Raw genomic sequence first — 115,343 nt, forward strand, 5'->3', positions numbered from 1 at the left:
CCTGGTTAAACGTTAACCCCGACATCTTTTCCAAAACAGGTACGCAATCTTCCTCGGTACAGCCTGGATAAACGGTAGATTCGTAAATTACCAAATCGCCTTTTTTCAAAACACTACCCAGCATTTTAGATGCGCCCAATAATGGTGATAAATCAGGTGCTTTAAACTCGTTGATGGGAGTTGGCACCGTTACGATAAAAACATTGTAAGTAGTTAAATCAGCTTTGTCAAAGGAAAAAGAAAGACCGGTTGCAGCTGTTTTTTTATTGCTTATCACATCGTTAAGGGCAGATAAGTCAGCTTCTTTAGTGCGATCTTTCCCTGTTTGCAGTTCTTTTACCCTTTCTTCATCAATATCAAAGCCTAAAACATCATATTTTTTTGCAAATTCAATGGCTAAAGGTAATCCAACATAGCCTAGGCCTATGATGGCAATTTTTGGGGTTTTGCTCGTTAGCATATATGATTTAATAGTTCGTTTTTATGAGGCGCTCATTAATTGCTAGTTTGTAATTCATTTACTACCATCATTTTTTGCTAAGCCCATTGCAACAGCTTGGGTTGTAGCACAAATTTGTGTTCAGGAAATTGTTTGAATTTATAGCAATAGTTTGTTAAATGTTTTGCTTGGTGCAAAGTTAAAATAAAATTCACTTATTAATTTAAGCTGATGTTGTAAATTAAAGCAGCAAATTTTGATGTAATGACTTTACAACGTGCTAATTTATACAATTGAAAATAGCTTTTTCAACACCTTGTTTTATATGTTTTATAATGTAAATAAAATGAGACGCAAGATAAGTGGTGCTTTTCATTTACAAATAATGTCATTGCATATCTTTAAATCTTGATGTGCCTGCGCAAAGCGATACTTTTGATGTATGCTCGATACGTTGAAATTTCATTTGCCGCTGCCAATTTTAGAAATTATAAATAAAATGGTAGGCAAGGTTATTTTACTTTTATTTTTACAACTTATAGTTTTTGTATTTTTGCAAACGGAACTATTTGTACCTTCCCCAACAGCCTATAGAAATATTGTTAAAGTTGTGTTTTTGCCTTATGCCGCGGTTACGCAGTTTTTTATGCAAGCAACGTGCCGTAGCTGCACGTTTGAAGTGTTTTTCTTGTGATGTTGATTTTTTACATGTATTTATTCTATTCCCATTTTTTTTATGAACTATATTAATAAACCCAAAGCTTTAGGGATCATTTTATGCTTTGCTGGTTTTTTGATGATGACATCCTGTATTTCAAATAAGCGTATTATTTATCTGCAGAAAAACAAAAATGATGTCGCTCTAAATGACGATACCCTAATCCAGTATAATATCCCGGTTTACCGATTACAATATAATGATATCGTTGATGTTCAAATTCGGACTTCTATTCCGGAGATGAATGCTGTTTTTGGATTGAAAAACCCCGATGAGCCTAATGTTATTGGTAACCAAAGCGGCATGTTGCAGTCGGGCGGAGATGCCTATTACATGACGGGTTACACTTTAAACCAACAGGGTGAAATCAAATTGCCGTTTATAGGTAAACTTGCCGTTGGCGGACTTACTTTAGAAGAAACTGAAAGGAAAATCACCGAACGTTTAGGGGGGTATTTTAAGAAAGCGTCCGATGAAAACCTTTACGTAAAGGTGAAATTGGGAGGTATTAGGTTCAGTACCTTTGGCGAGTTTAACAAACCAGGAAGGTACGTGATCTTACAAGAACGCCTCACCATTTTCGAAGCTATTGCCAACTCTGGCGATATGACAACCGTTGCAAAGAGAAACAAAGTGCTATTGTTAAGGCAATATCCAGAAGGAACCAAAATCCACGTGCTTGACCTTAATAACAGAGATATCATCAAATCTCCATATTATTTCATCCAGCCTAACGATCAATTGTACGCAGAGCCAATGAAAGTTAGAGAGCTTGGTGCTGGAACCACTACCGGACAAACTATCCAAATCTTAGTAACCATATTAAGTGCCGCCGCCGTAATCGTAGGTTTAACAAAGTAAAATGAAGCAAGAAAATATACATACGATTGCCAAACCTAAAGGTGGGGTTGATGAAAACAGTGATATTAAAAAGCTATTTGCCGATGTAATTAAGATTTGGCCTTACATTTTGGTTTTTGTTTTTGTGAACCTATGTGTTGCCTACGTATTCTTAAAAACAACCAACCCAACTTATCAGGTTAAGGCTACTTTAGAAATCAAGCAGGATAAAAATGCCGAGTCGGTTGATTTATTTCAAACGATTGGTATAAAAATGCCAAATAGTATAGATAATGAGATTGCCATTTTAAATTCATTTACGTTGGCGTTAACAGCAGTTAAACAGCTTGACTTTAATGTAGAGTATTTTCAGGAAAATTTTTGGCGACATTATGAGGTGTACCACTCACTACCGTATGCGGTTGAAGTAGACTGGAATCACCGTCAGTTGTTAGGGGGCGAGATACAATTGGCGTTTGCAGATGCGAATCGTTTCTCTATCAATATCAGTAATAACTCGATGGCACTTTATATTCCACTAACGCCCGATAAAAAAGGAGTGTTGGACTTGAAAAAGCTGGAAATAACAGGCGAGTACCGTTTAAACGAGTGGATTACTGGAACAAACTACCGGTTTAGGATTGTGAAGGTAAACAATGAACGCAAAAACAGTAGAGATTTCTCGTTTAGGCTACGTTCTGATTTTGACCTTGCCGAGGCCTACAGCAAAAGGATGAAGGTAGAATTACTGAAGAAAGAATCATCTATCTTATCACTCGGTTTAGAAAGCCAAATGGTTGATAAGGATAAAACCTACATCAATAAGTTAATCCAAGTTTATCAGGAAAGAGAACTGAAAGTAAAGAACCAAACTTCAATTAATACAGCTGCTTTTATCAAAGAACAACTTAAAAGTATTACCGATTCAATGGTTTTCTTTGAAGATAAGCTACAATCATACCGTACCAGAAATGAAAGTTTTGATTTGAAGGAGCAGGGAAGCGCAGTTTATACACGTTTAGGATCACTGCAAGATAACAGCGCTGCCATTAGCCTAAAAATCAAATACTATCAAAGCACATTGGCTTACTTGGAGCAGGATAGGGTAAGTCAGCTTGTGGTACCATCCTCCATTGGAATTGAAGAAACGGTTCTGGAAAGCCTGATCCCTGAATTGCTAGAGAACCAAAGCAAACGCGAAAGGCTAAGACAAGTGTTATCGCCAGAAAACCAAGTGTTGAAAGACTTGGAATTTAAGTACAACAGTTTGCTTTCGGCTGTACGCGAAAACTTAAAACGATCATTAAACGCAGCAAATTTATCACTAAAGGATAACAATAATCGCATTGCGCAGTTAGGTGGCGAGCTAGATCAATTGCCACAGGTTGAACGTAATTTGTTGAGTATTCAAAGGCAGTTCAACATCAGCGAAAATATCTACACTTACTTATTGCAGAAACGTTCAGAAGCTGAAATAACCAGTGCAAGTAATGTACCTTCTAGTCAGGTGTTGGATTTATCCCGACAAGTAGGCGGTATTTTATCTCCTATATCAAGTAGGAATTATATCATCGCATTTTGTTTAGGTATTTTGATACCAGTGCTGGTCATTTTCGTTAGAAACTCTTTCGATAATAAAATATACGATGTTAAATTATTAGAAAAACGTGTGCTTGCACCACTTGTTGGTGTAATTTTTAGAAATTTTGGCAGAGAGGGCAGCGCTGTTGTGCTCAATTCGCCCCGTTCTTTTATCAGCGAAAATTTCCGAAGCGTAAGGGCCAGTACACAGTTTTTACACGAACAGCAAGACAGCTTGGTGATTTCTTTCACCAGTGGAAAAGCCGGGGAGGGTAAAACCTTCTGCTCTATTAACACCGCTTCAATTTATGCTTTAAGTGGAAAGAAAACCATTTTGGTTGGTATGGACTTACGTATGCCAAAAATTGCGGAAAGTTTCAATTTAACAAACGACTTTGGCGTAAGTAATTATTTGATTGGAAATGGTGCAATAGACGATTTGGTTAAATCCTCTGGACACGCAAATCTGGATATTTTATTATCTGGTCCGCTACCTCCTAACCCGGCCGAGTTAATTGTTCGCCCAACGTTTGTAGAAATGATAAAGGAACTCCGTGAACGCTACGATGTGGTAATTTTAGACTGCCCGCCTGCTGGCTTCGTATCGGAAACCATCGATATTTTTAAGATAGCAGATATCAACTTCTACATTTTCAGACACTTAAATTCTGAATGGAGTTCAATAGATTATTTGAACAGCCTTATTGAAAAAGGATTGATGAAGAAAGCCTATGTAATTTATAATGACATGGAAGTAGTTTTCAATAAACAGTATGGCTATGGTTACCATGCCGCAGTGGAAAAACAACCGATGTCTAAAAAAATGTCAAACTGGTTCTCAAAAGACTAGCAGCATGATTAGTAACCTTAACAAACGCATTTATTACTTTACCTTTTTTAGGAAATACCTAAAAGAGAGGGTGTTTGTTGTGGTATTACTTAACATTTTGGTGGGCATGTTGGATGGTTTGGGTTTAACGATGTTTTTGCCTTTGCTGTACATAGCTGCTGGCGAAAGCTTTAAGGGAGACGCTGACCTAGCCCAAATAAATAATTGGATCGAATACTTCGGCATACAGCTTAACCTTAACACGGTATTGTTGCTATTGGTTGCATTTTTTTCGCTTAAAGGCGTTGTTTATTATTTTAAAGGTGCTTATCAAGTAGCTACACAGCAGTATTTCATCAAAACAGTAAGGTTAGCTAGCATTAGTTCCTTAAACGAAACCAAGTACGAATACTTCGCCGGATGCGATCAAGGACAAATTCATAACATTATTACTACCGAAATTGAACGCGTTGCAAAAGCCTGCCAATCGTACTTTTTGGCATTTCAGCAATTGATTTTGGTACTCGTTTACGTAGGTTTTGCATTTACGTTGAATTGGAAATTTGCGCTAATGGTTTGTGCTGGCGGCTTAATTGTTGATTTTGTTTACGGCAAAGTGTATCGCAAAACCAAAGCCATATCTCGTCAGCTTACTGATGGAAGTGGCAAATTTCAAGGCCTAATTGCCGACTATTTTTCATCGTACAGTTATTTGAGAGCTACTGGCACGGCGGCAAAGTATCGAGCAAAATTAGATGCTCAAGTTACTGAGATCGAAAATAAAAATAAGCGGATAGGCACAATGTCCGTTTTTCTAAGTGCTTCTAGGGAACCCATGAGTATTATTGTGCTGAGTGCGGTTATTGCCATACAGGCACTTGTTTTAAAAGAACAGTTGGCCACGGTATTAGTGAGCTTATTGTTTTTTTACAGGGCCTTATCCTGTTTAATGCAATACCAAACAGCCTGGAACTCATTTTTAGGTGTAGCGGGATCATTGGAAAGTACCGAGCAGCTAATAAATACCTTGGAAGCCAATAAACAATATACGGATGGAATCAGGTTCAGTAACCTGCGTCATGGTTTAGCGCTTGAAAATGTATCGTATAGTTATGGAACGCAGCAAGTGCTACGCAACATTTCGTTCAGGATTGATAAATATGAAACGGTAGCCATAGTGGGGCCAAGTGGAAGTGGTAAATCAACCTTGATTAGTTTAATTACTGGCTTGCTTACACCTGCTGATGGTAGAATTATGGCTGATGCCATGGATTTGAAAGAATGGAATTTGGTGACCTTCCAAAGTCGCTTTGGTTACATTACGCAAAATCCGGTAATATTTAATGATACCATTTTTAATAATGTCACCTTATGGGCCGAAGCTAATGAAACCAATAGGAGCGTTTTCGAAAAAGCCTGCAAAGATGCCGCTATTTGGGACTTTGTAAAAGATAGAAAGTTGCAAGAAAATGAGGTGTTAGGCGCCCATGGTATCAACCTTAGCGGTGGTCAAAGGCAGCGCATAGCATTGGCAAGGGAGTTATTTAAAAGTACAGACTTTCTTATTATGGACGAAGCTACTTCGGCCATGGATTCATTTACCGAAAAAGAAATACAGCAAACAATCGAAAAGTTGAAAGGCACTACCACAATTATTTGGATTGCCCATCAACTTTCGACAGTAAAAAATGCAGATAAAATCATTTACATAAATAATGGCAGCGTAGCACAAATTGGAAGTTTTGAAGAGTTGTGCAACAAAAATCCGGAGTTTAAAAGAATGGTTGATTTGCAGACAATAAGCTAAACAAACACTATTAATGGTTAAGATAATTGAATTCCCAAAGGTAATGGACCCAAGGGGAAATTTGACCTTTTTGCAACACCCAAATTCAATTCCTTTTGAAATTCAAAGGGTGTTTTGGACTTATGATGTTCCCGGAGGCGAAACTAGGGGAGGGCATGCCTACAAACAACAAGAAGAGGTAATTATTGCATTGAGCGGAAGCTTTGATGTGGTTATTAGCCATCCAGACGGTACCACTACTAAATACCATATGAACAGATCTTATTACGGTTTGTATCTGCCTCCCTTTACTTGGAGACATATGGAAAATTTCTCCACCAATTCTTTAAGTCTGCATCTATCAAGTATGAAGTTTAATGCAGATGATTATATCCGAAACCAAGATCTTATCAAAGCTACAACATGATTGCTAAAACAGTTTTCGATTGCACGCTCATTTATCTCAACCAAATTGGAGATAGAAATGGCCATATCACGGCAATCAATAATGACGAAGCTATTCCTTTTGCGGTAAATCGTGTGTTTTATCTGTACGATATCCCGGGAGGCGAATCAAGAGGTGCTCATGCGCATAAAGAATGCCATCAGTTTTTAGTGGCTGCAAGTGGTGCCTACGAAATTTTACTTAACGACGGTAAAACTCAAAGACAGGTGATGCTAAATAGACCTAATGTGGGGCTGCACATTCCGCCGGGCATTTGGGCATCTGAAATTAACTTTTCAAGCGGGTCAATTTGTCTGGTAATGGCTTCTCATACCTATTCAGAGAATGATTATATCAGAGAATATAGTGACTATTTAAAGTTTAGGGAATTATGATGATACACGCTTTAGCTGATGTGAAGAGCAAGCAAATTGGTAAAGATACTCGTGTTTGGCAGTTTGCAGTAATTATGGATGATGTGGTAATTGGCGAAAATTGTAACATTAATTGCCATACATTTATTGAAAGTGGTGTACGCATAGGTGATAACGTTACGGTAAAATCAGGTGTTTATCTATGGACTGGCATCACCCTACAAAGTAACGTATTCATTGGTCCAAATGTGACCTTTACTAACGATAAATATCCACGCTCTAAGCAATATCCCCAAGAATTTCAGCACACCTTAGTTGAGCAAGGGGCATCTATAGGTGCTGGTGCTATTGTGCTAGGTGGAAGCACTATTGGCAAATACGCCTTAGTAGCTGCAGGTGCTGTGGTTACTAAAAGTGTACCTGCTCATGCCATGGTAATGGGCAACCCCGCAAAAATTGTGGCTTGGGTTGATACCGAGGGCAACAAACTGACCCAGCTTAACGAAAATACTTTTATAGACAATTTAAATAACAAATGGCTGTTGGAAAACAACACAATTACCCAAATATGAGCGTACCTTTTTTAAACTTCAAGCCACAGCATGATCTACTTCGTGAGGAAATGTTTAAAGCCTATCAAATGGTTTATGATAGCAACTGGTATATCATGGGCAAGTGCCTTACCAATTTTGAAGCGGAGTACGCAACGTTTAATGATGTTAAACATGCTATAGGCGTAAGTAACGGACTGGATGCGCTTTACTTAGGCTTAAAGGCATTAAATATTGGTGAAGGTGACGAGGTAATTGTACCTTCTAACACCTACATTGCCACAGCTTTAGCAGTTTCATACACGGGAGCAAAGCCTGTATTTGTTGAGCCTAATCCGCATACCTACAATATTGATCCTCAAAATATTTTAAAAGCAATAGGTCCTAAAACTAAGGCTATAATGCCGGTTCATTTGTATGGTCAGGCTTGTGAAATGACAGAGATTATGGACATTGCCAAGCAACACGGACTGTATGTTGTGGAGGATAACGCACAAAGTCATGGCGCTACCTATAACGGTAAAATCACAGGTAGTTTTGGCGATGTAAATGGCGTAAGCTTTTATCCAGGTAAAAACTTAGGTGCTTTAGGTGACGCAGGTGCAGTAACCACTAACGACCCTGAAATTGCCGAGCGAATTAAAGGGCTGCGCAACTACGGCTCAAAAGTGAAGTACGTAAACGAAGAAATTGGGCATAATATGAGGTTAGACGAGCTTCAGGCTGCATTCCTATCGGTAAAGTTGAAGCATTTAATGTCGTTTACACAACAGCGTGTTGAAGTAGCTGCGAGTTATAATGAAGCGCTAAAAAACGTAGGCGATTTAATTTTGCCTGAAGTGCATGCCAACGCTAGCCATGTGTATCACTTGTATGTAGTGCGTACAAAACATCGCGATGAATTGCAAAAACACTTAAACAATGATGGCATTGGCACACTGATCCATTATCCTATACCACCACATTTGCAGCAAGCTTATGCACATTTGCAGCTTCAAAAAGGCGATTTTCCGATTGCTGAAGAACTGGCGGATACGAGCTTAAGTATACCTATGTGGCCAGGCATGACCACTGAAGATATCAACGCGGTAATTGCTTCAATTAAGAGTTTCTTTTAATGAAAAGTGAAGGATATAAAAGCATTTTTAAAACCACAGCTTTATTTGGTGGCGTACAGGTAATTAATATTCTGATTACCGTGGTGCGCTCTAAATTTATTGCGGTTTTTCTGGGACCAGTGGGGATTGGAATTAATGCTTTGCTCAATTCTTCAACTGGTGTTATTGCCAGTTTAACTAATTTTGGTTTATCCACTAGCGCAGTAAAAAATATTGCCGAAGCCAATGCTACTGGCGATGAAGAACGCATTGGAAAGGTAGTAGCCGTATTTAGGAGCTGGGTATGGATTACCGGTTTTTTGGGCTTTGCAGTAGCCTTGCTTACGGCACCGTTGCTTAGCGAACTCAGTTTTGGCAACAATAATTACACGGCTGCTTTTGCGCTTATATCCATTACGTTATTGCTCTCTCAAGTAAGTGCGGGTCAAGGCGTGATATTACGTGGTATGCGCAAAGTAAAGTACATGGCGCAATCAAGTTTATTGGGCTCACTGATAGGATTATTCACTTCGGTGCCATTATATTATTTTTTCAAAAACGATGGTATTGTGCCTGCTATTCTGGTAAGCGCAGTAACTGCACTTCTTTTAACTACTTTTTATGCCCGTAAGGTGAAGGTTAAAAAAGTAGCTGTACCTCGTGCCGAATTATTTGAAGAAGGAAAGGATATGCTGCGCATGGGATTCATGTTAAGTTTAAGCAGCTTAATAACCATGGGCACTACCTATGTACTTCGTATTTTTATTAGCAGGTGGGGCTCAGTGGCCGATGTTGGATTGTATAACGCAGGTTTCACAATGATCAATACCTATGTTGGTTTGATATTTACTGCGCTTTCTGCAGATTACTATCCTAGGTTAGCTGGAGTGGCCCACGATACGGAAAAGGCTACAAAGGAAATCAATCAGCAGGCAGAAATTGGCTTGCTCATCATGGCTCCTATTTTATGTATATTCTTGGTCTTTGTTAATGTACTCATTATTGTGCTGTACTCAAACAAGTTTTTGGCTGTAAATGATATGGTACACTGGTTGGCTTTGGGCATGTTTTTAAAAGCAAGTTCATGGGCGGTGGCGTTCCTTATTTTGGCCAAAGGCGATTCAAAAGTATTTTTTTGGAATGAGTTGGTAACTAATATCTACATCCTTATTTTCAACTTTATTGGCTACTATTTTTGGGGATTAACTGGCTTAGGCATATCATTTTTTGTTTCCTACTTGGCCTATCTCATACAAGTAGTGCTGTTGGCTAAAGTAAAGTATGGATTTTCTTTTAATAAGGAATTTCTTACCATCTTCTTTATTCAAATGACACTGGGTATTTGCTGCTTTGCATCGTCATACTTGTTATCTGGTATTTGGTACTATGTTGTAGGCAGTTTGTTCTTAGCGGTGTCAGTTGGCTATTCATTTATCGAAATAGATAAGCGTATCGATACCAAACAGATTTTAGCAAAAATTCGATTTTCTAAAAAGCGAACGGTAAAGCAGGAGGGTGAAAATGAATAATTCAAATTTAGTTTCCATTGTTTTAATCACCTACAACTCTGCTTCCTATGTTATTGAAACCTTGGAAAGCATTGCGGGGCAAACGTACAAGGATATTGAATTAATTATCAGTGATGATTGCTCCAGTGATCATACAGTAACGTTATGTAAATCGTGGTTGGAAGAACATAAGGAACGTTTTTTTAACGCTGAAATAGTAACAACCGAAGTTAACTCGGGTATTCCAGGTAACTGTAATAGGGGAATCAAAAGAGCTCAAGGAGCGTGGATTAAACTTATTGCTGGCGATGACATTCTTTTGCCAACTGCTATTGAAGATAATTTTGAATTTACGAAAGGTAAGGACATCAAAATTTTATTTTCAAAAATTCAGCTCTTTAAAATGGTGGGAGATGAGCAAGTTAATTTGTCGGTTAAGCCTTCAAATCATCACTTGTTACTTTCCAAAGGGCTTACTGCTAAAAAGCTTTATCATACATTATTGCATGCCGATTTAATTTCATTCACACCATCGGTATTTTTTAACGCTAGTATCTTCACAGAAATTGGTTTTTTTGATGAGCGGTACAGGCTGATGGAAGATTATCCTTTTTGGTTAAAAGCAACTAAAAATGGCATAATGCTGCATTTCATGGATAAGCTCACGGTACTTTACAGAATTCATGACCAATCTGTATTTGGGGGAGCTAAAAATGAAAAAATAGTCAGCAAAGCTTATCTGCGTAATGAAAATTTCAGAAGGGATAATGTTTATCCTAACTATTCTACCTTTGGCTTGCTTAATGCAAAATATATCTACGGCGTTAACAATTTGCTCAAAAATTTAAACGCCAACAGCTTTAACCGCAAAGTTCATTTATTTCTGGTAAGATATACGAATCCTTTTTATTGGATTAACGCCGTTGGCGAGAAAATTTTCGGTATTAAAAACATGAAATTAAAAAGGGGGGTGTAGTGATTTTGATAAGTGTAATTGTACCCTTTTATAATGCTGTTAACGTTTTGGAAAAAGCGGTTAAAAGCATATTATCTCAAACCTACACTTGTTTTGAAATCGTTTTAATTGACGATGGTTCTAACGATGGATCAAAAATGCTTGCCGAAAATTTGGCGCTTGCCGATAATCGCATCAAACTATTTAGTCAAACTAATCAGGGCGTTTCTGCTGCTAGAAATTTGGGCTTGCAAAACTCTTCTGGTGAATATATCATGTTCGTTGATGCCGATGATTGGATAGACGAGCACATGATGGAAGATATTTTCAGGCATTTGAACGACTTCAAAAATGTTGATTTGGTAAGGTTACGCAACCAAAAGGTATTTACACGCGATAGTAAGTTGCTAAACGACAAGCAATACAACGTAAAGCTGTACGAACCATTGGCTTTTATCAAAGAAAATTTGATGGGAGGTTACATCTGTAGCTTATTTATTAAAACCGACATTATCAAACATAATAATTTACGCTTCTCTTCCGATATGAAGTTCATGGAGGACCAGGAATTTTCTTTGAAATGCTTTTTACATGCAAAGAGAATCCTTTACTATGATAAACCACATTATTTTTATTATCAGAGTGAATCTTCCGCAAGTTTAAGCAATATTAAAAATGTGGTGGCAAATAGCGCCGATATCCTTAAATGTGGCGGCAGGGTGTACCAATATGCCATACATCACGCTAGTGCCGAAATTAAACCTATGGTTAAAAAATACGCATTGCAAAAAATACATCAATACTTTAAAATAAACATCAGATATAAGGCTAAATCGACTTCAATGATCGCTTCAGAAATAAGGCAATGTCTTACTGATATCGGTATTGGAGCCTATCAAATGGGCTATCAAAATTTACTTTATTATTTAATTATCAAATCCGGGTTAAGGTCTCTATTCACTAAATCATGAAAATTACACTTATAGCTGGCGCCAGGCCAAATTTTATGAAAATTGCACCCATTATACATGCCATTAAAAAGGCAGAAGATAATGGCGCAAATATTACCTATCGTTTGGTACATACTGGGCAGCATTACGACGAGAAAATGAGCGATACATTTTTTCATGAGTTGGCAATTCCGGCGCCAGATGCCCACTTAGGCGGAGGTGGTGGTACCCAAGCTGAACAAACAGCGGCCATTATGGTAGCTTTTGAAAAGGAGCTGATGAATAATCCTGCAGATTTGGTTTTGGTAGTTGGCGATGTTACTTCTACCATGGCCTGTGCTATAGTAGCTAAAAAGTTAAATACCAAAGTTGCTCACGTTGAGGCTGGTATTCGCTCTTTTGATCTTACCATGCCCGAGGAAATCAATAGGATGGTAACAGATAGCATCACCGATTACTTTTTTACTACCTCAGTTTGGGCAGGTAATAATTTGAAACACACTGGTATTGCTGATGATCAAATTTTCTTTGTGGGTAACGTGATGATTGACACCTTGCGAAAAAACGAAGCTCGATTTGTAAAACCATCACTTTGGGAAACCTTAAACCTAAGCCAAGGAAACTATTTTGTGATGACGCTCCACCGCCCGGGTAATGTAGATGAGCAGGCGAAATTTAAGGCCTTGCTAGAAGCGATTATTGCTGGGTCAAATGGTAAACCACTAATTTTTCCAGTACATCCACGTACTAAAAACATTATAGAGGAGAGTGGTATTAATCTCGATGATATTCCAAATTTACATTTAACCAGCCCAATGGGATACTTGGAATTTAATTATTTGGTAAAACATGCAATGGCGGTAATTACCGATTCGGGAGGTATTACAGAAGAAACCACAGTAATGGGCGTGCCTTGTATGACCTTGAGAGACAATACGGAGCGACCAGAAACCTGCGACGTGGGTACTAACGAGTTGGTAGGTACAGATCCTGCAAAAGTGGGACCTGCCTTAGCCAAGCTGTTTGCAGGAAATTGGAAACCGGGCGCTATTCCAGAAAAATGGGATGGTAAAGCTGCGGAGAGAATAGTTGATGAATTATTAAAATTATAATGAGTTCGAAAAAAATACTGATTGTTAGCCGTACATTTTATCCTGAAAATAAACCGAGGGCTTTTAGAACTACCGAATTAGCAAAGGAATTTGCTAAAAATGGACATCAGGTTACCGTAATTACGCCACGTGATAACAAAGTGCATGATGAGTTTGAGCAACAATACGGCATTACCATTAAGGATTTGGGTAAACCCACTTGGCAGCAAATTAAAGTTAGCGGAGGTGGCATAAAACGTCTTTTTAAACGAGTTCAGGCCAGGTTGTTCAACTTGTTATTCATGTATCCGGATATACAAACCATGTTTTTGGTGAAAAATGCATTGAAAAAAGAGCGTTCAAAATATGATCTGTTAATTTCTATTGCAGCGCCACATCCGGTGCATTGGGGCACAGCATGGGCAAATAGTAAGCGTAATCCTATTGCCACAAAGTGGATTGCTGATTGTGGCGATCCGTTCATGGGCGGCGAGAATGACACTTTCAAACGACTTTTCTATTTTCAGTATTTTGAGAAGTGGTTTTGTAGGAAAGCTGATTTCATAACGGTACCACTAGCCGATTCAATTACTGCTTATTATCCTCCTTACCGAGATAAAATAAGGGTGGTGCCACAAGGTTTTAGGTTTGAGGATGTCGTATTAAAAGAAAATCTACCACCCAATAACGTACCTACTTTTGCTTATGCGGGTACGCTAATTCCAAAAATTAGAGATCCTAAAGAGTTTTTCGAATTTATATCGAGCCTTGATAGAGATTTTAAATTTGTAGTGTATACGAATAACCCTGATCACGTAAAGAAATATCAGGAGATATCAAATGGTAAAATAGAAATCAGGTCATTTTTGCCTCGATTATCTCTTTTGGCAGAGCTACAACAAATGGATTTTGTGGTGAATTTCGAAAACATCGGACCTAAACAATCGCCAAGCAAATTGATAGATTATGCCATTATCAAAAAGCCTATCCTTTCAGTAAAAACTTTTGGTTTCAAGCCAGAGGCGTTTATCGAATTTTTGGAAGGTAATTATGCGCAACAACTACAAATACCTAACGCAGACCAGTATCGTATACAAAACGTTTGTGCCAAATTTATTGAGTTAGCCAGTTAACATGTATAATAATATCAGAGAACGTCTTTTCATTTGGGCTATATTCATTTTATCTCCATTAGCCTCGTTAGTTATCTCTTTGAAAAACTATCGAGAGTCGTGGGTGAAAAATGTGGTATGGGCATTCATCGTGTTTTACGGTCTCAATTTCTTTATTTACGATGAGTTTATGGATGCCAACAGGTATGCCGAGAAGTTAAAAGTGCTAAATCATACAGAGATTAACACCGAAAACTTCTTCGGACTTTTCTTTTCGGACGAAGAGAGTAGTTACCTTGATTTTGCAGCGCCGGTAATCACCTTTGTAACCGCCAGATTTACGGAGAACTACGCTGTTTTATTTGGAGTTTACGCGTTCATATTCGGATTCTTTTATTCAAGAAACCTTTGGTATTTATTGGAAAACTTGGAGGATGGAATCAAGCCAGCGTCGCTTATCGTATTTGCAATGATAGCGTTACTGGTACCTTTTTGGGCAATCAATGGGTTTAGGTTTTGGACCGCAACGCAGGTTTTTCTCTATGGCATGTTGCCTTATGTATTTTCGGAGAAACGACCCAAATACCTCATCATTGCGTCGTTGTCGCTCCTGTTTCACTTTTCGTACATTATACCGCTATGTTTGGTGTATTTTTCCAAAACCTATACCAAAAACTTAACCGTACTTTTCTACGCTTTCCTGTGTTCTTTCTTGTTCAGCTTTGTCAAATTACAAGGTCTTCAAGAATTTTTGTTGAGTCATGCTCCGGAGTTTTTGCATAAAAAACTAACTACTTATGTAAACCAGGATTACGCAGATAACTTAAAGGAAGCCGAATCTGGTGCTAAGTGGTTTGTGATTTTGAAGGGGCAGGTGGTAGCTTGGTTTAGTTTATTTATTGTGGGCTACTCCTTTATTTTGCACCGTAATTTTATCAGTTCAAAGCCAATATTGTTCAATAGTTTTTGCATGATAATGTACATGCTCATTGTTTTCAATATTCTTTCGGCTATCCCCTCAGTTGGCCGCTTCTTGTTGCCTAGTTACTATTTGACGTTTTGCTTTGCTTTCTTGCTTGTGCAAAATTACCCAAGTACGTTTTTATGGCTACGGAGGTCAATTTATATTGCCGCACCCTTACTAGCGGTTTATATTGTGTTTACGCTTAGGATAGGGTTCCAAACTATTAATGTTTTAGTAATCAACAGCAATCCCATACTGAGCATTGGGCAAACGGGCCATGCTTTGTTAGATTGGTTTAAAAAGTAATAGATAGATGTTACAAAAGTTAAAAAAGCAGCTATCATTAACTGCACAGGCATTTTTAGGGCAACGAATACAACCAAAAGTTGTAGTTTTTGAATCCGATGATTGGGGCGGTATCCGTATGCCATCCGCTGAAATCTATCGTAGCCTTTCTCAAAAAATGCCGATGATCAAAGCGGATCGTTTCAGCAAATTTGATCATTTAGCCTCAGCTGATGACCTCTCTGCATTATTTGAAGTGCTGCAAAAGCATAAAGATAGCCGCGGTAAGCCAGCCATATTTACTTTTAATGTTACTACTGCCAACCCGGATTTTAACGAAATCCTACACCATAATTTTGAGCGGTATTTCGTAGAGCCTTTTCATCAAACTATTCTACGTGAGCAGCCAGGGGCGCTGTCATTATGGAATGATGGGTTTTTTGCTGGTTTATACCGGCCGCAGTTTCATGGTAGAGATCACATCCATCAACAACGTTGGCTCTTTCATTTAGCTAATGGAAATAGCGCTGTACGTGAAGCTTTCAATCACAGAACGTATGGTTTCGACAATACTTTTGACGGTACCGAATATTTGCTCGCCGCTTACGATTATCCCGCTGCAGAAGACACCAGCATTTGGAAAGCAAGTATTGACCACGGCTTGCAAATTTTTGAAGATTTCTTTGAGTTCGTACCCAAGTCATTTATACCGCCATGTTACATAGCGCCCAAGCAATTGGTTAGCTACTTACAAACCAAAGGTGTAGATACCTTGCAGGGCAAATTATACTCTTTTGAACCTGCGGGCATAACATCAGGTAAAAGAAATTATCATAAAAAAATCAGGAAAGCGGGCTTTGATGCTAAAACTGGTCAAACCAACATTGTAAGAAATTGCTTTTTTGAGCCGTCTCGCGGAAAAGCTGATTGGTGGGTTGCAGACTGTTTGGCTCGTATAGAAGTAGCATTTAAATGGGGTAAGCCTGCCGTGATTGACACCCATCGGGTAAATTACATTGGTTCTTTGGTAGAAGGCAATCGTAAAGAAAACCTCATGCTGTTGGATCAATTGCTTGCCAAGATTAAAAGCAAATGGCCTGATGTTCAGTTCATGAGTTCTGATGAATTAGCACAACTTTATAAAGGGAATTAATGGAAAAGAACAACAAAATTGTTTTTGTGCTTAACAACATAGCTGGCGGAGGCATTGCAAGGGTAGTTACTACGTTTGCAAATGAAATTGCCCAACTTGGTACGCATCAGGTTTATTTGGTGGTAATGCACAAAAAGCCATCACTATATGCATTGCATCCTTCCATTAATGTCATTGAAAATCAGGCAACGCGTAAATCGGGTGGCAAAATTAGTTACATCATCCAGTCGGTGCTGTTTATTAGAAAAGCGATTAAAAGCATTGGGAAATGCACCGTTATTGTAAATGGCGAGTGGCTTAATGCTTTCGTATACCTTTGTTTGAAAGGCCTGGTTAACAAAATTTATCTGGCCGATCATTCTAATCCGCAACGCTCAGGACAATCGCCTTTTCCTTGGATGGATAAGTACGTTTACCCTCGTGCCAGCGGCGTTTTGGTATTATCTGAAGCGGCAAAACAAAAAGTAGCGCAACAGTATCGTCAAAAAAATATCCTCTTGTTAGATAATCCGGTTACGTTTCCAAAACAACTAGCCGTACCAAAGCAAAAAGTAATCATTTGCATGGGTAGGTTGTCAGCAGAAAAGGGGCAACATATTTTAGTGCAAGCCTTTGCAAAAGCAAAAAACGATTGGCAACTATGGTTTTTAGGCGATGGCCCAAGTAAGGCCGAATTGCAACGATTAGCGCAAGAATTAGGCGTTGAAAAACGAATTGTTTTTTTAGGGATGCAGCAGGATACCGCACATTACCTCAATCAGGCAAGCATCTATGTAATGCCATCTTTAACAGAAAACTTTCCAATGGCTTTGATAGAAGCGATGGCTTTAGGCCTACCATGTGTAGCTACCGATTGTATGCCTTGGCGAAAAAACGAAGATTTTATTATTGATGGTATTAATGGCCTGAAAGTTCCAGTGTCCAATGCCGAAGCTTTGGCTAATGCCATTGACCGCTTAGTTTTTGATGAACAATTACGTGAAAATCTTGCAAAAAATGCTGAAAAAATAAAGCAACAATTTGACCTGGAGCGCACAGTAAATAAATTTATGGAGTACATTTCATGAGCCAAAATCAACCTCTTGTAAGTATAATGATGCCGGTATACAACGGCATTGACACACTTGGATTAGCAACAAATTCGCTGATACAGCAAAGCTATACCAACTGGAAATGTGTGATCGTTAACGATGGTTCCTCTGATGGTACTAAGGAGTTTTTAGATCAGCTTACCGACCCTCGCTTCGTGATCATTCATTTTGAAGCCAATAAAGGGCGCCCTGTGGCTAGGCAAGCTGCGCTTGATGCTGCCGAGGGCGAATATTTAGCTTTTTTAGATGCTGATGATTTTTATCATCCTGAAAAACTAAAGGAGCAGATTGCATTGCTTGAGCAATTTCCGGAAGTAGCGTTGGTGAGTTGCGGAAATGCCTGCTACGACGAAAATTTTAACTTAGAAACTGTAAGGGGATGTGGCAATGGCGTACCTAAAACATATCGTTTTGGTGCTAAACTCACTTGCGCCTTGCGTACATCGGTTGTGAGGCTAGCGGCGGCTACAAAAATACCTTTTAATGCCAAGTTGAAACATGCACAAGATACAGATTTTATGCAGAGATATTTGGTTGGTAAGCAGTACATCAGCATGCCGCAGGTGTTGTATTATTATTCTGAGTTTGTATCGGTAACAGGAAAAAAAATCCTTAAAACCTACTATTACTCTTTAATTCATCATAGAAGCTTGTTAAAACATGCGTTTGTACCTAACCTAAAAGCAATGCTGGTAACTGTTGCAAAAGGTGCTTTCACCGCAGTGCTATTACCTTTCACAGGGGTGGGCTTTTTCCTTAAAAAAAGAGGACGTATACCTACACTTAGCGAACAAGAAGACTATAAAAAAGTGAGTAATCAATTACAAATCAATGGAAAAGCCTAAGCGTATACTCATTGTAGCCACTTCTGATATTCATTTGCAGGTATTTCACTTGCCGTATTTTGCGATGTTAAAAGCAATGGGATATGAGTTGCACGCCGCTGTGGAAGTTCGTGGAAATGGCCAAGTTGAGGGTATAGATCAATTATTTAATTTGCCATTTAAGCGAACTTTATTTACTACCAAGCTATTTACCGCTTATGGTAAGCTGAAGCAAATTATAGATGCAGGTAACTATCAATTGATCCATTGCCATACGCCAATTCCAGCAGCGCTTACAAGATTAGCAGCAAAAAAAGCACGTAAATTGGGTACAAAAGTGATGTACACCGCACATGGGTTCCATTTTTACAAAGGAGCGCCGTTCGGTTATTGGGCCACTTATTACCCGGCTGAGCGCTACCTTTCCAGATTTACTGACGCCATTGTAACCATTAATAAGGAAGATTTCGATATCGCTAGCGGCAAATTTAAAGCTGGCCAAACTTTTTATATTCCAGGTATTGGTGTAGATACCAAACGGTTTAACGTAGACAATACTATTGATAAACAAAAGATAAAAGCACAATTAGGCTTGCCTAGCGATTCATTCGTATTGTTTTACGCGGCTAACTTCATCTATCGCAAAAACCATCAGTTTATCATAGAAAGTTTAAGCGACATTAAAAGACAAATTCCAAACCTTAAGGTGCTGTTTGCAGGATCTGGTGTTTTACTTCCGGCCATGCAAAAGTTGGTTGCGGAGTTGAATTTAAGTGATACAGTGCATTTTTTAGGTTTTAGAAAAGATATCAATGAGCTGCTCTCGATAACAAATATCAGTATCTCCGCCAGTAGGCAAGAGGGTTTAGGATTGGCTTTGGCAGAAGCTATGATTAACAACGTTCCAGTGGTAGCTACGGTAGACAGGGGACATAAAGAGCTGATAACAAGCGGCGTTAACGGATTTTTGTTTGCGCAAGGTAATCAACAGGAATTTAAGCAAAGTGTGCTCAAGCTCTATCATGATCCCGCTTTGGCAAAAACATTTGCAAACCGAAGTGCCGAACATATCAAGAAGTTTTTTATCGAAAATTCGCTAGCCGAAATGGATAAAATATATCGTAAATTTTTAAGTGTAAGTAAAGATGATCAGCCAAATTAAAAGATCTCTAATTTCTACTTTGAGAAACATTCCGGGTAAAGGAGTGGGCAAAAAAGTGGTAGTGATTGAATGTGATGATTGGGGTGGGATAGGTGTGCCATCGCAAGAAGCTTATCAAAGTCTTAAAAAAGCTGGCCTCCCTATGGATAGTAGTAGGTACTCCCGTTTTGATACTTTGGAAGCTGCAGATGATTTGGAGGCGCTATTTGAAGTGCTTTCCCGACACAAAGATAGCAAGGGAAATCCGGCTGTGATGAGTCCGTACTACAATACCGCTAACCCCGATTATCAAAAAATTAGTGCAAATGGTTTCTCAACTTACGAAAGAGAGCCGCTTTTAACTACAATTAAACAGAGGGCTAAAGGCAATGTGCTTCAAGCTTGGTCGCAGGGTATTGCTGCCGGCATCTGGATGCCCGAATATCATGGTCGTGAGCATATTGCAACAGCAATGTGGTTAAGGGCCTTGCAAAGTGGCGACGAGAAAATGAAGGCTTCGTTTGAAAAAGGCTTTGCTTCTTACTCACCTGCCGGTACACCCAAAGTGGCGCAAAACTTCCGCCCAAATTTTTATATCGAAAGTGATGCCGATTTGGAAAGCGTAAAGCAAGATATGGAGGACGGAATCTCCTTGTTTTTCGAAGCATTTGGCTTTTATCCAACCGTGTTTAATGCACCAAATGGGGTGTTTATCGACGGTTTTGATAAGCATTTAATGGACCACCATATTCGTTACAACGCAGTTCCTCGTCAACGTTTTGATAGAAGTGCCAACGGCGTTTACCAACTTAGAACTTTTCGCACTGGTGATAAAACTGCAAACGGCATGACTGTTTATGTGCGCAATTGCAACTTTGAGCCTACTGAAAAATCTTATGCAGGTTTAGGTCATATAATGAGTCAAATTCAAGGCGCATTTATCTGTGGAAAGGCCGCTATAATTGGTACCCATCGGGTCAATTTTGTTGGTGGAATGGACGAGAAAAACCGTGAAAAAGGTTTGGGTGAGCTAAATCGATTGTTGGCTGCAATTACCAAAAAGTGGCCAGATGTCATTTTTATGAGTGCTAAAGACTTCACTAAACTACTGTAATTATGAAATACCTTACTAAAGCTATATTTTCTATTTACGATAAAGTGGGTGGCGGAAAAATTGATGAAAACTATCGTGTTATTAAAGCCTGTCACCAGCAAGAAAAGGAAATTGATGCTCAAGCTATTGAAACGTATCTTCGTTCGCACAACATTGAAGGAAGTTTGGCAGTACAACCTTTAATGACCAAAAAAGATATCTCAAAAAAGATCGCTACAATTGATGTAAACGCCATCCACACGTACGCTTACACGGGAGGGTCTTACGGTGAGCCATTTAAAATCCCTTACTCAAAAAGCCGAGCGCTCATCAGAACAGCTTCATTTAAATACTTTAACGAAGCAGCTGGGTATCAACTCGGTGATGCATTTATGCTTATTGCCGCCAAGCAGAAACCAAAATGGTGGCAGTTTTTGAGAAATGAGCACCGATTTGTGCCAACCAACCTAACTCAAGATAAAGTAGCAGATGCGGTTAGGCATTTAGTAGCTCAAAAACTAACTGTAGTAATTGGCTTCCCTTCGGTTATTTTTGAGCTGGCTTCGTATATCAAAACTAAGCAAATTAAACACCCTATTAAATCGGTAATTTTTACTTCTGAACCCATCGAAGCAATTAAAAAACAATTTATTAAAGATGCGTTGAATTGTGAAGTAATTGATAGGTACAGCAATGAGGAAGTAGGATTAATTGCCCAACAGAAAACATTTGGCAGCGCCTATTACACCAATAGATATAACGTAGTGGTTGAGTTGCTAGATAATGATTTGAAACCTGTGAAAGTAGGAGAGGTGGGCAAAGTGGTAGTAACAGATTTAGCTGCGGATTTGGTGCCAATAGTGAGATACGACACTGGCGATTTGGCGGTAGCACAGGAATATAGGAATGGGCAGTTGTTTGCAATTGGTAGCATTTCCGGGAGGATAACCGAACAACTGTTTACTACAAATGCTGCTCCTGTGGCAAGTTTGGCTTTGGGGCCGCTAATTCACATGCCTTTAAGTACTGCAGGTTATTTTCCGCAATATCAATTTGCGCAAATTGCAAAAACCTCGTATCAATTGCGCATCAGGAAAACCAACGAGCAAGTTCCTGCCCAGGTGCTTGAACAAATTACAAATAACCTGAAAAATGTATTGGGGCAAGATGCTAGCATTGAGCATTTATTTGTAGATGACATTAAACCGCAACCATCGGGCAAACGCCCTATTTATAAAAATGAAATGCAATAAATATGTACAGGTCTACATTTAAGCGTTTATTGGATATTTTAGTTTCGCTAACGGCACTAATTGTACTATCACCCGTGATATTGATTACATTTTTGTTGTTGAAATATTATCATGGTAATGAGGTATTTTTCTTTCAGGAGCGACCAGGCTACAAAGAAAAACCCTTTAAAATCATCAAGTTTAAAACCATGAATGATGATAAAGACGCGGAGGGGAAATTATTGCCAGATGTACAACGAACTACCACAATAGGCAAAAAAATTAGATCGCTTTCTATTGATGAATTGCCGCAGTTAATTAACGTTTTAAAAGGTGATATGAGCTTAGTTGGGCCAAGGCCACTACTTTTTAAATACATCCCTTTGTACTCTGCAGAACAACGTACACGTCATCATGTACGCCCGGGCATTACAGGTTTGGCGCAGGTAAGCGGTCGTAATTCAATTTCGTGGACTAAAAAATTTGAACTGGATGCCTATTACGCTAAACACCTAAGCATTTGGCTTGATATTAAGATTTTGTGGCTAACCGTACTTAAAGTGGTTAAAAAGGAAGGTATTAACCAATCTAGCGAACGACCTATGCAACCTTTTGACGGAACTAACTAGCTACCATAATTTATTGAACTACAAAAAGATGAAGAAAATTGTAATTATTGGTGCTGGCAGCGTTGGCGGGCACATCGCTAGTAACTTGTCACTTTACGGAATAGAAGGACGGTTAATTGGTTTCTTGGACGATGATACAGCTAAACAGGGAAGCGAATTTTGTGGTTTTCCAATTTTGGGAGGGGTATCTTGGTTACTCGATAAAACAGATTTGGCAGTAGTGATTGGTATTGCATTTCCAAGAATTAAAGCATTGATATTAAATAAGCTAGCAGCTAATCCAACACTTGAATTTCCAACGCTGGTAGCGGGTAATGCTTGGCTTTCCAATGGCACAACCTTGGGTAAAGGTGTGGTAATTTATCCGGGCACTTGTATTAATTACGGCGCCCAAATTGGCGATTTTGTAGTGATGAACATGAATTGTTCAGTTGGCCATCATTGTTTGATAGATTCCTTCAGTTCTTTAGCGCCAAATGTGAGTTTGGGCGGGCATACCAAGGTAGGTTTTTCGGTAGAGTTAGGTATTGGATGTTCAACACTACAAGGAGTAACTATTGGAAACAAAACCATTATAGGAGCACAGTGTTTGGTGCATCAAAACCTACCAGAAAATGTAGTAGCGGTGGGCGTTCCTGCAACCATAAAACGATATTTAACTAGCTAAGGCATAAGCAACGTAAGTTCAAGAATTTTGTTGTGCATAAATACACTTTATTTACATAAAGTATCACAACAATACCATAAATATTCCTATATGGAATACTTGAGCTAAGTTTATTATCAATTCATCAAACTATAACAAAAAACACACAATTTTTAATCGTTAACGCAGTAAAAATTAAAATGAAATTCAGAATTCTTTCTCCGGTTTTAGTATCCGTAGTACTTTTCTCTCTAGGATGCAAAAAAGAGCAACAGGATAATCAAGAACCAACTGCAGAAGTTGACTTTAGATCAATGAAAGTGGCAGATGGGTTTGATTACTCAAACACATTAACCCAAAATCTTAAAGTAGACGTTCAATTATTAGGTAACATTCCTTATGATGGTGCAGAATTTGATGTTTGTTTGGATAATCCTGTAGATTATCTGGATCAACCAGCTGAATTAAATAAGTTACGTGTTGTACGATCAATCAAACTTGATAGCAAAGGTCATTTCGAAACAGAATTAAAAGTGCCTAGCCATATCAGCAAAATTTATTTGCTGTCTAAATCGGTGGGTATTCCTGAGTACTTTGAAGTAGAACGTGGTTCTCAAGGCTATCAGTTAGATTATAACCCATCTCAGCCAACTAAGAAAACCTCTTCGGCGTATAATTTTATCTATACCAACGCTCTACAGGCTGCTGGCCCGGCAGATGTTCAGGCAGTTAGATCATGGAGTAACGTAGGTTTTCCTGATTATTTAACTACTCCGCAATACGTTAACCCAAGCTTTTTGCAACGTTTTAAGGCAGCTTTGCCTAAAGGCGTACCAGTGCCAGTGGGTTCAAACTACCTAGATTCTTCTATTCCAAGAACCATTGTGTTAGATTTGAAACCTAATCAAACTGCGAATGTGAGCATCACTTTCATGTTTGCTAATTCATCAAATAAAAACACTTTAGGTTATTACTGGCATCCTACAAACGCGAAGCCAGCATCACCTGCTGCAATACCTAGTACCAATAAAGGTTACATTTTCCCAAGTACATCTAGAACAGCTACAACCAATTATAGCGGTTTAGTTGCAGGTAACACGGTAGAACTTATTGGCCCTAACGCTGATGGTTCATTCCCTCCTAATACTACAATCGGCTTTTTCTTAATCAGTAATAGCTTTACTCCAACTGCCGTAGGTACTCCAGGTACAATTAATACTAGCAGAACTACTTATTATTCTGATTATAACTTGAATACTGCTGGTTCTACAGGCTACATGGCTGGAAAGAAAGAGCGTATGGTAACACTTTACGATGAGGCTACTAACAAAATTGTATGGTCAATTGAAGATGGTACCGATGGTGATTATTCGGATATTGCGTTTTTTGCAAGCTGGAATCCAAATGAGGCTATTGATGTAAGAAACTTCCCTAAGTTACCTACTGTGCCAAGAACAGACAGCGACTATGTTTTTTATCCGGCCAAAAACGTAAAAGGTACTTTATTATTTGAAGATTGCTGGCCGCGTTTAGCTGATTTTGATATGAACGACATGGTTGTTCACCACAACTATACTGGTTTAATTGACCAGGTTGAGCAAAATAAAATTAGTGAGGTTAACTTCACTTTTGATTTAGCATCAATATCGGCACAACAAAACAATGGTTTTGCAGTAATGGTGCCTAATGCTACACCTGGTCAGGTAGCTATTGTAACCAACGTTAACTTTGACGGTGCAAACATCAACTCCAATAAATCTATCAATTATAGTGTAGAAAGTGGACACACCAGTGATGTAGTAATTAAGGTTTTTGACGGGGCTACCACAATTTTAGGCGGTAACAATGTGAATAATACGGGAGCAGGAAGTACCACCAGAGCTGCTGAAACATTCTCTTTCACGGTTAAATTTAATCCTGCAATTCCACTGGCTGATTTTAATAAGATATCTCCATTTCTTATCCCTCGTGGAAATAGAAACTACGAAATACATCTAGCCAACAGAAAGCCATCAGTAAAAGTAAACAGGGCATTGTTTGGTACCGATGATGATAACTCATCTGTAGCAGCAAACAGATATTACCTAAGCAACACTAAAAACAGTGCTGGAAATATCACCTGGGCTATTGATGTTCCTGAAAAAATCCCTTATCCTAAAAGCGGACAGTCGATGACAGCAGCCTATCCACGATTTGTGCAGTGGGCTACTTCAGGAGCAACTACCAACTTAAACTGGTATACCAACAGTGCTGGCAACAGAATACTAGATAAACTTACTGATTCACCTAACTAAAATTTAATAGACGACCTACGTGTTGGAAAAGCGGCATTTGACAGTATGCTGTGCTTGTTTAAACCATGATATTGAGAATAAAGAATTTTGCATACAGTTTAAAATACCGCATTTCCCTATTATTTATAAAACGCTTTCGGATAAAGCTTGACACAGATCTTAACCACAACAACAAGGTAATTGTTTCCTTAACTACCAAGCCGGATAGAGTACATAAAGCTTGGATGGTTGTTGAATCAATCCTTAGGCAAACTGAAAAGCCTGATGCCATTATTCTTTATTTGGCTTCCGATGAATTCGAAAACGAGAATAAGCTGCCTAAAAGGCTGTTGAAATTAAAAAAAAGAGGGTTACAGATTGTGTTTGTATCGGATAACCTAAGACCTCACAATAAATATTTTTATGCGATGTCTTCTTTTCCAAATGCAAGCATTATCACCATTGATGATGATAAGATTTATCCTACCCACTTGGTAAGTACTTTGAATAAATGTGCTGTTCGTTATCCTAACATGATTTGTGCGGTGCTAACTAGGAAAATAAAAACCATCAACGGTAAGTTCGATTGCTATTTGAATTGGGATGTGATAAAAGAAAATCGAGAACCGTCGCACAGTTTGTTGAACCTGGGCGTTGGCGGCGTAATTTATCCACCTGGTGCTTTGCACAAGGATTTATTTGATAAAGAACAACTAAAAACCAGATCGTTATTAACAGACGACATATGGATAAAAGTTATGGCGGTGAGGAATAATACCAAAGTGGTATCGTTGGCGGGGTTGTTTGTGCATCCATTTATTTCGTTAACAGGTTTAGGTACCGAACAGTTAATGTTCAACAATATATACGGAGGAAAGAACGATATGGTTTTCAATGATTTGTTGTCACACTATAAAGTTGACTTTGATAAATTTCATGATTAAGCTCTTACAATGAAATCTGTTGAATTTTTAGGTTCATCCGGCGTTGGAAAAACCTATATGTATCACAAGTTATTTAATGCGTATACGCAAAGCAAATACCTTAATGTACGTCAAGCATGTATTAGAGCGGCTATTAACCTGGAAATCACCTTTGGTTTTAACAGGCAGACGTTATATAACATTCTTTTCGGCAGTAAAGTTTTTGAAAAGAAAAAATACGGTTTGTCTAAGATGATTTTGATGAACCATCATAACAATTGGAAAGAAGTAGTGAACTGCAAAATATCGTGGGAGTTATTTAACAATTACCTAGCGTCTGAAAAGCGCAACGAGGTGGTGGCTAAAAGAACCGCCAATTTCGATAGGTGTGTTTGCCTACACGGAGCGCTTAAAAGTACACTTAACGAAAGCCACGTAGTAGTTTATGATGAAGGGGCACTTCATCATCATCATGGCTTAAAAAGTAACATCACTGCTAATTACAGTTTAAATGAAATAAAACAAGACGATATCCTCAATCCAGATGCAGTAGTGTTTTTCGACCTACCTTTTGAGGATCACATGTCGAGGGTTTTAGAACGAAAAGCAAAAGGAATCAATACGTTTAGCCACGGACCGCTTTCCAACAAAGCACTTGAGGCTTACGTAGCAAATGATGTAATAGCTTACAAAGAAAAAATAAATGCACTTAAAATGCTCAACGTACCTGTATTACATGTAAACGCAGGAGAAAATGAGCAAGATAACTTGGAAAAGATCAACGTCTTTTTGGACAACTTGACTTACTATGCTTAATATCAAAATTTATAAAATCGCTAAAGTTTTAACCTTAACAATGTTGTTGGGGGCTAATGTTTTAGCACAAGATGCCAGAGTATCGCAATACAATTCAATTCCCCTAGCGGTAAACCCTGCACAAACTGGTGATTTTGAAGGAAAATTACGCATACTCGGTTTAGCTGCTAGAGTTGATAACGACATACAGCATAATTACATTTTCAACGGCTCTGCGGATTTCAATTTTGGAAAGGCCGAAAATTGGAGCCTTGGGTTAAACTACATGAGGTCAGGTTCTCCAAACTTTCCGGTAAATGGCCAGTATTTTGGTTTTTCTGCCGCAAAGCGATTTTACCTAGACAAAGCCGGGTTGCAAACATTAAGGTTTGGTGGTCAAGCTACCTACATCACAGGTGGAGCAGATATGTCTAAATCAAATTATGATAGACTATTGGACGTAGGCGCTTTTAGGTATCTAGAAAAGCCTTTGTCAGCATCTATTACCGGTACAGAAACAACAACCTCTTATTTAAATTACAGCGTTGGGGTAAAATATAAAATCGAAGTGGGCCGATTGAAAATCGAAACTGGATTTTCTGCCTATAACGTAACCAACCCTAACCATAACCTAAAGTATGAAGGTGTAAATACTTTATTGAAACGTTATCGTGTAACGGCATTGAGTAACATACAATATCAATTCAGTCCTAAAGATGCCGTAAGAGTAGAGCATTATTCTTGGAAAGAAGGTATTTTTCTTCGCGATTATAAACCTAAACGTGACACGGTTGGTATACACGAAACCACTTATAGCCTTACTTGGTTGCATAAAATTAAAAACAACACCGTTTCTTTTGGTGCCTACAGCAGGTCGTGGCAAGCTGTTTACGGGGTAGCTGCTATCAATATCTCTGATAGGGTTGGCATTAGTGCAAGTTATGAGTTTCCAATTTTGAAGGATTATTACAATGTTTCTCACATGGAAATTGGTTTGAGCTTTTTTCCTTTTGGAAAGAAAACTACGATCAAAAAACAAACTGACGTATTCCGTAAACAAGTTACTGGTTTAGTTCCTGTTGGCGTTACCTTATGTCCGCCTTGTGATTCAATTAAGGTTAAGGAAGCTACGCCTGAAGTAGTTAAGCCTAAAGAGGAAGTGCCGGCAAAAATTGATATACCACGCGTTCCTATCAGTACAAATGTAGGTGATGCTATCATTTTTGCAGATACCGTTTACTACGATTTAGACAAGTATAACATCAGACCTGATGCGCAGGTGAAATTAAACCAAGTAGGTCGCTTAATGAAAAGGCTGAACCTTACATTGGATGTAAAATCTCACACCGATTTAAGAGCTAGCGTTGCCTACAACAAAAAGCTTAGTGAGCGTAGGGCAGCTTCGGTAAAATCTTATCTAACAGCATTGGGCGTTAACCCATCTAGTATAGAAACTTCTTGGTTTGGCAAAAGCGAGCCTGTAATAGGTTGCTCTACTTGTATTGATAGTTTGCAAGAGAAAAATCGTAGAAGTGTATTGATGTTGAAGGGCTTCAATAATGCTAACCTTGAAAAGATATTGGAAGAAGGGTTATTTGGTGCAGATGTTAAAAATAGAGCACAGTTAGAAGCTAAAATTAAAGAACTACTCACCTTGGAAGAAACTTCTAACGCTAGTTTCTCTAGTGGTGTACCGGCAACTTTAGCTAACGACAAATATTACACCATACAGGTAGCTGCCGTAAGTGCCGAAAACGAAACTTCTGCGCTTGACTTAAGATGGCTGAATATGTTCAGCGAAAGAAATCAAGATGGTGTCCGCAAATATTTCTATGGACTGTTCCTCAACTTGGATCAGGCACAAAAAGCTATGGAAAATTTGCAAAAACTAGGGTTTAAAAATACTACTGTGAAAGAAGTAGGATTAACATTGAATTAGAAAATTGCCTAAATCATAAATGATATGCAACATTCGCTAAAAAGCAAGGTTTGGTTAAGTTCACCTCACATGTCAGGGAATGAGCTTTCTTATATTGAAGAAGCTTTTCGCTGTAACTGGATCGCTCCACTTGGTCCGCACATTGATGTTTTTGAAAACGATTTATGCAGATACAATGGGGTAAAACACGCAGCCGCATTGAGTTCGGGTACTGCTGCCATACACTTGGGATTAAGGATGCTAGACGTACAGCCAGATGACTACGTACTAACACAGAGCTTAACTTTTGTGGCTTCAGCCAATCCAATCAAGTATTTGGGTGGTATGCCAGTATTTATCGACTCTGAGAAGGAAACCTGGAACATGTGCCCTCAGCAGCTTGAAAAAGCAATTATTGCTTGTATGAGAGGCGAAATCAGAACTCCGATGGGAAGGGGTGAAGCCAGACTTCCGAAAGCAATTATTCCAGTGCACTTGTACGGCATGCCAGCAAACATGCAAGAAATCATGCGTATCGCTAACGAGTACGGCATTCCAGTGCTAGAAGATGCTGCCGAAGCCTTGGGAAGTACATTTGACAAACGTGCTTGCGGCGGTATAGGAAAGCTTGGTGTACTTAGTTTCAATGGTAATAAAATCATTACAGCAAGTGCTGGTGGTGCGCTTTTAAGCAACGATGATGAAATGATTACCCGTGCCAAGTTTTTAGCTACACAGGCAAAAGATGTTGCTAAACATTACGAGCACACGCAAATGGGCTACAATTACAGAATGAGCAATATTTTAGCTGGTATTGGTATTGCACAGCTAGAGCTTATTGACGATAGGGTAGCAGCTAGACGAGCAAACTTCAATTTTTATAACAATTACTTCAGTAACATTGAAGGTGTTGAGCTGTTGCAGGAACCTAATGAAAAATATTTCTCTAACAGATGGCTAACTACCATATCCGTTAATCCAAAGTTAACAATGGGCATTACCAGAGATGATGTAATGGATGCGCTAGCTGCAGAAAATATTGAATCTAGACCAATTTGGAAACCAATGCACTTGCAGCCACTTTATACGGCCTATCCATATTTTGGTACCGGAGTTTCTGATGAGATTTTCAATAACGGATTATGCTTGCCTAGCGGAAGTAACTTGACCAAAGATGACTTAGCTAGAATTACAGAAGTGTTTGATGCTTTATTTCATAAATGTAAGCAAACAGAACGTAAAGTAGCAGTTAATTTCTAAGTTGTTTAATCCCCTGTAAAAAAAGATATTTGCAGGCCAACCTTAAGAAGATATTTGTGTTTATAAATAACACAGTAACATGAGTTAAAGTAATGGATAAGATCAAGGTTTTATTAGTTGAAGATGATATGGCAATTGGTTTACATATTCGTAACTTTCTTACAAAAAACTCGTGTGAGGTATACCTAGCTCAAGATGGGGAAGAAGCTATTGAGAAGTACCTAAAGCAGCAAGATAAATTTGATGCGATTGTAACAGATATTTTGATGCCTAAGTTAAACGGACTTGAATTATTGATGTACGTGAGGAACGAAGGCTTAAAGGATATGAGAATCATTGGAATGACTTCAGGTTTTTCAAGCTACCTTAGCTCCCTATCCTCCGAAAAATTTGATTTCCTGCTCAATAAACCCATAGATCTCGATTATTTATTGCAGTTAGTTAGAAAGGAAGAATAACAGGATATCTCCCCAGTCTGCTGTGTTTAACGGAAGCTAATATTGTTGCTCCCGCTTAATTTTAAAAGCGATGTGTTTGTTATTTTGGGAAGCTAATTTTAAACGTACTTCCTTTATTAACTGAACTTTTGATGGTTATTTTGGCGTCAAGCATGGTAGCACACTCCTTAACTACCGATAATCCAATTCCAAAACCTGTGATCTCGGTATTTCTGTTCGAACGATAAAATTGGTCAAAAATTTTGTCTTTTTCCAAAGGATGAATGCCAATCCCGTTATCTTTAACTGAAACATCAACCTGCGATTTAGCAGGCTCTATAGTAATTTGTATTTTCGATTTTTCAGGCTTTGAATACTTTAAGCTGTTTTCAATAAGATTTTTAAAAATATGATGCAGCAATATCTTGTTCGAGTCAATTAATATTTTCGTCTCAGTACATTTTATACTTATTTTTTTCTGATCAGCTTCAGAAACACTTTCCTTTATCACTCCGTCAATAACGCTTACCAAATCCAGGCGTTCCAACACAACCATCTGCTGGTAGTTATTGTTTTTTTCGGTCAGAAGCAACTCATCAACCACACTATTCAAACGCTCAAGTTGTGTCTGCATTTTTTCTATATGGCGTTCTAAGCTAATTAGCTTGGCATGTTTATCTTCTTGCAGATAAATCGAAATCAATTCTAAACTGCTGGATATGGTAGCTAAAGGGCTCTTCATCTCGTGAGAGGCGATTGAGATCAGCTTCGACTTATGCTCATTCAATGATTTTTCCTTTTTCAGTGCTCTTTCCAGCTCCTTTCTAAGGCTTTCCCTTACATCCACATCTCTTAAAATGGCCAAGTAGCATTCGATGTCGCCATTTGAGTAAACGGGCTTAATCAATGATTCTAGCATTCGCTTTTCATCTTTATGCTTGTACTGGTAGCCTAAAACTTGAGGTTCGCCAATGCGTAAAGGTTCGCTAATGGCGAAAATAAATTCCACTTTTTTACCAACCACTTCAAAAAGTTCGTAGCCCAATAATCGTTTCACCGAAGGGGAAATGTAAATAATGGAAAATTGCTTATCAAACAGAATGATAAGGTCTTTTAAATGACTAGTAATTAGCTCAAATAACTTGGCTGATTCAATAATGTTAGAGTTGATAGGGCGTAGTATTTAGTTGCTGAATAATTCTTTAAGCGACTTGTAGTAACCTCTTCTAACAGGTACAATATTGTCGTTTATTTTAACTCCTTTACTATTGAAAGAAGAAATGTGATCTACGTTTACTAAGTATGATTTATGTACTCTCAAAAATTTATTTGAAGGCAATTGTTCCTCAACGTTTTTCAATATTGCCCTAATCAGATAACTTTTTTTAGCAGTGATAATTTTGGTGTAAAGGCCATCGGCTTCTGCAATCAAAATGTTCCTGAATTCGATGGGGATAAGATAACCTTTGTCCCTAACGTGTAACGTATCTTTGCCGCTGCTTGTAGGTGCTATAAATTTATCGTTTAGCGCCAAAAATATAGTGGTTTTTAATATCTGCCTATTGAAAGGTTTAATAATATAGCCACTATGTTTAATGGTTTTTACTTGCTGTAATATCTGGTCATCAGAATAGGCCGAGCAAAATACAATAGGCACATCAAAATTTGAGGTAATAGCTTTACCCAGTTCAATGCCTGTATCTTCCCCTTTAAGTAAAATATCGATGATAACAAGGTCTACCGAATTGTCATTTAGGAATGTTAGACAAGTCTTGCTTTCATTAAAAATAGCAGACACTTGGTATCCTAAAATCGTAACTAACTCTGCTATGTTATTGGCTAATTCGGTATCATCTTCAACAATGACAATCTTTCGCATGATCTAACGTCTTTCGCATAAAAAAAATAGTGTATCGGCATAGATAAGAGTATGGCAAAATTACGGCATTTATTGAAGTTTAATCGGGAATTATTGTAAAAAATCCATTAAAATGAATAAAATTGATAATAAAGTGCTGTTTTTCTTTTACTTGTAATTGAAAATATTTTTTAAAAGACAAAATCTGTTTCGTTGTACTCGGTTTAATCTTTATCTGTTTAGCTTTTATTGAAAATATTATTATACGAAGTGTACGCTCTCTGAGTATCTAAACGAATAAATTGTAGATGGATTTGAATTTAAATAGCATCCTCTTACCGTCCTCCAAGAATAGTTGGCGGATTGGTAAGGCGCCAGGATGTATGGCGCTTAAGCTAACGCAAGGGCGTATCCTTATTTATCAATTACTTTTGCCGGCGGATTATACAAATGCTGCTGTTTCTTTTTACACTCGGCATAAAATTGATTGTAAGCTTCTTCCATTTTTTCAACTTTTTGCTCACCATGATACTCAGCAAGATATACTCTAGCTATAGGTTTAAAGCTTTCTAAATAATCAAGTAACGTTATTCCAAAAAATACTTGATAAGGCGTGGTTTTTGTTTTTTTAAAGATATAATCTAATCCGCTTTCGAAATGTACACGGTTTAAGTGCATAGAATATAATCCGCCCTGCGGATAAATGCCCAACATCACCTTTGGGTTATGTAGTAATTTGGCCGCATAATCTAACGACTCAATCATATTTCTCGACTTTTTACTTATCGAAAAACATCCAACATATTTTAATATAGGAAATGCTTTGAGTTGTTCCTCTATCACCACCGCTTTTAACTCTTTCTTCAAAATCTTTCGGCAAATGCGATGTAAAATTGCCGAGTCATTGTAACTGTAATGGTTCATCAACATTACACAAGAATGGTCGGTTTTAACTTTGAGTTCACCAATAAATTTTAGAGAGGCAAAATGACGCAAAATCCATCCTTCGGCAAAATTTGCGAACCACTTTACAAATATATTGGGTTTATCTTTAATCATAACTAATGGTCAATTGTAGTGCAATATCTTAGTTTTTTCACTAATTAGTGCCCAAAATAATGATGATTAAAACATTTTTTTTAAAAATCTTTTAAAATTACCTGTAAAAAGCAAGTTTTACTAAATGTACGGATTGAAAGGTTAGGATAATATCCAATCTATTTAATTATTAATCAGAAAATTTATCTTTACAGCATAAGCTAAACACAACCATTTATCCCATTACGAATGCCTGTCCTGCAATCAAACTATCGTCCTCCAGCATACCTTTTTAATGGGCATCTGCAAACTATAGCTCCTGTTTTTGGTGTAAAACGAAATAACTCACTTTACACAACAGAGAAGTTAGAATTGCCAGATGGAGATTTTTTGGAACTTGATTGGGTACGCGGTGGTAATGATCAACTAATGATCCTTATTCACGGGTTAGAAGGTAATTCAAGAAGTCATTATGTGCAACAAATGGCTGAACATTTTAGCGCAATAGGCTGGGATATTTTGGTAATGCATGCTCGAAGTTGTGGGCGAGAAATGAACCGTTTGCCGGTGCTTTATCATGGTGGATCAACCAATGACATAGCCGTTTTAATTAAAGAATACGCTCAAAAATATAACTCAATTGTACTTACGGGATTTTCTTTAGGCGGCAACATGGCTTTAAATTTTGTTGCCAGACACGCTACTCCCCAAAACCTTAAAGCTGTAGCAGCTTTTTCTGCACCATGCGATTTAAAAACCTCAGAGCAGAAAATAGATAGATTTACCAACCGAATTTATGCCAATAAATTTTTACTTAAATTAAAGGCTAAAGTGCGCAAACTGGAAAATCTACATCCAGGGATATTTGACATCAAGACATTGGATGAGATCAAATCTGTACAAGCATTTTCTGCAAATTTTACTGCTCCTTTTTCTGGATTTAAATCTTTAGATGATTTCTACTTGTCGGGAAGTAGTTTAAACTCCCTATCAGAAGTCCGCATGCCAACCTTAATTGTAAATGCGCAAAATGATCCCTTTTTATCCAAGCCATGTTTTCCAATAGAATTGGCCAAAAAATCTGATCATTTATTTCTTGACATGCCTAAACAAGGCGGTCATACCGCATTTCCCATTACAAAAACTAAATCTTGGATGCCAGAGAGATTAGAGCAATTTTTGGAGAATATCTTGTGATAAGCCTTTTGGTTGCATTATACTTTCTGAACTGAACTAAATGGATTTGATTAGGAACAAAAAAAGCAGCTCTTTTCAGAACTGCTTTAAAACTTGGGGTCATTGGCGGTGCGTAATTCAAACCATTTAGTGGACGAATTGATTGAAATTGGGGGTCGAAGATTTAAAGAAGCCAAAATTTGATAAAAGTGAATAGCTTTAATTAATTTTCAACACTACTTTCCCTTTCGCTCTTCCGCTCTCCACGTATTTCATTGCATCATTGGTTCGACTGAAAGGAAAAACTTTATCAATTACCGGTTTTATAATTCCTGCTTCAATTAATTTGGTAATCTCCCAAAGCTGCTGCCCGCTGGCTTTCATAAAAAGAAAATCGTAACTGATATTTTGTGCTTTAGCCTTTTTTCTAACTTTACTGCTCAGCAATCCAACAATAATTTTCACGAACCAAGGCAATTGAAGTTCATCCGCAAACTCGGGTGTGGGCGGTCCGGAAATAGAGGTGATTTTACCGCCCGATTTTACTATTTCAAAAGATTTATTTAAAGTTTTGGCATCCTGACTGTTCAGCACAAAATCATAATCATGAAGCATATCTTCAAACTGCTGTTTTTTGTAGTCGATGAGTACATCTGAACCCAAACTTTTCAGAAAATCAAAACTTTTTTCGCTGGCTGTAGTTGCAACCGTCAGTCCAAGATGTTTCGCAAGCTGGATGGCAAAAGTTCCTACACCGCCAGATCCTGCCTGAATAAAAACCTTATCACCTTTTTTAAGGTTTACATTTTCTACTAACGCCTGCCACGCTGTCAATCCCACTAACGGAATAGACGCTGCCTCTTCCATAGTAAGGTTTTTTGGTTTTAATGCCACATCTTCCTCATTCATGGCAATCTGTTCTGCAAAAGTTCCGAATCTGTAATCTGCAGGTCTTGCGTAAATGGCATCGCCTTTTTTAAATTTTGTAACTTTTGACCCTACTTTGGTAACAATTCCCGCCACGTCGTGACCTAAAATAAGAGGTGTTTTATATTTTAGAAACATTTTGAACTCACCATCTTTGATCTTGGAATCCAGAAGATTGACGCTGGCCGCATGAATTTCCACCAAAACCTGATTGTCTTTAATAACTGGATCCGGCATTTCGCTCAGTTGCAATTCGCCTCCTTTCTTGTAATTTTTGATGATAAATGCTTTCATATTTAATGAGTTGTTTTGATGTTTTGATGAGATGTTTTTGGATTCACCAGACTGAATGCTAATTTCGGGAAAAACCGGTGCAGGAAATACATAATTTTGCTGTCACCTACCCGAATGGTGTACTGGTTTTTTTCTAAACCTGAAATTAATCCTTTCACCAATTGTTCAGGAGTTAATTTCTTTCCTGTTCTGGACGCTGTCATTTCTGTATCCACAACGGGTGGAAGTAATTCAAAAATTTTGAGGTCACTGCCAATAATTCTGAGATGTTCCCGCAAAGCTTTGGTGTAAAATGCAAGAGCTGTTTTGGTAGCAGAATAGGTAGCTTCTACCAGAGATGGAACATAGCTGAGAATTGAAGTAGTTTTGATGATGGCCGCTTCTTTCCGGGATTTTAGCATTTCCATAAAAAGATTGTTGAGGCGGATAATCCCGATATAGTTGACCTCCATTTCGTACGTTGCACCTTCAATATGTTTGTCGTTGGCTATTCCCAAATTGATCGGAGGGATGCCCACGCCGGCGTTATTGTAAAGAATATCGATTCCGCCAAGGGCTGATACTTTCTCAAAAAGTTTTTGAGCATCATCTGCATCGGAGACGTCACTCTGAATAGTAATCAGATCCGGAAACTGTTTTTTTGCGACAGTTAATTTGTCCTGATTTCTCCCCGTAATGATCACTTTTGCACCTTTTTCCAGAAACTGTCTGGCAGCTTCTAATCCTATTCCTGATGCGCCACCGGTAATCAGAATGGTTTTTCCCTGAATTTTCATTGCAATAATTTTTTGATAAGAAGCCACTTTGAAAATTAAATAAGGAGTGGCTTTTCAATCGGTTAAGAATTGGCTTCCTGGGCAGCTAATTTTGCCATTGCCTTACCTACGGCAGCAGCATATTTTTTCACCTCACCTACAGGAATATCAAACTGATTCTTTACCAACCCCATGAATAATTCCTCTGCCACTTCTGATGCAGGAATTCCATTAGAACCGCCTATTTCGGCAGAAAATTCGGTGTTAACTGTTGGTGGGTACAGTTCGTAAATCTGAACATTTTTCTGATCTTCATACGTGTATCTCAACGCTACAGTGTAGCTGTGTAATGCTGCTTTGGTGGCGCAGTAGGTTGGTAGAAACTTGTGACTTCCGTAAACGGCTAGAGAAGAAACATTCACTACAGCGGCAGCCTCTTTTTGCAAAAGGTGCGGCATCATCAATTCTGTGAAATGAATAATAGCGATGTAGTTGACATTCATCTCCGTCATTGCTTTTTCGTGTGCATTGGCTGTTTCGCTCAATAAATAGGCAAAGGCTGCTCCGGCGTTGTTGATAATCACATTCACCTCAGGATGATTGTTTTTCAATTCCTCTGCCACACGAATTCTATCTGCTTCTACAGCAAAATCTCCCTGAATTCCTACAGCGCCCGGAAGTTCTTTCAAGGCATTGTCCAGACGTTCCTGATTTCTTCCGTTGATGATGATGTGGTTGCCTTCAGCGATTAATTTTTTAGCGATGGCTAAGCCAATTCCGGCGCTTCCTCCGGTGATGAATATAGTATTTCCTGTTGTTTTCATTTTTTCTGTTGTTTAAAATTCCTCGTATATAAAATTTAATTGCTTAAATTTGCTTGCGTTTTGCAAGTACAAATATAAAAACAACTTTCAATTTGCAAGTAGTTTTAAAAATTATTTTTATGAAGGATATAAAAAAGCGATCAGACTGCCCCATTAGCAACTCGCTAGATGTTTGGGGAGACAAATGGTCATTACTTATTGTTAGAGATCTTATGTTTGCCAAAGAGTGTACTTATGGAGATTTTTTGAAGTCTGATGAAAAAATAGCAACAAATATTCTGGCTTCAAGGTTACAGATGTTGGAAACAAATGGGATAATTACTAAACAAGATCATCCTGATAGCAAAGCCAAAGTTTTATATAAACTAACCCAAAAAGGAGTAGACCTGCTTCCTTTGATGATTGAAATAAATTTATGGGCTGATAAATACTTTACATTGCCAATGGAAAGAAAAGCAATCCTTGAAGAGGTAAAAAAAGACAAGGAAGGTTTTATTAGGGAAAAAACAATAGAGCTACTAAAAGATACCGACTAATTGAAAAGCATAAACGATTTTTTACTTCGGTTTAATTTAAAAACATCGAACTATAAAAAACGAAGAATACAAATCTATAACTCGCTCGTTAAAGTACTATTAAAAAAGTGAATTTATAACTTCCTAACTTTTGTCTGGTTAGGATGCCCATACAAGGTTCGAACGGAAACTGAGCCTCTATTGGCTTTATTCGACGAATTGAAAATTGTCTAAAAAAGAAAAAGCCTTTCATTATTTTGAAAGGCTTTTGGGTGGAATATGGGGTTTAATCCGTCCTTAATGTTTTTTCTGTTGTTATTCAATTGTTTAACAGGTTAACTTCGTAAATTTAGGTCGAGCCCATCGATTACGCCTTTTAACTCCTCTATCTGATTAGACAATTCTGAAAAATCACTGTATGCTCTACCATTATCATCGTAAGCTAAAAAAGAGTTTAACTTACTAGAGTGATCATCCATGGCAGTGGAATGTCTATCTAAAGAATTGCCCAAATCTTGAATGCTTGCTGATAATTGCAACAGTGCGTTTTCGAGTGCTTCAATTTTTTGTTCCATGTTGCTATTTTAAAAATCCGGTAATTTATTTGAAAATTTCATTTTAAGCAGATTTGATAATGTCAATCAGCTTTTCCCTCATATCTGCTATTTATTAATGCCAATTAAATTCAATACTTCACGCTCCTTAGCCGGATCGTTCAACTTAATTGTCACACTGATTTCGTAGCCGTTAGATTTTGAGTACTTAGGCAAAGGCTCATTAAATTCCTTTTCAGATTTATTAGTGTTATCAATAATTAAGTCGAAAATACTTACCTCTAAAAGATTAGCGATATCATGCAATCTATTTAGTGTTATATCCGACTTTCCACTTTCAATGTTGCTGTAAGCGGCTTGTTTAATCCCTAACTCATTTGCAATATATTCTTGGCTAAACCCCTTGCTCGCCCGAATCGACCTTATTAATGATGCCGTAGTAACCATTATGTAAAATTATAGCATTGATAATAAGTTAGTTATCATTAATAATATTATTTCATCATTTAAAATGTTGTTTTTATCATTTAAAATGATTGATATTTGTTTTAATAATATTGATTAAAATAATAAATCATTATTTATAGTTATCGGTAATTCAAATGTAATACCCAAAAAACTCAAGTGATACCCAAAAAATTGTATATAAAAAATGTTACAAGAAGATCAAAACAAATTTAGACCTGCTAAAAGGAGAAAGCAACCCAAGGTTGCATTAGAGGCTAAAAAACAAACAAAGAAAAATGCTCAAGCTGATGCACCGACTAACAGCATCAAAAGTATTTTGTTTGAGAGAGGATTTAAATCGGTAGTTCCTACTGACAGCGTGTTGCAAACGCTAGACATCACATTGCACAGGTTCAATAAAATACTGGACAATAAAACCGAATTAACCTTAACAGAAGCCAACAGTTTCGCTGAATGGTTAGGAGTTACCATCGAGGAACTAAGCCCGGCACAAAGTCAAAATTTGCCGTCAAAGTTCGGCCTTAAAAATTGACCTCCAACAACCTAAACAACAAATCACATGGCCTCCAAACTAAACATCATAGTTACCAACGCTAAAGAAGCGGAGGAAGCTGCTACTATCGTTATGGCTAAAATTGACAAGCTATTTCCGTTGCAAATCTCTTATGCCGTAAAAGCTGCAAACGCACACCGTGAATGCCAGTACAGATTTTATAAGTGCAAATTTCAGCAGATCGATAACCAAATCGTAGAGTTAAACCGAGCTCTTACTGAAATTGCCACATTTCTACCAATGCCGCAAAACTTCCCGTTATGACAGCGCACACCGATTACGAGCAAACCAAACAAAGGTATTTGGAGCTTGTGAACAAAAAAAAGGCATTGGAACAAGCCATAACAGCAAATGTAAATGACCAAGAAGCGCTAACCGCCCTACGAGCCGATTATAGAAAGGTGGTTGACGAACTGGAAACCATATACACCGAAAACATTAATTATTTCAATTAAATCATGGAAACCTTTCTAAAAAACAATCTCGGCAAAATCCTACTAGGTGGGTTCATTTTAGTGGCCGCAACAATTATCTACATCTGTTTACGCAATAATTAACGAAATGGAAAAGTATTATAAGCGCCTATTGACGTACTATAAAGTAAGTCCTAACGGAGATTATATTTCTGTAACTCCACTGATTTCACAAGTGACGGTAAGTGCCGGTAGTGACTTCCGAAAAACTGATACTGAAACGGAAATAACAGAAAGCGAGTTTAAAGCGGAAACAGAGCAAGCCTTATCCAAGTTTGGTGATGCTACTAGTTCTTTAATTTTTTATAAGCTCCTACTATAGATTAAATTAATTATGGCAGCTGAAAATAAAGTTTGGACTTGTATAATGACTACTACTCCGAACGGTAAAACCACAGAAAGTAGCGTTAAGGATATTTCAATTATTAATCAATATCCTAATGCGAAAATAACTTTAGAAACCTTAAACGGCAAAGCTTACCTCTTAATAAAAGTGTCTAAACCATGAAAAAACCATTTAAAACCTATAACGGTGGTAAGGCTGGTAACGGAACGTATCAGCAGATCATCAACCAAATACCGAAGCACAGAATCTATGTTGAGCCAATGGTAGGTAATGGCGGCGTACTGCACAACTTAAAGCTCCCATCGATCACAGTTATAAACGATCTTGACGGATCTGTTATTGAGAAATATGATGAAACATTATTTGCTACTGACTTAGTAAAGAGTAATTATTCTTACGAAGTTATTACAAATGTGTTTGACAGACAAAAAGACGTTTTCTTCTATTTCGATCCTCCATACCTATTTAGTACTCGTAAAAGCAAAAAGCCACTTTATAATTATGAGTGGACAGAAGCTGATCATGTAGAATTTTTAACCTTGGCCAATAGCATCAAAAGTAACTGTATGATATCACACTATCCCTGTGAATTGTACGATACCATGTTGGCCGGTTGGCGAACACACGACTTCCAAAGTATGACACGCAACGGCCTGCGTACCGAGCGTATCTACATGAACTATCCCGAACCCGAGATTTTACAGGATTATCGCTATACCGGTACAGATTACCGGGAGCGCCAAAGGATAAAACGAAAGGTAACCAGGCACATTAGTAAACTGGAAGCATTACCAAATGATGAACGAAACGCAATACTATCAGCTGTTATGGACAAATACGGCGCTACTGCAGTAACCCTAAATCCCGGCAACAACATCAAAAATGGCTGTGAGATCACAGCGCCAAAACTAACTATGATTGATCATGACAAATAAAGAGAAATTTTTAGCTGGCCAATGGTTTTCGGTTGACGATCCGTCAACGTATGCTTTTGAGTTATTTTCTTATTGTACAGCATCAAAGTGCATCCAAAACTATAAAAATGAATACGAGTGCGCATTTAAAATGACCGCTACCCGGATCAATTGCTTTAAAACCATTATGGGCAATAGACTTATAAGGTTCGCGGTCAAGTTTAGCGAAATGCACTTTGTAGAAACTGAAGAAGTCGACCATACTTTCGGATCATAGCCATGAAAACCATAAAATTCAACCTAAACTGGAACTGCAAACTTTACTGCAATGTATTTTCCACTTTACGCCCACGTGATGACGAAAAATACCAGCTTGACGAAGTTTACCAAATACTACTCAAAGGCAATGATATGGGCGAAGCAACGGCCGTAATGATCAAGCATTTCAAGCTATCGATGATGACCGAAGCAATCGCACTGATAGATACCGGTTATACCAAGCAAAGGGCTATAGAAATAATCGCAACGCTTTATCCAGATATCGAAAACATTGCCGATCATGAGTTTTCCTATATCCTTTTGGAACGCACAATTAAGGACAGTAACCACAACAACCAATACAATGAATTACAGCATAATCAAGCTGCTACTATTCCGCTACCCGGATGATTTCGCCAGCTCCGCCTTTTTGTGGATGGTAATTATAGCACTCGCAGCAAAAATATTGAGATAATAAAAAAGCGGCCGCACCATGGCCGGTGCAAGAATGGCCGCTTTAATTTTTCCAAACAAACTAACCAACGCTATGCAAATAGAAAGCCAAAAAACCCAATTGAAGTACCCCATTAAATTGAAGCTCTTACAAATGGATGGTACCTACAACGAAAACTTTTTAAAGATGTGCCTGCATGTTAAGATTTCGCCCACAACTGGCCGCCGATGGGAGGGCATTAGAAGTGGCGAACGTTTCAGCATTCCGGTAGATCAGTTTTATTTATTGGCCGAGTTTTTTAAATGCACACCTAACGAGTTATTGAACAATGGCTAAAAAAACAGACAAACGAGTACAACAGGCATATCTTAAAAACAGTACATTGCCTGCCGATCCTAACCAAGAACCGGAAATTAAAACCGATCCGCAAACGCCATATTTTAACAGTCGAATGGCAGATTTGGGAATTGATGATCCAAAACAGCAGAGCTTCGAGGTCTACCGTAAAAATTCGACAGGTAGCTTTTGGCAAAATATATTTGAGCCTAGCAGTAAGGACGATATCGTTATCAACTACCCGGCATTGCACGGACAGCAGGAAACATATTTGGAAGATGACGAGCGAAAACCGTTCTACCGCCTGCGCTTTAATCCCGATAGGCAAAAGGATGCCAAGTACATACAGCCGGCAAATTCGGGCGTACACCTTTTCTTTCCGCTCAATATCCTGGATAAGTTCGCAAAGGGCGAAAAAATAGAAACGCTTTATTTGGTTGAGGGAGAATTTAAGGCACAGGCCGCAAGCATGCACGGCATGGATATCATAGGTTTGGGCGGTAAGGATTTGTTTACCGATGGCGAAAACCAGCTGCACGGCGATATTTTGCAGATCGTAAACAAATGCGAGGTTGATAATTTGGTATTGCTTTATGATGCGGATATATTTTGCTTGAATTGGGACCAGGACGGTGAACCCGACAAAAATTTGGCCAAGCGGCCAACATCGTTTTATAAAGCGATAATGCGCTTTAGGGAACTGGCCAAAGGCCGTGTAAAGGATGCCTATTTTATGCACATTTCCGAGCGCCTATTGAACGATGCCAAAGGCCTGGATGATCTTCTACTTTTCAAGCGTGGAAAGGAAAAGGAGGTTATATCGGCGGCCAATAAATTGAGCGGTACAAAGAACTATTTTTTCGACTGTATCAACCTGAGTGCAGAAACACCGCACAAGATCAAGACATTTTTTAAGCTAACGCTTACAAAGGGCATCCCATCCGCATTTTATGCGCACCACGCTGGCGAAATTGACAAAATGGAGTTCAATTTCAATGGCTTCAAGTACCGCTATATTGACGATGAAGGCCTACAGATGGTAAAACATGCCGATAGTGCAAAGTTTATCCGTGTAGGATGCGATTATTTTAAGTTGATCCTTGTTCCAAACACCAATAAAGAGGGTGTTTTGGACACTAAGCGTGTACCGTGGAAAGTTGGGGAGATCACCAGGGACTTTGTACAGAAAGGCCACAAAAATTTCTTTGATCAGATTGAGCGTTTCGATGCCTTTTGCAACGTTCCTGATAACACAGGAGGTTATCAGCCGGTAATTTCCGGATGCTTCAACCTGTACAGTAAAATTGACCATTTGCCGGAGGCCGGTAGCTGGCCAACAATCGAAAAATATTTAAAGCACGTTTTCGGTACAAAGCAGCTCAATAGCGGCCACACCAATTTTGATTTGGCACTAGATTATTTAACGCTGATGTACCTAAAACCACGTCAAAAGCTGCCAATACTCGCATTGGTAAACCGCCGTAAGAACACCGGTAAAAGTACCTTCCTTTGGCTTTTAAAAGAGATATTCCAGGCAAACTGTACTTTCATAGGAAATGAGGAGCTAAAGGATCATTTAAACGATGACTGGGCGGATAAATTGGTTATAGGTATTGACGAGGGATTTATCGATAAGAAAAGCGTTCTGGAGCGCCTAAAATCAATGGCTACCAGTAGCACCATTAAACTGCGTGGTATGTATGCCGGCCGCCAGGAGATTGCATTTTTCGGAAAGTTCGTGCTTACTTCCAATGACGAGGACAACTTTGCGCCGATCGATAATGACGAGGTAAGGTTTTGGGTAAATAAAGTGCCGGTACTAACGGAGGATGATCCGGAACTATTGGATAAAATGATAGCGGAAATACCGGCATTTTTGGAACACCTGCAAACACGTACTATCCTGCATCCTAAAAAGACACGCTCATGGTTCGCCTTTGATCTGTTGGAAACCGAGGCGCTCAAAAATGTTAAGATGGCTTCCGGCTCATGGCTCGAGCTGGAATTAAGGGCTACTTTAAAGGAACTTTTCTTTGAATACCATTACCATACATTGGCCTACACAATCACGGAGCTAATGGATATCCTTAACAACTCCAAAGCTTCCATTAAGTTCAGAAAGGCAGATGTAGTTAAGCAGCTGGCCGACAAATTTGGAATTACCTCCAAAATGGGGCGCTATGAGTTTCCGAAGCATCCAAGGGAGCTAAATCCTAAAGATGTTTACGAGCCTAAACATATTGACAAGCATGGCCGTTGCCTGGTATTCAAGGTCGAGGACTTTTTGACATTGGACGAGCTTAAAACGGAGTTTTCGGAGTTCTTTAAACCGGAAGAAATCAATACTTATCGTGAAACTGCACTTGCAGCAGTAGAAAATGAAATAATGTAGGTATGAAAAGAGTCTTTAACTTTTCTGGCGGCAAAACAAGTGCCTTAATGACAATATTGGCTAAGCCGACTGATGATGATATTGTATTGTTTACCGATACAAAGTGGGAATCTAAGGAAACTTACAAGTTTATTGAAGATTTTGAGAAATTTGAGGGCATAAAAGTTCACAGAACTAGTTTTACACATAAAAGATCGCCAGGTTTAGAGGGTTTTCCAGCTCTTTTAAACTATAAAGTGTATTTGCCAAATAGAGAAAGAAGAATATGCACTGATGAATTGAAAGTAAAAACGGCAAAACGTTACCTTAGAGCGTTGGGTATTAGACGTTTTGAAAACTATATAGGCTTTCGTTATGATGAAGCCCATCGTGTCAAAAGAAATTCGAGCAGATTTGTCAACGTAATCAATAAATATCCTCTGTATGACCTTGGAGTTACAAAGGAAATGGTAGATCAATACTGGCTTACAAAGCCATATACGTTGGATGTTCCTAGAATTTTAGGTAACTGTGATCTTTGTTTTTTAAAAGGCAAAAATGCTATCATAAGTATATTGCAACATCACCCAGAATTAGCTGAAAAATGGATTGAAGCTGAAAACAATAATTTTAAAAATGGGGTTAATGGTACTTTTATCAAGGGGGTAACCTATAAGGATTTACTTAATGCTGCTAAAAACCAAAGAACACTTTTTGATATCGATATACAACAACCAGCTTATTCGTGTAGTTGCGGAAACTTTTAAGATTGCTTGATAGGTTAATGTTTACGCATGGTTACCTAAAGCCCCTTAATCGGGGCTTTTTTCGTTATAGTCGATAGGACTATCAGTCCACATCGTTTTAAAGGCATTAGGGTTGATAATTGCGCCTCTCCGTTCAACATATCCAGCGACCGGGAACTTTTCGCTGATATCAATGCCAGCAATCTGTAACAGCTCGTCACTATCGCCCTGGTTAAATTTATCTCCGTTGAGCTTGACCATCCATCCGCCATCGTACTTGATGATACCTCCGGAGTAAAAGCCGTTGATGTACACATCGAAATAGTTGCCGCCCTTTTGCCTCCACAGATAGCAGTCAGCAGTTTCGTTTCCGAATGCTGCAACGAAATGAATTTCCTCGCTTTCCATCATAATGGTTTACAACATTGCTACGCTCGTTTTGGTTTGCGCAGCTTACCAAAACAGCGCTAAAATCGTGAGCGTAGCGAACACCACATTTTTAACCGATCAACAATTTTTTTTTCAAATCCGCACCCCTCTATTTCAGCAGAGGAGAGAGGTTTGGTCGAAATTTTTTTAACCTACCAAATATAATTTTGTGCAAAAACATCAAAAATATTTTCGCTGAATTATTTTGTTACATTTTGTTACAAAATATAAAATATATCCTAAAGCTAAAAAGGAGCAAGTTTTTGATGTAACAGTTTGTAACAAAATGGAAAAATCAAAAATTGTTTTGTTACAAACTGCTACAACCTATTTTGTTACAAAATTGATGTTTTGTTACAAACTGTTACACCAAAAATTGGGCTTATAATATCGTAAACGCAGTTTGTAACATTGTAACAGTTGTAACAGAAATTTTTGTACTTCTGAAATAAAGCACTTTTTCAAAAAATAGGTGTTTTCCTACTGGCGTGTTCTAAATTTAGCACCAAATAAAATTCCGTACGTGGTTACCATATAGATTTTAACCCCGTAAACACTTATCCATCTTTGTAATGCCGATCCCAAACTCGGTACACCAAACAAACTATTTTTTCATGGATAACCCTGTTAACGGCATTGCCAACAATGGCGATGTGGTACCAACGCATAAACCCAACCAGTCAGAGCAGGCCGCAACGGAGCTGGGCATTGATCTGCCCACTCCCGAACCGGCCAAACAACCCCGTAACCAGCATTTAAAGGTTGCCGATCCGAAGGACAGGCAATTCGCTGCACGTGCCACAGCTGGGCAGCATGCAGAAATCACTGCCGCAATGCAGGCCAATGGCTGCAAGGATATCGTTGAATTAATGCTGTTTTCAATGAAACTGCACCGAAAAGACATTTTAACACCTTTTAAATTCAAGTAATGGCAAAGCAAAGAAACAATCCCGAAAACGATAATCAGGCACAGTTTGAAATGACTGTTAATGATCAACAGACGCCTTTGCCGGTAGAAGTTGACGAAGCAGCTGTAACAGACGAAGCCGATGTTGAAGTACTGCCAAATGCTGAAAACGTTAAATACAATGTTGAATTAATGCCGGGAGTAGTTACCGTAGATGAAAAGCAGCTAAATGAGTTGATGGATCAAAACATAACTATGAAAACGGAAATCGGGCTACTGGTAGGACTGTTCAAAAACTTTGAGGGACTGATCAGCGGAAAGGCCAATATCATGAGTTTAACTATGATGCTGCCAAAACTGATAGGTAATCCGAAAATATCAGCACAAATAGAGGCTATCCAGCCAATCATAGAAAAGTACGCTAAACAATCGTAAACACCATGAGAGATTTATCGGACATTCTTTCCACTGAAGTTGAGGTAAGCGCATCAGCTGCTATCATAGATGAAACGGTTACCGAAGCACCGATCATCGATGAGGAAGAAATCATCGAAACAACCGTGCAATCGGAGCATTTAGACGAAATTCCCAACACGGAAAGGCCAAAGGCTATGCCGCATAACCATTTCGCAGAAACCATTGTCGGTGTAATTGACGGCCTGCAATCTTCATTAATTCCAATGTGGCGCAAGCAATCCCTGTTTACACAGAAAGAACGTGATATTTTGGACGGTTTGGACACTACCGGTGGCACGGTATATCCTGCCAACAGTCCCGAATACAAGATTTTGAACAAGTGGAACAAACATTTGCAAATGGCCAGTATGTTGCCGTTTACGCCTGCCGAAAAGGAAAGGCTTGTTGCAGCTACCGAACGCTATGCCAATACGATGCAGATACAGGTTTCGCCGTTTACCGGGTTATTACTGGCATTTGGTGAAGTTGCCGGCACACGTGTGGCTTATTTTCTAAACGATTAACATACTATGAACAGAAGATTTTTAACAGCTGGTTTGGGGTTGGCTGCACTCTTAATTGGTGGCCAAACAAATGCGCAAGCTGTACAGCGAATTAATACCGCAAACGAGGTAAAAGCAACGGTGGCAACAAAACGCAAAAGCCAGGAGATTGCAATCAATGCCATGGGCGGATTGGATTTTAGATCACCGATGTATTACTTTACACCTAAAACCAATTGGGTGCCAAAGTTTGGCCATCCCAAAAGAAAAACCAACAAATTACGCTGTAAACACAACGCCAAACTAAAACGCCGTAAATAGCTATGCTTCAGCTCTCCCTCTTCCTATATATACTGGCTGGCTTCATCGTTTTGGTGTGGCTTTGGGACGAACTGTACTATATACACCTTGTTTACGGGGTTAGAAACTGGTTTTTAAGTGAGGTACACCGTTTAATTTCATTCCTACATAAACTATTTGGACTATGATAGATCGCAAATCAATTTTAATGGGCTTGGGTATTGGTATCGGCATTGCCGCCATCGCATTTGCCATTCGACTAGATCAGCTGTTGAAAGAAAAGATCATTGGCGATATCATTGCCAACAACTCTGCCGCAGAAAGGCATAAACAGGTAATACAGGAACTTAAAAAACGCAATAATGGCAAAGCAAAACCAACCAAAACCGATCCCGCAAACGCTTAAGGCATTTGGCAAAGAGTATTGTTTCCAGGGCGTGTTTGACGAAGTAGAGTTGAAAGCTACCAAACAACGCTGGGAAAATATAGGCCATAAGGCCATGATTAAAAAAGGCAATCAATTATACGTAACCAGGTTTCCACAGTAATGCGTGATCTCCATTATTCGGCAATAGTAGTAGGGCGTAAGGGAGTAGGCAAAAGCACTTACCTAAATGGTGTGGCCGTAAAATATCCACGCCAAAAAAAAGTGCTGATCATCGATGTTAACGGATCACCGGCATACAATGCGCACCGACAGATCGAGGTAAAACAGATCAAAGGTTTTCGCCAGGGCATTGCAAAGATTATGGGAACGCCAACACTGGAAACGTTAAAGGTTATCGCCGATAATTTCCGTGATGGATTGGTGATCTTTGAGGACTGTACAAAATACATCGAGGGTAACGTGCATCCAAGCATTAAGGCATTTTTGGTAGATCACCGGATGTTCAACTGTGATTTGATCTTTACTTTCCATTCGTTGAAGCGTGTGCCTCCGTTCTTTTGGGAAATGATCGGCTACTGTGTATTGTTTAAGACTTTGGAAACTTTCGAGGGTTCGCGAAATAAAACCGTGATCCCGAACTATGAAAACATGGTTGCCGCCTTTAAACGAGTGAACAAACATAGGGATGTGCGCTACAACGAAACAATAGAAACAATGATCTAACTATGCAAACAGCTGATTTTACCATTAAAGCCTACACCAAAAAACAGTTGGCCGCTTTTTACGGTGTAAGTCGCAGCACCTTTCGCCGTTGGATCAACCAAATTAGTGACCTGGGCGAATACATAGGAAAAACCTACACGCCGGCACAGGTTAAAAAGATTGTAGAACATTTAGGTACACCATGAAAGATAAAAATAAAACTAAGGGTAATGATCCGATTAACCCTATTGATTCTGATATACTTATATCGGAAAGGAATGGGAACTTTGATAGCGTTGGCAGTATGAATCCATTTGGATTGACCAAGCGTGAATACTTTGCAGCTATCGCTTTGCAAGGCCTAGCAGCTAACCGCTACATTGTTCCTATTAAATTAGTCAAAAACGCAATAGAAATTGCTGATCTTTTGATAAGCAAATTAAATCAAGATGATTAAAAGATATAAATTTAAATCAATAGGAAACGCCCGGACACTTAGAATTTATGTTTAGCCCTGCCAATTTGGTAGGGCTTTTTTGTTGCACTTATGTTTAATTGAAAACACTTGTGTTCAGTTACTTAAAGTTGCGTTGCGTTACGGTTCAGCACGGTTTTTAGTTGATGTAGTTTAGGGTTCAATTCAAAAAAAACTCACAAACAAACTAATCAAAATCAATGGGAAATCTCATCGACAAAAAAACATTTGTTACCGGGGTGCTGATCCTGGTAGCCGCTTTCTTTTTGAAGCGCTGGTTTACGAAGTCACGCAAAAACGCTGACGGTACAACCTCCACATTCGTAGGCTTTGATGGATTCGGCTACATGTAGCATTTATCTGTCACCAACTAAACAAGTTCAACCCTAAAATTTAACATAAGTGAAAAATAGAAACTTTATTGGCGGCAAATCATTTGTACGTCACGCTGATCCTAAGCACACAGCAAACTATCATTCTGCGGAAGATTTGGAAAACGAAGCAAACCAATTGAGCAATTTTAACGGCGGCATGCTAGGCTACACCGGTGCCGGTGATGATTTCTTGGACTACGCAGGTGGTGCGGTTTCTTTGGCATCGGCTCACAAAAATGCAAAACCGTTCATTATGACCATTACCAATGCAAATACTTCGCCTAGAACGGCATTGTTATGCCCTGGTTTGGATGATGCAACGGTAGGTTTGGTTACCGATGGTGCTTTCAACGATAAGGCCGGAGCTGCTGGTCTATCTGCTTTGAGCGGTTCACCTGGTTCGATTAAATCTTTCCAAAAGTTCATTCGCTTGTTCCCGTCTGTGATCAGTGGTTTCAAGATTGCGACCTCAAACATCGCACAGATGGATCAATCGGTAACGTTGGTAAAAGAAAGTCCGTTTGCACAGCATTCAAGCAAGGTAATTACGCCAGGTACTTGGGCTAGCGAGGGTAACTTTAACACGGCTATCTTGACCATTCCGGAGAGTTTCTTCATGGATGCACAGACACGCATCGAATACCCTATTTTGGGTTCAACTTCGGTAGTGATCACCTTGATGGTAGGCGTATCGCTTAACATTGCCAAAGCATTGCGCAGCAAGGCTGAAAAGGCAAAAGTAAACATTGAGGCCGCAGGTGGTCCAGCAGTGGTAAGTAAATTTATCGGCTAACCAATCCACCAAAAATGGATTTGAAAAGGATAGTTGCGCAGGAGCCTGGGGCGGTGGCGCAACTATTGCTCCTTTATGGCTACAAGGCCGCACCAACAGCCGAAAATCTCGGCAATTTGGTAAAGGTTTACGGAAGTAGGCCGCTGCCGTATTCGAACGCAACCGGAGATACCAAACCAAAAACTACCTTTTCCGATATCATCAATATGGTACAAAGGGGAGTGACCACGATTACAAACGTGGTCAATGCGGTAAGCGGTAAGGCTCCAATAGCACAGAATGGGCAATTCAATGTAGGTGTCGAAAATGGCGCTACTGCAGGAGCAACCGATAGGGTGCTGGGCATGGACAGAAAACTTTTCATTGCGTTGAGCATCATTTTATTAATCACAGTAGCATACCTGTTTTTCCGTAAAAAATAATGGCCTGGGCAAAGGGGATCACTAGAATAACATACGTGCCTGATTTGATCAGTACACCTGCAAGGGTAAACCGTAGGACTGGCGAAATGCAGTTGAGTTTAAAGCACATGAGGGCAATGCCCAAAGAACACAGGCTATTTGTAATGCTCCACGAAAAGGCTCATGTAGAATTACAGACCACGGACGAAGTAAAAGCGGATGCGCAGGCTTTTAAGGAATATGCCGATTTGGGCTATTCGCTGAATGCAAGCGTTAAGGCACTTACCAAAGTACTTAGCGATAAAAACCCAGAACATTTTTGGCGCATGTATGCACAGCTACAACGGGCAAAGGCCTACGATTATAGCCATTACGGAAACACTAAAATTTATCAAAAATGAGATTAGCAGATTTATCTGTCGATGATAGCACGAGGCAGGCCATACCGGTAGCCGAGGCAATTGCAAAAGGAGCTGGTAACGCACCTATGATATTGCCTAGCGCCGCAACCAATGCCGGCACTTCCGTTGGATCGCCGAACTCGGTGACCAATGGCGTTTTGATGGACGATGACGATGACGAGTTTTTACAGGCCGAAACATCGCCGTTTGATATCAACGATGCTTTTGACGACCACACGAGCAATTTCAGGGGCAAAAAACCGAAACCGAGAAAGCCTGGAACATCGATAGCCAAATTACCTGCCTCTAAGGCAAAGCCGGCTGTAAGCAGCCCGGTTGAAGTCTTTTTGGACAGCAACGGTGACGAGTACGAATATCTAGGCCAATTTGACGGCAATACGGAATTTTTGGACGAAAAGTACAAGGGCGTAGTTGCCAAGCCAGGTGACCACTTATACCGCAAGCAGATCGGTGCGCAGTTTGACGGACAGGCACAATTTGAATATTTTATAGGTGACGATCCCGAAACCAGCGCCGTTTTTGGAAAGATTTTCAAGGGCATAGGTAAGGCAATTAAAAAAGTTGGAAAGGGAGCGGGTAAGCTTCTGAAATTTAACCTGAAATTAGGTACGAAAATTTTACCTTTTATGGTTCCTGGCTCAGAAGTCGCGTTGAATGGAGCTAGAACTTTATTGTCAAGTAGAAAATTAGCACCTCAAGCCAACCCAAACCTTACAATTAAAAGTCTATCAAGTTATGATGGTGATCAATTTGAATATGTTGGGCAGACCAATGGCGATCTTTCCTTTTTAACCGAGATCGAGCCAGGTGTTACCGTCCGTCCGGGAGACCACATCTACCGTGTACAACGTACAGAGGCTTTTGACGGTGACCAAGCAGAATTTGACTATTATGTGGGCGGACACCCTGATTATAGTAACGGTATCGGCTCTCTTTTCAAGAAGATAGGAAAAGGTATTGGGAAAGCTGCTAAAGCGGTTGGGAAAGCTGCCAAGGCGACTGTAAAAGGCGTAGGTAAAGCAGTTAAGGCGACTGGTAAAGGTATTGGTAATGCCGCAAAATGGACGGTTAAGCAAGCAGCTACTATTTTAGATGCTAACCAAGCCTCGCCTGACGAAAGTAATGGAGTAATCCCTCCTTACAATCCTACCGCTGGATTTGAACAGGGTGGTGGTGGTGATGACATCGATTGGGGAGATGGTATGTACCAGGAACAGTTAGGATCTACTAGCGACAATTATAGCGTTGCTTCAGACAGTCTAAACCTATCAAATAAGCAGACAGACAATCAATCGACGAATACTGCGCTCAAATACGTACTTATCGGCGCTGCAATCCTGGGCGTTATCGTATACCTAAAGAACAATAAATAGATGAAACTACCAGCATTAAAACTTACCGATCTGAACAAGTTCGTACTGCCGGCAATAGTTATAGGAATTATTGTCTATATCATTTGGCGCAACGGAAAAAAGGCGGGGCAAACGATTATTCCCGATGTACCCTATATCAGGGATCAGCCGGTAATTACGGCCAATTTCAACCCTAATATTTTAGCGGAGGAACTTTACAAGGCCATGGACGGACTGTTTACGCTTTCCGGTACAAAAGATGCCGCCTGGCGCAAGCTTTACGAGCTTGGAACGGATAACATGGTTATCGCAGTTTACAACGCTTTCAATAGCAAATATGGTTCAAAGGGCAAAGGAAGCCTAACGCAATGGATCAAGGACGAAACCTACTACGATTTTTTAAGTGGTATGCGTGCAAAGGTACTTGGCAGGCTTCAAAATCTAAGGTTACAGTAATGGCAAAAAAAGTAAGCACCAAGTTTGGCGAGCTGCTTTCAAAAATGAAGCGTAAGCCGAAAGATAACAAGGGACGGTTCAAGGATCGTGACTTCGCAAAGCAGGTAAGCCGTGAACTGGCCGAAATCCGCAGGAGCGGAAAACAAAAGAAACTGAATTTCAAACGTAAATCTAAATAGTCTATAAAATGACCAACAACACCAAATACCTTTTGATAGCGGCAGCCGTAGCGGTTGTGGGCTATTTCCTTTGGAAAAAGTACAAGTTAGTTAAAAAAGTAGAGGGCTAACCGCTTTATGAACCAAACAAACAACCAAACTATTGTGCGTGGCCTCCTAATAATGGGAGCTGCCGCAATAGTTTATTTCTTTTTCATCCGCAAAAAGGCAAAGGCGGCCACTGAAGCAGCGCTGGCACCGGCTGTGACTGATCAAAAAAAGAAAACTATCACGGTTGCTGATAAAATTGCCACTAAAAGCACCTTAGCAGCTGGTACTTTATCAGAAGCTGAGATCAAAAAGTATGCAACCTGGATAGACCGCATCTTGCAAATATTGGCGCAAAGCCGTTTAGATCGTAAGAACAAATACGGTGTGCCAACCGAGGAAGCATTAAGCAATGCGGATGCACTTAGCAGGTTATCCGATGCCAATTTGCGTTCTGTGGTAAATTATTGGAAAGGCATAAGGGGCGCATTAAAAGTGCTGGATATGTTTGTTGACACAAGCGGCCGTTTGATTGCGCTAACCTACAGATTAGACGAACTCGGACTAAGAAAATAGCAAATTATGTTAGAGAACCTTTTTAAAAATGGCCAATTGCCTACCGTAACGGTAGATGTTCGCCTCAATCGTGAAAACATGACGGATTTGGCCGTGACGGCCATCATCGCCGCTTTAGTGGTGATCCTATTATATAAAACCATCTTAAGCAAGCTGTAAAAATGAATATTAAGCAGACCTATATCAATTTGGTCAACAAAAACAGTGGCAATGCCGCCGAATTTTTTACCGCTTTGGATGCGATGGCAAAACGCCTGGGCATCCCGGTAGAATGGATTTGCGATGTAATGTATATCGAGAGCGGCTTCAAGCCTACGGCCAAAAATCCTAATAGCAGCGCAAGCGGCCTTATACAGTTTATGGAGGCGACCGCAAAGGGATTGGGTACGACAACGGCGGCCATCCTAAAGATGACCAACGTACAGCAGATTCCCTACGTTGAGAGATACTTTAAAGGTCAGATTGCAAGTGCGGGTAAGCCCAGGGATTGGTTTGATACCTATTGCCTTGTATTTTATCCGGTTTGGGTGAAAGCAGCTGATACCGCCACTTTGAGCCAAGCGGCATATAAGGCAAATTCCTACATCGATCTAAACAAAGATGGTAAGGTTACAAAGGCCGAGTTTAGGCAATGGGCATCAAGTAAGCTTCCAAAGGGCGGCTATGCAGATGCCTCAACGATCGTAGACAGTTTAAAGGTATGTCCCCAATGCTCAAGGCCGCTCTAGTAGTAGCATTGGGGATCAGCATTTATTTTTTGTACAAAAGGTTTAGAAAAAAATGAGGCCATCCGAAAAAGCATTGCAGGTTATAAAGAACCGTGAAAAACTTCGCCTTACCAGCTACAAGCTGCCTGGCGAAAAACATTATACCATTGGCTGGGGGCATTATTGCGATACCAGCGATCCACGCAACAGAAAATGGGACAGACCGGGCGCAAAGATTACCCGTGCCGAGGCCGATGCGCTATTGCTGGAAGATGTAGAGAAAAAGACAAGGGTACTAAATTCGATGATCCCGGCCGGACAGATTCCGCAGGATCTTTACGATGCGCTTGTTTCCACTACCTACCAATACAACCCACGCAACAAATACCTGGGCAGGATATTCGCAACGATCAACATGGGCGCTACGGTTGCCCAGGTCGCAAAGATGCTAACGCAGCTGCCCAGCAATCCATACAACAAAAAAGCCCGTAAGGTAGATGCTATTTTGGCCACCACCGGAGAGGTTAAGCATATAGACGAAGTTAAAGTTTAATACATTGGGAGGGTTCGGACAGCAAGCGCAGTAAACTATTTGGCCGGCATCCGTTACCCTCCCTTAATCACATTATTATGTTTGGAGAAATTGAATATATAGGCGAAGATACGATCAACATCCAACCGCCGCTAATTCCGGACACCGCAAACCCTGCCCCGAAAAGTTATAAACCGTTTCCAAAGGCCAACCAGGAACTTGCGATCACAAATGCAAGTTTTCCGCTTTATACTACCGGTACAGTTCCGGCAGATACAAATTTGGTGATGCAGCTGCACCAGGGCAATAACTACAACAGCGCACTGATCACATTGGAGGCCGCTCCGGGAGCTGACAGGGACGAAGTTCTAGCCCGCTTTTGGCAGGATGGAACACACCCGACCAATTCAAGGGGACTTCCGCTGAAGCACATGGGAGTTATTGAGGTTCGTGGATTTGAGAACGTGAAAAACTTCAGGATCATCACGGCCGATGACAATGCGCACATTTTACAGGTACAATATTTCCAATAGCAATGAACACCGTTAAAACAAAGATATACCAGCCCAGCGAAAACGGCACGGGAAGCGGCACCGGTAGCGGTGGCGATCTGTCGTTCAACGGCGAACGCCCGATCAGCCGTGAAGTCATCGGGCTAAAGGGCGTAACGCCTACGGGATCAAATCTGAAAACGGTTATGGAAAACGTTCTTTATCCTGCAGTAGCGCCGGATGCGGCTTTGACCGTAAACGATCCGGTTCGTGAGATAGGTGCTTCGACCGCCTACACGCTTAACTGGACGGTTACCAAAAATACAAATCCTATCACCGGCATTATGGTAGACGGCATTGCGGTAACGCCAACGGGCGTAAGCCAGAGCGGCACAAGGTCGGGCAATTTTCCGGCCGCTGCCGGAAGCTTCGCCAAGGCGATCACCGTTACCGATGGTTCGCAGAGCAATACCAAGAGCGTGACCGTAAAATTTTTGGCTCGGATGTGGGCATCCAACATTAACAAAAAAACAGGTATCACCGATGCCGATATCCTGGCATTGGCCGGTAGCGAACTTCGTGAGGATCGTTTCAGGAGCTTCACCAATTTTGGCGGTGGCGGACTTTACCCGATCTTCGTTGTACCGGTTGCCTTTGGCATGCCGGCATTCAACGTTAACGGGCTTACAAATACGGATTTCACCGTAGTACGTTCAAATTCTCCATTTGTAAACGCCAACGGTGCAACGGTGATGGTAAACGTTATCGTTTTCAATAATATCTATAATTCACCACTTAACTCACTGGCAATCGTATAATGAAAAACCAAGGCACACTTGTCGGCGCTCCGGTGCGCATAAATGATGACCGGGATCAATATCCGGTAGCATTACAGTCGGAGGTTAGGGGCGGACACCACAAGCGCACATTTTTTACCGAACTGGCATCTTTCCCAGCCCACTTAAAAGAGGCCGGGATGACCTGTTATATAGCCGAGAACGGAAAAACCTACCAACTGGCAAATGATCTTGTGACCTGGAACGTTTACGTTACCCCAGCTGCCAGCGGCGGAAGTGGCGGTAACGGATCTACAAGTCCCGGCACGGGCGGCAACAACAATAGTTCTGCTACCATCATCAGCGGAAACTTTGGGCAATGGACGGCGATCCAGTCGCAGAGTGCAAGCATTTTTGATAAACAGATCGATCTGCAATATAAGCTAGACCTTTCGGCATTCCCGGATAGGGCAGTTGTCTTTATCTGTGGCCAGTTCGGCCTTAATTCCGCTTTTGTAGGAACTACGATCACTTTGGGTACGCTACCGGTAGGGGCTAGGCCAAAGGCGGGCATTAAGAAGTGGATGTGCTGCAAGGGAGTGGAGCTTTACTTTGTGGTGGAAACCGGCGGAGCGGTAAAGCTTGTCAGTAAGGACGGTTTTAATCTCCCGGTGGCAAGCGCAGGCACTGAAAACGATCCGTATTTTATCGATGTTTTTTACAATCCGGATATTGCGGTAGTAGTACCAACAACGTACACCTATACCCGCACAGAAAATTTCACCAAAAACAACTGTGATGCCGGAAGCGATGGCAGTATAGTGCCGTTCTCCAAAGCCTATACCTCCAACGTCAGTTTGGCCGATGCCACTGCCATCGCAATGGCCGATCCGAACTATAATGTACTTGGGCAGGCCAACGCCAATGCTGGCGGCACATGTTCGCTTAGCAGTGCAATCGTTACGCTGGAGCTTACATCTCCGGACTTCCAGACGGGAGCATATAATTATTTTGGCGTTAAGGTTTCGGCAAACGTTGCCCTTAACGAAGCTGTTACCATCAACTACGCCTACCAGGGCGGAGGTTCGGGCAGCATCACGCTTCCTGCGGGTTCTACAAGCTACGATCCTGGAACATTCCCCATACAGTTGGGCGCTGCCGACACGCCGCTTTTGTCGATAGCATCTTCGGCACCTGCCTATGGAGCTACCGTTACACAGCAGGGAACGGGAACAAGTCTTACGCTAAACACAACCTATAATGGATAGATTTTCAAAAACCAGCGAGGTAGGCAATCCGGAAGATTTGCAGACCACGGACAAAACTAACGTAGTGGCCGCCGTTAACGAACTGGATAACGAGGTAACGGCCATTCAGACCGACAACATAACCGTGTCGATCTACAAAATTTCAAATTACGCAACACCATAACAGACTAAAATAATGGCAAAGAACGAAAAGGTATATTTTACCAAGGATTTAAGGTTTAAGCCGGTTTCTTTTACCGCTTCCGATACTACCATAGCAAAACAGATTTTCAACCCGAGCGCAGAGGGCAGCCGTGTAGATGGTCTGGCGATTTCCTCGACATCTGCGACACAGCGCACTTTGTTGTTGCAGGTTAACAATGGCGCTGGCGAGATTTCTCCGCTTGGCCACATCACCGTACCGGCCGGAGCTGGAACAAATGGTAGTGTGGCGGTAGTTTCGGGGCTGAACCGTGGAAACCTGCCCTGGCTGAAGATAGACAGCAACGGAAACCCTTACATCAACCTCAACAGCGGCATGAACCTGGAGGCAAAGATGTTGACCACTTTGGGAGCCGGGGAAACGATTTCGATAACCACCTTTGGTGCTAACTACGATGCCTAATGAACAGTAATAGCGATGGACTATCCCCAAACCTTAAGCCTTTTTTGGGCATTGGATGGAATAGGGCGCTGCCGTCCGCATTCGGCTTCGGAAATGGAATAAGGCCATATCCCGGCAGGTTGAACGTGCCGAACATGGTAGGTAAGCCGGTGCTGAATGAGTTCAGCGTAGAGTTTTGGTATAAGGCGCTGTCAATAACAGGCTTCTCTGTCGGAGGGATATTTATAGCCACTGACAATACGGGATCCTATCACCAGATAACACAATCAAGGAACGGGGCGTTTGGCATACGTTTTATGAAGGGACCAGGGGGTACCAACTCCAATACCGTTGTTGGCAACAGTACTACCGAAAAATTTCATTTTGTCCTGACATTCAAGAATGGTGTTTCTAACCTATATATAAATGCAGGGGACAGTGTTTTTTCGGGTACGTCAAGCAGTGGCTCTGTGGGAAACCTAAGCGGTGTCTATTCCGATTATAGGATTTTTTACGGTGATTCCGATAACAATGGTAGTTTCAGTAATTTTCAGTCAACAACGTTCGAATGTGATGAATTTAGGGTATACTCAAAAGCGTTGACACCATCCGAAATAGCGCTGAACTTTAACGCTAGGATCGGTGAAAACCCTTGTGTAACCGAGTTTCTAAAACTTTGGTACAAGTTCGAACAGTTTGAGAGCCTTGATTTTTCCGCTTTGCAGGACAATTCCGATATAAGGACTGGCATCCGTGACCTGAGTGGCAACAACAACCACGCACAGCCTATCGGCATGGACACCAATCCGGCAAGCCCGAACTACGTACTAAAACCTTTCTAAAACAACCAAACAAAATAATGAGCAGAATAGCAACATTGGCAACACAGATTGCCGCAGGCACTACCGGATTTGCGGCAGTGGTGCAGCCCGTACAGGACGGGATCGCAGACCTGGCACAGCAGGTGCCGCAGGGACTTGAAAACCCGAGCAACTATGTAAAGGGGCTGGTAGTTTCCGGCATCATACAGGTAATACTCCGTTTAATAGATAAATGGAGCGAAAAACGAAAAGCAAAAAAGGCCGCAAAGGAAGCGGAATTAAAGTAATCTAGAAAGCCCTATACTTGATTGTTTAGGGCTTTTTTTTATTAAAAATTCTCCAAAACAAACTTTTTTTCTCCAAAAAAAGTGTTCTGTTGGCTATCTTGTTAATTTTGGCCTTTCTTAGCTCATCCCAATTCTCCAAAAAAACAAAATTTTAGTAATAAATCGTTTTTCTGCTGCAGTAGCGTTGGATATGATGTTGACGGCCAAGGCTACAACGTTGGAGCCAGGTCGAACGCCGCCTCATCTGCAAGCAGCCCCAATGATTTCAGATAGATGCTCGTTTCCTGCAAGCTTGCGTGTCCGAGCTGCTGTTGCAGGCTCTTTATATCAATGCCGGCCTTATAGTGGTCTACCACACCGGTATGTTTCCAGGAATAGAGCGTGTAGTCGCTCCCAAAATCCAACCTTTCGACCAATTTTTGGTGCCTTGATGTTGCAAAGTTCTTTTGCAGCGGCTTGTCACAGGTTTGCAGGTTATAGCCAAAAACATAATGGTCACGGCGGCAGTTTTCCAGCTTTAGTTCCATGATCGCACCCAATAGCCCGGGCGATATCCTAACGTGCCTTGCCTTTCGGTTCTTTGTGATCGGTGGCGGCAGGTTGATCGTTCGTGACCTGACATCGATCATCGACACCTTTAGCCGTGACAGCTCGGCAGGCCTGATAAATCCATAATAGATGAACCGTACAAATATCCATAGCCTTGGATGTAGATCCGTCATCGCCTCCTTTAGCTTTGACACCTGGTCGGAGCTGTACGCAATGTTCCGCCCGGTTTCCTCCGGTTCACGCTTGATGCCACTGGCCGGATTTGTTTCCAGCATGCCACGCTCTACCATCAGTCCCATCATCGCCTTGATATATCCGCCGTACTTGTTGCGTGTGGTATTGTTGCAGCCCTTTACCTGTGCATAGTCCAAAAATGAAATGATATCCTTTTTTGTAAGGCTCTTTATCGGCCATTTTTCCCATCCGTGCGCCCGGCAGAAATCAACGAAGATACCGGCAACGCTGGAATAGCTGTTGTATGTTGCAGGCCTTTTGGTGCTTTTGGTGAGCATGAGCGCTGTTTTGAACGCATCGGCAACGCTGTACTCCCTACGAAAGTTGATCGTTTTGGCCTTGTCGTCCGAATGCTTCTGCCTATCGATGTGGTAGCCGTCAAGGAGCATCTTGTTGATATCGGCAATTCGCTTCCTGGCAAAGTTGCGCCTTAGGCTGATCCCGTTCAGCTTGGAAACATCGTAGTCCTTTTTTCGCACGAGCTTTGCCTTTTGTGCGTCCCAAACATAAAAAACGATGTACCAGGGATGATCCTTGCTCTCTACGAGCCGTGCCAGTCTGTATGGTGTCTGTGGCATTCCGGGAGGGTTTAGCGTTAGTTTATACTTGTCAATTACTGACTTTGCAACTGACTTTAAAATCAAAAAACCGTCTTCACTGTATCGTAAAGACGGTTTTGGGTGGAATATGGGGCTCGAACCCACGACCTCCTGAACCACAATCAGGCGCTCTAACCGACTGAGCTAAAACCACCGTGTTTTTGAGAGCTACAAAAGTAGGGTTTTTAAATCTTATTGCAAATATTTTTTTAATTTCTGTACGATTATTGAGCAAACATTTATCAATCAATAGCTTACAGTAGTGAAATACAGATTTTAAAAATTAGAAAATTTATTATGTAGATTTAGTCTAAATAAGTAAGTTTGCATCAATCAATTTAATGATTTAGCTATCACATAATGAAACGAGTAATTTTCTTTACCGCACTGTTGTTCGCTTTTACCTTAACAAAAGCACAAAATAAAAATACGTTACTTCAAGCCGATTTTTGGAAACAAAAGCCTAATCTAGAAACTGTTAAGGCAGAGGTGGCCAATGGCAATAACCCAGCCGAGATGGATGCCAGATCTTTTGACCCCACAACCTTGGCCATTAATAATGCTGCACCTACAGATGTAATTACTTATTTGGTTGAACAAAAAGGAAATAATGTTGCTAAAGTGACACACGATAGTCGCATTTATTTGCACTGGGCAGCCATGAGGGGCAATGTAGAGGTAGTGCAATACCTCCTGTCAAAAGGAGCTGATGCAAATACCGAAGACAGCGGCGGTAATGTGCCAATTGTTTTTGCGGTAAACGGCGGTCAAAAGAATTTGGCTGTTTACGAAGCCTTTTTTAAAGCAGGAGTGGATGTGAAGAAAAAATATAAAGGGGGTGCAAACTTATTGCTTTTAGCAGTAGCTAACGATGCTGACCTAAGCCTTACCAACTACTTTGTTTCTAAGGGCTTATCGTTAAACGATGCAGATGCAGACGGAAGTACAGCCTTTGATTATGCTGCCAAAAGTGGCAATATAGATTTATTGAAGAAACTGCTTGACAAGGGCGTAAAGCCAACTGCTAATGCGTTAATTTTTGCTTCACAAGGTGGCCGTGGCACTGCTGCTACCATTGAGGTTTACAAATACCTGGTCGAAGAATTGAAACTGAAACCTGCTTACATTAACAAAAGCGGCAATAATGTTTTACATGCCATTGTACGTAAGCCAAATCAAGACGAAATCATCAAGTATTTTCTGGAAAAGGGAGCCGACGTTAATAAAATCAATGCAGATGGTGCAAGTCCGTTAATGAATGCAGCGGCTGGACGAAACCTTCAAGTGGTTGAATTGCTGCTTCCGAAAGTGAAAAATATAAATGCTGTAAATGAAAAAGGGGAGTCGGCTTTGAGTGCAGCTGTTGGTAGCGGCAGCGCAGAAATGGTTGCTTTGCTATTAGAAAAAGGTGCGGATGCGAATTTGTTGGATAAGGATGGGCATAACTTGGCTTATTTAGCGGTAGAAAATTATCGTCCCAACAATTTACCGAATGGCAAAGATGAATTGAGTGAAAAATTGAACCTGTTGAAAAGCAAAGGCTTAAATATATCAGCGCCTCAAAAAGATGGTAGTACACTTTACCATGCCGCTATCGCAAAGTTAGACCTGAATTTGATCAAGAAGTTGAGCGATTTAAAAATTGATATCAATGCTAAAAATAAAGAGGGATTAACCGTTTTACACAGGGCAGCATTACTTGCCAAAAATGAAGAAATGTTAAAATATTTGCTGAGCTTGGGCGCCGATAAAAACGTTAAAACTGAATTTGGCGAAACTGCTTATGATTTGGCCGCTGAAAACGAATTCCTATCGAAAAAGAACATATCTTTGAACTTTCTTAAAAATTAATATGAAATCACTACTCAAAATTTTTGTTTTAGGTATCCTGTTAAGTGCGGCTAATCAAACGTTGGCGCAAACTTCAAAGTATAAATGTATGCTGCAAATGAACGGTTACACTGGTGAGCCTGCTTATATTTCGGTATCACTTATTAATCCAAAAGGCGATTACGAGAAAACGCTTTATGTGATGGGAAAAGACAAAAAATGGTACAATAGCTTGAAAGAGTGGTTCAAGTTTTTTAATAAAACCAAGAATGTAAATGCCAAAACCGGAGCTTCGGTAGCTGGTGGTGATAGAGCTATGGTGAACATAGAACTCAATGACGCTATTTTAGATAAAGGCTATAAGATTCGTTTTGAAACAGCTGTAGAAGATCAAAAATATTACGCTACGGATGTGGAAGTTCCTGCAACTACAGAAGCTTTAGCTGGAAAAGCTGATGGCAGTGGTTACATTAAATATATTCGTTTTAGCAAAGTACAACCTTAATTTGTAATGACCTTATCCATTTGGCGTTATGCCCATTTGGCCCTGGCATTAATTTCGTCACTTTTTATAGTCATGGCATCAGTTACTGGTGTCATACTTGCTATTGATGCTGCCCAGGAGAACACCTTACCTTTCAAAACTGCTGGTTTTGATGAGGTTACTTTGTCGCAGTCTATTCCGGTTTTAAAACAAAAATTTCCCGAAATCACTGAAATCAGTGTAGATCACAATGGCTTCGTTAACTTAAAAGGTTTTGATGATGAAGGCAATGAAATAGATGCTTACGTTAATCCTAAAACAGCACAAATTTTAGGCAAGCCTATTGAAAAAAGTAGCTTTATCCAATGGGTAACGGCATTTCACCGCTCTTTGTTTTTAAAGGAAACAGGTCGGTTGATTATTGGCGTTGTTTCGTTTCTACTGATTTTCATTGCCTTATCTGGAATGGCTTTAGTGATACAGCGGCAGCGTAGTGTGGCAAAGTTTTTCAAAAAAGTGGTGAAAGAATATTTTGCGCAGTACTATCATATCATCACCGGTAGGATCATGCTAATTCCAGTACTCCTTATCGCTATCAGTGGTACTTACCTTTCTATGGTGCATTTGCATTTGTTGCCGGAGTTTAAAGTAAATCATCAAGTAAAAATTAATTCGAACACCAATGCTGAAGGTTCTGCGGTTAACGCTGAATTGTTCAAATCGGTAAAGTTGGGTGACGTTAAAAAAATAGAGTTCCCATTTGCGGAAGATCCTGAAGAACACTATACCATTAAATTGGAAGAGCGAGAATTAGTGGTAGATCAGTTTAGTGGCCAAGTGCTGAATGAGGTACGTTATCCGGGTACAGTAATTTTGGAGGATTTAAGCCTTGATTTACACACCGGTAGGGGAAACGTTGTTTGGGCAATTGTTTTGGCCATCGCTTCGCTGAATATTTTGTTCTTCGTTTATTCGGGTTTTGCCATTACACTCAAGCGAAGGTCTACTAAAATCAAGAACAAGCATGGCCTTAACGATGCTGAAATTGTGTTACTAGTAGGTTCTGAAAACGGCAACACTTTGCGTTTTGCCAATGCAGTTCATCAACAATTGTTGGCAAATGGACAAGCCTCTTATCTGCTTCAGCTTAACCAATATCAAGTTTTTCCAAAGGCTAAACATTTATTGATATTTACTTCTACATACGGTTTGGGAGATGCGCCTTCAAATGCTGATAAATTCTTATCACTTCTGGATAAATATCCTCAGCAACAAAAAGTTAATTTTTCAGTGCTTGGTTTTGGATCACACGCCTATCCTGATTTTTGTAAATTCGCTATTGAGGTTGATGATAAATTAGCTACGCAAACTTGGGCAAATCGGTTACTCCAACTGCACACGGTGGATGATAAATCTGCTATACAATTTGTGGATTGGATAAAAAAATGGAATGAGTCAACTGAAATCGACTTAGCCACTACACCTGCGTTATATGCTAAAAAGCCAAAAGGATTGCGTAAAATGATGGTGTTAGATAAGTCGGAAGTTACTGATCAGGAACATACCTTTTTGCTAACGCTACAGGCGCCTACCGGGTTAAGATTTACTTCGGGAGATTTATTAGCTATTTATCCTTCGGATGATGCAAAGGAGCGTTTGTACTCTATTGCCAAAATCAATGGAAATATACAGTTGGTAGTCAAACTGCATCCAAACGGTTTGGGTTCTAACTATTTAAATGATTTGAAGATTGGTCAAACTTTCAAAGCTCGTTTGGTCAATAATGCGTCGTTTCATCTTCCTAAATCAAAGAAAGTTGCTTTAATTGCCAATGGAACAGGTATTGCACCTTTCTTAGGAATGATCAGTCAAAATACAAAACATACAGAAATGAAACTGTATGCAGGTTTCCGTAATGAAACATCGCTAATTAAAAAGCATCTTGAATTTTTAGCCCATCATTTGAAACAGCAAAAATTGAATGATTTTCAAATTGCGTTTTCACGTGAGCAAAACCAATGTTATGTGATGGATTTGATTAAAAGAGATGCCTCATTTTTGGCCGGATTATTAAAGCAGGGTGGCGTAATTATGATTTGTGGTTCACTACAAATGCAACAGGATGTTGAGAAAGTGCTTGATCAAATCTCCTTGGAAAATAACGGTATCAATTTAGCTGCTTACAAAGCAAAAGGACGACTGCTAACGGATTGTTATTGATGAAAATTAAACTTTTATCATTGTTAATACTCGTTGGTTGCATTGGGGCGCAAGCGCAGGTGCAATTGCATCGTGCTGTTACTTTGATGGGAAGCCGTTTTGATATCACAATTGTTGCGGTAGATTCGGCAAAGGCTAATCAGAGTATCAGTGAAGTGGTATCAGAAATCGATAGAATTGAACGCTTAATTTCCGATTGGAGACCAGATTCTCAAATTTCTGAAGTAAATAAAAACGCAGGTGTAAAGCCGGTTAAGGTAGATAGGGAAGTGTTTGAACTCACCCAACGGTCGCTTTACTTCTCCAATTTAACGAAAGGCGCATTTGACATCAGCTATGCTGCCATGGATAAAATTTGGCGTTTTGATGGTAGCATGAAACAGATGCCGAGCGATGAGGAAATTAAGCAATCGGTAGCGAATGTAGGTTATCAAAATGTGGTGTTGGATAGCGCCAATTGTACTATTTTTCTTCGCAAAGTTGGGATGAAAATTGGATTTGGTGCTACAGGTAAAGGCTACGCTGCGGATAAAGGAAGGGCTTTGATGCAAGCTAAAGGCGTTAAAGCTGGTATTGTAAATGCTTCTGGAGATATGTCGACTTGGGGAAGTCAGCTCAACGGAAAACCTTGGCTTATTGGCTTAACCAACCCCTTTGCTGAAGAGGAAAATATCAGTGTGCTGAAACTCAATACCGAGGCTGTAGTGACGTCTGGAAGCTACGAAAAGTTTGTGATGTTTGGAGGCAAAAGGTATGCGCATATCATCAATCCAGTTACCGGTTATCCGGCTTCGGGGCTAATTAGTGCCACTGTTGTAGGTCCAAGTGCTGAGCAAGCCAATGGATTTAGTACATCGATAATGGTGTTAGGTAAAGATGCAGGAATAGATTTGATGAAACAGTTTCCAGCGTATGCCTATTTGCTGATCACTGACCAAGTTGAGGTAATCAAATCGCCGAATTTTAAGTTTAAGGTAAAGAAGCGATTGAAGTAAGTTTTCTTATCAAGTTAATTTAACTTTACTATCAAGCGTAAAACCTGAAATAGGTCTTCACAATTAACCATACGGCAAAGCCGATGATTACAAGACCCGCAATTTTGTTCAGTTTTTTTAACGTATTTTCTTTAATCCGATACCTTAATTTGCTTGCATAGAAAGTTTTAAGTGCATCTATAGACAGCTGGGTGGCCATCGCAATTAAAAAACAAAGTATTCTTTCAGCCATCGTTGGCAGCTTTACCGAAATAATACCACTCACAATTACCCAAAACATTAGTGTAGAAGGAGTGAGGATACACATCAGAAATCCTTTGATGACATAGCCACGTTTGCTCACTTTTATATTATCGGCTTCCGAATAATTGATTTTAACGTTTGATAATAAATAGTAAAGTCCAATACCAACGATAAAAATACCACCAATGATACCAACATATTTGTCAAACTCTTCTTGATATTCAAAAAACTGAGATCCAAATAGAATGATGCTGATGAGGATTAAATCGCTAACGATTACCCCAGACGCCAAGGAAAAGCCTGCCTTAAAACCTTTTTCTATACTAGTTTTAATCATGGCAAAGAATACAGGCCCCGTCACGAAAGAAGAAATAAGCCCCGCCCCAATACCTAAAATGATTGCTTCGAACATGTATTACTTTGGTAATTTCTGCTAATATGCAATTTTAAGCTTTAAAACCTCAATTTTTATTCAGTTTTTACAATTCGTATTAACTATTGTAATGGTGAAGGTAAAACTTAAAGCGTCGGCATTTGAAGTAATATCGGTGACTGTGAGTCTATTAAACACACAACTTGTTAAAGTGTAGAAAGTACACTATTGATTTGAAAAAAAATAACTATGTTTAGTGCAAATTTTTCAAACCTTAAATTTTAAACCAAATATGGAACAAAACGTTAAAACCAATTGGGCGCAGTTTATCCCGTTAGCAACTGTGTTTTTCTTTTGGGGCTTCGTTGCAGCAAGTAACGACATTCTAATCCCAGTTTTTAAAGAAGCCTTTACACTTTCACAATTCGAAAGTCAGTTAGTATCATTTGCGTTCTACATCGCTTACACAGTTGGTTCGCTTATTTATATTGGCGTTTCAGCGGCTATGAAAACGGATTTAATCAACAAGTTAGGCTATAAAAACAGCTTAGCGTTAGGCTTGGGAATTTCTGCAGTAGGTACGTTATTGTTCTATCCAGCTGCAAATTTGGGGTCGTTTCCATTAATGCTTTCGGGCTTATTTATAGTGGCATTAGGTTTTTCATTGCAGCAAACGGTAGCCAATCCGTTAGCTATTGCGCTTGGTCCAATTAAAACTGGTTCGCAGCGTTTAACAATGGCAGGTGGTATCAATAACTTGGGTACTACTATCGGTCCTCTAATCGTGAATATTGCCATTTTTGGTTCGGCTGTACATGCTTCAAACAACTTAGATATACAGAGTGTTAAAATTCCTTATTTGGTTTTAGGTGCTGCTTTCTTATTGGTAGCCATTTTCTTGAAATTCTCTCCGCTGCCTGATAGACCAGCTATTGTGGAGGCTGATAAAGAAGATGTGAGCGGTAGAAGTTCAGCGCTAAAATATCCTCAATTGGTTTTAGGGATGATTGCCATTTTTGTTTATGTAGGTGTTGAGGTATCAACCGCAAGTAATTTACCTGAGTACATGATTAAACACTTAGGCTTTACTACAGCGCAAATTGCGCCTTACATTTCTTTGTATTGGGCCAGTATGATGATTGGTAGATGGACAGGTGCGGTGGAAGCTTTTACTGATAATCCTAGTTTAAGACAAGTGTTAAGATTTGTTGCGCCTTATTTGGCATTTGGTGTTTTCTTGGGTGTAAACGCTTTATTTAATCACGATTTAGCACCGTTCTATGTTTATGGTTTAATCATTTTAGTATTAATAGCTGCCGATATCCTGAGTAAAGGTAATCCAGCTAGAATGTTGTTGATTTTCTCATTAATAGGTATCCTAGCATTGCTAACAGGTATGTTTACCGAAGGCATGGTTAGCGTTTATGCATTCACAAGCGTAGGTTTGTTTTGTAGCACGCTTTGGCCTTGTATTTTCACCTTAGCAGTTAGTGGATTGGGTAAAAATACCAGTCAGGGTAGTAACTACTTAATTATGATGATTATGGGTGGTGCTATCATCAGCCCTTTGCAAGGTTTGGTAGCTGGCGCTATAGGCATCCAATATAGCTATGTGGTAGGTATTTTGTGTTTCTGTTATTTGGTGTTTTATGCTTTAAAAGCTAGCACTATTTTAAAAGCGCAAGGTATCAACTTTGATCAGAAATTATCAGGAGGACATTAATCCTTCTAAAAAAAATAATTTAAAAGCCCCGACCGAAAAAGTTGGGGCTTTTGCGTTTTAAGCAAACGTTTGCGGAATTTTTAGTTTTTTAAATTATTTAAAAAGTGGCTGTTTTTGTTTATGTTCGGTGAAATTTATCAACATAAACCAAACTAATGATATCCAATTCCGCTAAAAACCGTACGGCTTTAATGCCAATGTTAATCTGCTGTGCCCTTTTCTTTATTTTAGGCTTTGTAACTTGGGCCAATGGCTCGTTAATTCCGTTTGCTAAGAAAGCATTCAGTTTAGAAACCGATTTACAAGCATACCTAGTAACTTTCGCCTCATACATTGCTTATTTCTTTTTAGCCATTCCAAGTTCTTGGATATTGAAAAAAATTGGATTTCATAATGGCTTAGTGGCCAGTTTATTGGTTTTGGGTTTGGGATCTTTACTTTTTATTCCAGCGGCCGAAAAGAGCAGTTATGTATTGTTCTTAGCTGCCATATTTGTACAAGGTTCGGGTATGGCATTATTGCAAACCGCAGTGAACCCGTATTTGAGTATTATTGGGCCTATTGAAAGTGCAGCACAACGAATTTCTATTGCTGGTTTTTGTAACAAAACTGCTGGTATGGTGGCTCCGTTGGTGTTAAGTACGTTGCTTTTGAAAGGAGCTAATGCTGCTGAAGCTAAATTGGCTCTGGCTAGTTCGGCAGTGGAAAAGCAGGCCATTTTGGATGAACTACTGAACCAACTTCATGCGCCTTACATTTCATTAGCGGTGGTTTTGGCAATTTTTGCCTTAGTGCTCAAATTTGTGAAGCTTCCAGAAGTGAATGCGGAGGAAGATACCCAAAAAGAGCATTCGACAAACAGTTCTATTTTTGCTTACCCACATTTGTTTTTAGGTGCTTTGGCAATTTTTTTCTGCGTGGCAGTTGAGGTAATGGCTGGGGATATCATTGGTACTTACGCAAGACAGTTAGGTACAGTGCCGCAAATTTTTAGGGATAATGCTACCGCTTTTACCTTAGGCTTTATGTTGCTAGGATATTTGATCGGCATTGTTGCCATTCCGAGGTTCATTAGCCAACAAGCTGCTTTAAGAATTTGTACTACGGTAGGGATATTGTTTACCGTACTTTCGGTGTTTACCACAGATGTGGTTTCTTTTTGGTTCGTAGCCATGTTAGGTTTAGCCAATTCTTTAATGTGGCCGGCTATATTTCCATTGGGTATTAAGGGCTTGGGTCAACATACAAAAACAGGTTCGGCTATCATGATTATGGGTATTGCTGGTGGCGCAATTTGGCCTTTGGTTTACGGTTTCATGAAAGATGAACTAAAAGTAGATTTCCAACACGCATTTTTATACGCAATGTTGCCAGCTTACCTTTATATTGTTTACTTTGCAACAAAAGGACATAAAGCAGGTGCAGAAAATAGATAAACCAAGTTTCAACGAAATTTATATGAACCTGGCATCGGATTTGGCTGGGCGTTCACACTGTGTGAGGGCTCAGGTAGGTGCGGTGCTCACCAAAGATACACGGATCATCTCCATTGGTTATAATGGTCCGCCTCCTGGTACGCATAACTGCGATGAAGAGTGGCCGGAGACAGGCTGTGACAGAGATAGCAAGGGAAGTTGCTCATTGGCTTTGCATGCAGAAGAAAATGCAATTTTATATGCCGTAAAAAATGGTTCGAAGATAGAAGGAGCTACCTTGTATACTACTTTGTCGCCTTGTATTGCCTGTGCTAGGTTAATTCTTTCTTCTGGTATTAGAGAAGTGTTTTATCGAGATTCTTACGCGGCTTATAAAGGTTTGGCTAGCGATGAAGGCGTAGATTTTTTGAATAGGTTTGGTGTAAGAACGACCTTGTTGAGTAGAAAGTAGTTTTGTTTTTTTAACCACCTAAGGCACCTTAGTAATCGCAGTATTTGTTAAAATCTTCTTCGTAAAAGTGAAGAGTTGTTTCGTCATTGCGAGGAACGAGGCAATCTTAAAGCGGTAGTTGCCACCTTAACGATCATTATTTTTAAACCACCTAAGACACCTTAGTAAATCGCAGTATTTGTTTAAAATCTTCTTCGCAAAAGTGAAGAGTTGTTTCGTCATTGCGAGGAAAGAAGCAATCTTAAAGCGGTAGTTGTCAACTTAACAATCATTGTTTTTAAACTACCTAAGACACCTTAGTAATCGCAGTGTTTGTTTAAAATCTTCTTCGTAAAAGTGAAGAGTTGCTTTGTCATTACGAGGAACGAAGCAATCTTAAAGCTGTAGTTGTCAACTTAACAATCATTCGTTGGATTGCTTCGTTCCTCGCAATGACGAAAATAAAAGTTAAATATTAGCAATTCCTTTTATTAAATAGACCTGATAGGAGCGGGCATCCCGATGTCATCCTGAGCTTGTCGAAGGATATCGGGATAAAGCGGATAGCAGGACTTTCGGGATTGATAAGCACTGCATTTGCTCTTCAAAAAAAATCAAATAAGCTTTAAACAATTAAACAAATATCATCTCAAATTCTTACTTTTGCGGATGCTAGAAAAAATCATTATCCTCGATTTTGGTTCGCAATTTACACAGCTTATTGCCCGCCGTGTTCGCGAACTGAATGTATACTGCGAAATTCATCCATTTAACAACATTCCAACGCTTGATGACACTGTAAAAGGTGTAATCCTTTCGGGAAGTCCGTTTTCTGTTCGTCAGGAAGAAGCTCCGTTTGTAGATTTGAATTTGTTTAAAGGACAGCCATTATTAGCAGTTTGTTATGGTGCGCAGTTTATAGCGCAGCAAAGCGGAGGTAATGTTGAGGCATCGGCAACGAGAGAGTACGGTAGAGCTAATTTGAGCTTCGTAAATAACGAAAATCCGTTGTTTAAAGGCATTTTGGTTGATTCGCAAGTGTGGATGAGCCACGGCGATTCGATTACTAAAGTTCCTGATCATTTTGAAATTATTGCAAGCACTTCGGAAGTAAGAGTTGCTGGTTATCAGGTGAAAGGCGAAGATACTTACGCAATCCAGTTTCACCCAGAAGTGACACACAGTACTGATGGCAAAATCTTATTGCAGAACTTTTTAGTGGGCATTTGCGGTTGCAGTCAAGATTGGACTTCGGACGCATTTGCAGAAACTACAATTGCAGATTTGAAAGCGCAATTGGGCGACGATAAAGTAGTTTTAGCACTTTCGGGCGGTGTGGATAGCAGTGTGGCTGCGGTTTTATTGCACAAAGCTATTGGTAAAAATTTGCACTGTATTTTTGTAGATAATGGCTTGCTTCGTAAAAATGAGTACGAAAGTGTGCTAGAGCAATACAAAGATTTCGGATTGAATATCAAAGGAGTAGACGCTAAAGATCGTTTCTTGAGTGAGCTTGCTGGCGTTGAAGATCCAGAGAAAAAACGTAAAATTATTGGCCGTGTTTTTATCGAAGTTTTTGATGATGAGGCACACCAAATACAAGATGTAAAGTGGTTAGCGCAAGGTACTATTTATCCTGATGTGATTGAGTCAGTTTCGGTAAAAGGTCCTTCGGCAACTATTAAATCGCACCATAATGTGGGCGGACTGCCAGATTTTATGAAGTTGAAAGTAGTTGAACCGCTTAAAACTTTATTTAAGGATGAGGTGCGCAGAGTTGGAAACACTTTAGGCTTAGAATCATTTATTTTAGGCAGACACCCTTTCCCGGGACCTGGTTTAGGAATCCGTATCATTGGAGAAGTTACGGCAGAAAAAATCGCTATTTTGCAGGAAGCAGATCATATCTATATTCAAAATTTGAAGGATGCTGGTTTGTACGATCAAATTTGGCAAGCTGGAGCTATTTTCTTACCGGTGCGTTCGGTAGGTGTAATGGGCGATGAGCGTACTTACGAAAACGTAATTGCTTTGAGAGCGGTAGAGTCATTGGACGGAATGACCGCGGATTGGTGCCATTTGCCTTATCCGGTATTGGCTAAAATATCAAACGAAATCATTAATAAAGTAAAAGGAATTAACCGCGTAGTTTACGATATTAGCTCGAAACCACCAGCAACCATTGAGTGGGAATAGGTTTTTAAAACTGATGCCTACAAATTCTTTAAACAAGTATCTAAAAGTTGAAACTACATAGCTGAAAGGCTGTTATCTTTAAGTAATTGTTGAGGAAATTTGTAGGCATTTACGTGTCTAGGAGTTTCTTGATGTTTTTCATAAAAATACGATATGCCGATGTGGATCGATAAAAACAATTTGTATAGTAAAAACAGGTTTTTCCGAACTTATTTAATCGTTGTTGTTTTAGCAATGGTTGCGGTGGTTTACAGTTGTTCTCCTAAAGTGACCAAGCCGGTAGTGAATACGCCTGTAAAGCCTGTTGAGCAAAAAGTAGAACCGAAGTTTACGCAGGGTAACATTAGTGTCTTTATACCGTTTCAGCTCAATCAGTACAACTTAAAAACCATTAATAAATCACAAATTGGCAAAGCCGATATGCCTTTAGATTTTTATCAGGGGCTAATGTTGGGCATTGATTCTGCCGCTAACGATGGACTGAATTTTAAGGTAAACGTATTCGATAGCAGAGACAATAACAGTCAGTTGGCGGCTTTGAGCAAAAAGGAAGCAGTTAAACTGAGCAATTTGTTGATAGGCCCTGTTTTCCCAGATGGCATTAAGTACATGTCGACGTTTTCTGAAACCAACAAATTGCCTATGATATCGCCATTGGCAGCTTCTAAACCCACTGAATTCAACAACCCGTATTTGATTTCTGTAGTGCCAGATATTGATATGCATGGTTTTAAAATGGCAGATTACATTGCTGCAAATTATAAAGCAGACCAGTCGATTGTAGTGTTGATTAACACCAAAAAAGCTAGCGATGAAGCGTTTGCGAGTCCTATTAAACGAAGATTTGCTGCTAAATACCCAACTGTGGTTGTGCAGGAGTTTTCATCAACATACGTGTTTGAAACGAAGATGGTTAAGGGAAAAAAGTACGCTGTAATCATCTGTTCGGACGATGCGCCTTTTGTGGCACCGAGTTTAACCAAATTGTATCGCCTTAAAACCATTGCAGGGTATCCAATACAAGTGTTTGGCCACCCTAATTGGGTAAAGCAAACCTATAACATTGAGCAGTTACAAAATTTGCAGGCGGCCATCAGTTCTTCCTACCATATCGACTATAAAAGTAAAAGGATCATTGATTTTGTGAGAATTTACAGAGCAACATATGATATTGAACCCACTGAATATGCCTTTAGGGGATTTGATACTGGTTACTATTTTGGAAAAATATTAGCTAAACATGGTCCAAATTATGCTGATTTTTTATTGAAGGAACGCTATAAAGGATTACATAATGACTTTGAATTCGATTATAATGCAGAATATGGATATTTTAATCGGCATTTAAGTCTGTTGCAATACAAGGATATGTCGTTGTTAAAGGTAGATTAAAGCACTCTGTCTACGGCATTTCCGTTAAAGGATAGCAATAGGATTTCGCAAAGACCACTAATAATTAACATACTTTTTACTTTTGATTTTTTACTTTTAACTTAATGAAAGTACACCATCACATCAGAGCATTTGAGCAAGTTTTAGCTAGTTACGATGGTAAGTTGCCTTTACATAGGCATTTGGTTGTTTATTTTAAGCAAAATAAGCAAATGGGCTCATCTGATAGGAGATGGGCAAGCAGGTATATCTACAGCTACTTTAGATTAGGTAAAGCCTTAAAACAACTAGGTGCATTGGAGCGCCTCGCCATTGCTGATTTTCTTTGTAATACCGATGTTAGCTTAATTACTGAATATGCTTTTCCATTGGCTGTGCCACATGTCGAAAAATCAATTGCTGAAAAGGTAGATTTTGTAAAATCTCAGTATCCAGCTTTTAATTTGGAAGATGTTTTCCCATTTCAACACGCCTTATCAGAAGGAATCGATAAAACCCAATTTTTGCTTTCTTTATTTGTACAGCCAAATCTTTTTATCAGGGTTAAAGAAACACATCAGCCCGCAATACAGGCTAAAATTGAGGCTGCAGGGATCTCGGTAACTGCACTTTCGGATACCACCTTGGCTTTGCCTAATGGCACCAAATTGGAACAGATTATAGAAGATCAGCGACTTTACCAAGTTCAGGATTTATCTTCACAAAAAACAGGAGCGTATTTTAAGCCTCAACCTTACGAGTATTGGTGGGATTGTTGTGCTGCCTCTGGGGGCAAATCATTATTGATGCACAGTTTGGAGCCAAAAGTTAAATTGCTGGTGAGCGATGTTAGGGAAACCAGTTTGGGTAATTTACAGGAGCGTTTTCAGTTAGCGGGCATTAAGGACTACCAAAAAAAAGTGATTGATTTACTGCAAAATAACGATCAAATTTTGCATCATTATGAGTTTGACGGAATTTTGTTAGACGCACCTTGTTCCGGCGCTGGAACTTGGGGACGCACACCAGAAATGCTGTGTAACTTTGAAGAGCATAAGCTGGCAAACTACATCAAACTACAACAAACAATAGCTGAAAATGTAGTGAAATATTTAAAGCCAGGCAAGCCTTTAATTTACATGACCTGCTCTGTATTTAAAGCCGAAAATGAGGATGTTGTATCTTATCTGATAGAGAAATTCCAATTAAAACTAGATGCTATGACCCTTATAAAAGGTTATAAAAATAAGGCAGATAGTATGTTTGTAGCTAGGTTGATTATGAGGTAGTTCGGGTAGCTGTAGTTTTTTTATACTTTATTTTTTTTTAAAAATAATTGCTATATTTAACTACCCTATCTACTATGAAAAAACATATCTACCTAACCATTGTTTTTACAATGCTGGTATCCACGCTTTTTGCAGGCGGTGCTATGCATTTCAAAGACCTTCCACTGGGTGAGAGGTCTCCAAAAACAGCTAACTTACAAATTAGTAAAAGATGTATTTCAACTGGCATTGTTGAGCTTTATACTAACAGCTCTGGTACAGCTTTTCAATGGCAAAAAGACGGTGCAGATATCCCATCTGCTACGCAAAATTCATTTAGGCCCACGGTTAGCGGCACTTACCATCTTATTGTAGATAATGAAGTTAGTAATGATGTCATTATTGATATAGGTGATCCAACCGCAAATTTTACACACAACTCCAGTAACAATGCCTGTGGGCGAGAGACCGTAAGTTTTAATAATACCTCTACAGGTGGCGAAACTTATTTATGGGATTTCGGTGATGGAAAAACGAGCACTGAAAAAAATCCTAGCCACACTTTTATTACTGATGCAGGTACAGATTTACAAAACTTTAATGTCAAGTTAACTGTCACTAACTCCTCTTGTAAAACAATCACATCAGCAATACAGGTCATTAGCATAAAGCAATCTTTAGGTATTGCTGTCGCTGATGTAGACCGTTTTGATCCTTTTAGCAATTGTCGAAATAAGCCTAGTGGATCAAATCCAAATTATACTTTAAGCATTGCTAACTCAACAAAGTATGCCGCTTCTGTAATAAGTTATTCGGTAGATTGGGGGGATGGAAATATCACAAATGGTATAACAAATGCTTCTTTTCCACTCACTCATACCTACACTCAGTTAGGTGCATTTCAACTCAAAGTAACTGGTTATGCTGCCGGCGGCTGTTCGGAGGTATTTACCCAAACCGTAGCAAACCAAAGCAATCCGGCGGGTGGATTGGGGACATTGGGAAGTACTATAGGAATTTGTGCACCAGCAAAAATCCCATTTGTTATCACCAATTGGCAAAGCAACTCGCCGGGAACTGTTTACGTACTGGATTATGGCGACGGCACAATTGAAACCTTTACCCATCCTTTAAATTCAACTGGTGAAGATTTCAAAATTGAGCACGTTTATTTGAAGTCTTCTTGCCCTCAACCCACTTTTATTGCTCGATTGTTGGTGAAAAACGCCTGTGATCAAACGCCCTACACCGCTGGAAATATTCAAATCAACTCTGCGCCTCAGGCTAAGTTCTCATTGTCGATGAAAAGCATTTGCATAGGAAGTCCAATGAAATTAAGTGATAGGACCATAAAAGGAGCTTATACCAATTGTTCGGACATGGTTGAATATTTTTGGGACTTTGGTGATGGTACAACCAGTAGAGAAGCGAACCCTATGCATATCTATAAGTCGACGGGCGATTATGTGATTAGACTTAGAACCTCCAATCCATGTGGATATACGGAAATTACCGATACGATTTGTGTCACTCCAAAGCCGATAGCTAGTTTTTCAATACCTGCAACATCATCTTGCGGGGCAATTGTTTTGCGGCCCGTAAATACATCTAATGAAACACCTCCAAATTGTGGTACCAATACTTTCAAATGGACAGTTACTCGAAACGCAACAGCAACGGATTGCGAAGATATCGGTGTATTCACTACGATAACTTCCACCTTGGAAAATCCTTCATTTGATTTAAAGCTGCCAGGTATCTATACTATAACATTAACAACTAGCAACTCCATATTATCTGATTGTACTGCTACATCTTTCCAAACCTTTACTTTAAAGGCACCTCCAACCGCTACGTTAGATAGCTCAATACCGAGTTCTATTTGTGAAGGTGTGGCTTTTAATCCAACAGCCTTGGTTAAAAATTGCTTTGGTGATACACCGGTAAGTTACAGTTGGGAATTCATTGGCGCAAATACTACTGTTTCCAATGTAGCTAACCCTACTGATATTGTATATCCTTTGAAAGGAACATATACAATAAAGTTAACAGTTACTAACGAATGCGGTTCAAATACTTACATTAAGGACATAACGGTTATACCGGCAACGGTAGGAGGAACCACCAATGGTGCGGCTACTTTTTGTGGAAAATCTAGCGCTGGCGTAATTTCTTTAACTGGTTACGTTGGTAAAGTGCTGCGATGGGAAAGTTCAACTGATGAGCTAAATTGGACAGTAATTAACTCTACAACGGATATAATTAACTACGACAACTTGAGTACTACCACTTTTTACAGAGCAATTGTAGAAAGCGGAATGTGCAACCAGGCTTATTCTTCAGTAACTAAAATCCAAATAAAAACCAAGCCTGATGCCCCTTCAGCGCCGAGTTTTTACATCTATTGCTTGAATGAAAACGCTAACCAACCAACTGCAGCTGGGTTAGACGTAAAATGGTACAAAGCTTTGCCCCTAAACGGAGCAAATTTGCTTGTTGAGCCTCCAACACCTATAACAGCTGTTACTGGTACTTTCAAATATTTTGTGACACAAACTATAGATGGATGCGAAAGCGACCCAGTGATGGTAACGATAGTTGTTAATCCGGTAATAGCAGGTAATAGCATTGCTATAAACCAAATTGTGTGCTTGGGTAATGTACCTTCTGCACTTAAAGGCACAACCCCATCGGGTGGAAATAACATTTACACCTACCAGTGGCAAAGTTCTGAAGATGGCCTCAATTTCGCCGACATTAGCGGTGCTACAGCAGCAGATTTTCAACCTGTAGCTTTGCTTAAAACCACGTATTATCGGAGAATCGTTGCCAGTGGCACCTGTAGTTCAGTCTCCAACATCATTACCATCACCGTACAAGCGAAGTTAACGGATACTGGCATCAGTAAAAGTCAAATCATTTGTTTCAATACCCAGCCAGCTAAATTATCAGGGCAAATCCCAATTGGCGGGAATGGGACGTTCACCTATGTGTGGGAGCAGTCAATAACTTCTGCAACTACAGGATTTACTGCTATTTCGGGTGCTAATGAAGCAGACTTTCAACCAGGTGTGCTTTCACAAACCACATACTACAGGCGTAGTGTAATAAGTGGTTCTTGCATTGCTGTTTCCGAACCTGTTGAGGTTACGGTAATTCCATCCTTTAGTTTAAAGCAAATTAACAACTTGGTTTTATGTGCCAACGACGAACAAAAACAAGTGTTTTTTGAAACAGATTTGAAAAGTAGCAATATTCGTTTTTCCTGGGAAAATGATAATTCATCCGTAGGACTAGCTTCAAACGGAGTAGATCAGCTGCCTATTTTTACAGCAATTAATTCAAGTAAGAAACCTGTTGTAGCTACAATTAATTACAAGGCAAACTATGTGGATAGCCAACTTAACTGTGCCGCACCTTCGAAGATTTTTCAAATTACGGTATTGCCCACTATTGAAATTACTAAGCAATTAACTAACAAAGTTGTTTGCAACGGAGCATTAGTTGAGACCATAAACTTACTATCTGATGAAGAACTTGTTTCAGGTGCGAGTGTCAAATATCGATGGACATCATCTCAAGCAATTGGCTTACCAAATGGTGAAGGTTTGGCAATTCCTTCTTTCACAGCGGTAAATGCTACAGTTGAACCGGTAAAAGCAACAATTACTGTTGTTCCATTGTACAGTTATGCCGGCAAAACATGCGAAGGTGTGCCCAAATATTACGAAATAACTATCAATCCGTCTGCAAAAGCTAATTTCTCCATACCTAATCAATCCATTTGTAGCGGAGAGAAAACTAAACAAATTAAGCTTTCGAGTGCTACAAAAGATGTTGTTTTTTCTTGGACGGCAGCAAATGTTGAGGGAATTTCCGGAATAGCGGATAGCGGTACCGATAATATTCCAGAGCAAACATTGGTTAACAACACTACTGCTCCCTTAACTGTAGTATATAAAGTGAAAACGATAACGACCGGCGAGGCGGCATGCTCAGGGGCGGAAACCGAATATAGCATTGTCGTAAATCCTATTCCCGACGTAGTTGTTGATGCGAAAAGTAAAACAATATGTAGTGGTGAGCATACGAACATTTCGTTGAATAGCCACGTATCGGGAACTTAATTTTCGTGGAGTGTTAGTACTAACGCGGCAATACAAGGGGCTTCAGATGGAACCGGCAATAGCATCAGTCAGTCGCTTATCAATACGTCTAGTGTAGCTCAAGTTGTTACCTACAGTATAAGGCCTATCCTTAAAACACCTCAAACGTCTTGTCTAGGAGATGCTATTGAGGTTGTGGTTACTGTAAATCCAACAGCAAAGGTGAACTTTTCTTCAACAGATGCTTCCATATGTTCCGGACAAAACTCGCCTAAGGTTACCTTGACAAGTAACGTAAGCAATGCGAAAATTATTTGGAGTGTAGATGTGCCAGCAGGTATTGGCGGAGTTAATGAATTAAACGGAAACTTCGAAATATCGTCTCAAACGTTAGTGAATAACACAAATGTACCGCTAAATGTTGTTTACAATGCCTACGCTGTAGTTGATGACCAAACAGGATGTAAAGGACCATTGGCAACCTATCGTGTAATTGTTTATCCCAAGCCAAAAGTTACAAACGCTTTATTAAAGCAACAAATTTGTTCGGGCTCATCGTCTACAGAGGTAGTGCTTTATAGTAACGTAAACAATTCAAAATTCAGTTGGACCGCCATTCCAAGTAGTAGCGATGTATCAGGCTTTATCGCTAGTGGTACAGGCAATATACCAATTCAAACCTTGGTTAATCGTTCAAGTGAGGTACAGAAAGTGATATACACTGTTGAAGCTAACATAAACGGTTGTGGTGGTGAGCCTGTAAAATATGAGATAGCGGTTTATCCTACGCCAATTTTCACTAGCAGTATTGCAACTACAGTACTCTGCAGTGGAAAAACTTTTAGTTATTTGCCAGCTAGTTCTACCACGGGGGTAATGTTTAAATGGGAGAGACCAGCAGTTGCCGGAATTAGCAACCCCGCAGCTAGCGGTAGTGGTATTGATGCGGCGGGAGGAATAAGCGAATCTTTAATTAATACTACAATTGATCCAATTGAGGTAACCTATATATATGAAATGAGTATAAATGGCTGCTCAAATGGAGTTAAAATTCCAATATCGGTAATTGTAAACCCTCAGGTTACTGCTAATTTTGGCCTTTTGGCTGTTAGTGGTTGTTCTCCATTTAATTTGGTGGTAAAAAACTTAAACTCAAGAGCTTTACAAAGTACATTTACCGTTGATTTTGGTGATGGCAGCCCAATAGCTGTGTATAACGATGCAAAGGATATTACGCATGTTTATGAAAATGATACTGATGTAAGAAAATTGTTCTATATCAATATTACAACGCAAAATGATTGCGGTGAATCAGTATCCAAAAAATTTGAAATCAGCGTACAGCCGCAAACCATATTTTCTAAACTCGTACTTAACGCCACGCAAGCTTATGGCTGTTCTCCTTTCATGGTTGATTTTACCAATTGCAATCAGTCTACTGGGGCTAATAGTTTTGCTTGGGATTTTGGCGACGGCTCTCCAGTTAGGTACACCAAAAGCATAAACGAAAACTTAGTGCATACCTATGCCACTGCCGGAAAATATACCATTACTTTAACAGCTGAAAATGGATGTTCTATAATAAAATCTACTCAAGAAATTACAGTTTATCCAACAGTGGCTGCAAAATTTGAGATTGACAAGCCTCAAAATTGTGTGGGTACTGAATTTACATTTAACAACCTTTCCGGTACCGGCTTTAAGGTTTCTTGGGATTTTGGCGATGGAACAACTAGCACAGAAACTAACCCAAAGCATAGTTATCAACTAGCAGGCATTAAAACAGTTACTTTAACCGCCACACAAATTTATCCAAATGGAGGCTCATGTACAGCAACCTTTATTAAAACTTTGGAGGTACTGCCAATTCCTACCGCTAATTTTACCACCAATGCTTCTACTTTAAATTGTGGTCCTTTTCAACTTCAAGTTAAAGTGCCTTCGGAAAATGCGGTAAATGTAGCGTGGGATTTTGGAGATTCGAATAGTGCCGATAATACCGCAGTTGGTTTGTCTGCAAGTCACACATATACTAAACAAGGTGATTATGTTGTGACGGCTAAAGCTTATAATTTACAAGGCTGTACCTCAGTAACTTCCCAAATTGTTAAAATAACCGAAAGTCCCATTGCCCTATTTGAGCCTTCAGTAAGCGAGGTGTGTGGTACAACCGCGGTAATAAAACTAAAAAATTTGAGTACTTATAATGGCTCCGATATGGTAAGCTATAAATGGTGGGCAAATGGAGTATTAATATCGCAACAAAAGGAACCCGACTACAATTTTAAGGTTCCGGTTGGCGCTACGCTTCCCTATCAATTTTTGATCAAATTGGAAGTTTCCAACCTAGTTGGATGTAAAACCATAGCAGAGAAAATAATCCAGTTTAACCCATTTCCTAAAGCAATATTTGCTGTTACTAAAGTTAAAGGATGTGCTCCGTTCAACTTGCAAATCGAAAATCTTTCTGAGCATGCGGATATTTACGAATGGTATTTAGATGGAAAACTTGTTTCTAACGATAAGAAACCGGACATCACATTAAATAACTTTGGTGCAATCTCTAATTTGCAGCTGGTAGCTAAAAACAGATATGGCTGTACGGAAAGTGTACAACAGGTAGAAGTATCTACCTACCCGTTATTAAATGCCGAATTTAGTGTATCTGAAGATGTTAGTTGTAATGGCTTCTTGGATGTTAAGATTACAAATAAATCCATCGGGGCACAAACATATACATGGGATTTTGGCGATGGAGGTCCACTCTATATTGGTGATCAGCCTTCGCATAATTACGGTAAAGCCGGTGTTTATCTTTTAAAACTTACGGCAAGTAATGGATTTTGCACTTCCGTTTTTTCCAAAACTATTGTGGTAAGTGATGCTCCCAAAGCTGCATTTTTATCTAGTGTTAAAACTGGTTGTAATACACTACGAGTAAAGTTCAATAACCTATCAATTAACTCCTCAGCATACATTTGGGATTTTGGAGATGGTACTTTTTCCAATGAAGAAAGCCCGGAGCATCAATACGTTTATAACAGTGCTCCATATATGGTTAAACTGGTTGCAAAAAATCAGTACGGTTGCAGTGACGAGGTTATACAACCTAATGCTATAATCGTTTTCTCGCCTCCACCTTTAGCTGTTACAATTGAGCCTCAAAAGATAATTAAGGTACCAAACTATAGTTTCAATTTTAAGGCAGTAGCTGCTGAAGATATCATTGCCTACAAGTGGGATTTTGGCGATGGAAGTTTTTCTGACAAGGAAGAAGTACATCATAAATACGAAAGGGTAGGTAATTACAAAGTTAAATTACACATTACCAACGCAAATGGTTGTGTCAATATCATTGAAGATGAAGTAAGCATATTAGATGTGCCGGGCTATTTGTATATCCCAAATGCCTTTGAGCCAGAAAATTTGAATGGAGACCTAAAAATATTCAAAGTGAAGGGGGCAGGTTTAGCCACCTACCAATTGAAGATTTTTAATAAATGGGGACAGTTAATTTGGCAAACCAACAAGTTGGATGATCAAGGAGTGCCTACAGAATATTGGGATGGAACGGATAAAGGTCTATTGGTGCCGTTAGGAGCATATTATTGGCATGCGGAAGCTACTTACATTAATGGTGGGGTATGGCAGGGAATGAAGTATGCAAATAAAACTGAAAGCAAAACAGGTGTAATACATTTAATTAGATAGACATGTTTAAATTATCACTTAAAACGATGTTCTTGGCTCTTCCATTGAGTTTCGTATGGCTGTATTCAAACGCTCAAGACTTAATCTATTCTCAGTTCTATAATGCGCCAGCGTATTTAAATCCCGCGTTAAACGGTGAATTTGTTGGAGATATTAGAGTTAACCTTAACTACCGCTCTCAGTGGACAAAGGTTCAAGGTGCTTTGGATAGCTACACTTTTTCTTTAGATTATCAACTGCCAGTTTTGGGCGGCGGGATAGGGCTAATTGCCACAAAATCTACGGAGGGAACAGCTTATTTATCAAGATTGAACTTAGCGGCAATTTTTTCTTATAGCGTACAGTTAAACGACGAAAGCAGGCTTTCTTTTGGTCTTCAATCAGGTATGATTAACCGACGGATTGATGAGAGTAAATTACTGTTCTCTGATCAGATAGATAACAACGGTATTATCGACGGAGCAATCTCTTCGGCCTCAATTTTTACTCGGAATAAACGCAGCTTTTTTGATGCAGGTGCAGGTATCAACCTTGTAGTAGGAAATTTTATGATTGGTAGTTCAGCGCAACATCTCAATCAACCCGACGAGTCGTTTACCGGACAGCTTGCCAAGTTACCAATTAGGTATGGCATACACACCAGTTATTTAATCAGCCTTAATAAATTTAACGATGAACTGCCAGCAATTATTCCTTCAGTTGTACTGTATAAACAAAGTAATTTGAGTTCTGTTAGTGCTGGGTTTCAATATAAAACCAACGCTATTAACCTTGGTTTTTGGTATAGGGGTAACGGAAATCAACATGATGCTATCGTAGTTTCGGTTATTTTTGATTTATTTAAAAAAGATCGCAGCAGTAAGTTAAGATTGGGTATAAGCCATGATGCCACAACATCTAAAATAAATTATACTAATACAGGAGGTACAACAGAGGCCGCCTTAGTTTTTGAAACAGAAATACCGGGTAGGGCAGAAGCTCGATATATCAGGGAAAGAAATAATAACTTCAACAGATGTTACAAATTTTATTAACCTCTACTTTTTAATTTCCCACGCAAATAAGCAATAGCTTCAAGGAATATGGCTAAAGCACCAATGTATAAAGTGAATTGCTCAAATAGGTTCATCTAATTGGTTTTTTGTTTAGATGAATTTACGCAATTAATGTTACAATCCAGTATTTGTTCTGAATAATTTAATGGCAATTGCTAACAAAATAACCCCGAAGCTTTTACGTAGTACATTTAAGCCAGTTTTTCCAAGTAGCTTTTCCAATCTGGAAGTATTTTTTAGAACGAAATAAACGAACACCATATTAAGGATGATACCGATCAAAATATTCTCTGTGCGGTATTCCGTTTTTAAGGAGAGTAGAGTGGTCAATGAACCTGCACCGGCAATTAGTGGAAACGCAAGCGGCACAATTGATACCGTTTCTGGTGCTTCTTCCCTAAAGAAATTAATGCCTAATACCATTTCCATTGCTATGAAGAATATCACCAATGAACCCGCAATAGCAAATGATTGCACATCAACTCCAATGATGTTCAAAATTCCCTTTCCGCCAAAAAGAAACAATATCATAATTATGGTGGCTACTAAGGTTGCTTTTTCCGACTGGATGTGACCTGCTTTTTTACGTAATGAAATGATAATAGGAATGGAACCTAAAATATCTATTATCGCAAATAAGATCATGGTAGTAGATAGAATTTGATTGAAGTCGATTGATAGCGGGCCCATAATAGTTGAATTTATGCAAAAGTACAGCTAATACTTTAAAAAGGTGTTACGCGAAGACTAAGTTTTAAGATAATGTAGCATCAACGCTAATGATACAATAGAAAAGGTTGCATTAAATCTTTCCACGCTGGTATAGATGTGGTTATCTCATTGGTTTTGATTTTGATCAAAGCATCGCTTATTCCCAATAATTTATCTAGATGCTTTTCTCCGTTTGGATTAACATTAGTCAAATAATTTCGTTCCTTTAGCTCATTTGGGTGTATTTCAGCAAGGATTTTAATTATTCCTAGCGCAAAATTAACAGGTTTAAATTGATTCAAATGCCTAGGTTTTATTTTCAGTCCATGGCAAAGCTCATTTTGGTAAGGCTGGACCGCAGCTGTAAAAGAAACGATTTCCAAATCTATCTCATTATCCTTGCTTAGCAGTTTTTCTTTTAACAATTGCGCATTTATCCAAGGTGCTCCAAATTGCTCAAAAGGGAATGCCGTACCTCTGCCTTCGTTAACGTTTAAGCCTTCAAACAGGCAGGTGCCAGGGTAAATATAGGTGGTCCTTCTTTTTTGTATGGCGGGCGAAGTTCCGGTAAAAATATAGTTGTCGTTGGCATATCTGTCCCAGTTTTTCATCGCTACAATTTGTAAATTTAACAAGGGGTAATACTTGTGATTAAAGTAATTTGCCAATTCTGCTAAAGTGCAATTATGTTTTATAGGTATAGTGAATCTACCGATGAAAGAACTGTTGGCCGGTTCCAAAATTGGGCCCTCTGCAAACTCGAATTCGCTTGCAATGGGGTTAGGTCTATCTAAAATCAACACGTTTTTACCGTAGTTGGCACAAGCCTCCATTACGTAGGTCATAGTCCAAAGGTAAGTGTAAAACCTAGATCCGATATCTGGCAAATCAATAATCACCAAATCAATAGTTGCTAAATCACTTTCATTTGGTGCCAGCTTTTCACCATATAAACTCACAATTGGAAGTTGAGTTGCGCTGTCGATGCAATCGTGAATAAAAGCGCCATCATCTCCTTTAGTGTTAAATCCGTGTTCTGGTGCAAACAATTTTACAACGCTAAAACCTGCGTTTAGTAAGGCCAATCGGGAGTGTAAGCCTGTGTTTGTTACCGATGCCTCGTTGCAAACCAAGCCAATGCGCAAATTTTTAAAAGTTGCCGATTCCAGTAATACATCTATACCAAATTGTACCATCGTATAAATTTAAAAAAAAAGCGACTGCCATGTAGCAGTCGCTTTAAATTAGCTGTTTTGCAATTCCTAATCTAGGATCATTAATTTAACTATCCTAATTTTTTATATCTGATTCGTTTCGGAGTAACGTCGCCTAAACGCTTTTTGCGATTCTCTTCATAATCGGAATAGTTACCCTCAAAGAAATAAACCTGTGAGTCACCTTCAAAAGCTAAAATGTGTGTACAAATACGGTCTAAAAACCATCTATCGTGGCTAATCACTACCGCACAGCCGCCAAAGTTCTCCAAGGCTTCTTCTAAAGCACGTAAAGTGTTTACGTCAATATCGTTGGTAGGCTCATCCAGTAAAAGTACATTGGCACCTTCTTTTAATGTAATTGCTAAGTGCACACGATTACGCTCACCACCAGACAATACGCCAACTTTTTTCTGCTGATCAGCACCGTTGAAGTTAAATTTAGAAACGTAAGCTCTAGAGTTAACCTGTTTGTTGCCCAACAACATGTTGTCTAATCCGTCGGTAATGTTTTCATAAACCGTTTTGTCAGGATTTAAATCGTTGTGCATTTGATCTACATAGCCTAATTTCACAGTTTCGCCAACTTTAAAATCTCCGCTATCTGGTTGTTCCTGACCAGTAATTAGCCTAAACAAAGTAGTTTTACCCGCACCGTTAGGACCAATGATACCTACAATGCCCGCGGGCGGTAAAGAGAAGCTTAAATCTTCAAATAACAACTTGCCATCGTAAGCTTTAGAAATATGATTGGCTTCTATCACTACATTTCCCAAGCGAGGTCCAGCAGGAATAAAAAGCTCCAATTTTTCTTCGCGTTCCTTACCGTCTTCGCTAGCTAGTTTGTCGTAATTACTTAAACGAGCTTTAGATTTGGCGTGACGAGCTTTCGGCGCCATACGCACCCATTCTAACTCACGCTCTAGTGCTTTTTGACGTTTGCTTTCCGTTTTCTCTTCTTGCGCTAAGCGTTTCGCTTTTTGGTCTAACCAAGAAGAATAGTTACCCTTCCATGGAATACCTTCACCACGATCCAATTCTAAAATCCAGCCAGCAACATTATCCAAGAAATACCTATCGTGAGTTACAGCAATAACAGTACCCTCATAGTTTTGCAAGAACTGCTCTAACCAATCAATACTTTCCGCATCCAAGTGGTTGGTAGGCTCATCAAGTAATAAAACATCCGGCGATTGCAATAATAGACGGCACAACGCAACGCGGCGGCGCTCACCACCCGATAATACAGCAATTTTCGTTTCTGGATCAGGGCAGCGCAACGCATCCATAGCACGTTCTAGCTTATTGTCCAGTTCCCAAGCATTGGTCGCATCAATTTTGTCTTGAAGCTCCCCTTGTCGCTGCATCAATTTATCCATTTTATCAGCATCAGAGTAGTTTTCTTCTAAACCAAACGCCTCATTAATTGCTTCGTATTCTTTAAGTACAGCGGTAATTTCTGCAACACCTTCTTCTACCACTTCACGCACTGTTTTTTCTGGATCAAGTTCTGGCTCCTGTGCTAAATAACCCACCGAATAACCAGGAGAAAACACCACTTCGCCTTGGATAGATTTATCTAAACCAGCAATAATTTTTAATAGGGATGATTTACCAGATCCGTTTAAACCTACAACGCCAATTTTGGCACCATAAAAGAAAGAAAGATAAATATTTTTTAAAACCTGTTTTTGTGGCGGGTAAATCTTGCTTACACCTGCCATTGAAAAGATTATTTTTTCGTCTGACATGTTGAAATTTAGTTTGTGCAAAGATGCCATTTATTTTGGAAAAGTCCGAAAGATATAAGGGCTACGTCTGAAGATATGGCTTATTGTAAATTTGTAGATTTTTAGAAAGGCAATTTGCATCCCTCTCTGTCCTGTGGACATCTCTCCCTTGGAGGGAGAGATCTGAATTATTGAAGTTTATGCAATTTGAGGGGAGTTTTCTTTTTAGCGTTTAAACCTGTGCTAATAGATAAAAATGCAATAAAAAAAACGCTTTGGTATAAGTGAAATTGAATAGGCTACTTGCTTACCCACTCGCTATTCTCTCCATTTGGGAGAGATGCCGAAGGCAGAGAGGGATTTATTTTATCTAATATAAATAATTGAATGCTTTGAAGGTTGTTTTACCCTCTCTGTCCTGTGGACATCTCTCCCTAGGAGGGAGAGAGCGGAATTATTAAGGTTTCTGCAACTTGAGGGGAGTTTTCTTTTTAGCGTTTAAACCTGTGCTAATAGATAAAAATGCAATAAAAAAAACGCTTTGGTATAAGTGAAATTGAATAGGCTACTTGCTTACCCACTCGCTGTTCTCTCCCTTTGGGAGAGATGCCGAAGGCAGAGAGGGATTTACTTCATTATATCATAAATGCTTACAAGTTTTAAAGGTTAAGGCAGAGACGATAAATACTCGCCCATTATCTCCAAACTCTTTTCCATTTCTTCCATAGTTAAATGCCCAAAGCCTAATCTAATTGCAGTAAAATTTCTGTTTTGGTACAGGATGTTTTTGGGAATAAATAAACCCTTCTGCGTACAAAACTTAGCCATTTGCAATAAAGAAATTGGTGCTTGCCAGTTAAGCCACAATCCTAAACCGCCGCTAGGTTTGTTGAATTTCACCCTTTCTCCTAAGTGCTTAGCAATTAACTCGCAGCAATTATCTCGTCGTTCCATGTAAACTTTTAGGGATTTTTTCAGGTGTCTGTGGATATCTCCCTCAGCAATCATTTCCCCCAAAACCTGCTGCATAATTACATCTCCATGCCTATCCAACAAGCCAAGATATTTCTGCATCTCGCTAATCAAATTTTTGGGTGCAACTACAAAACCAGTACTAAACGAAGGAGCTAGCGATTTCCCGAAAGTGCCCGTATAAATTACCATGCCATTTAAATCTGCGCTAGCTAATGGCATAATGGTACTTTTCTCGTATTGGAAATCATAATCGTAATCATCTTCAATAATTACAAAGCCATATTCCTGAGCTAACTGTAATAATTTCACCCTTCGTTTTGCACTTAAAGTAACTGTGGTAGGGTAGTGGTGGTGCGGTGTAATATAAACAGCCTTAATTTTGGTAGATGTCAACTTTAGTTCCAACGCATCCACATCAATCCCTTGCCCATCTACGGGTATCGTTTGTAAGTTTGCCTTTGCCGACTGGAAAATCATGTTAGCGGTAAACAAGCCTAATTCACCTACTATTACCACATCTCCCGCCGAAATAATCAGCTGGGAAATGATGTAAAGACTCATTTCCGTACTTCTAGTAATCAGTAAATTATCTTTCGAAATATGTAAGCCCCTTGAACTATTCAGGTAATTGCTCAACTGCTCCTTAAAATAAATAGACGCTTGGTTATTGCTCATTTTCTTTGCCGTACCCTTTCGCTTTAATGATGCACTATACAAGCCAGAAAGTTGGTTGAACTGGGTTAATCGTACATCTGGCAAACCATCGTTCCATTGGTAGGTACAGTTACTTTCTTCAAACGGGTTGTCCAAAAGATTGGATTGTTTAAAGCTGTAGCCAGTTTGTGTAGGGTAATTCCCTAAAGATACCAATGCATCATAAGGCCTTTCCACCATTTTGGTTTTATTGTCCATCACAAATGCACCTTTGTTAGGTTCAATGGCAATCCAGCCTTGATGGTGCAAATCTTCATAAGCAGCAATTACCGTTTTTCTATGTAACGATAACAACTCGCTTAACTTCCTACTTCCAGGCATTTTAGCACCTGGAACTAAATATCCTCGTTGTATGGCATTGATGAGTTGTTGCGCCAACTGCAAATAAATAGGGGTTTTTGCCTCTCTATCTAGCGATATGAAACTTAAAAAAGGAATGTTAACCGGACTACTCATTTTGTTAAAACTGGACTATTGTAATGTTCCGGAAAGATACGAGTTTTGCGAAGAAATCTGGTAGGTGAAATTTTTAGTCGGAAAGTCCGAATTTGTTTTTAGGACGTGGCCTAAGACTCATGAACCAGTGAATCAACAAACATAAATTTTTATAACGTGAACAAGATATTACTACCGTTATTAACGCTCAGCTCAACTATCGCATTTGCTCAGCAGCAAGTAAAGCAAGACACTACTAAGCTCAACGAAATTGTGATTTCTGAAAATAGGTTGCAAACCCCATTTAGCAAGCAAGCTAGAAACATCCAGTTAATCACAAAAGAACAAATTGCGGAAATGCCAGTAAAATCCATCAACGAAGCATTGAGTTTTATTGCGGGAGTTGACGTTAGGCAAAGGGGGCCTTTCGGTGCGCAAGCCGATATCAGCATTGATGGAGGTACATTTGAGCAAACACTCATCTTACTTAATGGAGTTAAAATATCCGATGTGCAAACCGCACACCACTCCATGAATATTCCGGTGCCATTATCAGCTGTGGAGCGTATCGAAATAATCAAAGGCCCAGCGGCACGTATTTACGGCATCAATGCATTAACAGGCGCTATCAACATCATTACAAAAACTTCTGAAAGCCAAAGCATAGCTATTAATTTGCAAGCTGGAAGTTCTTTTGAAGACGAAGCTATGGGCGACGGTAGCGGTATTTACGGCGGTGCCTCGGCACAAGCTGCAATTAGGATGGCCGGAAAAAATAGCGGTCATTTGGTTGCTTTTGGCCTTAATGATTACAACGGACAGCGTTACAACAGTAGCACTTATGATTACAGGTTTTTTTATCAGGGAGATGTACTTCTTGATGATAAAAACAAGTTTAACTTCATGGCCGGCTATATTAGCAATGCATTTGGTGCAAGCGGATATTATGCAGCTCCAGGAGATAAGGAAGCATTTGAAATTGTAAAAACTGGATTGATTGCTTTGGGATCGGTACATCAGCTGAGTAAAAATTTCAGCTTGCGACCAAGGTTAAGCACCCGCTATAACTGGGACGATTATCGCTATTTCCGTAACGATTTAACTCGGGCTAGATCGCTGCACCAAACCAAAGTATGGTCGGCCGAATTGAATAGTAGCTTAACTACTTCCATTGGTGATTTTGGCTTCGGTTTGGAATCTCGTTCCGAAGATATTGAAAGTACCAACATTGGAGATAGAGAACGATATAACCACGGTGCTTACTTGGAATATAAAACGGAGGCGATAAAGAACTTGCTTCTGAATTTAGGTACTTATGTTAACTACAACACGCAGTACGGATGGCAAGCTTTTCCGGGGTTGGATGTTGCTTATCTTTTTGCGCCGAAATGGAAGTTTGCATTTAATGTGGGCTCAAGTCAACGCATTCCATCCTTTACTGATTTGTACTTGAACCAACGTCCGGGAAATATTGGCAATCCTAACTTGACCTCTGAAAATGCTTGGCAGTATGAAGTTTCCTTACAATACAAGGTGTCGAGTTTTCAGGTTCAAACTGGCTATTTTTATCGCAACATCAATGATTTTATTGATTGGGTGCGTAGCTCAAGCAGTGTGCCTTATCAACCGCAAAACTTTGGTAATAATAAAATTCAAGGTTTTAATGTAATGCTTGGTCAGTCGTTTAATGTTGGTGCAAAAAGTACCGTAACTTATCAGTTAAGCTACAACTATTTACATGCTGGAGAAATCAGCTACACCAATAATGTGACTTCAAAGTATGTAGTAGAGAATTTAAAAAATCAGGCTTTGGGTAGGCTAACCTACAAAAATGGCAATTGGCAGTTGATGGCAGGTGGAAGATGGATTGAAAGGGCCCTTAAAAATCCATATTTCGTTGGCGATTTGCGTTTGACCTACGGTAAAAGAAATTGGAACATATATACCGACGTTACCAATATTGGCAATGCCAGCTATATTGAAGTTGCTGCGGTGCCGCTGCCAAAAAGATGGTTTGCTTTAGGTACCAACATCAGGTTTGATTTGTAAAACGGAACTATTGTCCGCTAACGTATCATCTGCTAAAACATCATCAGCGATGGAATTATTCGCTGCTAACTCATTTTTTATAAGCGGAATAGTGTTGTTATTGCTATTCCGCTCATTTTTTTCTGCTTTTATAGTCCAAGAAAACATAATGAATAAAATATTTTTGATTGTCTGTTATTAGGCATAATCTGCATTTTTTCATTCTTGAAAATTTCGAGAATCTATTCCCATAATTGCCAAATATAGATTTCCTCCTAGCATCGGAATGACAAAACGCTTAAGAAATAGGCTTATTAGAAATTACGGACATTCAAAAAATATAAGACTGAATCTTCGAGCGTTACTGTGGGATTTGCTCTACCAAAATTTCCTTACCTGCCTTATCGTAATAAATGCAAGTCATTTGATTTATGCTGATGATCCATTTTTCAATGCCGGTTGCAGCACACATTTTAATGAAGGTCAAATAGTCTGTTTTGCCCTGTTGATGCGCTAGTAACTCAGCTTTAAATTCATCAATGTTTGTTTCATCGGCAATAGCTAATGTTTCGTGTTTTTCAGGTACTTTGGCTGTGTGGTTATCAGCTCCATGGTAATCAATGTGACCATCACTCACATAGGCCTCGTAATGTGTAACGCCCATTTGTTTGATTTCTCTAATATAAGACGGAAAATCTGCTCCTGATTTTACTTTGCTGTGTGCAGCTTTGATTTGTTCTACTGTAAACATTTTTTGTTATCCTTTAAATTTGATTATTTGTAGTCACAAAATTGCCTCACCGGAATCATCATCCGTTGTAAAAAATCGTTTTTTTTAAAATTTTGATGTATGATAAAGTGATGCGCTTTGACGTTATAGCAGCCGTTTGAAGTTCTCTGGAGTATCGCCCGTAAATTGTTTGAAATCCTTAGTAAAGTGTGCCTGATCAAAAAAGTTGTTTTCATAACAAATTTCCGCCAAACTTTTGCCTTGGTTGAGCTGTGCCAATACAGAGTTTAAACGGACTATTGAAGCGAATTTTTTTGCGGATATACCTACCACTTTTCTAAAACGCTTTTCAAACGGACTCTGACTTATACATAGTTTTTCGTTAAGTTCTTTAATTCTGATTGCTCCGTTGCTTTCGTAAATCATTTTTACTGCTGCGGTTACTAGTTGGTCGGTTGAAATTTGCTTAAGCTGCGACAGTAAAAAACTTTCCACTATTTTAATTCTTTTTACATCAGATGTAGTAGAAAGTAGCTGTTCTTCAACGCTTTTTACTTGGTTTTTATCGAAGATATCTTCTAAAGAAATGCTTAAATTAAACAATTCGTGAGCAGGATGAGACGCAAAATGAGTAAAGCCAATTTCAGTGAAAAAAACGAGAACCGTACCAATATGATCGGAGTTTTTGAAGATTTTATAGCTATCACTAACACCTGTAATACCTGCTGAAGACAGCTTGTTTTCAGTGCTGTCGCTAATTGTCGCCAATTTTCCACTGTACTGAAACCCGATAACTAAACCCGACGAAGGGAAAATTTTGTACTGGCCCGATAGTTCATTTTCCGATATGGCGTAATACTTAATGTAATCGCGTAATTGCAACGTCGGAAGATATTTATCGAATTTCATTATGATTGGTTTAGGCTGACCTCGAATTCGTATAACTGATAGCTACTTCTTAAGTTTGCTTTCGTAAAGTTCAACCCATTGCTTTAAGCTCATTTTTTGCATTAATTCGCCAATAAGTTGGTAGGGGATATCTTCCGTTTTTTTAAATCGGATACAACTTTTACCCATATCAAGTTTCTGTTTGCTGTGTTTAGGGTATGCTGCCACAAACCAGTCCATTAAACTTTGATCCATATAAATGCCCATGTGATAAAAGTTGATAGAGTTTTTTTGCGATGCCAAACCGGCAAAAGGTAGAGGTTCTATTGGCTTACAGTGATAGCCAACAGGATAAATGTGATGCGGTACAACGTAACCTAAACCGCCATAACTAATGCCAGCCTCAAAACCCTCAGGTAAATTTTGCACAATGGTTTGATGTAATTTGTTAAAGGCTTCTGACCTATCTTGAGGAACATTTGCTAAAATTTCCTCAACTGTATTTCCTGTTGCTTTCATCCCTAAGCAATTAATGTAGGCGTTTAATTTAATGTTTATCAGCTAATTCAGGTCATTTAACCTCTGTGAATTTCTGTGTTAAATGACCTAAATGTAGTTTTTTATTAGCAAAAAAGCAATTGATCTGCTTTTAGTTTGACTTTACAAAGTACTCCGTAGACTTCGCATCGTTCAAACTTTTGATATAGAAGTTTTGATCACCATCTTTGCCTTTAGTGAAAGTCAATTTTGTTACGGTATTGTCTGCTGCCACTAGGGTTAAAGTGTCATTTTTTAAGGAAAATTTTCCTTTTTGTTTTGTGCTATCCCCAAGCGCAAATTCATAAGTTTCATCTGCATTAAACGTAATGTTTCTAATTGCGGCATGCGGCGTAAACCAATTTCCCGCTAATTCTTTAGGTACGGTAGATGTGGCAACTTCTTCTGATTTAGCAACTTCTGTGGGAGCTTTTTCATTTTTAGGTTGGCTACATGCTGCTAAAGCAACAGCAATTGATAGCATTGAAAAGATTTTTTTCATGTGATAAGTGTTTTTTAAAATTTGATACTGTATTGAAAGTTAGCGACTAATTTTCTAGTTAAACCATCAGGTCGGGCATCTCTAACTACTAATGGCATGGCTAAACTAAGCTGAACGGACGACTTTCCATCCATTTTGTAATCTAAATACAAGTTGCTGTTGAGTGTTAGCCCTTTTGAACCGTTTATTTCTTTTTTCAAGTTCATTTCATCGGTATAGGAATCATTTTTGAGATGATAAATTGGTAGGATGCTTGGCGTAACTGTAAATCTTGCATTAACAGCTAGTGGATAGGAAGCTCTAAATAGCAAGTCGCCACTTCTTTGGAATTTGTTAGTTGACTGAAATGAGCGTAATTGAGCATTAGGCGTGTTAACTGCTAGAAAATGGTTGTTATTTTGGGTAATAGGTTGCTGTGCTGCGATTACAAATTGAAAAAGATTTGCTCGAAAGGCGAATCCTGCTAATACATCAATTGTGCCCAAGCTAGATTGGTAGTCCATCGGGAGGGCATAACCATCAACCATCTTGTTTGCTGAAGAGAACGGAATTTTTACGCCAATAGTTAGTTTTGAGCTAGCGCTAGTTTTATAATTAGCATTGAGAAAGAGATCAGACAGTCCGAATTTCTTCAATCCGTTTCCGCTTTGCGTAATGGAACTTATCTTAATGTTAAATCCCATTTGGTTAGATAATTGATGACTAAATTCAATCAAACTGCCATAGGATTTAATTGAGTGATCGGCCTTGCCCCAAAAAGAACCAATTACAAGTTCGCTTTTGTACGATTTCAAGCTGTCGGTTGTGGTGGGTTTGAAATTACTTACGGTACACAAACCAGCGTCGCTACAGCCTTGAGCTTTGCTATTGTTATAAATTAATACAAGAATTGTGGTTAACAATAAAATGTTTTTCGTTATGTTTTTCATTGGTAAATGAGGTTAAACAGTTTTTAAAGCATATTTGAGATGACTGAAATAGTGATCTCACGCCTATCAAATATAATCGACTGATTTAACAAATTCAGAAATTTCCTACTCCAAAAATGTGTTTTAAATTGATGAAAAGTTGCTGTGTTCCTGTCTTTAGAAGTTGGACAGGAAAACAAGGAAGTAAGGATTTATGTTTTGAAAACCACCAACTTACATTATTTTGTAACTGCCGTCTATAAAAATAAGTTTAAATCGCGGCAGCATATAACCTTCAACTGATATTTCTTTTAACTTGCCCTCTAACCTAATGTACTTGCCTTCTAAAGCTTCTTTTGAATCTTTTATGCCGTTTTTTATTTTTACGTAGTCGAAACAGAAAATTTGTGTGCCAGCAGCATTATTTACACAAGTAAAAAATGTATTCTTATCATCATCTGAGATATGAGTGCAATTAATATTGCAGTCTTCAATAAAAGGGTGGGCGGGCATTATCATTTCAGTTGATTTTAAGAAATAAACTTTTTGTAGGGCTTCTTTCTTGCTAAGTTTATTTTCGTTTAATAAACCTCCAACTGAGTAAATATAAATATATCGTAGTATTTTTCTCTCCGTCTGAAAGTCTTCAAGCAATTCGATCTCCGAGAGTAATTTTTTAGTCTGATTTTCGGATTTAGTCCAGTTTTCCTCAGATAAAGAAGTTAATATGCTATTATATTTTGCATTAAAGTTTTGTTGGTTTTGATTTTGTGCAATGCAATTAATAGAAATGCTTAGCAATAATAATAGCAATATTTTTTTCATTTTTTTATGTGAAACTATCTGATTTGATTTCTTTTCTCTTTAAGCAAGATTTTAATCCTCGTTTACGTATTAAATTTACATTTTCTATCTATTTCGAGATTACATAATTTAAAACGAATGCAAAAGAATTTAAACTAAGTTAATGCTGCTAGCTAAATTAATCAACTTACCACGCTTTGAACGGCTTGTTTGTCAAATTCGAATTGTAATATTTTTGTTTGCCGGTAACTTCAACACCAACCCATTCTGGAATACTAAAATTTTCGTCTTCGGTAGCCAGTTCTATTTCCGCTACAATTAGGCCAGCATTATCACCTAAAAATTCGTCAACCTCCCAAACTTTGCCATCAACTGTTATCTTGTATCTAATTTTTGAAAGCTCGGCAGTTGAAAATTGATCTAACAATTCGCCTGCTTCTTTAAAAGGAATTTCATATTCAAATTCAGTACGTACGGCACCAACAGAAATGCCTTTTATAGTTAGAAAACCTTGAGTGGTAGTTTGTCTCACTCTGATTGTTTTGTTTGGGTCGGTCAGTAAATAACCTTGTCGGTAGTACTCGCCTTCAGGTTTTTGCAATGCCTCCCATTTCAATTCATTTACCAAGTATTTTCTTTCTATTTCTAATCCCATGATATTGCAAAGTTATTGCGTTAATATTGCGCCTAATTTTTTTCCTTTAATTTTTTTGCTAAATTGATGGAATGTTTTAGTGAATTGACATTATCCCAATCGCTATGCGAAACAATGATGTATTTTGGGGCAGGATATTTTTTCTCTACGTTTTTTAGGGTATTATAGTACGCTTTCGTATCAGCATCGCCTAAAAATCCTAAATTTTTAGCGTCAACACCTTTAATCAAACAGCCGCCATATAAAATTTTTTCTTTGTTAAAGCCAATTACAATATTATCAATAGTGTGTCCCGGCCCTGGGTAATAGGTTTCAAAACTATAGTTTCCAACATGAAAAGTTGTGTCTTTATTGATGATGTTTTCGGCTCTTTTATTATTGTTCTTTTTACTCAATTCATCTGTAAGCTTGGTTGTGTACGTTTTAATGCCTTTTTGCCTATAGTATTCCAATCCTGCAGTGCGGTCATCATGCCAATGTGTAGCAATGCAAATATTAACGGTTTTATGGTGCTTAAATTGAATGCTATCCAATAAAGGCTGAAATTGAGTAGTGTCCCAAGGTGTATCGAATAAAATCACTCCTTCGCTGGTAACTAAGTACATACCATTTGCCGGAACCTTAGTGTTTTCATAATTGCCATACGTGGTGTAGATATAAAAATTGTCGGTAAGATGAGCAATTTTAAGTTTCGGTTGAGTAGTTTGTCCGAAAGATTTGCTTAGTGAAAAGAGAAGTATAGCTAGTAATATTTTTTGCATCGTCAGTTTTGGATAAAGTTGGTACTGCTAAAATTAAACTTTTTATATCGACAATTTTAAGATTTTACTGGAATAATCGGTTTAAAAGATGCTCATGTCAAGTTCATCGAAGTCTTTTATTGATGACAGCTTGATAAGTTTACTTACAGCCACAGATTTCGATGTTTCTTTAAATATCTCTTTACCATCCTTAGTTGTTTTAATGACCTCCCGTATCAGTTTCTTTTTGTTCAAAAAGTTAATGCTTTCTTCGTCGAAGGTCACCCAATCAGAGACAAAATTACTACGGTAGGCATTGTCGTAACCTATCAACTGAAAATCCGAGTTTTGAAATCTGAATGTATAGCTCCAATATCCGTATCGACCATGTGAGTAATAAATTATTAAATTTCCTTTCTTTATTTTGACCGAGAGTTCGGGTGCAAAATAAACTCCGCCGTCCTCATTTTCAGAAGAAAAGCACTTGTGATTTTTAGTGGCCAATTCAAATTGATTGCCTTTTTTGAATAACACAATTATGCCTCGTCTGTTGCGGTCTAGCCTTTCCCCACTTTCATTAGTGATAATTTGGTTTTTGTCAGTGCTTTTTATGATGAATACGCAATCTTCAGCCCCATCTTTATTTAAATCGCCTTTTATGGTGTTAACCACGACAAACCCTTTCGGTAAAAAGTCTGAAGCATTCCGTTGCTTAATCTGTGCAGCAGCCGTGGTAGCTAAGGTTATCAGTAAAATTGTAATTAGATTTTTTATGTTAGTTTGATTCGTCATTTTCATAACAATTTATACTTTGGCAAGACCTATTCAGTGGCAAATGTACATCTGAAAAGATGTATGTCTATATGAAGGCCTGAATATACCCAAAGCTAATAGTCGTTGGCAAAGGAACAATAAATAATCTTCAATGATGAATAAACTAATTAACTGATGAGGTACTGAACTAATAAACCAACAAACTAAAAATCAAAAAACCAGCTAATCAACCAAGCAAATTTCTATTTTTGCAAAATAATTTTTTTACCGACACTGATGAGTTTATCAACGAAATACAATCCGCAGGAAACAGAAAACAAATGGTATAGCTACTGGATGGAAAAGCGATTTTTTCACTCAGAGCCCGATGAGCGTGAACCTTACACCATCGTGATTCCGCCACCTAATGTAACTGGTGTGCTGCACATGGGACACATGCTTAACAATACCATTCAGGATGTATTGATCCGTAAAGCTCGTATGCAGGGTAAAAATGCGTGTTGGGTGCCCGGTACTGACCATGCTTCTATTGCTACCGAAGCAAAAGTGGTAGCCATGTTGAAAGAAAAGGGCATCAACAAAAAGGATATCGGCCGTGAGGAGTTTTTAAAGTATGCTTGGGAGTGGAAAGAAAAGTATGGCGGTATCATTTTAGAGCAGTTGAAAAAACTTGGTGCAAGTTGCGACTGGGATCGTACCCGTTTCACCATGGAGGAAGATTTGTCGGAAGCGGTGATTGATAGCTTTATCCATTTATATAAAAAAGGATGGATTTATCGTGGCATTAGGATGGTAAACTGGGATCCAGCTGGTAAAACTGCGGTTTCCGATGAAGAGGTAATCCGTAAGGAAGTAAACCAAAAGTTATATTACATTAAGTATAAAATCGTTAATGCAGAAGCAGGAAAGTCTGACCACCTTGTAGTAGCAACTACACGTCCTGAAACGATTATGGCCGATGCAGCGATTTGTATCAACCCTAATGATGAACGTTTTGCTCATTTGAAAGGAAAAAAAGTGTATGTGCCGCTGGTAAACCACGAAATTCCGGTAATTGAGGATGAGTACGTGGATATGGAGTTTGGTACAGGTTGTTTGAAAGTGACACCTGCTCATGATTTAAACGATTATGAACTTGGTGTAAAGCATAAATTGCCTGCTACCGATATTTTGAATGATGATGGTACCTTGAACGAATTGGCAGTGATTTTAGTAGGAGAGGACAGGTTTGTAGCTCGTAAGAAAATTGCTAAAATGTTGGAGGAAGCTGGTCATTTGGAGAAGGTAGAGGACTATAAATCGCAGGTTGGATTTTCGGAACGTACAGATGTGCCTATTGAACCAAAACTTTCGATGCAGTGGTTTGTGAAAATGAAAGAGATGGCTCAGCCTGCTTTGGATGATGTGCTGAACGGTGAGGTGAATTTGATTCCAAATAAGTTTGAAAATACTTACCGCCATTGGATGGAAAATGTACGCGACTGGAATATTTCTCGTCAGTTGTGGTGGGGACAACAAATTCCTGCTTGGTACGATGATAAGGGCGATTGGGTAGTGGCCAAAACCAAGGAAGAAGCTTTGGAAGAGTTTTGGAAGAAGAAACATTTGGAAGACGCCAATACAGATAAGGCTGGATTTTTAGCACAGCTGGCGCCTTTTATCAAACAAGATGAAGACGTGATGGACACTTGGTTCTCCTCGTGGTTGTGGCCAATTTCAGTTTTTGATGGCTTTAAAAATCCTGATAATAAAGATTTTAATTACTACTATCCAACCAATGATTTGGTTACGGCTCCTGAAATTTTGTTTTTCTGGGTAGCTCGTATGATTATGGCTGGTCGTGAGTTTACTGGCAAAAAACCATTCACTAACGTATACTTAACTGGTATCGTTCGTGATAAGTTGGGTCGTAAAATGTCAAAATCATTAGGCAACTCGCCTGATCCAATTGGTTTAATCGAGCAGTACGGTGCTGATGGCGTTAGGGTTGGTATGTTAATGTCGTCGCCTGCAGGTAACGATTTAATGTTTGATGAAGCTTACTGTGAGCAGGGTAGAAATTTTGCGTCTAAAATTTGGAATGCTTTCCGTTTGGTGAAAGGTTGGGAGGCCGATACAAGTTTGGCTAACCCTAATGAGCAGGCTATTGCTTGGTTCGAAAGCCGTTTTAATGAAGCACTTACTGAGATAGAGCACAATTTCAAACAGTATCGTTTGTCAGAGGCACTAATGGCAACTTATAAATTGGTATGGGATGATTTCTGTGCTTGGTACTTAGAAATGGTAAAACCTGCATATCAGCAACCAATTGACGCTGCAACTAAAGCTGCTACGGTGAATTTCTTCGAGCAAATTTTGAAGTTGTTGCACCCATTTATGCCTTTCATTACTGAAGAACTTTACCATGATGAGATTTTTGGCGAACGTACCGCTATGGATTGCTGTATTGTTGCTGACTACCCAGTGATTGGTGCAATTAATGAAACGTTGTTAAAGGAGGCGGAGTTGGTTAAAGGTTTGATTTCGGAAATCAGGAATGTGAGAAACAGCAGGCAAATTTCTCCAAAAGAGAGTTTGGAATTGAGCATAAAAGTAAATTCAGAAACCAATTACACCAATTGGTTGGCTAATGTATACAAGTTGGCTAATGTAAGCAAAGCTGATTTTGTTAGCGATAAATTGGTTGGTGCTGCTGCATTTATGGTAGGTAAGGACGAGTTTTTTATTCCTTTGAGCCAAAATGTGGATGTGGATGCTGAACGCGAACGTTTAACGAAAGAACTAGAATATTTGCAAGGCTTCTTGAAATCGGTAGATGCGAAGTTGGCTAATGAGCGTTTTGTACAGAACGCAAAGCCCGAGATTATTGCTAATGAACGTAATAAAAAAGCAGATGCGGAATCGAAGATTGCTATAATTCAGGATAGTTTAGCGGCTTTGTAATTAGGTACTAAAGGCTATAACTGAAGGACTGTTTCTTGTTAAGTCAATAAACCCTCTCTGCCCTTTGGGCATCTCTCCCTGGGAGGGAGAGAGTAGCGTATTGCCTAGTTTGCCGTTTAAATGTTTTATATTTTAGTTGAGCTGAAATCATCACTGGTTTGCATTACTGAGAATATAAAAGTGTCATTATAAAACTGTGCTATTCTCTCCCTCTCAGGGAGAGATGGCGAAGCCAGAGAGGGTGGCTACATTGTAAAGTAAACTACACCTGTATCAAGGCTTTTACATCTAAAACATTAATTTTAGAACAAAACTTCTTTTCTTTAACTTTTAAATAAATTACCAGATATGAAAAGAATTTTCTTGCTTTTTGCTGCTGCAGTACTTTTTTCTTGTTCTAATAATGAAACCAAAGAGGCTCCGGTTGCTTCCAATATCTTCATCGAAAGAAATGTTTCTGAGTTTGTAGCACAACACCCTGAATGGACTAACGGCGACAATACCAATGAAGAAATCACCGATAAATTTCAGCATGAAGTTAAACGTTGGAGCAACGAAGAAGATTTTTTGAAAGATATGCCACTACAGTTGAGAGAATTGAGAGATACCACACTAAATGGCACTGCATTTAAAATAGGCACTTTTACTGGTTACAACGACAACACGCGACCTAGCGGCTCGATACTAAATTACATACAAGTGAAAATTGATGGTGTGCTTTCTCCAGAGCAGTTAGCTCAAGTGAAAATTGATGGTAAATACAATTTGGAAGGCATGTTGTACAAGCAAGGCAGCAGAAAAGACGTGAAGTTAATTAGCGTAGCAGATTTTAAAGGCTATGATTTAGGTAAATACCTCTTTTCCTTAACTAAAATTACGCCTATTGCAGCTAAACCTTAAATTATTTTAAGCGTTCCAGCTGCCCTTTGCGTTTAACCAAGTTCTTATAATCCCATTGTATGGCAACCGCTTTTTCTAGCCATCGCTTTAAATCGGGTATATTTATTTGGGTTGCGCTGGTATACCTAATTTCAGCGGCTTTAAAAGATCCTTCGTTTTTAAGGGCAGGCTCATCAAAAGATTGCCCGCTCCAAAACAACAGGCGAACGCTATCCTTTAGTTTGCTATAGCCAACAATTGGGTTGCCATTCAAAAACCAAACTGGATGTGCATGCCAAATTTTACTCTCTGCGTTGCTCAAATTGGCATCAATCGTCGTTGCTAATGCATCACAAATTGCCTTGTCGTTTACTTCCTGTTTATTGTTGTAGGCTTCAATTTCGTTGTTCATTAGGATTTTGATTTAGAAATTCATCGGTGAAATGTGCTTTCTGTTGCGTTTGCGCAAATTTTGCGTCGTTAAAACTTTGTGATTTTCCTTTAGGTATAGATAGAGATTGCCATTGCTGTTGTGCAAGCATTTTTCCTAGCATTACAATTTGTCCAATGTGGTAGGGGTAGTGCGCTAACTGACGGTTTAAAGCCTCAATTACCGTATGGCCTTGGTTTCTGATGTACACTATTTTTCCCAAATCATCATCGGTTAAGGCGTTGATAGCTTCTAGAAAGCAATCCCAACCTTTCTCCCATTGTTCTAGTACTTCTTGTTTGGTAGTTGCTTTTACCTCAAATTCTGCATCTCGGTTACGCCATTCTTTTTCGCCATCGGAGGTAAGGAAATCTGTAAATCGCGATAGCATATTGCCCGAAAGGTGGTTAACGATAATCGCAATGCTGTTGCTATCCTCATTAAATTGCCAAAAAAATGCTTCTTCATTGAGCTGTGCAAAGGTTTTGTCGCCAAGCATTTTATAATATTGAAATTGCTTTTTGGTGCTTTCGAGATAATCAAGGTTCATGATTTGGTGTTTTTTTTACTTAAAGATAGGAGGATTTTTGGTTTTTAAAATCCTTGTTTTAGGATTTTGCGAAAAAGAATTTGCTTTACGTTCTCCGTGTACTTTGCGGTCATTTTTTAACGCAAAGTAAAAGGAGTTTCTCTAAGAACGCCAAAGTGTTTAATCTAGAAAATAGATTCCTCCTAGCGTCGGAATGACAAAGTTCGAAAAAGTTAGACTGAAATTTAAACAGTTTCTTAATAGAAAAGTTAGTTTTTCTTTGCGTTCTCCGTGTACTTTGCGGTTATTTTTTAACGCGAAGGACTCAAAGGCGTTTTAATTTAGAAGATAGATTCCTCCTAGCGTCGGAATGACAAAGGCCGAAAAAAGTTAAACTGATTATTCTTTATATCGTGTTGGTCATTTTGCTTTGTGGTTATTTTAACGCAAAGGAAAAGGAGTTTCTTGGAGGACGCAAAGGCGTTTTAGTAAGTTAGTTTTGCTTTGCGTGCTTTGTGTACTTTGCGGTTATACTTTTAAATCGTTGATGTTGTTAAGGCCTATTTGTCTAACCTAAGTGGGGTTTTGCTGTTGGTTTTTGAACTGAAATTTTGCATTTATAAAAAGAATAATAACTTTGCAGCATCAATAAGGGGTGCCTTGTTTTGCATGAAACACAAATAAAGGCTGAGATCATACCCATTTTAAGGTGAAAGTTAATAGGTACAAGATGAGGTTTTAAAACCTAATTCCCAATTCCTAATCACTTAAGCCCTAAATGCACCTGATCCAGGTAATGCTGGCGTAGGGATGGTTTATGAAGTTTAACTAAAGTCGGGAGTAACCCCTACTTACCGATGGGTTTAACTAAAAAACAACAAAAAGTTGAAAACATTAAAGTTTGCAGTATTGGCTGCATTGCTGTGTCCATTTTGGGCATTAGCTCAGTTTAAAATTTCAGGAACAGTTTCTGGAAATGGTACAAACGCACTTTCTGGTGCAAATGTGAGGGTGAAGGGTAAAAATTATACCACGGCTACTAATGCTAATGGAGCCTATGAGTTTGCGAATTTGCCAGCTGGAAATTACACCGTCGTGGTGAGTTATGTAGGCTTTGGTTCGCAGGAAAAATCCATTGACCTCAATGCTAATCAAACACTAAATTTTAGTTTACAGCAACTATCTTTTGTGGCCGATGAAGTGGTAGTAAGTGCTACCAGAGCGGGAAAAAAGGATGCATTTACCTTTAAAAATTTAACGAAGGCCGATTTGGATAAGGTTAACCAAGGACAGGATTTGCCTTACCTGCTCAATCAAACGCCTTCGGTAGTAGTAACCTCCGATGCCGGAGCTGGCGTTGGTTACACCGGAATTAGGATTAGAGGCAGTGACGCTACAAGAATTAACGTTACGCTAAATGGAATTCCGTTGAACGATGCTGAGAGCCAAGGTAGTTTTTTCATCAATTTACCTGATTTGGCTTCATCAGTTGATAACATCCAAATTCAGCGTGGTGTGGGTACATCAACCAACGGAGCAGGTGCTTTTGGAGCTAGCTTGAATATTCAAACTACCACAAGAAGAGACTCTGCTTATGCGGAACTTAACAACACTTATGGTTCTTACGATACTTGGAGAAACACCGTTAGCGCCGGTACAGGTTTGATTAACAACAAGTTTAGTTTCGACGCTCGTTTGTCAAGAATTAAATCTGATGGTTACATGGATAGGGCTTCGTCTAACTTAAAATCATTTTTTGTGACTGGAGCGTATTATGGTAAGAATGATATTTTGCGTGCCAATGTATTTAGTGGCACCGAAAAAACTTACCAAGCTTGGAATGGCGTTCCGGAAGAAAAGCTGTTGACTGATAGAACATTTAACGAGTTTACTTACGATAACCAAACAGATAACTATCAGCAGGACCATTATCAATTATTTTACACCCGTAATTTAGGTAGACAATTGGTGGCTAATGCAGCGCTTCATTACACCTATGGCAGAGGTTATTATGAAGAGTTTAAGGCTAATAGAACCTTGGCGGATTATGGTTTGGGCAATGTTGTAGTTGGATCTACCACCATTACTAAAACAGATTTAGTGCGCAGGTTATGGTTGGATAACGATTTTTACGGCGGTACCTACTCATTAGCTTACACGCCTCAAAGCAATTTGAATTTTACTTTAGGTGGTGCATACAATAGGTACGAAGGCGAACATTTTGATGAGGTAATTTGGGCGCAGTATGCTAACTACAATGGAGCGGCTTCTATGCGCCACAGGTACAACGACAATGATGCATTTAAAAGTGACTTCAATATTTTTGGACGTGCCAGCTATCAGTTAGATCAGCTGAACATTTTTGCTGACTTGCAGTATCGCAATGTTTTTTATTCCTATTATGGGCTTGATGCCAACGGTAATCCGGGGCAGCAAAGTGCTAGGCTAGAATTTTTTAACCCAAAGTTTGGCGTAACTTATAACCTTACGGATAGGAGCAATGTGTATGCTTCGGTTGCTGTTGGAAACAAAGAGCCAAATCGTAGAGATTTTACGGATTCAAACGTGAACACTCGTCCGAAACATGAAACGTTAACAGATATTGAGTTCGGCTATCGCTCTCAACAATCTAATTTCAACGTAGGTGCTAACGGTTTCGCTATGCTATATAAAAACCAGTTAATTAATACCGGACAAATTAATGATGTTGGTGGTTTTACACGTCAGAATGTGCCTAACAGTTATAGATTAGGCGTGGAGTTGGATGCTCGTTGGCAGATTTTGAAAAATTTCGCTTGGGGAGCTACAGCTACGTTGAGCGAAAGTAAGATTAAAAAATTCACGGAATATGTGTATGATAATGTGTCTGGTTTCCCTGCTAAAACTTTTGATTACAACAATACCAACATCGCTTATTCGCCAAATATCATTTTATCAAGTGATTTAAATTATACCATTCATGGTATTGGATTTGGCTTGATCAGCAAATATGTGGGCAAGCAGTTTTTGGATAATACAAACACCGATAGCAGGTCGTTGGATGCTTTTTTTGTTAACGATTTACGATTCACCTACAATACGCCTTTGCTAGGTATTAAAAACGTAGGTTTGAATTTCTTCATTAACAACGTGTTTAACGTAAAGTATGAGAGTAACGGTTATACTTTTCCTGATATGAATGGTGGCGTAATCGATCGCTATAACTATTACTACCCGCAGGCAACACGTAACTTTTTATTGAGCTTAAATTTAAAGTTTTAATCCACAATAGTCATTTTGAGCTTGTCGAAATATCTAATAGGTTTCGACAAGCCCAACCTGGCAACAACCTCATCTTCCTTGTTTGAGCGGTTGCAATAAATACTCCAACCCGTTTAGTTTAATTTCGTAAAGCGTGTGGAGCAACATCCCTAATTTACCTGCCGGAAATCCTTTGCTGTGATACCAAACCAAGTAATGTTCTGGCAAATCGCATAGCAACTTGCCCTGATATTTGCCAAAAGGCATTTTCATTGTTACGAGTTCTTTTAGTAGTTCGGGATTCATGAGGTTAAAGGTAACTAAATTTTGCGTGGCAATAAATTGGGCCAAACGCTAATATGCTATAACAATTGGCTAACAAGTTGTACGATAGCTGATAGTGACTGACTTAATTTTGGATGAATACTTTCCAAATATTAGGTCTTACTGCATGAACAACGTTAGCGTAATCAAATGCTTTGTCATTTGCTTTTTTCTGTTTTTATCAAATATTGCCCAAAAATCATTGGCGCAAACCAGTTTTCCGGGTACAGTAATTGCCCAAAGTGCAACACCCCTAACCCGTAGTTATGCATCCCCTAGCATCGCAATTTTACCCGATGGATCCTACGTAGTTTCCCATGATTATAGTGGTACAGTAGCTTCAATTTATCGCTCAACAGACCAAGGTGCTACATGGAGTTTTACTACGCAGGTAGCTAATTGCCACTGGGCGGGCTTGTTTGTGCATAACGGTGCACTCTATTTAATGGGTACCTCAAAATCTTTTGGAGATATCGTTATCTACAAATCTACGGATGGCGGTTACAGTTGGACTTCAGCTGTTGATGCTTCTTCGGGTTTGTTGTTTGCTGGGAGATATCACACTGGTCCGGTGCCTGTAGTAGTGCATAACGGTAGGATTTGGAGGGCTTATGAAGAAAGTCCTGATCCGGCTAACGAAAGGGACTTTCATGCTTTTGTACTTTCGGCTCCTGTAAATGCTGATTTACTCGATGCGTCCAGTTGGACTAAATCTAATACCTTACGCTTTAACGAAAATTGGTTGAATGCCAAACGTCCTAACTGGTTTGAGGGGAATATTGTAGTGACACCCAGCGGTGATATCATCGATTTTATGCGCTTGGAAACTTGGCAGGAAGTAGGAGGAGCAATGCCAATAACCACTGGCGGTGCCGCAGGATTGCAGCGTTATGAAGTTGCCGCAAAAATTTCGGTAAGTAGTGATGGAACTACGGTTGCTTTCAACAACAGCGCCTCAGAATACGCTCATTTTCCAGGAGCTGAGTCGAAATTTACCATCAGATACGATGCCACCTCAGGAAAATACTGGACTATTGTAAGTAAAATCAGCGTTTTTACCTCCACTTGGGAAACTTACAATTTACCATCTCATCAACGTAATGTGCTTGCATTATATTCTTCTACAGATTTGGTTAATTGGGAGCATCAATACAACATCATCAAATGGAATGAAGGTTATCCGGCAAAAACTTGGGATGTCTTCGGTTTTCAATATGCCGATTGGCAGTTTGATGGTAATGACATTGTAGCGGTCAGTCGTACATCTTGGTATGGTGAACGCTACCACAACGCAAACCTGATTACATTTCATCGCATTACAAATTTTAGAAGCAAACAACTAAGTGATTCGCCAGCCGATTTGCTGCCGATAACGCAATCGCCGGCAATGTTATCTTGGAAATTTAGCAACCCCGATGCGAGCGGTATCGAAAGTAGCCAAAATTCAACATTTACACATACCAACCTTAGCGTTTCTACATTGAGCAGGGGAACAGGCTTGGCAAATACAGCAAGTTTACAGCGTTCGTTTAATTCCACGGCTCCATCTCCCGCAAATTCTTTTGCTACCGCGATGTCAAACGGCCAGTTTCTACAGTTCGATGTAGCGCCCAAATCTGGTTTTATGGCCTCTATACAAAGTATTGATGTGAAACTACGGCGGAACTCGGCAGGAGCAGTTTATTACAAATGGGCATACAGTACAGATGGTACTAATTTTTCGGAAATTGGAGATTACAACATTCCTTTTTCTGACAGTAATACGGATGGTGTGTTACAATCGACCATCCATGTTGGCGGATTGGTACCGCTACAAAATCTTCCGTTTCCTCAAAAAGCTACTTTTAGATTAGTTTTTTGGGGTGCAAGCAGCTCGTCGGGTGGTTTTGCTATTGGCAGATATGCTTCCCCTGATGATACGCCAAGCCTGATTGTTGGCGGTCAAGTAACTGCAGTACCAACTGTGGCGCCAAATTTGGTTTCCTGGCAGTTTAGTAATGTTAGCGGCGTGGTTGCTGGGGGAGTTAACGCCGATATTAATCACAACAAATTAGAAATTTCTACCTTAAACAGAGGCGCAGGCTTTACGGCGCTCAGCTTATCTAGAGGTTATTATTCCGTAGTAAGTAATTATGGTAGCATTGGGTCAAGCGCTAATTCAAAATCTGCCGCAATAGCAAATGATAACTATTACACTTTTTCGGTAAAACCGAAGACCGATATTGTACTATCACTAAGTGCATTGAATGCTAAACTCAGAAAAAATAGTGCTGGTCCAGCCATGATCAGTTGGTACTATAGTTTAGATGGACTTAACTTCACCGAAATTCAAAAGAGTGCTAACATAATGGTTGGAGATGCTGAAGGAGACATTCAGCCCACGGTGGATTTATCTTCCATTCCAGCACTGCAAAATATTGATGAAACTAAAACAGTAACTTTCCGACTGTATGCTTGGGGCGCAACTACCAGTTCTGGGGGTTTTGGGATAGGCAGGTATCCGGCTGGAGATACCACGCCTAGTTTAGCATTAAGCGGTAATGTGGTTGATAACGGTGTGGAACTGGCCAAATGGAATTACAACTTGGCAGGGAATGACTCGCCTATAAACGCCAATGCACTGAACGCCAATGTACAACAGGCTACCTTGAGTAGAGGTCTGGGTGTTGTGTATGCAAACAATTCAACGTTATCTTACGTAGGTACCTTTGCTGCTGGAGCAAATTTTACTACGGCGCAAAATTCTGGAAGCTATTTCCAAGTGGCACTCACCCTAAATACTTCAAAAAATGTGAATTTAAGTGCTATTAAAGCAAGGTTAAGAACATCAAACGCTGGCTCCGTTAAAAATTATAAATGGTATTACAGCTTAGATAATGTAAACTACTATGAGGTTGCCTCAGGAAATGCAAGCATTGGCTTAACTCATACGCAGGGCGAAGACCAGCCAGAAGTGAGCTTAAAACACATTGCAAATTTGAAAAGCTTAAGTGCCAATGCAACGGTATATTTTAGATTATACGCCTGGGGTGCCGATTTAACCGCTACCACCAGTGAAAGAGGTTTTGGTTTTGGCAAAGGCGAAGATAATGTTGCTGGAAGGGCTGTACTAATCATTACTGGAACAGTAACCGATGAAGTTCAGTCGCTTCCGGTGAAAGACTTAAAATTTGCCGCTCAACTGGATAAAACGAGGGTGCGTTTGCGTTGGACAACCGCTTCTGAAACAAATAATTCGCATTTTGAGGTAACGCGAAGTTCAGATGCCGTTGCTTTTCATCAAATAGGCCTGGTAAAAGGAAATGGGAACGCTGAAACCAAAAGTAGCTACAGTTTAATTGATGAACAGCCCTTGAACGGAGTAAATTACTATCGTTTAAAGCAGGTTGATTTTAATGGAAATGCTACCAATTCTGATATTGTTGCAGTTTCAGCTGGTTTGCTACAGCCTGAATTTAATTTAAGTACGTCAAAGGAAGCAGAGGTATTAAATGTTTTTACCAAAGCGCTGCAGGGAGCAGCAATTTTAGAAGTACATGATATAGGTGGCAGAAAAATATTCAAACAAAAACTTACGCTTCAACCTGGTAACAATCAGTTCACAATTCCACTGGTGCTCTCTAGAGGATTATATTTGGGTAGTTTATGGGTAGAAGGGCAAACGGTATTAGTGCATAAGTTCATCAAATGAGAAAAATTGTTTTTTTAACAGCACTAATTTATGCTGAAGTGTTTGCCGTTAATGCGCAAACTTCATTTTTAAAAAGCGGTGAGCCTATCAAAAACGGAGCGCCAAATGGCATTGGAAACCTAGCGTTGCCATCATTAACAGGGGCTGTTATGGGTACGGCTAAAGTAAATGATGACGATTATCCTGATTTGTTCATGCAGGCTGATATCAGGCAGCCCGGTACATTCTTGTACTATTTCAAGGAGTTAACGGCTGCTGGTGAGCCTGTTTTTTCGCAAGGCATTCAGTTGAAATTGCCCTTTGAAGATACGGGTGAAAACAAAGCTTCAATAATTCAAACCACTAACCAAGACATTTATGGATTTTGGCGTTTTGGCGGTAAGCTGCTTAAAATGGCCGTTCTAAACAAAAAGAACAATGCTTTTGAAAATCTGCAAACCATTAATGTCAATGGCTTGCCTACAGGTTTTACCTCTTTTGGTGTAGTAGCATTTCAAAACAAATATTTGTTTCTCTTTACTGTTGCCAAAGCTTTAAAAGATAATGTGAAAATGGCTGTCGACAGTGTTTATTACACGCCAGAAGGGTTTTGGCCAAATGAGCTTGCGGAGGTTGGTATCTATGGTGCTTTTGTTGATGATATCACAAAAATAAAAGCACTGGATGCAAAACCCTTAACTGAACTCGATCAAACGTACTTCGGCATCAGTGGCTATACGGATTATACAATAGATGGCAAGCAATATGTACTCAGCGGCACTCGGTTGGGAAATATGCATGCCTATCAAATTCACCATAATGGTTTAGATCTTCACTCGTATGTAGTAGATCAATATGCTATTTTGCAGCGAAGCCCATCGGTAGGAAGTTATTTGGCCCATTTCAAAATACCTGGTAAAACCGAAGGCATTTTTGTTTCGGGAGAAGGTAGTATAGTATATTATCCAAGTGCCAACAAGCTTGATGCAAAAGGAAATTTGGTTTTTGGCAACCCTTTGGCAGTCAAGCAACAAAGTCCATTGCTTCATGGTGGCTCACTGGTGGTCCCTAGTTTAGCTGATTGGGATGGAGATGGATTAATCGATTTAATTTCGGGTAATTCTGCCGGTAAAATACTTTTCTTTAAAAACGCAGGCACTAATCAAAATCCTGCTTATCAAGATGCTGTTGCACTTAAAGCCGGTGGCGAAGAAATTCAGATTCAACCGGGTTATCGAGAGGATATCCAAGGTCCTCACGAGGCTCGCTGGGGTTATGTTTGTCCTGTGGTGTACGACTGGAACGGCGATGGCTTACCCGATATTTTAACTGGAGATAGTAGGGGGAAGTTCATGGTGTTCATCAACGTTGGTACAAAAGGCAATCCAAAATTAGCTGTTGAAAAGCCACTTTTTGTGAAAGGCCTCAACTTACACGGGGGTTGGCGCTCGGTTCCGGGTGTGGCTAATATGGCAGGTAAAGATGCTTATGTAATATTGGATCGTGATAATCAATTTCATTTGTATTACAAGATTGATGCCTACAATGTGAGTGATGCTGGCAAGTTAAAACTTACTGATGGTAGCTACATTAATGGGCACAGGCGAAAAGGGGGACAGTATGGTAGGGCAAAAACGCAAATTGTAGATTGGGATGGTGATGGCGTGAAAGACCTGCTGATTGGCACTGGTCGGGGCGCATCAATTCCTAATCCCATCAATGGATTGCCCTACAATCGTAAAAAGAAAAATGAAGGTGCTGCGGTGCTCTTCCTTAAAAATGCAGGTTCTGATGAAAATCCAATATTCGAGTTCCCTAAAATGATGAAGTTTAAGGGGAAAGATATCTTGCTCGGCGCACACGAATGCGCACCTGCAGCTGCCTACATTGGCGGAGATGGCAAAAGTTTAAATTTAGTAGTGGGCACAGAGTATGGTACCTACATGTTTTATGATAGAAAAGACTTGTCGTGGTAACATTTGCCATTAATCGAATATGTTATCAAGCTGGTTTTGTTACACAGTGAGATTGTAATTTACAAACTTTTGTTTTATTGTTGTAATACCAAATACAAACCAACTAAAGCTCAATGTAAGTAAATAAGTGATATGATAAGATGCTATAATAATTAGCTAATAATCACAATTTATCAAGTTGCTTTACCCATTAACTTTACTTGAAGTAAATAACCAAATAAAAACCAAACTTAAAGATTCCAAATCTTTAATGTACAACAACCAATATTGATGATGAATAGGATCAGAATTTCTTTCGTTGCGCTAAAAATTTAAAACAGCAAGCTTAAGCGCTATCTCAATTTAATTAATAAAAAACACAACCAAAGTTAGGCTTTGAGGCATATTTTTTTGCCCATTGTTAAGCCTCACAATATACACGTATGAACCTAAAACTAAAGCAATAATGCGAAATTTGTTACGATCCATTGTGCTTTTGTTGCTGTTATGCGGATTTGCTATTGACAAATTGCATGCACAACAAGGCCTAACATTAATTAACGGCACCGTTACCGATGAAGAGGGTGAAACATTGGTAGGCGTGTATATACGCGTAAAAGAAGATAATAAGCGAGGTGTAGCTAGCGATAAAGATGGTAAGTTTTCCATCAGAGCAAAAGATACTGAAACACTTATTTTCACACTCGTAGGCTATCAGCAACGACAAATCTTAGTAAAAAACTTAGGTAAGGCTGCCATTAAACTTAAAACTGATCCAACATCGCTTAACGAGGTAGTGATTATAGGATATGGTCAAGTTAACAAACAAGACCTTACCGGTTCAGTAGGGCAGGTGAAAGTTGAAGAAATTACCAAAGCTCCCGTTACTTCCTTTGAGGAGGCGTTAGCAGGTAGGGTAGCTGGGGTGCAAGTTACTTCTAATTCGGGGCAACCTGGCGATGAGATTAACATCACCATCAGAGGTGGCAATTCTATCACTCAAAGTAATGCGCCACTTTATGTTGTTGATGGTTTTCCTATTGAAGATTTCAACGCCAATTCCATTAATCCAGATGAAATTGAATCTATCAGTGTGCTGAAAGATGCCTCTGCAACGGCTATTTACGGTACTCGTGGTGCCAATGGCGTAATCATTTTGGAAACCAAGAAAGGAAAAATAGGAAAGCCGCAGGTTTCGTATAATGGTTTTGTAGGTCTGCATCAGGCTACTAAAAAAATGGATTTGATGAATCCTTATGAGTTCGTGAAATATCAATTAGAAAGGGATTTTACGGAAATGAGCGATACTTATCTTACTAGGCCAAACCTTACTTTGGAAGATTACAAGAATGCCGATCCTATTGACTGGCAGGATAATTTATTCACCAATGGATGGGTTCAAAACCACAGTCTTTCGTTAAGAGGTGGCACTGCCCAAACCAAATATGCGGTTTCAGGTAATTTTGTCGATCAAAACGGGGTAATCATCAATTCTGGTTTAAGTCGCCAACAATTTAGGGTAGTTTTAGATCAGGCTATCAATAAAAATCTTAAATTTTCACTCAATGCCAGCTACGCCCGTGATAAAAATTATGGGCAAACAGTGGCAAGTCAGGCCAATAGTGCTAATGCTTACGCAACCTATTTAATGTACCGTGTATGGGGCTATCGCCCATTAAATACCGGCGGGGTTGATTTATTTGAAGATCTTTTTGATGAAGATATTTCAAACGAATCTATCCTGGTAATCAACCCAATTGTATCTACTAAAAATGAAATCCGCCAGCAAACTAGAACTACACTCAATTTTAATGGCGGCATTACCTATGATTTTTTGAAGGATTTTAGGTTAAATATTAGGGGTGGTTTCAACTCCCGCTTAACACGCAACGAAAACTTTAACAACTCAAAAACATACAGAGGCGTATTAACTGCCAATAATTTAAATGGAGTAAATGGTTCAATTTACAATCAAACCTTAAACGATTGGGTAAACGAAAACACGCTGACCTACAAAAAGAAAATCAACAGAGATCACCAATTTGATATCCTAGTTGGTGCTACTGTGCAGGGCAACAATTTTGACGAAAATGGTTTCTTCTCAACAAATGTACCACGAGAAGAATTGGGACTTAGGGCTTTGCAGTACGGAATTCCGAAAACAGTAAGTTCATCCGCAAGGGCAAATACGCTGCTTTCA

The 115,343-nt window shown here is 39.4% G+C and carries 114 protein-coding genes, 1 tRNA gene and 1 pseudogene (2 of these 116 running past the window's edge); 87 read left to right on the plus strand and 29 right to left on the minus strand.

Features of this window, described 5'->3' with window-relative positions:
- Nucleotides 1-460, minus strand: partial view of a nucleotide sugar dehydrogenase gene (locus DUT68_RS04060; RefSeq protein WP_113635990.1) — the 5' end (the start) only. The gene continues 836 nt to the left of window position 1, outside the view; the window shows 460 of its 1,296 coding nt (coding positions 1-460); the start codon lies at nucleotides 458-460; its stop codon lies off the left edge, out of view.
- Nucleotides 461-1,175: 715 nt separating this feature from the next.
- Here DUT68_RS04060 and DUT68_RS04070 point away from each other — a divergent pair.
- The 27 genes from DUT68_RS04070 (at nucleotide 1,176) to DUT68_RS04200 (ending at nucleotide 30,961) form a co-directional block, all read left to right on the plus strand.
- Nucleotides 1,176-2,018, plus strand: coding sequence for a polysaccharide biosynthesis/export family protein (locus DUT68_RS04070; RefSeq protein WP_198659532.1), 843 nt, complete (start codon nucleotides 1,176-1,178; stop codon nucleotides 2,016-2,018).
- A gap of 1 nt (nucleotide 2,019) precedes the next feature.
- Complete coding sequence (locus DUT68_RS04075; RefSeq protein WP_113635994.1) at nucleotides 2,020-4,428, plus strand: GumC family protein; 2,409 nt, start codon at nucleotides 2,020-2,022, stop codon at nucleotides 4,426-4,428.
- A gap of 4 nt (nucleotides 4,429-4,432) precedes the next feature.
- Nucleotides 4,433-6,214 carry an ABC transporter ATP-binding protein gene (locus tag DUT68_RS04080; RefSeq protein ID WP_198659533.1) on the plus strand — a complete coding sequence of 594 codons (1,782 nt, stop codon included), beginning with the start codon at nucleotides 4,433-4,435 and terminating at the stop codon, nucleotides 6,212-6,214.
- Nucleotides 6,215-6,227: 13 nt separating this feature from the next.
- A complete protein-coding gene (locus DUT68_RS04085) occupies nucleotides 6,228-6,620 on the plus strand; it encodes a sugar 3,4-ketoisomerase (RefSeq protein WP_113635999.1) in 393 nt (130 codons plus the stop codon).
- Entirely contained in the window at nucleotides 6,617-7,033 is a 417-nt protein-coding gene (locus DUT68_RS04090) for a sugar 3,4-ketoisomerase (protein WP_113636000.1), read from the plus strand. The genes DUT68_RS04085 and DUT68_RS04090 overlap by 4 nt, the downstream gene beginning before the upstream one ends.
- Nucleotides 7,030-7,584 (plus strand): acyltransferase, encoded by a 555-nt coding sequence (locus DUT68_RS04095; RefSeq protein ID WP_113636002.1) that lies wholly within the window; start codon nucleotides 7,030-7,032, stop codon nucleotides 7,582-7,584. The genes DUT68_RS04090 and DUT68_RS04095 overlap by 4 nt, the downstream gene beginning before the upstream one ends.
- Nucleotides 7,581-8,681 (plus strand): DegT/DnrJ/EryC1/StrS family aminotransferase, encoded by a 1,101-nt coding sequence (locus tag DUT68_RS04100; RefSeq protein WP_113636310.1) that lies wholly within the window; start codon nucleotides 7,581-7,583, stop codon nucleotides 8,679-8,681. Before DUT68_RS04095 ends, DUT68_RS04100 begins: the two co-directional genes overlap by 4 nt.
- Nucleotides 8,681-10,189, plus strand: a complete 1,509-nt coding sequence (locus DUT68_RS04105; RefSeq protein WP_113636004.1) for an O-antigen translocase — start codon at nucleotides 8,681-8,683, stop codon at nucleotides 10,187-10,189. The genes DUT68_RS04100 and DUT68_RS04105 overlap by 1 nt, the downstream gene beginning before the upstream one ends.
- A complete protein-coding gene (locus tag DUT68_RS04110; RefSeq protein ID WP_113636006.1) occupies nucleotides 10,182-11,144 on the plus strand; it encodes a glycosyltransferase in 963 nt (320 codons plus the stop codon). The genes DUT68_RS04105 and DUT68_RS04110 overlap by 8 nt, the downstream gene beginning before the upstream one ends.
- Entirely contained in the window at nucleotides 11,144-12,094 is a 951-nt protein-coding gene (locus DUT68_RS04115) for a glycosyltransferase family 2 protein (protein ID WP_157960764.1), read from the plus strand. Before DUT68_RS04110 ends, DUT68_RS04115 begins: the two co-directional genes overlap by 1 nt.
- Complete coding sequence (wecB, locus tag DUT68_RS04120) at nucleotides 12,091-13,185, plus strand: non-hydrolyzing UDP-N-acetylglucosamine 2-epimerase (protein WP_113636010.1); 1,095 nt, start codon at nucleotides 12,091-12,093, stop codon at nucleotides 13,183-13,185. Before DUT68_RS04115 ends, wecB begins: the two co-directional genes overlap by 4 nt.
- Nucleotides 13,185-14,297 carry a glycosyltransferase gene (locus DUT68_RS04125; protein ID WP_113636012.1) on the plus strand — a complete coding sequence of 371 codons (1,113 nt, stop codon included), beginning with the start codon at nucleotides 13,185-13,187 and terminating at the stop codon, nucleotides 14,295-14,297. Before wecB ends, DUT68_RS04125 begins: the two co-directional genes overlap by 1 nt.
- Nucleotide 14,298: 1 nt before the next feature.
- Nucleotides 14,299-15,546 carry an EpsG family protein gene (locus DUT68_RS04130; protein ID WP_113636014.1) on the plus strand — a complete coding sequence of 416 codons (1,248 nt, stop codon included), beginning with the start codon at nucleotides 14,299-14,301 and terminating at the stop codon, nucleotides 15,544-15,546.
- Nucleotides 15,547-15,553: 7 nt separating this feature from the next.
- Nucleotides 15,554-16,678, plus strand: coding sequence for a hypothetical protein (locus tag DUT68_RS04135; RefSeq protein WP_113636016.1), 1,125 nt, complete (start codon nucleotides 15,554-15,556; stop codon nucleotides 16,676-16,678).
- A complete protein-coding gene (locus DUT68_RS04140; RefSeq protein WP_113636018.1) occupies nucleotides 16,678-17,745 on the plus strand; it encodes a glycosyltransferase in 1,068 nt (355 codons plus the stop codon). Before DUT68_RS04135 ends, DUT68_RS04140 begins: the two co-directional genes overlap by 1 nt.
- Entirely contained in the window at nucleotides 17,742-18,614 is an 873-nt protein-coding gene (locus DUT68_RS04145; protein ID WP_113636020.1) for a glycosyltransferase family 2 protein, read from the plus strand. The genes DUT68_RS04140 and DUT68_RS04145 overlap by 4 nt, the downstream gene beginning before the upstream one ends.
- Nucleotides 18,601-19,755: a glycosyltransferase family 4 protein gene (locus DUT68_RS04150; RefSeq protein ID WP_113636022.1), complete on the plus strand. Its 1,155-nt coding sequence runs from the start codon at nucleotides 18,601-18,603 to the stop codon at nucleotides 19,753-19,755. The genes DUT68_RS04145 and DUT68_RS04150 overlap by 14 nt, the downstream gene beginning before the upstream one ends.
- A gap of 19 nt (nucleotides 19,756-19,774) precedes the next feature.
- Entirely contained in the window at nucleotides 19,775-20,848 is a 1,074-nt protein-coding gene (locus DUT68_RS04155) for a hypothetical protein (protein WP_214608397.1), read from the plus strand.
- Between the two features lie 2 nt (nucleotides 20,849-20,850).
- Complete coding sequence (locus tag DUT68_RS04160) at nucleotides 20,851-22,080, plus strand: phenylacetate--CoA ligase family protein (RefSeq protein ID WP_113636026.1); 1,230 nt, start codon at nucleotides 20,851-20,853, stop codon at nucleotides 22,078-22,080.
- Nucleotides 22,081-22,082: 2 nt separating this feature from the next.
- A complete protein-coding gene (locus tag DUT68_RS04165) occupies nucleotides 22,083-22,688 on the plus strand; it encodes a sugar transferase (protein ID WP_113636028.1) in 606 nt (201 codons plus the stop codon).
- A gap of 28 nt (nucleotides 22,689-22,716) precedes the next feature.
- Nucleotides 22,717-23,355 carry a NeuD/PglB/VioB family sugar acetyltransferase gene (locus DUT68_RS04170; RefSeq protein WP_113636030.1) on the plus strand — a complete coding sequence of 213 codons (639 nt, stop codon included), beginning with the start codon at nucleotides 22,717-22,719 and terminating at the stop codon, nucleotides 23,353-23,355.
- Nucleotides 23,356-23,534: 179 nt separating this feature from the next.
- A complete protein-coding gene (locus tag DUT68_RS04175) occupies nucleotides 23,535-25,628 on the plus strand; it encodes an LruC domain-containing protein (RefSeq protein WP_113636032.1) in 2,094 nt (697 codons plus the stop codon).
- Nucleotides 25,629-25,693: 65 nt separating this feature from the next.
- Complete coding sequence (locus DUT68_RS04180) at nucleotides 25,694-26,551, plus strand: hypothetical protein (protein WP_113636034.1); 858 nt, start codon at nucleotides 25,694-25,696, stop codon at nucleotides 26,549-26,551.
- Between the two features lie 9 nt (nucleotides 26,552-26,560).
- A complete protein-coding gene (locus DUT68_RS04185) occupies nucleotides 26,561-27,346 on the plus strand; it encodes a hypothetical protein (protein WP_113636036.1) in 786 nt (261 codons plus the stop codon).
- The gene (locus tag DUT68_RS04190; RefSeq protein WP_113636037.1) at nucleotides 27,339-29,264 is read left to right on the plus strand and encodes an OmpA family protein; all 1,926 of its coding nucleotides are present in this window, start codon (nucleotides 27,339-27,341) and stop codon (nucleotides 29,262-29,264) included. The genes DUT68_RS04185 and DUT68_RS04190 overlap by 8 nt, the downstream gene beginning before the upstream one ends.
- A 24-nt stretch (nucleotides 29,265-29,288) precedes the next feature.
- The gene (locus tag DUT68_RS04195; protein ID WP_113636039.1) at nucleotides 29,289-30,503 is read left to right on the plus strand and encodes a DegT/DnrJ/EryC1/StrS family aminotransferase; all 1,215 of its coding nucleotides are present in this window, start codon (nucleotides 29,289-29,291) and stop codon (nucleotides 30,501-30,503) included.
- Between the two features lie 92 nt (nucleotides 30,504-30,595).
- A complete protein-coding gene (locus tag DUT68_RS04200; protein WP_113636041.1) occupies nucleotides 30,596-30,961 on the plus strand; it encodes a response regulator in 366 nt (121 codons plus the stop codon).
- A 79-nt stretch (nucleotides 30,962-31,040) separates the two neighbouring features.
- Here the strand turns inward: DUT68_RS04200 and DUT68_RS04205 are convergent, their stop codons facing one another.
- The 3 genes from DUT68_RS04205 to DUT68_RS04215 all read right to left on the minus strand — a co-directional run bounded on the left by DUT68_RS04205 (nucleotide 31,041) and on the right by DUT68_RS04215 (nucleotide 33,857).
- Nucleotides 31,041-32,123, minus strand: a complete 1,083-nt coding sequence (locus DUT68_RS04205; RefSeq protein WP_306419600.1) for a sensor histidine kinase — start codon at nucleotides 32,121-32,123, stop codon at nucleotides 31,041-31,043.
- A complete protein-coding gene (locus tag DUT68_RS04210) occupies nucleotides 32,124-32,819 on the minus strand; it encodes a LytR/AlgR family response regulator transcription factor (RefSeq protein ID WP_113636044.1) in 696 nt (231 codons plus the stop codon).
- A 393-nt stretch (nucleotides 32,820-33,212) separates the two neighbouring features.
- Nucleotides 33,213-33,857 carry a 1-acyl-sn-glycerol-3-phosphate acyltransferase gene (locus tag DUT68_RS04215; RefSeq protein WP_113636046.1) on the minus strand — a complete coding sequence of 215 codons (645 nt, stop codon included), beginning with the start codon at nucleotides 33,855-33,857 and terminating at the stop codon, nucleotides 33,213-33,215.
- Between the two features lie 228 nt (nucleotides 33,858-34,085).
- On the opposite strand from DUT68_RS04215, the gene DUT68_RS04220 reads away from it, so the two are divergent.
- Complete coding sequence (locus tag DUT68_RS04220; RefSeq protein ID WP_113636047.1) at nucleotides 34,086-35,033, plus strand: YheT family hydrolase; 948 nt, start codon at nucleotides 34,086-34,088, stop codon at nucleotides 35,031-35,033.
- A 198-nt stretch (nucleotides 35,034-35,231) separates the two neighbouring features.
- Here the strand turns inward: DUT68_RS04220 and DUT68_RS04225 are convergent, their stop codons facing one another.
- The 3 genes from DUT68_RS04225 to DUT68_RS04235 all read right to left on the minus strand — a co-directional run bounded on the left by DUT68_RS04225 (nucleotide 35,232) and on the right by DUT68_RS04235 (nucleotide 37,812).
- The gene (locus tag DUT68_RS04225) at nucleotides 35,232-36,233 is read right to left on the minus strand and encodes an NADP-dependent oxidoreductase (protein WP_113636049.1); all 1,002 of its coding nucleotides are present in this window, start codon (nucleotides 36,231-36,233) and stop codon (nucleotides 35,232-35,234) included.
- A 2-nt stretch (nucleotides 36,234-36,235) separates the two neighbouring features.
- Nucleotides 36,236-37,009, minus strand: a complete 774-nt coding sequence (locus DUT68_RS04230) for an SDR family oxidoreductase (RefSeq protein ID WP_113636051.1) — start codon at nucleotides 37,007-37,009, stop codon at nucleotides 36,236-36,238.
- 62 nt (nucleotides 37,010-37,071) lie between these two features.
- Nucleotides 37,072-37,812 carry an SDR family oxidoreductase gene (locus DUT68_RS04235; RefSeq protein ID WP_113636053.1) on the minus strand — a complete coding sequence of 247 codons (741 nt, stop codon included), beginning with the start codon at nucleotides 37,810-37,812 and terminating at the stop codon, nucleotides 37,072-37,074.
- Between the two features lie 119 nt (nucleotides 37,813-37,931).
- On the opposite strand from DUT68_RS04235, the gene DUT68_RS04240 reads away from it, so the two are divergent.
- Nucleotides 37,932-38,348, plus strand: a complete 417-nt coding sequence (locus DUT68_RS04240; RefSeq protein ID WP_113636055.1) for a winged helix-turn-helix transcriptional regulator — start codon at nucleotides 37,932-37,934, stop codon at nucleotides 38,346-38,348.
- Nucleotides 38,349-38,662: 314 nt separating this feature from the next.
- On the opposite strand, the gene DUT68_RS04245 is transcribed toward DUT68_RS04240, so the two are convergent.
- Together DUT68_RS04245 and DUT68_RS04250 are read right to left on the minus strand one after the other, a co-directional pair.
- Nucleotides 38,663-38,902: a hypothetical protein gene (locus DUT68_RS04245; RefSeq protein ID WP_113636056.1), complete on the minus strand. Its 240-nt coding sequence runs from the start codon at nucleotides 38,900-38,902 to the stop codon at nucleotides 38,663-38,665.
- Between the two features lie 87 nt (nucleotides 38,903-38,989).
- The gene (locus DUT68_RS04250; RefSeq protein WP_113636058.1) at nucleotides 38,990-39,328 is read right to left on the minus strand and encodes a helix-turn-helix domain-containing protein; all 339 of its coding nucleotides are present in this window, start codon (nucleotides 39,326-39,328) and stop codon (nucleotides 38,990-38,992) included.
- Between the two features lie 205 nt (nucleotides 39,329-39,533).
- Between DUT68_RS04250 and DUT68_RS04255 the strand changes: the two genes are divergently transcribed.
- The 11 genes from DUT68_RS04255 (at nucleotide 39,534) to DUT68_RS04300 (ending at nucleotide 45,821) form a co-directional block, all read left to right on the plus strand.
- Nucleotides 39,534-39,881 (plus strand): hypothetical protein, encoded by a 348-nt coding sequence (locus tag DUT68_RS04255; RefSeq protein WP_113636059.1) that lies wholly within the window; start codon nucleotides 39,534-39,536, stop codon nucleotides 39,879-39,881.
- A gap of 27 nt (nucleotides 39,882-39,908) precedes the next feature.
- Entirely contained in the window at nucleotides 39,909-40,166 is a 258-nt protein-coding gene (locus DUT68_RS04260) for a hypothetical protein (RefSeq protein ID WP_113636061.1), read from the plus strand.
- Complete coding sequence (locus DUT68_RS04265) at nucleotides 40,163-40,357, plus strand: hypothetical protein (protein ID WP_113636062.1); 195 nt, start codon at nucleotides 40,163-40,165, stop codon at nucleotides 40,355-40,357. The genes DUT68_RS04260 and DUT68_RS04265 overlap by 4 nt, the downstream gene beginning before the upstream one ends.
- Before the next feature lie 130 nt (nucleotides 40,358-40,487).
- Nucleotides 40,488-40,697 (plus strand): hypothetical protein, encoded by a 210-nt coding sequence (locus tag DUT68_RS04270; RefSeq protein ID WP_157960765.1) that lies wholly within the window; start codon nucleotides 40,488-40,490, stop codon nucleotides 40,695-40,697.
- A gap of 12 nt (nucleotides 40,698-40,709) precedes the next feature.
- On the plus strand, nucleotides 40,710-40,883 hold the full coding sequence (locus DUT68_RS18280) for a hypothetical protein (RefSeq protein WP_157960766.1): 174 nt from the start codon (nucleotides 40,710-40,712) through the stop codon (nucleotides 40,881-40,883).
- Entirely contained in the window at nucleotides 40,880-41,656 is a 777-nt protein-coding gene (locus tag DUT68_RS04275; RefSeq protein ID WP_113636066.1) for a DNA adenine methylase, read from the plus strand. Before DUT68_RS18280 ends, DUT68_RS04275 begins: the two co-directional genes overlap by 4 nt.
- A complete protein-coding gene (locus DUT68_RS04280; RefSeq protein WP_113636067.1) occupies nucleotides 41,646-41,912 on the plus strand; it encodes a hypothetical protein in 267 nt (88 codons plus the stop codon). The genes DUT68_RS04275 and DUT68_RS04280 overlap by 11 nt, the downstream gene beginning before the upstream one ends.
- Nucleotides 41,913-41,914: 2 nt before the next feature.
- Nucleotides 41,915-42,304, plus strand: a complete 390-nt coding sequence (locus tag DUT68_RS04285) for a hypothetical protein (protein ID WP_113636069.1) — start codon at nucleotides 41,915-41,917, stop codon at nucleotides 42,302-42,304.
- Nucleotides 42,305-42,440: 136 nt separating this feature from the next.
- Nucleotides 42,441-42,683: a hypothetical protein gene (locus DUT68_RS04290; protein WP_157960767.1), complete on the plus strand. Its 243-nt coding sequence runs from the start codon at nucleotides 42,441-42,443 to the stop codon at nucleotides 42,681-42,683.
- Nucleotides 42,676-45,075, plus strand: a complete 2,400-nt coding sequence (locus DUT68_RS04295; RefSeq protein ID WP_113636072.1) for a primase-helicase family protein — start codon at nucleotides 42,676-42,678, stop codon at nucleotides 45,073-45,075. Before DUT68_RS04290 ends, DUT68_RS04295 begins: the two co-directional genes overlap by 8 nt.
- Before the next feature lie 2 nt (nucleotides 45,076-45,077).
- Nucleotides 45,078-45,821 (plus strand): phosphoadenosine phosphosulfate reductase domain-containing protein, encoded by a 744-nt coding sequence (locus DUT68_RS04300; protein ID WP_113636074.1) that lies wholly within the window; start codon nucleotides 45,078-45,080, stop codon nucleotides 45,819-45,821.
- 45 nt (nucleotides 45,822-45,866) lie between these two features.
- Here the strand turns inward: DUT68_RS04300 and DUT68_RS04305 are convergent, their stop codons facing one another.
- A complete protein-coding gene (locus DUT68_RS04305; RefSeq protein WP_157960768.1) occupies nucleotides 45,867-46,208 on the minus strand; it encodes a hypothetical protein in 342 nt (113 codons plus the stop codon).
- 635 nt (nucleotides 46,209-46,843) lie between these two features.
- Between DUT68_RS04305 and DUT68_RS04315 the strand changes: the two genes are divergently transcribed.
- The 26 genes from DUT68_RS04315 (at nucleotide 46,844) to DUT68_RS04425 (ending at nucleotide 60,005) form a co-directional block, all read left to right on the plus strand.
- Nucleotides 46,844-47,158 carry a hypothetical protein gene (locus tag DUT68_RS04315; RefSeq protein WP_214608398.1) on the plus strand — a complete coding sequence of 105 codons (315 nt, stop codon included), beginning with the start codon at nucleotides 46,844-46,846 and terminating at the stop codon, nucleotides 47,156-47,158.
- Complete coding sequence (locus DUT68_RS04320; RefSeq protein WP_113636082.1) at nucleotides 47,158-47,571, plus strand: hypothetical protein; 414 nt, start codon at nucleotides 47,158-47,160, stop codon at nucleotides 47,569-47,571. Before DUT68_RS04315 ends, DUT68_RS04320 begins: the two co-directional genes overlap by 1 nt.
- A 5-nt stretch (nucleotides 47,572-47,576) precedes the next feature.
- Nucleotides 47,577-48,116 (plus strand): hypothetical protein, encoded by a 540-nt coding sequence (locus DUT68_RS04325; RefSeq protein ID WP_113636084.1) that lies wholly within the window; start codon nucleotides 47,577-47,579, stop codon nucleotides 48,114-48,116.
- A gap of 6 nt (nucleotides 48,117-48,122) precedes the next feature.
- On the plus strand, nucleotides 48,123-48,416 hold the full coding sequence (locus DUT68_RS04330) for a hypothetical protein (protein WP_113636085.1): 294 nt from the start codon (nucleotides 48,123-48,125) through the stop codon (nucleotides 48,414-48,416).
- 163 nt (nucleotides 48,417-48,579) lie between these two features.
- On the plus strand, nucleotides 48,580-48,801 hold the full coding sequence (locus DUT68_RS04335; protein ID WP_113636087.1) for a hypothetical protein: 222 nt from the start codon (nucleotides 48,580-48,582) through the stop codon (nucleotides 48,799-48,801).
- Nucleotides 48,802-48,942: 141 nt separating this feature from the next.
- Complete coding sequence (locus DUT68_RS04340; RefSeq protein ID WP_113636088.1) at nucleotides 48,943-49,506, plus strand: hypothetical protein; 564 nt, start codon at nucleotides 48,943-48,945, stop codon at nucleotides 49,504-49,506.
- A gap of 2 nt (nucleotides 49,507-49,508) precedes the next feature.
- Complete coding sequence (locus DUT68_RS04345; RefSeq protein WP_113636090.1) at nucleotides 49,509-49,691, plus strand: helix-turn-helix domain-containing protein; 183 nt, start codon at nucleotides 49,509-49,511, stop codon at nucleotides 49,689-49,691.
- Entirely contained in the window at nucleotides 49,688-49,942 is a 255-nt protein-coding gene (locus DUT68_RS04350; RefSeq protein ID WP_113636091.1) for a hypothetical protein, read from the plus strand. Before DUT68_RS04345 ends, DUT68_RS04350 begins: the two co-directional genes overlap by 4 nt.
- 218 nt (nucleotides 49,943-50,160) lie before the next feature.
- On the plus strand, nucleotides 50,161-50,313 hold the full coding sequence (locus DUT68_RS18285) for a hypothetical protein (protein WP_157960769.1): 153 nt from the start codon (nucleotides 50,161-50,163) through the stop codon (nucleotides 50,311-50,313).
- Between the two features lie 49 nt (nucleotides 50,314-50,362).
- Nucleotides 50,363-51,127: a hypothetical protein gene (locus DUT68_RS04355; RefSeq protein WP_113636093.1), complete on the plus strand. Its 765-nt coding sequence runs from the start codon at nucleotides 50,363-50,365 to the stop codon at nucleotides 51,125-51,127.
- Nucleotides 51,128-51,141: 14 nt separating this feature from the next.
- Nucleotides 51,142-51,549 (plus strand): hypothetical protein, encoded by a 408-nt coding sequence (locus DUT68_RS04360; RefSeq protein WP_113636095.1) that lies wholly within the window; start codon nucleotides 51,142-51,144, stop codon nucleotides 51,547-51,549.
- The gene (locus DUT68_RS04365) at nucleotides 51,549-51,929 is read left to right on the plus strand and encodes a hypothetical protein (protein ID WP_113636097.1); all 381 of its coding nucleotides are present in this window, start codon (nucleotides 51,549-51,551) and stop codon (nucleotides 51,927-51,929) included. The genes DUT68_RS04360 and DUT68_RS04365 overlap by 1 nt, the downstream gene beginning before the upstream one ends.
- Nucleotides 51,926-53,323, plus strand: a complete 1,398-nt coding sequence (locus tag DUT68_RS04370; RefSeq protein WP_113636099.1) for a hypothetical protein — start codon at nucleotides 51,926-51,928, stop codon at nucleotides 53,321-53,323. Before DUT68_RS04365 ends, DUT68_RS04370 begins: the two co-directional genes overlap by 4 nt.
- The gene (locus tag DUT68_RS04375) at nucleotides 53,324-53,758 is read left to right on the plus strand and encodes a hypothetical protein (protein ID WP_113636101.1); all 435 of its coding nucleotides are present in this window, start codon (nucleotides 53,324-53,326) and stop codon (nucleotides 53,756-53,758) included. It begins immediately after the preceding gene.
- Entirely contained in the window at nucleotides 53,758-53,937 is a 180-nt protein-coding gene (locus tag DUT68_RS04380; protein WP_113636102.1) for a hypothetical protein, read from the plus strand. The genes DUT68_RS04375 and DUT68_RS04380 overlap by 1 nt, the downstream gene beginning before the upstream one ends.
- A 117-nt stretch (nucleotides 53,938-54,054) precedes the next feature.
- On the plus strand, nucleotides 54,055-54,540 hold the full coding sequence (locus tag DUT68_RS04385) for a hypothetical protein (protein WP_113636104.1): 486 nt from the start codon (nucleotides 54,055-54,057) through the stop codon (nucleotides 54,538-54,540).
- A 6-nt stretch (nucleotides 54,541-54,546) separates the two neighbouring features.
- Entirely contained in the window at nucleotides 54,547-54,699 is a 153-nt protein-coding gene (locus DUT68_RS18290; protein ID WP_157960770.1) for a hypothetical protein, read from the plus strand.
- A gap of 2 nt (nucleotides 54,700-54,701) precedes the next feature.
- On the plus strand, nucleotides 54,702-55,268 hold the full coding sequence (locus tag DUT68_RS04390) for a transglycosylase SLT domain-containing protein (protein WP_113636105.1): 567 nt from the start codon (nucleotides 54,702-54,704) through the stop codon (nucleotides 55,266-55,268).
- A gap of 52 nt (nucleotides 55,269-55,320) precedes the next feature.
- The gene (locus tag DUT68_RS04395; protein ID WP_113636107.1) at nucleotides 55,321-55,800 is read left to right on the plus strand and encodes a glycoside hydrolase family protein; all 480 of its coding nucleotides are present in this window, start codon (nucleotides 55,321-55,323) and stop codon (nucleotides 55,798-55,800) included.
- Between the two features lie 77 nt (nucleotides 55,801-55,877).
- Entirely contained in the window at nucleotides 55,878-56,312 is a 435-nt protein-coding gene (locus DUT68_RS04400) for a hypothetical protein (RefSeq protein ID WP_113636108.1), read from the plus strand.
- Between the two features lie 2 nt (nucleotides 56,313-56,314).
- Nucleotides 56,315-57,088, plus strand: a complete 774-nt coding sequence (locus DUT68_RS04405; RefSeq protein ID WP_113636109.1) for a hypothetical protein — start codon at nucleotides 56,315-56,317, stop codon at nucleotides 57,086-57,088.
- Entirely contained in the window at nucleotides 57,088-58,314 is a 1,227-nt protein-coding gene (locus DUT68_RS04410; RefSeq protein ID WP_113636111.1) for a DUF5977 domain-containing protein, read from the plus strand. Before DUT68_RS04405 ends, DUT68_RS04410 begins: the two co-directional genes overlap by 1 nt.
- Nucleotides 58,307-58,477, plus strand: coding sequence for a hypothetical protein (locus DUT68_RS18295; protein WP_157960771.1), 171 nt, complete (start codon nucleotides 58,307-58,309; stop codon nucleotides 58,475-58,477). The genes DUT68_RS04410 and DUT68_RS18295 overlap by 8 nt, the downstream gene beginning before the upstream one ends.
- A gap of 12 nt (nucleotides 58,478-58,489) precedes the next feature.
- Nucleotides 58,490-58,918 carry a hypothetical protein gene (locus DUT68_RS04415; protein ID WP_113636113.1) on the plus strand — a complete coding sequence of 143 codons (429 nt, stop codon included), beginning with the start codon at nucleotides 58,490-58,492 and terminating at the stop codon, nucleotides 58,916-58,918.
- Nucleotides 58,918-59,739: a LamG-like jellyroll fold domain-containing protein gene (locus tag DUT68_RS04420; RefSeq protein WP_113636114.1), complete on the plus strand. Its 822-nt coding sequence runs from the start codon at nucleotides 58,918-58,920 to the stop codon at nucleotides 59,737-59,739. The genes DUT68_RS04415 and DUT68_RS04420 overlap by 1 nt, the downstream gene beginning before the upstream one ends.
- A gap of 17 nt (nucleotides 59,740-59,756) precedes the next feature.
- On the plus strand, nucleotides 59,757-60,005 hold the full coding sequence (locus DUT68_RS04425; RefSeq protein WP_113636116.1) for a hypothetical protein: 249 nt from the start codon (nucleotides 59,757-59,759) through the stop codon (nucleotides 60,003-60,005).
- Nucleotides 60,006-60,214: 209 nt separating this feature from the next.
- On the opposite strand, the gene DUT68_RS04430 is transcribed toward DUT68_RS04425, so the two are convergent.
- Both DUT68_RS04430 and DUT68_RS04435 read right to left on the minus strand, forming a co-directional pair.
- Nucleotides 60,215-61,366 carry a tyrosine-type recombinase/integrase gene (locus tag DUT68_RS04430; RefSeq protein WP_157960772.1) on the minus strand — a complete coding sequence of 384 codons (1,152 nt, stop codon included), beginning with the start codon at nucleotides 61,364-61,366 and terminating at the stop codon, nucleotides 60,215-60,217.
- Between the two features lie 100 nt (nucleotides 61,367-61,466).
- Nucleotides 61,467-61,542, minus strand: a tRNA-His gene (locus tag DUT68_RS04435).
- A gap of 205 nt (nucleotides 61,543-61,747) precedes the next feature.
- On the opposite strand from DUT68_RS04435, the gene DUT68_RS04440 reads away from it, so the two are divergent.
- Genes DUT68_RS04440 through DUT68_RS04455 form a run of 4 tightly spaced genes read left to right on the plus strand, consistent with a single transcriptional unit; the run spans nucleotide 61,748 to nucleotide 66,916 of the window.
- Nucleotides 61,748-63,238: an ankyrin repeat domain-containing protein gene (locus DUT68_RS04440; RefSeq protein WP_113636119.1), complete on the plus strand. Its 1,491-nt coding sequence runs from the start codon at nucleotides 61,748-61,750 to the stop codon at nucleotides 63,236-63,238.
- Nucleotide 63,239: 1 nt separating this feature from the next.
- Nucleotides 63,240-63,722: a DUF2271 domain-containing protein gene (locus tag DUT68_RS04445; RefSeq protein ID WP_113636120.1), complete on the plus strand. Its 483-nt coding sequence runs from the start codon at nucleotides 63,240-63,242 to the stop codon at nucleotides 63,720-63,722.
- A 6-nt stretch (nucleotides 63,723-63,728) separates the two neighbouring features.
- The gene (locus tag DUT68_RS04450) at nucleotides 63,729-65,921 is read left to right on the plus strand and encodes a PepSY domain-containing protein (protein ID WP_113636122.1); all 2,193 of its coding nucleotides are present in this window, start codon (nucleotides 63,729-63,731) and stop codon (nucleotides 65,919-65,921) included.
- Entirely contained in the window at nucleotides 65,921-66,916 is a 996-nt protein-coding gene (locus DUT68_RS04455) for an FAD:protein FMN transferase (RefSeq protein WP_198659535.1), read from the plus strand. The genes DUT68_RS04450 and DUT68_RS04455 overlap by 1 nt, the downstream gene beginning before the upstream one ends.
- 31 nt (nucleotides 66,917-66,947) lie before the next feature.
- On the opposite strand, the gene DUT68_RS04460 is transcribed toward DUT68_RS04455, so the two are convergent.
- Nucleotides 66,948-67,571 carry a LysE family translocator gene (locus tag DUT68_RS04460; RefSeq protein ID WP_113636124.1) on the minus strand — a complete coding sequence of 208 codons (624 nt, stop codon included), beginning with the start codon at nucleotides 67,569-67,571 and terminating at the stop codon, nucleotides 66,948-66,950.
- Nucleotides 67,572-67,824: 253 nt separating this feature from the next.
- Between DUT68_RS04460 and DUT68_RS04465 the strand changes: the two genes are divergently transcribed.
- From DUT68_RS04465 to DUT68_RS04505, 10 genes and pseudogenes are all read left to right on the plus strand, one after another.
- A complete protein-coding gene (locus DUT68_RS04465) occupies nucleotides 67,825-69,255 on the plus strand; it encodes an MFS transporter (protein ID WP_113636314.1) in 1,431 nt (476 codons plus the stop codon).
- 155 nt (nucleotides 69,256-69,410) lie between these two features.
- Complete coding sequence (locus DUT68_RS04470; protein ID WP_237088253.1) at nucleotides 69,411-70,691, plus strand: sugar MFS transporter; 1,281 nt, start codon at nucleotides 69,411-69,413, stop codon at nucleotides 70,689-70,691.
- Nucleotides 70,692-70,713: 22 nt separating this feature from the next.
- Nucleotides 70,714-71,142, plus strand: coding sequence for a deoxycytidylate deaminase (locus DUT68_RS04475; RefSeq protein ID WP_113636318.1), 429 nt, complete (start codon nucleotides 70,714-70,716; stop codon nucleotides 71,140-71,142).
- Nucleotides 71,143-71,790: 648 nt separating this feature from the next.
- On the plus strand, nucleotides 71,791-73,317 hold the full coding sequence (gene guaA, locus DUT68_RS04480) for a glutamine-hydrolyzing GMP synthase (RefSeq protein ID WP_113636126.1): 1,527 nt from the start codon (nucleotides 71,791-71,793) through the stop codon (nucleotides 73,315-73,317).
- 159 nt (nucleotides 73,318-73,476) lie between these two features.
- Entirely contained in the window at nucleotides 73,477-74,709 is a 1,233-nt protein-coding gene (locus tag DUT68_RS04485; protein WP_237088254.1) for an ABC transporter substrate-binding protein, read from the plus strand.
- Nucleotides 74,710-74,813: 104 nt separating this feature from the next.
- On the plus strand, nucleotides 74,814-75,977 hold the full coding sequence (locus tag DUT68_RS04490) for an RsmB/NOP family class I SAM-dependent RNA methyltransferase (RefSeq protein ID WP_113636128.1): 1,164 nt from the start codon (nucleotides 74,814-74,816) through the stop codon (nucleotides 75,975-75,977).
- A gap of 74 nt (nucleotides 75,978-76,051) precedes the next feature.
- A complete protein-coding gene (locus DUT68_RS04495; RefSeq protein WP_113636129.1) occupies nucleotides 76,052-80,083 on the plus strand; it encodes a PKD domain-containing protein in 4,032 nt (1,343 codons plus the stop codon).
- A 12-nt stretch (nucleotides 80,084-80,095) separates the two neighbouring features.
- A pseudogene (locus DUT68_RS18650) lies at nucleotides 80,096-80,266 on the plus strand (PKD-like domain-containing protein); the annotation flags it as partial.
- 18 nt (nucleotides 80,267-80,284) lie between these two features.
- Complete coding sequence (locus tag DUT68_RS04500; RefSeq protein WP_157960773.1) at nucleotides 80,285-83,773, plus strand: PKD domain-containing protein; 3,489 nt, start codon at nucleotides 80,285-80,287, stop codon at nucleotides 83,771-83,773.
- 2 nt (nucleotides 83,774-83,775) lie between these two features.
- The gene (locus tag DUT68_RS04505; RefSeq protein WP_237088255.1) at nucleotides 83,776-84,807 is read left to right on the plus strand and encodes a PorP/SprF family type IX secretion system membrane protein; all 1,032 of its coding nucleotides are present in this window, start codon (nucleotides 83,776-83,778) and stop codon (nucleotides 84,805-84,807) included.
- A 135-nt stretch (nucleotides 84,808-84,942) separates the two neighbouring features.
- On the opposite strand, the gene DUT68_RS04510 is transcribed toward DUT68_RS04505, so the two are convergent.
- From DUT68_RS04510 to pdxR, 4 genes are all read right to left on the minus strand, one after another.
- The gene (locus DUT68_RS04510) at nucleotides 84,943-85,518 is read right to left on the minus strand and encodes a MarC family protein (RefSeq protein WP_113636133.1); all 576 of its coding nucleotides are present in this window, start codon (nucleotides 85,516-85,518) and stop codon (nucleotides 84,943-84,945) included.
- A gap of 86 nt (nucleotides 85,519-85,604) precedes the next feature.
- Complete coding sequence (locus DUT68_RS04515) at nucleotides 85,605-86,735, minus strand: exo-beta-N-acetylmuramidase NamZ family protein (protein ID WP_113636135.1); 1,131 nt, start codon at nucleotides 86,733-86,735, stop codon at nucleotides 85,605-85,607.
- An 89-nt stretch (nucleotides 86,736-86,824) separates the two neighbouring features.
- Nucleotides 86,825-88,504, minus strand: a complete 1,680-nt coding sequence (gene ettA, locus DUT68_RS04520; protein WP_113636137.1) for an energy-dependent translational throttle protein EttA — start codon at nucleotides 88,502-88,504, stop codon at nucleotides 86,825-86,827.
- A 645-nt stretch (nucleotides 88,505-89,149) separates the two neighbouring features.
- Nucleotides 89,150-90,628, minus strand: coding sequence for a MocR-like pyridoxine biosynthesis transcription factor PdxR (gene pdxR / locus DUT68_RS04525; protein ID WP_113636139.1), 1,479 nt, complete (start codon nucleotides 90,626-90,628; stop codon nucleotides 89,150-89,152).
- A gap of 156 nt (nucleotides 90,629-90,784) precedes the next feature.
- Between pdxR and DUT68_RS04530 the strand changes: the two genes are divergently transcribed.
- Nucleotides 90,785-92,656, plus strand: a complete 1,872-nt coding sequence (locus tag DUT68_RS04530; RefSeq protein WP_113636141.1) for a TonB-dependent receptor plug domain-containing protein — start codon at nucleotides 90,785-90,787, stop codon at nucleotides 92,654-92,656.
- A 340-nt stretch (nucleotides 92,657-92,996) separates the two neighbouring features.
- On the opposite strand, the gene DUT68_RS04535 is transcribed toward DUT68_RS04530, so the two are convergent.
- The 9 genes from DUT68_RS04535 to DUT68_RS04575 all read right to left on the minus strand — a co-directional run bounded on the left by DUT68_RS04535 (nucleotide 92,997) and on the right by DUT68_RS04575 (nucleotide 99,191).
- Nucleotides 92,997-93,386: a DUF1398 domain-containing protein gene (locus tag DUT68_RS04535; RefSeq protein WP_113636143.1), complete on the minus strand. Its 390-nt coding sequence runs from the start codon at nucleotides 93,384-93,386 to the stop codon at nucleotides 92,997-92,999.
- Nucleotides 93,387-93,509: 123 nt separating this feature from the next.
- On the minus strand, nucleotides 93,510-94,274 hold the full coding sequence (locus DUT68_RS04540; protein ID WP_113636145.1) for a helix-turn-helix domain-containing protein: 765 nt from the start codon (nucleotides 94,272-94,274) through the stop codon (nucleotides 93,510-93,512).
- Between the two features lie 42 nt (nucleotides 94,275-94,316).
- Entirely contained in the window at nucleotides 94,317-94,772 is a 456-nt protein-coding gene (locus DUT68_RS04545; protein ID WP_113636147.1) for a DUF1801 domain-containing protein, read from the minus strand.
- 130 nt (nucleotides 94,773-94,902) lie between these two features.
- Nucleotides 94,903-95,292: a lipoprotein gene (locus DUT68_RS04550; protein WP_113636149.1), complete on the minus strand. Its 390-nt coding sequence runs from the start codon at nucleotides 95,290-95,292 to the stop codon at nucleotides 94,903-94,905.
- A gap of 14 nt (nucleotides 95,293-95,306) precedes the next feature.
- Entirely contained in the window at nucleotides 95,307-96,221 is a 915-nt protein-coding gene (locus tag DUT68_RS04555) for a hypothetical protein (RefSeq protein ID WP_198659536.1), read from the minus strand.
- A gap of 213 nt (nucleotides 96,222-96,434) precedes the next feature.
- Entirely contained in the window at nucleotides 96,435-97,025 is a 591-nt protein-coding gene (locus tag DUT68_RS04560) for a hypothetical protein (protein WP_113636151.1), read from the minus strand.
- A 166-nt stretch (nucleotides 97,026-97,191) separates the two neighbouring features.
- Nucleotides 97,192-97,659, minus strand: a complete 468-nt coding sequence (locus tag DUT68_RS04565) for a CYTH domain-containing protein (RefSeq protein WP_113636153.1) — start codon at nucleotides 97,657-97,659, stop codon at nucleotides 97,192-97,194.
- Nucleotides 97,660-97,691: 32 nt separating this feature from the next.
- Nucleotides 97,692-98,420 (minus strand): BlaB/IND/MUS family subclass B1 metallo-beta-lactamase, encoded by a 729-nt coding sequence (gene bla, locus DUT68_RS04570; protein ID WP_113636156.1) that lies wholly within the window; start codon nucleotides 98,418-98,420, stop codon nucleotides 97,692-97,694.
- A gap of 81 nt (nucleotides 98,421-98,501) precedes the next feature.
- Nucleotides 98,502-99,191, minus strand: a complete 690-nt coding sequence (locus DUT68_RS04575; RefSeq protein WP_198659537.1) for a hypothetical protein — start codon at nucleotides 99,189-99,191, stop codon at nucleotides 98,502-98,504.
- Nucleotides 99,192-99,449: 258 nt separating this feature from the next.
- Here DUT68_RS04575 and DUT68_RS04580 point away from each other — a divergent pair, with 258 nt between their 5' ends.
- Nucleotides 99,450-102,116: a valine--tRNA ligase gene (locus tag DUT68_RS04580; protein ID WP_113636158.1), complete on the plus strand. Its 2,667-nt coding sequence runs from the start codon at nucleotides 99,450-99,452 to the stop codon at nucleotides 102,114-102,116.
- A 348-nt stretch (nucleotides 102,117-102,464) separates the two neighbouring features.
- Nucleotides 102,465-103,016, plus strand: coding sequence for a hypothetical protein (locus DUT68_RS04585; protein ID WP_113636160.1), 552 nt, complete (start codon nucleotides 102,465-102,467; stop codon nucleotides 103,014-103,016).
- Between the two features lies 1 nt (nucleotide 103,017).
- On the opposite strand, the gene DUT68_RS04590 is transcribed toward DUT68_RS04585, so the two are convergent.
- Together DUT68_RS04590 and DUT68_RS04595 are read right to left on the minus strand one after the other, a co-directional pair.
- Nucleotides 103,018-103,407, minus strand: a complete 390-nt coding sequence (locus DUT68_RS04590; protein ID WP_113636163.1) for a DUF1801 domain-containing protein — start codon at nucleotides 103,405-103,407, stop codon at nucleotides 103,018-103,020.
- On the minus strand, nucleotides 103,391-103,975 hold the full coding sequence (locus DUT68_RS04595; protein ID WP_113636165.1) for a DUF1572 family protein: 585 nt from the start codon (nucleotides 103,973-103,975) through the stop codon (nucleotides 103,391-103,393). Before DUT68_RS04595 ends, DUT68_RS04590 begins: the two co-directional genes overlap by 17 nt.
- Before the next feature lie 864 nt (nucleotides 103,976-104,839).
- Here DUT68_RS04595 and DUT68_RS04600 point away from each other — a divergent pair.
- On the plus strand, nucleotides 104,840-107,215 hold the full coding sequence (locus DUT68_RS04600; protein ID WP_113636167.1) for a TonB-dependent receptor: 2,376 nt from the start codon (nucleotides 104,840-104,842) through the stop codon (nucleotides 107,213-107,215).
- Between the two features lie 69 nt (nucleotides 107,216-107,284).
- Here DUT68_RS04600 and DUT68_RS04605 read toward each other — a convergent pair whose 3' ends face one another.
- Nucleotides 107,285-107,500: a DUF3820 family protein gene (locus DUT68_RS04605; RefSeq protein WP_113636328.1), complete on the minus strand. Its 216-nt coding sequence runs from the start codon at nucleotides 107,498-107,500 to the stop codon at nucleotides 107,285-107,287.
- 145 nt (nucleotides 107,501-107,645) lie between these two features.
- On the opposite strand from DUT68_RS04605, the gene DUT68_RS04610 reads away from it, so the two are divergent.
- The 3 genes from DUT68_RS04610 to DUT68_RS04620 all read left to right on the plus strand — a co-directional run.
- Entirely contained in the window at nucleotides 107,646-111,209 is a 3,564-nt protein-coding gene (locus DUT68_RS04610) for a sialidase family protein (protein ID WP_113636168.1), read from the plus strand.
- Nucleotides 111,206-113,164 carry an FG-GAP repeat domain-containing protein gene (locus DUT68_RS04615; RefSeq protein WP_113636170.1) on the plus strand — a complete coding sequence of 653 codons (1,959 nt, stop codon included), beginning with the start codon at nucleotides 111,206-111,208 and terminating at the stop codon, nucleotides 113,162-113,164. Before DUT68_RS04610 ends, DUT68_RS04615 begins: the two co-directional genes overlap by 4 nt.
- A gap of 445 nt (nucleotides 113,165-113,609) precedes the next feature.
- Nucleotides 113,610-115,343, plus strand: the 5' portion of a protein-coding gene (locus DUT68_RS04620; RefSeq protein WP_113636172.1) for a SusC/RagA family TonB-linked outer membrane protein. 1,407 nt of this gene lie beyond the right edge of the window; only the first 1,734 of its 3,141 coding nucleotides appear in the window; it begins with the start codon at nucleotides 113,610-113,612; its stop codon lies beyond the right edge, outside the window.

Source organism: Pedobacter zeaxanthinifaciens (genome assembly GCF_003313335.1).
Lineage (GTDB): Bacteria > Bacteroidota > Bacteroidia > Sphingobacteriales > Sphingobacteriaceae > Pedobacter > Pedobacter zeaxanthinifaciens.

What these genes read in the sequence shown, in the direction of transcription:
- DUT68_RS04070 (WP_198659532.1), top strand. Translation starts at nt 1,176, where the DNA reads ATGAACTATATTAATAAACCCAAAGCTTTAGGGATCATTTTATGCTTT.
- DUT68_RS04075 (WP_113635994.1), top strand. Translation starts at nt 2,020, where the DNA reads ATGAAGCAAGAAAATATACATACGATTGCCAAACCTAAAGGTGGGGTT.
- DUT68_RS04080 (WP_198659533.1), top strand. Translation starts at nt 4,433, where the DNA reads ATGATTAGTAACCTTAACAAACGCATTTATTACTTTACCTTTTTTAGG.
- DUT68_RS04085 (WP_113635999.1), top strand. Translation starts at nt 6,228, where the DNA reads ATGGTTAAGATAATTGAATTCCCAAAGGTAATGGACCCAAGGGGAAAT.
- DUT68_RS04090 (WP_113636000.1), top strand. Translation starts at nt 6,617, where the DNA reads ATGATTGCTAAAACAGTTTTCGATTGCACGCTCATTTATCTCAACCAA.
- DUT68_RS04095 (WP_113636002.1), top strand. Translation starts at nt 7,030, where the DNA reads ATGATGATACACGCTTTAGCTGATGTGAAGAGCAAGCAAATTGGTAAA.
- DUT68_RS04100 (WP_113636310.1), top strand. Translation starts at nt 7,581, where the DNA reads ATGAGCGTACCTTTTTTAAACTTCAAGCCACAGCATGATCTACTTCGT.
- DUT68_RS04105 (WP_113636004.1), top strand. Translation starts at nt 8,681, where the DNA reads ATGAAAAGTGAAGGATATAAAAGCATTTTTAAAACCACAGCTTTATTT.
- DUT68_RS04110 (WP_113636006.1), top strand. Translation starts at nt 10,182, where the DNA reads ATGAATAATTCAAATTTAGTTTCCATTGTTTTAATCACCTACAACTCT.
- wecB (WP_113636010.1), top strand. Translation starts at nt 12,091, where the DNA reads ATGAAAATTACACTTATAGCTGGCGCCAGGCCAAATTTTATGAAAATT.
- DUT68_RS04125 (WP_113636012.1), top strand. Translation starts at nt 13,185, where the DNA reads ATGAGTTCGAAAAAAATACTGATTGTTAGCCGTACATTTTATCCTGAA.
- DUT68_RS04130 (WP_113636014.1), top strand. Translation starts at nt 14,299, where the DNA reads ATGTATAATAATATCAGAGAACGTCTTTTCATTTGGGCTATATTCATT.
- DUT68_RS04135 (WP_113636016.1), top strand. Translation starts at nt 15,554, where the DNA reads ATGTTACAAAAGTTAAAAAAGCAGCTATCATTAACTGCACAGGCATTT.
- DUT68_RS04140 (WP_113636018.1), top strand. Translation starts at nt 16,678, where the DNA reads ATGGAAAAGAACAACAAAATTGTTTTTGTGCTTAACAACATAGCTGGC.
- DUT68_RS04145 (WP_113636020.1), top strand. Translation starts at nt 17,742, where the DNA reads ATGAGCCAAAATCAACCTCTTGTAAGTATAATGATGCCGGTATACAAC.
- DUT68_RS04150 (WP_113636022.1), top strand. Translation starts at nt 18,601, where the DNA reads ATGGAAAAGCCTAAGCGTATACTCATTGTAGCCACTTCTGATATTCAT.
- DUT68_RS04160 (WP_113636026.1), top strand. Translation starts at nt 20,851, where the DNA reads ATGAAATACCTTACTAAAGCTATATTTTCTATTTACGATAAAGTGGGT.
- DUT68_RS04165 (WP_113636028.1), top strand. Translation starts at nt 22,083, where the DNA reads ATGTACAGGTCTACATTTAAGCGTTTATTGGATATTTTAGTTTCGCTA.
- DUT68_RS04170 (WP_113636030.1), top strand. Translation starts at nt 22,717, where the DNA reads ATGAAGAAAATTGTAATTATTGGTGCTGGCAGCGTTGGCGGGCACATC.
- DUT68_RS04175 (WP_113636032.1), top strand. Translation starts at nt 23,535, where the DNA reads ATGAAATTCAGAATTCTTTCTCCGGTTTTAGTATCCGTAGTACTTTTC.
- DUT68_RS04180 (WP_113636034.1), top strand. Translation starts at nt 25,694, where the DNA reads ATGATATTGAGAATAAAGAATTTTGCATACAGTTTAAAATACCGCATT.
- DUT68_RS04185 (WP_113636036.1), top strand. Translation starts at nt 26,561, where the DNA reads ATGAAATCTGTTGAATTTTTAGGTTCATCCGGCGTTGGAAAAACCTAT.
- DUT68_RS04190 (WP_113636037.1), top strand. Translation starts at nt 27,339, where the DNA reads ATGCTTAATATCAAAATTTATAAAATCGCTAAAGTTTTAACCTTAACA.
- DUT68_RS04195 (WP_113636039.1), top strand. Translation starts at nt 29,289, where the DNA reads ATGCAACATTCGCTAAAAAGCAAGGTTTGGTTAAGTTCACCTCACATG.
- DUT68_RS04200 (WP_113636041.1), top strand. Translation starts at nt 30,596, where the DNA reads ATGGATAAGATCAAGGTTTTATTAGTTGAAGATGATATGGCAATTGGT.
- DUT68_RS04210 (WP_113636044.1), bottom strand. Translation starts at nt 32,819, where the DNA reads ATGCGAAAGATTGTCATTGTTGAAGATGATACCGAATTAGCCAATAAC.
- DUT68_RS04215 (WP_113636046.1), bottom strand. Translation starts at nt 33,857, where the DNA reads ATGATTAAAGATAAACCCAATATATTTGTAAAGTGGTTCGCAAATTTT.
- DUT68_RS04220 (WP_113636047.1), top strand. Translation starts at nt 34,086, where the DNA reads ATGCCTGTCCTGCAATCAAACTATCGTCCTCCAGCATACCTTTTTAAT.
- DUT68_RS04225 (WP_113636049.1), bottom strand. Translation starts at nt 36,233, where the DNA reads ATGAAAGCATTTATCATCAAAAATTACAAGAAAGGAGGCGAATTGCAA.
- DUT68_RS04230 (WP_113636051.1), bottom strand. Translation starts at nt 37,009, where the DNA reads ATGAAAATTCAGGGAAAAACCATTCTGATTACCGGTGGCGCATCAGGA.
- DUT68_RS04235 (WP_113636053.1), bottom strand. Translation starts at nt 37,812, where the DNA reads ATGAAAACAACAGGAAATACTATATTCATCACCGGAGGAAGCGCCGGA.
- DUT68_RS04240 (WP_113636055.1), top strand. Translation starts at nt 37,932, where the DNA reads ATGAAGGATATAAAAAAGCGATCAGACTGCCCCATTAGCAACTCGCTA.
- DUT68_RS04245 (WP_113636056.1), bottom strand. Translation starts at nt 38,902, where the DNA reads ATGGAACAAAAAATTGAAGCACTCGAAAACGCACTGTTGCAATTATCA.
- DUT68_RS04250 (WP_113636058.1), bottom strand. Translation starts at nt 39,328, where the DNA reads ATGGTTACTACGGCATCATTAATAAGGTCGATTCGGGCGAGCAAGGGG.
- DUT68_RS04255 (WP_113636059.1), top strand. Translation starts at nt 39,534, where the DNA reads ATGTTACAAGAAGATCAAAACAAATTTAGACCTGCTAAAAGGAGAAAG.
- DUT68_RS04260 (WP_113636061.1), top strand. Translation starts at nt 39,909, where the DNA reads ATGGCCTCCAAACTAAACATCATAGTTACCAACGCTAAAGAAGCGGAG.
- DUT68_RS04265 (WP_113636062.1), top strand. Translation starts at nt 40,163, where the DNA reads ATGACAGCGCACACCGATTACGAGCAAACCAAACAAAGGTATTTGGAG.
- DUT68_RS18280 (WP_157960766.1), top strand. Translation starts at nt 40,710, where the DNA reads ATGGCAGCTGAAAATAAAGTTTGGACTTGTATAATGACTACTACTCCG.
- DUT68_RS04275 (WP_113636066.1), top strand. Translation starts at nt 40,880, where the DNA reads ATGAAAAAACCATTTAAAACCTATAACGGTGGTAAGGCTGGTAACGGA.
- DUT68_RS04280 (WP_113636067.1), top strand. Translation starts at nt 41,646, where the DNA reads ATGACAAATAAAGAGAAATTTTTAGCTGGCCAATGGTTTTCGGTTGAC.
- DUT68_RS04285 (WP_113636069.1), top strand. Translation starts at nt 41,915, where the DNA reads ATGAAAACCATAAAATTCAACCTAAACTGGAACTGCAAACTTTACTGC.
- DUT68_RS04290 (WP_157960767.1), top strand. Translation starts at nt 42,441, where the DNA reads ATGCAAATAGAAAGCCAAAAAACCCAATTGAAGTACCCCATTAAATTG.
- DUT68_RS04295 (WP_113636072.1), top strand. Translation starts at nt 42,676, where the DNA reads ATGGCTAAAAAAACAGACAAACGAGTACAACAGGCATATCTTAAAAAC.
- DUT68_RS04300 (WP_113636074.1), top strand. Translation starts at nt 45,078, where the DNA reads ATGAAAAGAGTCTTTAACTTTTCTGGCGGCAAAACAAGTGCCTTAATG.
- DUT68_RS04305 (WP_157960768.1), bottom strand. Translation starts at nt 46,208, where the DNA reads ATGGAAAGCGAGGAAATTCATTTCGTTGCAGCATTCGGAAACGAAACT.
- DUT68_RS04315 (WP_214608398.1), top strand. Translation starts at nt 46,844, where the DNA reads ATGGATAACCCTGTTAACGGCATTGCCAACAATGGCGATGTGGTACCA.
- DUT68_RS04320 (WP_113636082.1), top strand. Translation starts at nt 47,158, where the DNA reads ATGGCAAAGCAAAGAAACAATCCCGAAAACGATAATCAGGCACAGTTT.
- DUT68_RS04325 (WP_113636084.1), top strand. Translation starts at nt 47,577, where the DNA reads ATGAGAGATTTATCGGACATTCTTTCCACTGAAGTTGAGGTAAGCGCA.
- DUT68_RS04330 (WP_113636085.1), top strand. Translation starts at nt 48,123, where the DNA reads ATGAACAGAAGATTTTTAACAGCTGGTTTGGGGTTGGCTGCACTCTTA.
- DUT68_RS04335 (WP_113636087.1), top strand. Translation starts at nt 48,580, where the DNA reads ATGATAGATCGCAAATCAATTTTAATGGGCTTGGGTATTGGTATCGGC.
- DUT68_RS04340 (WP_113636088.1), top strand. Translation starts at nt 48,943, where the DNA reads ATGCGTGATCTCCATTATTCGGCAATAGTAGTAGGGCGTAAGGGAGTA.
- DUT68_RS04345 (WP_113636090.1), top strand. Translation starts at nt 49,509, where the DNA reads ATGCAAACAGCTGATTTTACCATTAAAGCCTACACCAAAAAACAGTTG.
- DUT68_RS04350 (WP_113636091.1), top strand. Translation starts at nt 49,688, where the DNA reads ATGAAAGATAAAAATAAAACTAAGGGTAATGATCCGATTAACCCTATT.
- DUT68_RS18285 (WP_157960769.1), top strand. Translation starts at nt 50,161, where the DNA reads ATGGGAAATCTCATCGACAAAAAAACATTTGTTACCGGGGTGCTGATC.
- DUT68_RS04360 (WP_113636095.1), top strand. Translation starts at nt 51,142, where the DNA reads ATGGATTTGAAAAGGATAGTTGCGCAGGAGCCTGGGGCGGTGGCGCAA.
- DUT68_RS04365 (WP_113636097.1), top strand. Translation starts at nt 51,549, where the DNA reads ATGGCCTGGGCAAAGGGGATCACTAGAATAACATACGTGCCTGATTTG.
- DUT68_RS04370 (WP_113636099.1), top strand. Translation starts at nt 51,926, where the DNA reads ATGAGATTAGCAGATTTATCTGTCGATGATAGCACGAGGCAGGCCATA.
- DUT68_RS04375 (WP_113636101.1), top strand. Translation starts at nt 53,324, where the DNA reads ATGAAACTACCAGCATTAAAACTTACCGATCTGAACAAGTTCGTACTG.
- DUT68_RS04380 (WP_113636102.1), top strand. Translation starts at nt 53,758, where the DNA reads ATGGCAAAAAAAGTAAGCACCAAGTTTGGCGAGCTGCTTTCAAAAATG.
- DUT68_RS04385 (WP_113636104.1), top strand. Translation starts at nt 54,055, where the DNA reads ATGAACCAAACAAACAACCAAACTATTGTGCGTGGCCTCCTAATAATG.
- DUT68_RS18290 (WP_157960770.1), top strand. Translation starts at nt 54,547, where the DNA reads ATGTTAGAGAACCTTTTTAAAAATGGCCAATTGCCTACCGTAACGGTA.
- DUT68_RS04390 (WP_113636105.1), top strand. Translation starts at nt 54,702, where the DNA reads ATGAATATTAAGCAGACCTATATCAATTTGGTCAACAAAAACAGTGGC.
- DUT68_RS04395 (WP_113636107.1), top strand. Translation starts at nt 55,321, where the DNA reads ATGAGGCCATCCGAAAAAGCATTGCAGGTTATAAAGAACCGTGAAAAA.
- DUT68_RS04400 (WP_113636108.1), top strand. Translation starts at nt 55,878, where the DNA reads ATGTTTGGAGAAATTGAATATATAGGCGAAGATACGATCAACATCCAA.
- DUT68_RS04405 (WP_113636109.1), top strand. Translation starts at nt 56,315, where the DNA reads ATGAACACCGTTAAAACAAAGATATACCAGCCCAGCGAAAACGGCACG.
- DUT68_RS04410 (WP_113636111.1), top strand. Translation starts at nt 57,088, where the DNA reads ATGAAAAACCAAGGCACACTTGTCGGCGCTCCGGTGCGCATAAATGAT.
- DUT68_RS18295 (WP_157960771.1), top strand. Translation starts at nt 58,307, where the DNA reads ATGGATAGATTTTCAAAAACCAGCGAGGTAGGCAATCCGGAAGATTTG.
- DUT68_RS04415 (WP_113636113.1), top strand. Translation starts at nt 58,490, where the DNA reads ATGGCAAAGAACGAAAAGGTATATTTTACCAAGGATTTAAGGTTTAAG.
- DUT68_RS04420 (WP_113636114.1), top strand. Translation starts at nt 58,918, where the DNA reads ATGAACAGTAATAGCGATGGACTATCCCCAAACCTTAAGCCTTTTTTG.
- DUT68_RS04425 (WP_113636116.1), top strand. Translation starts at nt 59,757, where the DNA reads ATGAGCAGAATAGCAACATTGGCAACACAGATTGCCGCAGGCACTACC.
- DUT68_RS04430 (WP_157960772.1), bottom strand. Translation starts at nt 61,366, where the DNA reads ATGCCACAGACACCATACAGACTGGCACGGCTCGTAGAGAGCAAGGAT.
- DUT68_RS04440 (WP_113636119.1), top strand. Translation starts at nt 61,748, where the DNA reads ATGAAACGAGTAATTTTCTTTACCGCACTGTTGTTCGCTTTTACCTTA.
- DUT68_RS04445 (WP_113636120.1), top strand. Translation starts at nt 63,240, where the DNA reads ATGAAATCACTACTCAAAATTTTTGTTTTAGGTATCCTGTTAAGTGCG.
- DUT68_RS04450 (WP_113636122.1), top strand. Translation starts at nt 63,729, where the DNA reads ATGACCTTATCCATTTGGCGTTATGCCCATTTGGCCCTGGCATTAATT.
- DUT68_RS04455 (WP_198659535.1), top strand. Translation starts at nt 65,921, where the DNA reads ATGAAAATTAAACTTTTATCATTGTTAATACTCGTTGGTTGCATTGGG.
- DUT68_RS04460 (WP_113636124.1), bottom strand. Translation starts at nt 67,571, where the DNA reads ATGTTCGAAGCAATCATTTTAGGTATTGGGGCGGGGCTTATTTCTTCT.
- DUT68_RS04465 (WP_113636314.1), top strand. Translation starts at nt 67,825, where the DNA reads ATGGAACAAAACGTTAAAACCAATTGGGCGCAGTTTATCCCGTTAGCA.
- DUT68_RS04470 (WP_237088253.1), top strand. Translation starts at nt 69,411, where the DNA reads ATGATATCCAATTCCGCTAAAAACCGTACGGCTTTAATGCCAATGTTA.
- DUT68_RS04475 (WP_113636318.1), top strand. Translation starts at nt 70,714, where the DNA reads ATGAACCTGGCATCGGATTTGGCTGGGCGTTCACACTGTGTGAGGGCT.
- guaA (WP_113636126.1), top strand. Translation starts at nt 71,791, where the DNA reads ATGCTAGAAAAAATCATTATCCTCGATTTTGGTTCGCAATTTACACAG.
- DUT68_RS04485 (WP_237088254.1), top strand. Translation starts at nt 73,477, where the DNA reads ATGTGGATCGATAAAAACAATTTGTATAGTAAAAACAGGTTTTTCCGA.
- DUT68_RS04490 (WP_113636128.1), top strand. Translation starts at nt 74,814, where the DNA reads ATGAAAGTACACCATCACATCAGAGCATTTGAGCAAGTTTTAGCTAGT.
- DUT68_RS04495 (WP_113636129.1), top strand. Translation starts at nt 76,052, where the DNA reads ATGAAAAAACATATCTACCTAACCATTGTTTTTACAATGCTGGTATCC.
- DUT68_RS04505 (WP_237088255.1), top strand. Translation starts at nt 83,776, where the DNA reads ATGTTTAAATTATCACTTAAAACGATGTTCTTGGCTCTTCCATTGAGT.
- DUT68_RS04510 (WP_113636133.1), bottom strand. Translation starts at nt 85,518, where the DNA reads ATGGGCCCGCTATCAATCGACTTCAATCAAATTCTATCTACTACCATG.
- DUT68_RS04515 (WP_113636135.1), bottom strand. Translation starts at nt 86,735, where the DNA reads ATGGTACAATTTGGTATAGATGTATTACTGGAATCGGCAACTTTTAAA.
- ettA (WP_113636137.1), bottom strand. Translation starts at nt 88,504, where the DNA reads ATGTCAGACGAAAAAATAATCTTTTCAATGGCAGGTGTAAGCAAGATT.
- pdxR (WP_113636139.1), bottom strand. Translation starts at nt 90,628, where the DNA reads ATGAGTAGTCCGGTTAACATTCCTTTTTTAAGTTTCATATCGCTAGAT.
- DUT68_RS04535 (WP_113636143.1), bottom strand. Translation starts at nt 93,386, where the DNA reads ATGTTTACAGTAGAACAAATCAAAGCTGCACACAGCAAAGTAAAATCA.
- DUT68_RS04540 (WP_113636145.1), bottom strand. Translation starts at nt 94,274, where the DNA reads ATGAAATTCGATAAATATCTTCCGACGTTGCAATTACGCGATTACATT.
- DUT68_RS04545 (WP_113636147.1), bottom strand. Translation starts at nt 94,772, where the DNA reads ATGAAAGCAACAGGAAATACAGTTGAGGAAATTTTAGCAAATGTTCCT.
- DUT68_RS04550 (WP_113636149.1), bottom strand. Translation starts at nt 95,292, where the DNA reads ATGAAAAAAATCTTTTCAATGCTATCAATTGCTGTTGCTTTAGCAGCA.
- DUT68_RS04555 (WP_198659536.1), bottom strand. Translation starts at nt 96,221, where the DNA reads ATGAAAAACATAACGAAAAACATTTTATTGTTAACCACAATTCTTGTA.
- DUT68_RS04560 (WP_113636151.1), bottom strand. Translation starts at nt 97,025, where the DNA reads ATGAAAAAAATATTGCTATTATTATTGCTAAGCATTTCTATTAATTGC.
- DUT68_RS04565 (WP_113636153.1), bottom strand. Translation starts at nt 97,659, where the DNA reads ATGGGATTAGAAATAGAAAGAAAATACTTGGTAAATGAATTGAAATGG.
- bla (WP_113636156.1), bottom strand. Translation starts at nt 98,420, where the DNA reads ATGCAAAAAATATTACTAGCTATACTTCTCTTTTCACTAAGCAAATCT.
- DUT68_RS04575 (WP_198659537.1), bottom strand. Translation starts at nt 99,191, where the DNA reads ATGACGAATCAAACTAACATAAAAAATCTAATTACAATTTTACTGATA.
- DUT68_RS04580 (WP_113636158.1), top strand. Translation starts at nt 99,450, where the DNA reads ATGAGTTTATCAACGAAATACAATCCGCAGGAAACAGAAAACAAATGG.
- DUT68_RS04585 (WP_113636160.1), top strand. Translation starts at nt 102,465, where the DNA reads ATGAAAAGAATTTTCTTGCTTTTTGCTGCTGCAGTACTTTTTTCTTGT.
- DUT68_RS04590 (WP_113636163.1), bottom strand. Translation starts at nt 103,407, where the DNA reads ATGAACAACGAAATTGAAGCCTACAACAATAAACAGGAAGTAAACGAC.
- DUT68_RS04595 (WP_113636165.1), bottom strand. Translation starts at nt 103,975, where the DNA reads ATGAACCTTGATTATCTCGAAAGCACCAAAAAGCAATTTCAATATTAT.
- DUT68_RS04605 (WP_113636328.1), bottom strand. Translation starts at nt 107,500, where the DNA reads ATGAATCCCGAACTACTAAAAGAACTCGTAACAATGAAAATGCCTTTT.
- DUT68_RS04610 (WP_113636168.1), top strand. Translation starts at nt 107,646, where the DNA reads ATGAACAACGTTAGCGTAATCAAATGCTTTGTCATTTGCTTTTTTCTG.
- DUT68_RS04615 (WP_113636170.1), top strand. Translation starts at nt 111,206, where the DNA reads ATGAGAAAAATTGTTTTTTTAACAGCACTAATTTATGCTGAAGTGTTT.